Source organism: Rossellomorea sp. YZS02, assembly GCF_033963925.1.
In the GTDB taxonomy this organism is placed as follows: Bacteria; Bacillota; Bacilli; order Bacillales; family Bacillaceae_B; genus Rossellomorea.
Genome location: NZ_JAXBLY010000012.1, coordinates 1 through 115,343 on the forward strand (window position 1 = coordinate 1; position 115,343 = coordinate 115,343).

Annotated in this window: 124 protein-coding genes, 1 other RNA gene, 3 pseudogenes and 3 riboswitches (1 of these 131 running past the window's edge); of the genes and pseudogenes, 39 read left to right on the plus strand and 89 right to left on the minus strand. The window is 41.5% G+C overall.

Features of this window, described 5'->3' with window-relative positions:
- Positions 1–104 precede the first annotated feature (104 nt).
- The gene (locus SLH55_RS12665; RefSeq protein ID WP_320323573.1) at positions 105–233 is read right to left on the minus strand and encodes a hypothetical protein; all 129 of its coding nucleotides are present in this window, start codon (positions 231–233) and stop codon (positions 105–107) included.
- 581 nt (positions 234–814) lie between these two features.
- Here SLH55_RS12665 and SLH55_RS12670 point away from each other — a divergent pair.
- The 4 genes and pseudogenes from SLH55_RS12670 (at position 815) to SLH55_RS12685 (ending at position 5,840) form a co-directional block, all read left to right on the plus strand.
- Positions 815–2,344: a glycine betaine uptake BCCT transporter gene (locus SLH55_RS12670; RefSeq protein WP_226674655.1), complete on the plus strand. Its 1,530-nt coding sequence runs from the start codon at positions 815–817 to the stop codon at positions 2,342–2,344.
- Between the two features lie 276 nt (positions 2,345–2,620).
- A pseudogene (locus tag SLH55_RS12675) lies at positions 2,621–2,701 on the plus strand (YjcZ family sporulation protein); the annotation flags it as partial.
- Between the two features lie 149 nt (positions 2,702–2,850).
- Positions 2,851–3,492: a lytic transglycosylase domain-containing protein gene (locus SLH55_RS12680; protein ID WP_374939788.1), complete on the plus strand. Its 642-nt coding sequence runs from the start codon at positions 2,851–2,853 to the stop codon at positions 3,490–3,492.
- A 122-nt stretch (positions 3,493–3,614) separates the two neighbouring features.
- Positions 3,615–5,840, plus strand: coding sequence for an AAA domain-containing protein (locus SLH55_RS12685; protein ID WP_320323574.1), 2,226 nt, complete (start codon positions 3,615–3,617; stop codon positions 5,838–5,840).
- A 44-nt stretch (positions 5,841–5,884) separates the two neighbouring features.
- On the opposite strand, the gene selD is transcribed toward SLH55_RS12685, so the two are convergent.
- Complete coding sequence (selD, locus tag SLH55_RS12690) at positions 5,885–6,937, minus strand: selenide, water dikinase SelD (protein WP_219170046.1); 1,053 nt, start codon at positions 6,935–6,937, stop codon at positions 5,885–5,887.
- Positions 6,938–7,156: 219 nt separating this feature from the next.
- Here selD and SLH55_RS23250 point away from each other — a divergent pair.
- Positions 7,157–7,342, plus strand: a pseudogene (locus tag SLH55_RS23250) (Rdx family protein); the annotation flags it as partial.
- A 59-nt stretch (positions 7,343–7,401) separates the two neighbouring features.
- Here the strand turns inward: SLH55_RS23250 and SLH55_RS12695 are convergent.
- On the minus strand, positions 7,402–7,794 hold the full coding sequence (locus SLH55_RS12695; RefSeq protein ID WP_219170045.1) for an Hsp20/alpha crystallin family protein: 393 nt from the start codon (positions 7,792–7,794) through the stop codon (positions 7,402–7,404).
- A 100-nt stretch (positions 7,795–7,894) separates the two neighbouring features.
- On the opposite strand from SLH55_RS12695, the gene selA reads away from it, so the two are divergent.
- On the plus strand, positions 7,895–9,307 hold the full coding sequence (selA, locus tag SLH55_RS12700) for an L-seryl-tRNA(Sec) selenium transferase (protein ID WP_320323575.1): 1,413 nt from the start codon (positions 7,895–7,897) through the stop codon (positions 9,305–9,307).
- A gap of 37 nt (positions 9,308–9,344) precedes the next feature.
- On the opposite strand, the gene SLH55_RS12705 is transcribed toward selA, so the two are convergent.
- On the minus strand, positions 9,345–9,482 hold the full coding sequence (locus SLH55_RS12705; RefSeq protein WP_219170043.1) for a small acid-soluble spore protein P: 138 nt from the start codon (positions 9,480–9,482) through the stop codon (positions 9,345–9,347).
- 118 nt (positions 9,483–9,600) lie between these two features.
- Between SLH55_RS12705 and SLH55_RS12710 the strand changes: the two genes are divergently transcribed.
- Positions 9,601–9,858 (plus strand): hypothetical protein, encoded by a 258-nt coding sequence (locus SLH55_RS12710; protein WP_219170041.1) that lies wholly within the window; start codon positions 9,601–9,603, stop codon positions 9,856–9,858.
- 132 nt (positions 9,859–9,990) lie between these two features.
- Here the strand turns inward: SLH55_RS12710 and sspO are convergent, their stop codons facing one another.
- On the minus strand, positions 9,991–10,140 hold the full coding sequence (sspO, locus tag SLH55_RS12715) for a small acid-soluble spore protein O (protein WP_219170040.1): 150 nt from the start codon (positions 10,138–10,140) through the stop codon (positions 9,991–9,993).
- Positions 10,141–10,460: 320 nt separating this feature from the next.
- On the opposite strand from sspO, the gene acnA reads away from it, so the two are divergent.
- The 7 genes from acnA (at position 10,461) to SLH55_RS12750 (ending at position 15,708) form a co-directional block, all read left to right on the plus strand.
- Positions 10,461–13,172 (plus strand): aconitate hydratase AcnA, encoded by a 2,712-nt coding sequence (gene acnA / locus SLH55_RS12720; RefSeq protein WP_219170039.1) that lies wholly within the window; start codon positions 10,461–10,463, stop codon positions 13,170–13,172.
- A gap of 134 nt (positions 13,173–13,306) precedes the next feature.
- Positions 13,307–13,894 (plus strand): peroxiredoxin family protein, encoded by a 588-nt coding sequence (locus tag SLH55_RS12725; RefSeq protein WP_219170037.1) that lies wholly within the window; start codon positions 13,307–13,309, stop codon positions 13,892–13,894.
- A 135-nt stretch (positions 13,895–14,029) separates the two neighbouring features.
- Positions 14,030–14,176: an FbpB family small basic protein gene (locus SLH55_RS12730; RefSeq protein ID WP_098354592.1), complete on the plus strand. Its 147-nt coding sequence runs from the start codon at positions 14,030–14,032 to the stop codon at positions 14,174–14,176.
- A gap of 104 nt (positions 14,177–14,280) precedes the next feature.
- Positions 14,281–14,424: an acid-soluble spore protein N gene (locus SLH55_RS12735; protein WP_044336998.1), complete on the plus strand. Its 144-nt coding sequence runs from the start codon at positions 14,281–14,283 to the stop codon at positions 14,422–14,424.
- 71 nt (positions 14,425–14,495) lie between these two features.
- Positions 14,496–14,723 (plus strand): small acid-soluble spore protein Tlp, encoded by a 228-nt coding sequence (tlp, locus tag SLH55_RS12740; protein WP_219170035.1) that lies wholly within the window; start codon positions 14,496–14,498, stop codon positions 14,721–14,723.
- A gap of 187 nt (positions 14,724–14,910) precedes the next feature.
- Positions 14,911–15,327, plus strand: a complete 417-nt coding sequence (locus SLH55_RS12745; protein ID WP_219170034.1) for an acyl-CoA thioesterase — start codon at positions 14,911–14,913, stop codon at positions 15,325–15,327.
- A gap of 75 nt (positions 15,328–15,402) precedes the next feature.
- Positions 15,403–15,708: a hypothetical protein gene (locus SLH55_RS12750; protein WP_320323576.1), complete on the plus strand. Its 306-nt coding sequence runs from the start codon at positions 15,403–15,405 to the stop codon at positions 15,706–15,708.
- A gap of 90 nt (positions 15,709–15,798) precedes the next feature.
- Here SLH55_RS12750 and SLH55_RS12755 read toward each other — a convergent pair whose 3' ends face one another.
- The gene (locus tag SLH55_RS12755; RefSeq protein ID WP_219170032.1) at positions 15,799–16,089 is read right to left on the minus strand and encodes a HesB/YadR/YfhF family protein; all 291 of its coding nucleotides are present in this window, start codon (positions 16,087–16,089) and stop codon (positions 15,799–15,801) included.
- Positions 16,090–16,219: 130 nt separating this feature from the next.
- Here SLH55_RS12755 and SLH55_RS12760 point away from each other — a divergent pair, with 130 nt between their 5' ends.
- Positions 16,220–16,480, plus strand: coding sequence for a hypothetical protein (locus SLH55_RS12760; protein WP_320323577.1), 261 nt, complete (start codon positions 16,220–16,222; stop codon positions 16,478–16,480).
- Between the two features lie 81 nt (positions 16,481–16,561).
- Here the strand turns inward: SLH55_RS12760 and SLH55_RS12765 are convergent, their stop codons facing one another.
- Both SLH55_RS12765 and plsY read right to left on the minus strand, forming a co-directional pair.
- On the minus strand, positions 16,562–17,722 hold the full coding sequence (locus SLH55_RS12765; RefSeq protein ID WP_320323578.1) for a CapA family protein: 1,161 nt from the start codon (positions 17,720–17,722) through the stop codon (positions 16,562–16,564).
- A 247-nt stretch (positions 17,723–17,969) separates the two neighbouring features.
- Positions 17,970–18,554, minus strand: a complete 585-nt coding sequence (gene plsY, locus SLH55_RS12770) for a glycerol-3-phosphate 1-O-acyltransferase PlsY (RefSeq protein ID WP_413787093.1) — start codon at positions 18,552–18,554, stop codon at positions 17,970–17,972.
- A 188-nt stretch (positions 18,555–18,742) separates the two neighbouring features.
- Between plsY and SLH55_RS12775 the strand changes: the two genes are divergently transcribed.
- The 10 genes from SLH55_RS12775 to SLH55_RS12820 all read left to right on the plus strand — a co-directional run bounded on the left by SLH55_RS12775 (position 18,743) and on the right by SLH55_RS12820 (position 31,230).
- On the plus strand, positions 18,743–20,041 hold the full coding sequence (locus tag SLH55_RS12775) for a purine/pyrimidine permease (protein WP_219170027.1): 1,299 nt from the start codon (positions 18,743–18,745) through the stop codon (positions 20,039–20,041).
- 180 nt (positions 20,042–20,221) lie between these two features.
- Positions 20,222–21,205 (plus strand): ABC transporter ATP-binding protein, encoded by a 984-nt coding sequence (locus SLH55_RS12780; protein WP_219170026.1) that lies wholly within the window; start codon positions 20,222–20,224, stop codon positions 21,203–21,205.
- Entirely contained in the window at positions 21,202–21,858 is a 657-nt protein-coding gene (locus tag SLH55_RS12785; protein ID WP_219170025.1) for an ABC transporter permease, read from the plus strand. The genes SLH55_RS12780 and SLH55_RS12785 overlap by 4 nt, the downstream gene beginning before the upstream one ends.
- A 24-nt stretch (positions 21,859–21,882) precedes the next feature.
- Positions 21,883–22,782, plus strand: a complete 900-nt coding sequence (locus SLH55_RS12790) for a glycine betaine ABC transporter substrate-binding protein (RefSeq protein WP_219170024.1) — start codon at positions 21,883–21,885, stop codon at positions 22,780–22,782.
- A 195-nt stretch (positions 22,783–22,977) separates the two neighbouring features.
- A complete protein-coding gene (locus SLH55_RS12795) occupies positions 22,978–23,385 on the plus strand; it encodes a CoA-binding protein (RefSeq protein ID WP_226674687.1) in 408 nt (135 codons plus the stop codon).
- A 278-nt stretch (positions 23,386–23,663) separates the two neighbouring features.
- Positions 23,664–25,634 (plus strand): DNA topoisomerase IV subunit B, encoded by a 1,971-nt coding sequence (gene parE / locus SLH55_RS12800; protein WP_308807584.1) that lies wholly within the window; start codon positions 23,664–23,666, stop codon positions 25,632–25,634.
- Positions 25,635–25,637: 3 nt separating this feature from the next.
- Complete coding sequence (gene parC / locus SLH55_RS12805) at positions 25,638–28,076, plus strand: DNA topoisomerase IV subunit A (protein ID WP_219170022.1); 2,439 nt, start codon at positions 25,638–25,640, stop codon at positions 28,074–28,076.
- A gap of 264 nt (positions 28,077–28,340) precedes the next feature.
- On the plus strand, positions 28,341–29,765 hold the full coding sequence (locus SLH55_RS12810; protein ID WP_320323580.1) for an alanine/glycine:cation symporter family protein: 1,425 nt from the start codon (positions 28,341–28,343) through the stop codon (positions 29,763–29,765).
- Between the two features lie 178 nt (positions 29,766–29,943).
- The gene (locus SLH55_RS12815) at positions 29,944–30,708 is read left to right on the plus strand and encodes a hypothetical protein (RefSeq protein WP_320323581.1); all 765 of its coding nucleotides are present in this window, start codon (positions 29,944–29,946) and stop codon (positions 30,706–30,708) included.
- A 63-nt stretch (positions 30,709–30,771) separates the two neighbouring features.
- Positions 30,772–31,230, plus strand: coding sequence for a staygreen family protein (locus SLH55_RS12820; RefSeq protein ID WP_320323582.1), 459 nt, complete (start codon positions 30,772–30,774; stop codon positions 31,228–31,230).
- Between the two features lie 535 nt (positions 31,231–31,765).
- Here the strand turns inward: SLH55_RS12820 and SLH55_RS12825 are convergent.
- Complete coding sequence (locus SLH55_RS12825) at positions 31,766–32,737, minus strand: LAGLIDADG family homing endonuclease (RefSeq protein WP_320323583.1); 972 nt, start codon at positions 32,735–32,737, stop codon at positions 31,766–31,768.
- A gap of 269 nt (positions 32,738–33,006) precedes the next feature.
- Here SLH55_RS12825 and SLH55_RS12830 point away from each other — a divergent pair, with 269 nt between their 5' ends.
- Positions 33,007–33,543: a ribonuclease H-like YkuK family protein gene (locus SLH55_RS12830; RefSeq protein ID WP_320323584.1), complete on the plus strand. Its 537-nt coding sequence runs from the start codon at positions 33,007–33,009 to the stop codon at positions 33,541–33,543.
- 705 nt (positions 33,544–34,248) lie between these two features.
- On the opposite strand, the gene SLH55_RS12835 is transcribed toward SLH55_RS12830, so the two are convergent.
- From SLH55_RS12835 to SLH55_RS12845, 3 genes are all read right to left on the minus strand, one after another.
- On the minus strand, positions 34,249–34,632 hold the full coding sequence (locus SLH55_RS12835; protein WP_320323585.1) for a hypothetical protein: 384 nt from the start codon (positions 34,630–34,632) through the stop codon (positions 34,249–34,251).
- Between the two features lie 34 nt (positions 34,633–34,666).
- On the minus strand, positions 34,667–35,083 hold the full coding sequence (locus tag SLH55_RS12840) for a hypothetical protein (RefSeq protein WP_219170008.1): 417 nt from the start codon (positions 35,081–35,083) through the stop codon (positions 34,667–34,669).
- 629 nt (positions 35,084–35,712) lie between these two features.
- Positions 35,713–37,521, minus strand: a complete 1,809-nt coding sequence (locus SLH55_RS12845; RefSeq protein WP_320323586.1) for a penicillin-binding protein 2 — start codon at positions 37,519–37,521, stop codon at positions 35,713–35,715.
- Positions 37,522–38,298: 777 nt separating this feature from the next.
- Here SLH55_RS12845 and SLH55_RS12850 point away from each other — a divergent pair.
- On the plus strand, positions 38,299–39,087 hold the full coding sequence (locus SLH55_RS12850; RefSeq protein WP_320323587.1) for a LysM peptidoglycan-binding domain-containing protein: 789 nt from the start codon (positions 38,299–38,301) through the stop codon (positions 39,085–39,087).
- A 222-nt stretch (positions 39,088–39,309) separates the two neighbouring features.
- Here SLH55_RS12850 and SLH55_RS12855 read toward each other — a convergent pair whose 3' ends face one another.
- From SLH55_RS12855 to SLH55_RS12865, 3 genes are all read right to left on the minus strand, one after another.
- The gene (locus SLH55_RS12855) at positions 39,310–40,872 is read right to left on the minus strand and encodes a fatty acid--CoA ligase (RefSeq protein ID WP_219170002.1); all 1,563 of its coding nucleotides are present in this window, start codon (positions 40,870–40,872) and stop codon (positions 39,310–39,312) included.
- 169 nt (positions 40,873–41,041) lie between these two features.
- Complete coding sequence (locus tag SLH55_RS12860; protein ID WP_219170000.1) at positions 41,042–42,346, minus strand: nucleobase:cation symporter-2 family protein; 1,305 nt, start codon at positions 42,344–42,346, stop codon at positions 41,042–41,044.
- Positions 42,346–42,933, minus strand: coding sequence for a xanthine phosphoribosyltransferase (locus tag SLH55_RS12865; protein ID WP_320323588.1), 588 nt, complete (start codon positions 42,931–42,933; stop codon positions 42,346–42,348). Before SLH55_RS12865 ends, SLH55_RS12860 begins: the two co-directional genes overlap by 1 nt.
- Positions 42,934–43,047: 114 nt before the next feature.
- Positions 43,048–43,149: riboswitch (purine riboswitch) on the minus strand.
- 220 nt (positions 43,150–43,369) lie between these two features.
- On the opposite strand from SLH55_RS12865, the gene SLH55_RS12870 reads away from it, so the two are divergent.
- A complete protein-coding gene (locus SLH55_RS12870) occupies positions 43,370–43,618 on the plus strand; it encodes a hypothetical protein (RefSeq protein WP_320323589.1) in 249 nt (82 codons plus the stop codon).
- A 107-nt stretch (positions 43,619–43,725) separates the two neighbouring features.
- Here SLH55_RS12870 and SLH55_RS12875 read toward each other — a convergent pair whose 3' ends face one another.
- The 40 genes from SLH55_RS12875 to SLH55_RS13070 form a co-directional block, all read right to left on the minus strand.
- On the minus strand, positions 43,726–44,295 hold the full coding sequence (locus SLH55_RS12875) for an NAD(P)-dependent oxidoreductase (protein ID WP_320323590.1): 570 nt from the start codon (positions 44,293–44,295) through the stop codon (positions 43,726–43,728).
- Entirely contained in the window at positions 44,276–45,031 is a 756-nt protein-coding gene (locus SLH55_RS12880; protein WP_320323591.1) for a sirohydrochlorin chelatase, read from the minus strand. Before SLH55_RS12880 ends, SLH55_RS12875 begins: the two co-directional genes overlap by 20 nt.
- The gene (gene cobA, locus SLH55_RS12885) at positions 45,032–45,796 is read right to left on the minus strand and encodes a uroporphyrinogen-III C-methyltransferase (RefSeq protein ID WP_320323592.1); all 765 of its coding nucleotides are present in this window, start codon (positions 45,794–45,796) and stop codon (positions 45,032–45,034) included.
- An 11-nt stretch (positions 45,797–45,807) separates the two neighbouring features.
- The gene (locus tag SLH55_RS12890) at positions 45,808–46,032 is read right to left on the minus strand and encodes a DUF3906 family protein (RefSeq protein WP_320323593.1); all 225 of its coding nucleotides are present in this window, start codon (positions 46,030–46,032) and stop codon (positions 45,808–45,810) included.
- 14 nt (positions 46,033–46,046) lie between these two features.
- Positions 46,047–47,657, minus strand: coding sequence for a nitrite/sulfite reductase (locus SLH55_RS12895; RefSeq protein ID WP_219169989.1), 1,611 nt, complete (start codon positions 47,655–47,657; stop codon positions 46,047–46,049).
- Between the two features lie 12 nt (positions 47,658–47,669).
- Positions 47,670–48,272, minus strand: a complete 603-nt coding sequence (cysC, locus tag SLH55_RS12900) for an adenylyl-sulfate kinase (RefSeq protein WP_219169988.1) — start codon at positions 48,270–48,272, stop codon at positions 47,670–47,672.
- Positions 48,273–48,293: 21 nt separating this feature from the next.
- Positions 48,294–49,430 carry a sulfate adenylyltransferase gene (sat, locus tag SLH55_RS12905; RefSeq protein ID WP_320323594.1) on the minus strand — a complete coding sequence of 379 codons (1,137 nt, stop codon included), beginning with the start codon at positions 49,428–49,430 and terminating at the stop codon, positions 48,294–48,296.
- 43 nt (positions 49,431–49,473) lie between these two features.
- The gene (locus tag SLH55_RS12910; protein WP_320323642.1) at positions 49,474–50,496 is read right to left on the minus strand and encodes an anion permease; all 1,023 of its coding nucleotides are present in this window, start codon (positions 50,494–50,496) and stop codon (positions 49,474–49,476) included.
- A gap of 57 nt (positions 50,497–50,553) precedes the next feature.
- On the minus strand, positions 50,554–51,252 hold the full coding sequence (locus SLH55_RS12915) for a phosphoadenylyl-sulfate reductase (RefSeq protein ID WP_320323595.1): 699 nt from the start codon (positions 51,250–51,252) through the stop codon (positions 50,554–50,556).
- 103 nt (positions 51,253–51,355) lie between these two features.
- Complete coding sequence (locus tag SLH55_RS12920) at positions 51,356–51,511, minus strand: YezD family protein (protein ID WP_226674735.1); 156 nt, start codon at positions 51,509–51,511, stop codon at positions 51,356–51,358.
- A gap of 85 nt (positions 51,512–51,596) precedes the next feature.
- A riboswitch (SAM riboswitch) is annotated at positions 51,597–51,702 on the minus strand.
- Positions 51,703–51,897: 195 nt separating this feature from the next.
- Positions 51,898–52,302 carry a MaoC/PaaZ C-terminal domain-containing protein gene (locus tag SLH55_RS12925; RefSeq protein ID WP_320323596.1) on the minus strand — a complete coding sequence of 135 codons (405 nt, stop codon included), beginning with the start codon at positions 52,300–52,302 and terminating at the stop codon, positions 51,898–51,900.
- A complete protein-coding gene (locus tag SLH55_RS12930) occupies positions 52,299–52,748 on the minus strand; it encodes a MaoC family dehydratase N-terminal domain-containing protein (RefSeq protein ID WP_219169981.1) in 450 nt (149 codons plus the stop codon). Before SLH55_RS12930 ends, SLH55_RS12925 begins: the two co-directional genes overlap by 4 nt.
- 23 nt (positions 52,749–52,771) lie before the next feature.
- A complete protein-coding gene (gene fabG / locus SLH55_RS12935; RefSeq protein WP_219169980.1) occupies positions 52,772–53,530 on the minus strand; it encodes a 3-oxoacyl-ACP reductase FabG in 759 nt (252 codons plus the stop codon).
- A gap of 21 nt (positions 53,531–53,551) precedes the next feature.
- Positions 53,552–54,727 carry an acyl-CoA dehydrogenase family protein gene (locus SLH55_RS12940; RefSeq protein WP_320323597.1) on the minus strand — a complete coding sequence of 392 codons (1,176 nt, stop codon included), beginning with the start codon at positions 54,725–54,727 and terminating at the stop codon, positions 53,552–53,554.
- Positions 54,728–54,752: 25 nt separating this feature from the next.
- Positions 54,753–55,727 carry an NADPH:quinone oxidoreductase family protein gene (locus SLH55_RS12945; RefSeq protein ID WP_320323598.1) on the minus strand — a complete coding sequence of 325 codons (975 nt, stop codon included), beginning with the start codon at positions 55,725–55,727 and terminating at the stop codon, positions 54,753–54,755.
- An 11-nt stretch (positions 55,728–55,738) separates the two neighbouring features.
- Positions 55,739–56,512, minus strand: coding sequence for an enoyl-CoA hydratase (locus SLH55_RS12950; protein ID WP_320323599.1), 774 nt, complete (start codon positions 56,510–56,512; stop codon positions 55,739–55,741).
- Positions 56,513–56,525: 13 nt separating this feature from the next.
- Entirely contained in the window at positions 56,526–57,608 is a 1,083-nt protein-coding gene (locus SLH55_RS12955) for a phosphotransferase family protein (protein WP_320323600.1), read from the minus strand.
- A 22-nt stretch (positions 57,609–57,630) separates the two neighbouring features.
- Positions 57,631–58,047 (minus strand): acyl-CoA thioesterase, encoded by a 417-nt coding sequence (locus SLH55_RS12960; protein ID WP_219169975.1) that lies wholly within the window; start codon positions 58,045–58,047, stop codon positions 57,631–57,633.
- A 76-nt stretch (positions 58,048–58,123) separates the two neighbouring features.
- Positions 58,124–58,690 carry a TetR/AcrR family transcriptional regulator gene (locus tag SLH55_RS12965; RefSeq protein ID WP_219169973.1) on the minus strand — a complete coding sequence of 189 codons (567 nt, stop codon included), beginning with the start codon at positions 58,688–58,690 and terminating at the stop codon, positions 58,124–58,126.
- A 34-nt stretch (positions 58,691–58,724) separates the two neighbouring features.
- The gene (locus SLH55_RS12970; protein WP_308807583.1) at positions 58,725–60,320 is read right to left on the minus strand and encodes a long-chain-fatty-acid--CoA ligase; all 1,596 of its coding nucleotides are present in this window, start codon (positions 60,318–60,320) and stop codon (positions 58,725–58,727) included.
- 46 nt (positions 60,321–60,366) lie between these two features.
- Entirely contained in the window at positions 60,367–61,116 is a 750-nt protein-coding gene (locus SLH55_RS12975) for a glucose 1-dehydrogenase (RefSeq protein ID WP_320323601.1), read from the minus strand.
- Positions 61,117–61,135: 19 nt separating this feature from the next.
- Positions 61,136–62,365 (minus strand): acyl-CoA dehydrogenase family protein, encoded by a 1,230-nt coding sequence (locus tag SLH55_RS12980; RefSeq protein WP_320323602.1) that lies wholly within the window; start codon positions 62,363–62,365, stop codon positions 61,136–61,138.
- Between the two features lie 36 nt (positions 62,366–62,401).
- Entirely contained in the window at positions 62,402–63,175 is a 774-nt protein-coding gene (locus SLH55_RS12985; RefSeq protein ID WP_320323603.1) for an SDR family oxidoreductase, read from the minus strand.
- Positions 63,176–63,345: 170 nt separating this feature from the next.
- Positions 63,346–64,731: an L-cystine transporter gene (locus SLH55_RS12990; protein ID WP_320323604.1), complete on the minus strand. Its 1,386-nt coding sequence runs from the start codon at positions 64,729–64,731 to the stop codon at positions 63,346–63,348.
- A 108-nt stretch (positions 64,732–64,839) separates the two neighbouring features.
- A complete protein-coding gene (thiE, locus tag SLH55_RS12995; RefSeq protein ID WP_219169965.1) occupies positions 64,840–65,484 on the minus strand; it encodes a thiamine phosphate synthase in 645 nt (214 codons plus the stop codon).
- A complete protein-coding gene (gene thiD, locus SLH55_RS13000; RefSeq protein ID WP_320323605.1) occupies positions 65,481–66,290 on the minus strand; it encodes a bifunctional hydroxymethylpyrimidine kinase/phosphomethylpyrimidine kinase in 810 nt (269 codons plus the stop codon). Before thiD ends, thiE begins: the two co-directional genes overlap by 4 nt.
- A 17-nt stretch (positions 66,291–66,307) precedes the next feature.
- Complete coding sequence (locus SLH55_RS13005; protein WP_320323606.1) at positions 66,308–67,330, minus strand: thiazole biosynthesis adenylyltransferase ThiF; 1,023 nt, start codon at positions 67,328–67,330, stop codon at positions 66,308–66,310.
- Complete coding sequence (locus SLH55_RS13010) at positions 67,327–68,091, minus strand: thiazole synthase (RefSeq protein WP_219169958.1); 765 nt, start codon at positions 68,089–68,091, stop codon at positions 67,327–67,329. The genes SLH55_RS13005 and SLH55_RS13010 overlap by 4 nt, the downstream gene beginning before the upstream one ends.
- A gap of 1 nt (position 68,092) precedes the next feature.
- Positions 68,093–68,296, minus strand: coding sequence for a sulfur carrier protein ThiS (gene thiS / locus SLH55_RS13015; RefSeq protein ID WP_219169956.1), 204 nt, complete (start codon positions 68,294–68,296; stop codon positions 68,093–68,095).
- 4 nt (positions 68,297–68,300) lie between these two features.
- Positions 68,301–69,398, minus strand: coding sequence for a glycine oxidase ThiO (thiO, locus tag SLH55_RS13020; protein WP_219169954.1), 1,098 nt, complete (start codon positions 69,396–69,398; stop codon positions 68,301–68,303).
- Positions 69,382–70,023 carry a thiazole tautomerase TenI gene (tenI, locus tag SLH55_RS13025; RefSeq protein WP_320323607.1) on the minus strand — a complete coding sequence of 214 codons (642 nt, stop codon included), beginning with the start codon at positions 70,021–70,023 and terminating at the stop codon, positions 69,382–69,384. Before tenI ends, thiO begins: the two co-directional genes overlap by 17 nt.
- Positions 70,013–70,816 (minus strand): energy-coupling factor transporter transmembrane component T family protein, encoded by an 804-nt coding sequence (locus SLH55_RS13030; protein ID WP_413787094.1) that lies wholly within the window; start codon positions 70,814–70,816, stop codon positions 70,013–70,015. The genes tenI and SLH55_RS13030 overlap by 11 nt, the downstream gene beginning before the upstream one ends.
- Entirely contained in the window at positions 70,813–72,240 is a 1,428-nt protein-coding gene (locus SLH55_RS13035; RefSeq protein ID WP_413787095.1) for an ABC transporter ATP-binding protein, read from the minus strand. Before SLH55_RS13035 ends, SLH55_RS13030 begins: the two co-directional genes overlap by 4 nt.
- A gap of 13 nt (positions 72,241–72,253) precedes the next feature.
- A complete protein-coding gene (locus SLH55_RS13040) occupies positions 72,254–72,832 on the minus strand; it encodes an ECF transporter S component (protein WP_219169947.1) in 579 nt (192 codons plus the stop codon).
- Positions 72,825–73,532, minus strand: a complete 708-nt coding sequence (tenA, locus tag SLH55_RS13045; RefSeq protein WP_320323609.1) for a thiaminase II — start codon at positions 73,530–73,532, stop codon at positions 72,825–72,827. The genes SLH55_RS13040 and tenA overlap by 8 nt, the downstream gene beginning before the upstream one ends.
- 117 nt (positions 73,533–73,649) lie before the next feature.
- Positions 73,650–73,757: riboswitch (TPP riboswitch) on the minus strand.
- A gap of 263 nt (positions 73,758–74,020) precedes the next feature.
- Positions 74,021–74,620: a response regulator transcription factor gene (locus tag SLH55_RS13050; protein WP_320323610.1), complete on the minus strand. Its 600-nt coding sequence runs from the start codon at positions 74,618–74,620 to the stop codon at positions 74,021–74,023.
- Entirely contained in the window at positions 74,617–75,753 is a 1,137-nt protein-coding gene (locus tag SLH55_RS13055; RefSeq protein WP_219170291.1) for a sensor histidine kinase, read from the minus strand. The genes SLH55_RS13050 and SLH55_RS13055 overlap by 4 nt, the downstream gene beginning before the upstream one ends.
- Positions 75,754–75,889: 136 nt before the next feature.
- Positions 75,890–76,087 carry a hypothetical protein gene (locus SLH55_RS13060; protein WP_219169942.1) on the minus strand — a complete coding sequence of 66 codons (198 nt, stop codon included), beginning with the start codon at positions 76,085–76,087 and terminating at the stop codon, positions 75,890–75,892.
- Between the two features lie 152 nt (positions 76,088–76,239).
- Positions 76,240–78,762, minus strand: coding sequence for a cyanophycinase (locus SLH55_RS13065; RefSeq protein WP_320323611.1), 2,523 nt, complete (start codon positions 78,760–78,762; stop codon positions 76,240–76,242).
- Positions 78,763–78,956: 194 nt separating this feature from the next.
- The gene (locus SLH55_RS13070) at positions 78,957–79,238 is read right to left on the minus strand and encodes a DUF6509 family protein (protein WP_219169938.1); all 282 of its coding nucleotides are present in this window, start codon (positions 79,236–79,238) and stop codon (positions 78,957–78,959) included.
- A 173-nt stretch (positions 79,239–79,411) separates the two neighbouring features.
- Between SLH55_RS13070 and SLH55_RS13075 the strand changes: the two genes are divergently transcribed.
- Positions 79,412–79,720 carry a hypothetical protein gene (locus SLH55_RS13075; RefSeq protein WP_320323612.1) on the plus strand — a complete coding sequence of 103 codons (309 nt, stop codon included), beginning with the start codon at positions 79,412–79,414 and terminating at the stop codon, positions 79,718–79,720.
- Positions 79,721–79,769: 49 nt separating this feature from the next.
- Here the strand turns inward: SLH55_RS13075 and SLH55_RS13080 are convergent, their stop codons facing one another.
- Entirely contained in the window at positions 79,770–80,684 is a 915-nt protein-coding gene (locus SLH55_RS13080; protein WP_320323613.1) for a phosphatidate cytidylyltransferase, read from the minus strand.
- Between the two features lie 98 nt (positions 80,685–80,782).
- Here SLH55_RS13080 and SLH55_RS13085 point away from each other — a divergent pair, with 98 nt between their 5' ends.
- Positions 80,783–81,337 carry a hypothetical protein gene (locus SLH55_RS13085; protein WP_219169932.1) on the plus strand — a complete coding sequence of 185 codons (555 nt, stop codon included), beginning with the start codon at positions 80,783–80,785 and terminating at the stop codon, positions 81,335–81,337.
- A gap of 39 nt (positions 81,338–81,376) precedes the next feature.
- On the opposite strand, the gene SLH55_RS13090 is transcribed toward SLH55_RS13085, so the two are convergent.
- The 6 genes from SLH55_RS13090 to speD all read right to left on the minus strand — a co-directional run bounded on the left by SLH55_RS13090 (position 81,377) and on the right by speD (position 86,694).
- A complete protein-coding gene (locus tag SLH55_RS13090) occupies positions 81,377–81,964 on the minus strand; it encodes a branched-chain amino acid aminotransferase (protein WP_219169930.1) in 588 nt (195 codons plus the stop codon).
- A 43-nt stretch (positions 81,965–82,007) separates the two neighbouring features.
- Positions 82,008–82,760, minus strand: coding sequence for an exodeoxyribonuclease III (locus tag SLH55_RS13095; RefSeq protein WP_219169928.1), 753 nt, complete (start codon positions 82,758–82,760; stop codon positions 82,008–82,010).
- A gap of 189 nt (positions 82,761–82,949) precedes the next feature.
- Positions 82,950–84,278 (minus strand): DEAD/DEAH box helicase, encoded by a 1,329-nt coding sequence (locus SLH55_RS13100; protein WP_320323614.1) that lies wholly within the window; start codon positions 84,276–84,278, stop codon positions 82,950–82,952.
- 198 nt (positions 84,279–84,476) lie between these two features.
- The gene (locus SLH55_RS13105; RefSeq protein WP_320323615.1) at positions 84,477–84,773 is read right to left on the minus strand and encodes a rhodanese-like domain-containing protein; all 297 of its coding nucleotides are present in this window, start codon (positions 84,771–84,773) and stop codon (positions 84,477–84,479) included.
- Between the two features lie 165 nt (positions 84,774–84,938).
- Positions 84,939–85,736: a TIGR00266 family protein gene (locus tag SLH55_RS13110; protein ID WP_219169922.1), complete on the minus strand. Its 798-nt coding sequence runs from the start codon at positions 85,734–85,736 to the stop codon at positions 84,939–84,941.
- Positions 85,737–85,881: 145 nt separating this feature from the next.
- A complete protein-coding gene (speD, locus tag SLH55_RS13115; protein ID WP_219169921.1) occupies positions 85,882–86,694 on the minus strand; it encodes an adenosylmethionine decarboxylase in 813 nt (270 codons plus the stop codon).
- A 195-nt stretch (positions 86,695–86,889) separates the two neighbouring features.
- Between speD and SLH55_RS13120 the strand changes: the two genes are divergently transcribed.
- Positions 86,890–88,020, plus strand: coding sequence for a CAP domain-containing protein (locus SLH55_RS13120; RefSeq protein ID WP_257475183.1), 1,131 nt, complete (start codon positions 86,890–86,892; stop codon positions 88,018–88,020).
- Positions 88,021–88,082: 62 nt separating this feature from the next.
- Here the strand turns inward: SLH55_RS13120 and SLH55_RS13125 are convergent.
- The 4 genes and pseudogenes from SLH55_RS13125 to SLH55_RS13140 all read right to left on the minus strand — a co-directional run bounded on the left by SLH55_RS13125 (position 88,083) and on the right by SLH55_RS13140 (position 93,026).
- Positions 88,083–88,791, minus strand: a pseudogene (locus tag SLH55_RS13125) (DsbA family oxidoreductase).
- 84 nt (positions 88,792–88,875) lie between these two features.
- Positions 88,876–91,458: a helicase-related protein gene (locus SLH55_RS13130; protein ID WP_320323616.1), complete on the minus strand. Its 2,583-nt coding sequence runs from the start codon at positions 91,456–91,458 to the stop codon at positions 88,876–88,878.
- 184 nt (positions 91,459–91,642) lie between these two features.
- Entirely contained in the window at positions 91,643–92,089 is a 447-nt protein-coding gene (locus SLH55_RS13135) for a CoxG family protein (protein WP_219169915.1), read from the minus strand.
- A gap of 148 nt (positions 92,090–92,237) precedes the next feature.
- Positions 92,238–93,026, minus strand: a complete 789-nt coding sequence (locus tag SLH55_RS13140; protein WP_320323617.1) for an HAD family hydrolase — start codon at positions 93,024–93,026, stop codon at positions 92,238–92,240.
- Between the two features lie 162 nt (positions 93,027–93,188).
- On the opposite strand from SLH55_RS13140, the gene SLH55_RS13145 reads away from it, so the two are divergent.
- Both SLH55_RS13145 and SLH55_RS13150 read left to right on the plus strand, forming a co-directional pair.
- On the plus strand, positions 93,189–93,485 hold the full coding sequence (locus SLH55_RS13145; RefSeq protein ID WP_219169910.1) for a DUF948 domain-containing protein: 297 nt from the start codon (positions 93,189–93,191) through the stop codon (positions 93,483–93,485).
- A gap of 145 nt (positions 93,486–93,630) precedes the next feature.
- Positions 93,631–94,281, plus strand: a complete 651-nt coding sequence (locus tag SLH55_RS13150) for an MtnX-like HAD-IB family phosphatase (protein ID WP_219169907.1) — start codon at positions 93,631–93,633, stop codon at positions 94,279–94,281.
- Positions 94,282–94,493: 212 nt separating this feature from the next.
- Here SLH55_RS13150 and ssrS read toward each other — a convergent pair.
- Both ssrS and SLH55_RS13160 read right to left on the minus strand, forming a co-directional pair.
- A non-coding RNA gene (ssrS, locus tag SLH55_RS13155) (6S RNA) lies at positions 94,494–94,682 on the minus strand.
- Positions 94,683–94,765: 83 nt separating this feature from the next.
- Complete coding sequence (locus SLH55_RS13160; protein ID WP_206855066.1) at positions 94,766–95,203, minus strand: peptidylprolyl isomerase; 438 nt, start codon at positions 95,201–95,203, stop codon at positions 94,766–94,768.
- A 190-nt stretch (positions 95,204–95,393) separates the two neighbouring features.
- On the opposite strand from SLH55_RS13160, the gene SLH55_RS13165 reads away from it, so the two are divergent.
- Positions 95,394–95,690, plus strand: a complete 297-nt coding sequence (locus tag SLH55_RS13165; RefSeq protein WP_219169905.1) for a phage holin family protein — start codon at positions 95,394–95,396, stop codon at positions 95,688–95,690.
- Between the two features lie 58 nt (positions 95,691–95,748).
- On the opposite strand, the gene SLH55_RS13170 is transcribed toward SLH55_RS13165, so the two are convergent.
- Positions 95,749–96,276 carry a type 1 glutamine amidotransferase domain-containing protein gene (locus SLH55_RS13170; RefSeq protein ID WP_219169903.1) on the minus strand — a complete coding sequence of 176 codons (528 nt, stop codon included), beginning with the start codon at positions 96,274–96,276 and terminating at the stop codon, positions 95,749–95,751.
- A 378-nt stretch (positions 96,277–96,654) separates the two neighbouring features.
- Here SLH55_RS13170 and SLH55_RS13175 point away from each other — a divergent pair, with 378 nt between their 5' ends.
- Positions 96,655–97,251: a peroxiredoxin gene (locus SLH55_RS13175; RefSeq protein WP_320323644.1), complete on the plus strand. Its 597-nt coding sequence runs from the start codon at positions 96,655–96,657 to the stop codon at positions 97,249–97,251.
- 34 nt (positions 97,252–97,285) lie between these two features.
- Here the strand turns inward: SLH55_RS13175 and SLH55_RS13180 are convergent, their stop codons facing one another.
- On the minus strand, positions 97,286–98,167 hold the full coding sequence (locus SLH55_RS13180; protein WP_320323618.1) for an NAD(P)-dependent oxidoreductase: 882 nt from the start codon (positions 98,165–98,167) through the stop codon (positions 97,286–97,288).
- 166 nt (positions 98,168–98,333) lie between these two features.
- On the opposite strand from SLH55_RS13180, the gene SLH55_RS13185 reads away from it, so the two are divergent.
- Entirely contained in the window at positions 98,334–98,594 is a 261-nt protein-coding gene (locus SLH55_RS13185; protein ID WP_201715054.1) for a hypothetical protein, read from the plus strand.
- 46 nt (positions 98,595–98,640) lie between these two features.
- On the opposite strand, the gene SLH55_RS13190 is transcribed toward SLH55_RS13185, so the two are convergent.
- The 5 genes from SLH55_RS13190 to SLH55_RS13210 form a co-directional block, all read right to left on the minus strand.
- Positions 98,641–98,997 (minus strand): YidH family protein, encoded by a 357-nt coding sequence (locus SLH55_RS13190; RefSeq protein WP_219169894.1) that lies wholly within the window; start codon positions 98,995–98,997, stop codon positions 98,641–98,643.
- A gap of 107 nt (positions 98,998–99,104) precedes the next feature.
- Complete coding sequence (locus SLH55_RS13195) at positions 99,105–100,238, minus strand: MBL fold metallo-hydrolase (RefSeq protein ID WP_413787096.1); 1,134 nt, start codon at positions 100,236–100,238, stop codon at positions 99,105–99,107.
- 108 nt (positions 100,239–100,346) lie between these two features.
- Complete coding sequence (locus SLH55_RS13200; protein WP_320323620.1) at positions 100,347–100,643, minus strand: rhodanese-like domain-containing protein; 297 nt, start codon at positions 100,641–100,643, stop codon at positions 100,347–100,349.
- A gap of 33 nt (positions 100,644–100,676) precedes the next feature.
- A complete protein-coding gene (locus SLH55_RS13205; RefSeq protein ID WP_320323621.1) occupies positions 100,677–101,039 on the minus strand; it encodes a rhodanese-like domain-containing protein in 363 nt (120 codons plus the stop codon).
- A 154-nt stretch (positions 101,040–101,193) separates the two neighbouring features.
- Positions 101,194–101,607: a hypothetical protein gene (locus SLH55_RS13210; protein ID WP_219169886.1), complete on the minus strand. Its 414-nt coding sequence runs from the start codon at positions 101,605–101,607 to the stop codon at positions 101,194–101,196.
- A 224-nt stretch (positions 101,608–101,831) separates the two neighbouring features.
- On the opposite strand from SLH55_RS13210, the gene SLH55_RS13215 reads away from it, so the two are divergent.
- Positions 101,832–102,518, plus strand: a complete 687-nt coding sequence (locus tag SLH55_RS13215) for a response regulator transcription factor (RefSeq protein ID WP_219170285.1) — start codon at positions 101,832–101,834, stop codon at positions 102,516–102,518.
- Positions 102,515–103,918 (plus strand): sensor histidine kinase, encoded by a 1,404-nt coding sequence (locus SLH55_RS13220; RefSeq protein ID WP_219169884.1) that lies wholly within the window; start codon positions 102,515–102,517, stop codon positions 103,916–103,918. The genes SLH55_RS13215 and SLH55_RS13220 overlap by 4 nt, the downstream gene beginning before the upstream one ends.
- 44 nt (positions 103,919–103,962) lie before the next feature.
- Here SLH55_RS13220 and SLH55_RS13225 read toward each other — a convergent pair whose 3' ends face one another.
- The 13 genes from SLH55_RS13225 to SLH55_RS13285 form a co-directional block, all read right to left on the minus strand.
- Entirely contained in the window at positions 103,963–104,883 is a 921-nt protein-coding gene (locus tag SLH55_RS13225; protein ID WP_219169882.1) for a DUF1002 domain-containing protein, read from the minus strand.
- 216 nt (positions 104,884–105,099) lie between these two features.
- The gene (locus SLH55_RS13230) at positions 105,100–105,876 is read right to left on the minus strand and encodes a sulfite exporter TauE/SafE family protein (protein WP_219169876.1); all 777 of its coding nucleotides are present in this window, start codon (positions 105,874–105,876) and stop codon (positions 105,100–105,102) included.
- An 82-nt stretch (positions 105,877–105,958) separates the two neighbouring features.
- Positions 105,959–107,086 (minus strand): MBL fold metallo-hydrolase, encoded by a 1,128-nt coding sequence (locus SLH55_RS13235; protein WP_320323622.1) that lies wholly within the window; start codon positions 107,084–107,086, stop codon positions 105,959–105,961.
- A gap of 27 nt (positions 107,087–107,113) precedes the next feature.
- Positions 107,114–107,686, minus strand: coding sequence for a sulfurtransferase TusA family protein (locus tag SLH55_RS13240; RefSeq protein ID WP_320323623.1), 573 nt, complete (start codon positions 107,684–107,686; stop codon positions 107,114–107,116).
- Between the two features lie 48 nt (positions 107,687–107,734).
- Positions 107,735–108,214, minus strand: a complete 480-nt coding sequence (locus SLH55_RS13245; protein ID WP_320323624.1) for a DsrE/DsrF/DrsH-like family protein — start codon at positions 108,212–108,214, stop codon at positions 107,735–107,737.
- Between the two features lie 49 nt (positions 108,215–108,263).
- The gene (locus SLH55_RS13250; protein ID WP_206854976.1) at positions 108,264–108,491 is read right to left on the minus strand and encodes a sulfurtransferase TusA family protein; all 228 of its coding nucleotides are present in this window, start codon (positions 108,489–108,491) and stop codon (positions 108,264–108,266) included.
- 82 nt (positions 108,492–108,573) lie between these two features.
- Positions 108,574–108,834, minus strand: a complete 261-nt coding sequence (locus tag SLH55_RS13255; RefSeq protein ID WP_206854973.1) for a metal-sensitive transcriptional regulator — start codon at positions 108,832–108,834, stop codon at positions 108,574–108,576.
- A 166-nt stretch (positions 108,835–109,000) separates the two neighbouring features.
- On the minus strand, positions 109,001–110,254 hold the full coding sequence (locus SLH55_RS13260; RefSeq protein ID WP_320323625.1) for a M24 family metallopeptidase: 1,254 nt from the start codon (positions 110,252–110,254) through the stop codon (positions 109,001–109,003).
- A 122-nt stretch (positions 110,255–110,376) separates the two neighbouring features.
- A complete protein-coding gene (locus SLH55_RS13265) occupies positions 110,377–111,342 on the minus strand; it encodes an ArsA family ATPase (RefSeq protein WP_219169867.1) in 966 nt (321 codons plus the stop codon).
- Between the two features lie 25 nt (positions 111,343–111,367).
- Entirely contained in the window at positions 111,368–111,601 is a 234-nt protein-coding gene (locus SLH55_RS13270; protein ID WP_374939789.1) for a cory-CC-star protein, read from the minus strand.
- A gap of 49 nt (positions 111,602–111,650) precedes the next feature.
- Positions 111,651–111,938, minus strand: coding sequence for a hypothetical protein (locus tag SLH55_RS13275; RefSeq protein WP_219169865.1), 288 nt, complete (start codon positions 111,936–111,938; stop codon positions 111,651–111,653).
- 152 nt (positions 111,939–112,090) lie between these two features.
- Positions 112,091–113,830, minus strand: a complete 1,740-nt coding sequence (locus SLH55_RS13280) for a carbon starvation protein A (RefSeq protein WP_219169863.1) — start codon at positions 113,828–113,830, stop codon at positions 112,091–112,093.
- A 184-nt stretch (positions 113,831–114,014) separates the two neighbouring features.
- Entirely contained in the window at positions 114,015–114,419 is a 405-nt protein-coding gene (locus SLH55_RS13285) for a sporulation protein (RefSeq protein WP_320323626.1), read from the minus strand.
- Positions 114,420–114,550: 131 nt separating this feature from the next.
- Here SLH55_RS13285 and SLH55_RS13290 point away from each other — a divergent pair, with 131 nt between their 5' ends.
- Positions 114,551–114,886 carry a YckD family protein gene (locus SLH55_RS13290; RefSeq protein WP_219169860.1) on the plus strand — a complete coding sequence of 112 codons (336 nt, stop codon included), beginning with the start codon at positions 114,551–114,553 and terminating at the stop codon, positions 114,884–114,886.
- A 68-nt stretch (positions 114,887–114,954) separates the two neighbouring features.
- On the opposite strand, the gene SLH55_RS13295 is transcribed toward SLH55_RS13290, so the two are convergent.
- On the minus strand, positions 114,955–115,343 hold the 3' end of the coding sequence (locus SLH55_RS13295; RefSeq protein ID WP_320323627.1) for a GntG family PLP-dependent aldolase. It continues 628 nt past the right edge of the window; the window shows 389 of its 1,017 coding nt (coding positions 629–1,017); the start codon falls outside the window, past its right edge — the gene reads right to left on this strand; it ends in the stop codon at positions 114,955–114,957.

Sequence of the window (115,343 nt, forward strand, 5' to 3'; positions counted from 1 at the left end):
TTTTACTTTTTGTAAAATTTCACCGGCTTTTTCATTTCAGAGGAGGGTTTTGTCCCAGCCTCTTTCTTATTTGTATTTCATGCTTAATAGAACAGCATATAAAATTAATTCTTTCCTGGCACTTTTCCCTCTCTTGCAGATGGAGCCACGGATTTCAACTCGATTTCCTCTCCCATCTGTTTTTGAGCCAATTTTTTTGCTGTTTCATGTTGTGATAAATTTTTATTTTTCATCGATTTCACTCCTTATTATGTCTTGTTTAGTTTCACCAACAGGCTCATCTTTAGCCTTTAAAAACGAATCCAAAATTTCCAATTCAACTTATCCGTGCTTCTGTTTAAGAGTGTTCATACTCTCTTATTCATTCCTTAATAGTAAAGGTATAAAAGGCCCTTTATTAAAGTAAAGTCATTCATATCAAGGATCATCTTTAAAACGTTTTTATTTCCAAATAATCATGTAAAGATAGTCTCCGTTGATCACGATAAGTCCTTAAAAAAAGAAGAGGAATGAAATCAAAAAATTGACAAAGACTAATAAAAATAATAATGGTTAACACTTGCAAAGTTAAACTTCTTTCTGATAGGGTAACAAATGTTGGTTTTATAAGAGAGTGACAAGGGAATAGGTAATAAGTAATCATTCCCTCATCCTCAGAATGCACATTTTCCCATCGGCATTAACTGAGACTCTTTCAACATGAGGGGGCACATACAGTAGGTTTACATATTGCCTGAATACACACCTCGAATCCCGCTGTACCCTTCATTAAGAAATGAGCTAAAAAACCTTAGAATATGGAAAGGAGAATTTTATGAAGAGAATATCAAATGTTTTCTGGATTACTGTAGTACTGGTTGCTGCTGCCGTAGCATACGGAGCAATTGCACCTGAATCGTTTGAAACCGTAACAGCAAATATGCAAACGTTCATCACTTCAACTTTCGGTTGGTATTATCTTATTTTAGTTACAGTGATCGTCATTTTCTGTGTGTTCTTAATTTTTAGTCCCATGGGAACGATCCGATTAGGTAAGCCTGATGAAAAACCTGAGTACACAAAAGGAACATGGTTCGCCATGTTGTTTAGTGCAGGTATGGGAATTGGTTTAGTATTCTGGGGGGCAGCTGAACCGCTGTCTCACTATATGACACCTCCAATGGCAGAGGGAGGAACAGACCAGGCAATTAAAGAATCTATGCGCTATACATTCTTTCACTGGGGTATTCACGCATGGGGGATTTATGCAATTGTTGCATTAGCACTTGCATATTATAAATTCCGTAAAGATGAACCGGGATTGATCTCCGCTACACTGAAGCCTATCTTTGGTGATAAAGTGAATGGACCGCTTGGAACGATCATCGATGTCCTTGCCGTATTCGCCACAGTCGTAGGGGTTGCAACAACTTTAGGATTCGGAGCTGCACAAATAAATGGTGGGCTTTCCTACCTGCTTGATATTCCGAACAACTTTACCGTACAGGCAATCATTATCGGTGTTGTAACCGTCTTGTTCATGATTTCAGCATGGTCAGGATTAAGTAAAGGAATTAAATACTTATCCAACACCAATATGGTACTGGCCATTGCACTTCTCGTACTAGTGTTCTTCATTGGACCTACGCTACTGATTTTGAATATGTTCACAGATACAATCGGTGCTTATATACAAAACATCGCCGCTATGAGTTTCCGGATTGCGCCATTAAACGAAGAGCATCGTTCATGGATCAATGGATGGACCATTTTCTACTGGGCCTGGTGGATTTCCTGGTCACCATTCGTCGGCATCTTCATCGCACGTGTTTCAAGAGGAAGAACCATTCGCGAATTCTTGATCGGGGTACTCTTGCTGCCTGCCCTTGTCAGCTTCATTTGGTTCGCTACTTTCGGTACTTCTGCAATTGAAGTACAACAAGCAGGTGCAGCTCTTTCTGACCTTAAGACGGAAGAAGTTCTGTTCGCCGTCTTTAACGGATTTGAATGGTCAACAATCCTTTCGGTAATAGCCATCACGCTGATTGGAACATTCTTTATCACATCTGCTGACTCAGCTACATTTGTACTGGGGATGCAAACCACTTACGGTTCATTAACACCACCAAACTATGTTAAATTAACATGGGGACTAGCACAGTCTACAGTGGCATTGATCTTACTATACAGTGGTGGGTTACAGGCTTTACAGAATGCATTGATTGTCGCGGCATTACCGTTCTCCGTAATAATGGCACTCATGATGATTTCTCTGTACAAGTCACTTAATCAGGAGAAAAAGGAATTAGGTTTATACATTAAGCCTAAACCAAGAAAAACGAAAGAACCTAAAGAACAAATGTAACTGACTGAAAGCGCCTGGAAGAAACCAGGCGCTTATTTTTTCATCTTAACATGATCATCTAGACGTTTTACTCATTTTTTTATTTTCAAAAACAACTAAAACCCTTTATTTATGGCGTTATCCATCCAGAATGCAGTATGGGCACGGGAATTGTTTGATGATTTTAATTAACCTACATTTTGTCCACTACATACAGTAATATCGTAGTAAGATAACTGGAGGTGACTGATGATGTATGGATATGGATACCCTGGATATGGATATGGCTGCGGTGGTGGTGGCTACGCTGGTGGTTTCGCGTTAATCGTAGTTCTATTCATCCTTTTAATTATCGTTGGAGCAGCGTTTGTTTGTTAACAATAAATAGATAATGGATAGTTGCCTCCGGAAGCTGCAGGTGAAAACCGCTTCCCGGGGCATTTTCTTTACATATTGAATTGTCACAACGGCCATCTTCTATTAAAATACAAGGAGCACCCATCACCTTGTAAAGGATCGACTTCACAATGACTAAAAAAATGGCTAAAAAAAAGCGGCCGAGTAAGAAAAAACGAGCATCCCCTTTTAGGATTCTTCTTATCCCCATCGTTATATTGGCGATGTATTATGCTGTCAATCTCGGGGACCACTCTTATCATCTTTCCTCGATAGGGAAAGATGAGATACCTTCGGAGTATATGCCCATCTACAAAGCTGCAGAGGACAAATACGGTGTACCTTGGTATCTGCTGGCTGCCCATCACAGGGTCGAAACCAAATTTTCCACCATGAAGACTCTTGTCTCACCAGCGGGAGCAGAGGGCCCTATGCAGTTTATGCCATGTACCTTTGTTGGATGGTCCCACCCAAGTTGTTCGGGGCTCGGGAAGGGTGACATCCCATCGGAACAAAAAACGGATCCTGCCATCATTGATAAATATGGTGGGTATGGTGTCGATGCAAACGGAGATGGAAAGGCGGATCCTTATCAAATAGAGGATGCCGTATTCAGTGCCGCGAACTATCTGGCACGGAACGGAGCTGCTGACGGCAAGATTGAACAAGCCGTTTTTGCGTACAATCACAGCGAACAGTATGTAGAAGATGTATTATACTATGCTGATCGTTTCGTGGAAGAGAATGATAAACAAACAGGAAAGCCGATGTAAGTCTGCATTGAAACGGAACCGTTCTTCCAAGACGGTTCTTTTTCATCGGATGACTATACACCCGCTATATTAATTGTTATGATATGATTCTTGATTTTTATCGGATAATAAAGGTGATATTAATGAAAACGAAAGACATGATTGAAGAGTGGCAAACCGCCCTGGATATGGAAATCCTTCAACTGAAAAAGAGTGAAAATAACGGAATGCCAATAGAAGAGGGCAGATGTATACGAAAAGACGAAGGAGCATATATTTATTGGTTCACCCTTCACTATCCCGCTTCCCTGCCTGAGGGAGGCAGCATCGTCTATAAGCGGAAGAACTCCTCCTATCAGGGTGTAGTCATTAGCTCAGAGGAGCGGGAGTGCATCATTGAGCTTGATCAATTCCCGGGAGATGTCTTAACCTATGGCCATATCCTACATGCTCCCTGGGACATCCTTTTGAAACTTATGGAACGATTAGATGAAGCCAAAGAACGTCATGGGAAAACACTACGGATCGAGGGTGCCTTACATCCTGACAAAAATCAAAGACATCCATCGACTAACTACAAGACTCCATTGCATGAAGCGTATGTCAGAAGCAAGTACAATCCCGTTACGTACCTATGGGGGCCACCGGGGACCGGTAAGACCTACACCCTTGCCAGAGTGGCTGCTTATCATTATTCAGAAGGTAAACGGGTTCTGATTCTCTCACACAGCAATGCGGCAGTGGATGTATTAATAGAAGAAATGCATCGTTTTTTGAACAGCCACAATCGCTGGGTGCCTGGGGATGTCATCAGGTATGGGGCAAACCGGAAAGACTACAGCAGTGAGGTGACGGATTTAAGTGTCCTTCAATTACTGGAACAACAGGATCCATCTCTTTCTGAAGAAAAAGGAAAAGTCGAGATGTATAGAAGAAGATTGAAAAATAAGTTGGCCAAATCCTATTCATCCTATGACTCTGAACGATTGTCGCAGCTTGAAGTCCATTATCAAAAAATCAAAGAAACATTTAAGAGGAGGGAAGGGGACTTGGTTTCGGACGCCAAAGTGATTGGAACGACATTATCGAAAGCTGCCATTGATCGAATCCTTTATGAAGATGAGTTCGACCTGGTGATAGTGGATGAGGCAAGCATGGCGTATGTCCCCCAGGTCGCCTTTGCTGCAACACTCGGTAAGAAGATCGTCATTTGTGGGGATTTCAAACAACTTCCACCAATCTCTACTTCCTTTCACCCCATGGCAAGCAAATGGTTAAAGGAAGACATCTTCCATTCTGCAGGTGTGGCAGGGGCTGTCGAGAAAGGGCATAATCCACCACACCTCTTATTACTTCCGGAACAGAGACGAATGCACCCCAGTATTTCAGCATTCACCAATCAATATATTTATCGTTCAAGAGTAGGTGACCACCATTCCGTCAAAGCAATTCGTGAGTCCATTACGAATAAAAATCCCTTTGCCGCACACGGAGCGGTATTGTTCTCACTCACAGAAGGGACCGAGTGGGCAGAAGTGCATAAAGGCTCAAGATGGAATGCATTATCCAGCTTAGTCACCATTCAGTTGATCCTTCAAGGATTGAATGATGGCTTATACTCTATTGGAATTGTCACACCATACCGTGTTCAGGCACAATGGTATAATCTTTTGCTTGATGAATTGGTAAAGAAATCATTTCCTTCTGTTGAAGTATACGCCGCCACAGTGCATGGGTTTCAAGGGTCCGAGAATGATATGATCCTATTTGATCTGGTGGATGGAATTTCTCATGGGAAGCCAGGAACATTGATATCCCGAAAAGGAAGCGAAAGGCTGATCAATGTCGCGGTAACTCGTGCCAGGGGGAAGTTTATCCTGGTGGGGAATGATCGATTCATTCAGGAAAAGACATCTGCTTCCAAACCTGTCCATCAACTTATATCTCACCTTCAACAGGAGGGCCTTACGGAGACCAGTACGTCACTATCTCCTACTTCTACCAAAAAAATGAAGTGGTTCCCGTCCAACCATTATAAGAAGATGGAAAAAGATATTAAAGCGGCAGTTCATCAAATCATCCTGAATGTCAATGACATACACGATATACCTAAAGGAATGATGGAAGCATTATTAGAAGCTTCCTGGGATAAAAGTGTGATCATTCATTCTCAATATAGTATAAATTTACAATCTGCTTCAAAGATTATAGTCAAACCGTCGATTACATCTATTCCCTTCATTGCAATAGATCAAAAAGTGATTTGGTTTCATACCCTCTCAGAAAAGGAAAACTCATTTCCTTTCAATATAAGAATTTTATCAAAAAAAATAACCGCTCGATTCTTTAAGATGGTGGAAGAAAAATAAAAGATGATCCCTTCCTGCAAGAAATGAGCAGGGGGGATCACCAACTATTGCACGACCGATATACTCCATTTTTGCCTTGGTAGGACTTGACCAATGATCGTTGCAGGTATGGAAAGCTTGAGTAGTTCTTCTATATATTTCTCACCCTGATATCTTGGTAAGCTTATGAGGAGACCGCCTGAAGTGATGGCATCGCAAAGGATCCATTGATCTTCCATTGAAAGATTCTCGTGGTAATGTACTTTTTCTTGAAGCCAAGAGTGGTTCGCTTTTGATCCTCCTGGAATGATTCCTTTTTCCGCTAACTCCTTGGTTCCTTCTAACATAGGGATAGAAGAATAGGTAAATTCAATAGATACTGAACTTCCTCTAGCCATTTCATATGCGTGACCTGCCAATCCGAACCCGGTCACATCGGTCACGGCATTGGGATTGAACATTTGCAGTACCTCTGCAGCCGTTTTGTTCAACATCCTCATTACATTGATGACCGAAGTCTCCTGAGCTGAAGTCACAGCCTTACGCTTGATCCCTGTCGTTAAGATTCCTACACCCAATGGTTTTGTCAGGACGAGGACATCTCCTTCTTGTGCACCCGTATTCGTCCAAAACCTTTTAGGATGAACGATCCCGGTAACACTCAGGCCAAACTTAGGCTCTTGATCGTCAATGGAATGGCCACCGACTGTCACGGCACCCGCTTCGATCACTTTGCTTTGAGCGCCTTTCAGAATAGCGGCAAGTATATCGCTTCCCAGTTTTTTGATGGGAAATCCTACAATGTTCAGGACGGTTTTCGGTGTACCGCCCATGGCATAAACGTCACTCAGAGCATTTGCGGCTGCAATTTCACCGAATTGATAAGGGTCATCCACAATCGGGGTGAAATAATCAACCGTTTGTACCATGGCAAGATCATCTGTAAGCTGAAAGATCCCACCATCATCTGATGATTCATTTCCTACAAGTAGTTCTTCCTTAATTGGTTGTGGAGGCAGCTGACGCAAAACTTGCGTCAAGTCACTGGGACTAAGTTTACAGCCTCAGCCAGCCTTTGAAGAAAGTTCTGTTAAACGGATGATCTCTTCCTTGCTCATTGACTTCACCTCTTTATGTATGAATTAAATCCATTGTACAGGATAAAAATACCTTAGAGCAAAATTGAAGCAAATTATGAAGAAGCATATGATCATTTGCACTTCTATTTTCTCTATACTAGAATGAAATGAAATACACAAATCATCTAAAGGAGGAGAATTGCTATGAACAAAGTAAGAATGACGATCGAATTCTGCATGATGTGAAACTACGCACCTAAAGCCGCGAGTTTCGCGGAACAGCTATTCAATCATTTCAGGTCCGATATTGAGGAATTAAAGTTAGTGCCGTCCTCCGGTGGCGCATTTGAAATTACTATAGGGGAAGAAAAGATCTATTCCAAGCTTGATACAGGAGTTTTCCCCGAAGTAAATCGAATCATTTCGATCATTGAAGCTTTATGATCAAAAAAAGGTCTTAGCGGCAGCTAAAGACCTTTTTCTTCTATTAAAATGAATATTGGTTATTCATTAGACAATCCTTGAACCCGGATCACATAGGATGAGGGGGTCGAACATTCCTTCTTAGGAACATTGATCTCTATCGTATGATGCTCAATAGAATAGGTGATCGCCCGTTGCTTTAAACAAAAAGGAAAACGAATGGAGCGTTTCCTGATCTTACATTCGTCCTTAAGCATGATCGATACTAACAATTGAGTATCCTTTTTCTTAATAATCAATTCCTCTGGACATATATTTTCAGTTTCGATTTCTAATATGAACGATTCTGTCGTGTCAAGGAAGTCTACACGAAATTCCTGTTCATCCAGTTGAACAGTAGCAGGATCCAACAGCCAATCCTTCATACTCTCCTCCCAGTTCTCTAAATAGAAATCGTCCTTATCCTTGCTCATTTACACCTGACCCCCAACTACGTCTTTTACATATTGTATTCGTTCTAATTTAATTGGTGAGGGTGTTATAATGGGAGCAAAGAGTGAAGGGGGAACAATCATGAATCAACTTGCCAGATCCATACCATCCATTAACGAAATGCAAAAATCCATACACTTTCATACATACCTTCATCATCATAATCTAACGAGAGAAAGAGGGACGGACCTCCTGAGAAAGGTAATTTCTTCCTGCAGGACTTCCATTTTGAATGAAGAATGGGTTGGTCCCCATCCATCCTCTAACCAATTTATTGATGAGGTCTTCAGCCGATTAGAAACATTGACACACACATCTTATTCCCTCTCTCTTAGAAGGGTCATCAACGCTACGGGAACCATTTTACATACAAACTTAGGTCGTGCACGTTTAGGCCAGGAGACGATGAATCATGTCCTGGCCACCGGTCATAACTACAGCAACCTGGAGTTTAGCATTGATGAAGGGAAGAGGGGATCCCGGCATTCCCATGCAGAGAAGTTCATCTGTGAGTTGACAGGCGCAGAAGCTGCAATGGTTGTTAACAATAACGCCGCAGCTGTTTTCCTTATTCTCTCAGCACTTGCCAAACAGAAAGAAGTTATCGTCTCTCGCGGCGAGCTGGTTGAAATCGGCGGATCATTTCGAATTTCATCCATTATGAAGGAAAGCGGGGCCCGACTTCTTGAGATTGGTACAACGAATAAAACCCACTTAATGGATTATGAAGAAGCGGTGAATGAAGAGACAAGGATGATCATGAAAGTGCATCAAAGTAATTTCATCATTAAAGGATTCACTTCCTCCGTATCCTCAAATGAACTGGTGGAAGTATCAAAGAAGCACCCCAACGTCATTTATTACGAAGACTTAGGGAGTGGTGCACTATATGACTTCACCCGTATGGGGATAGGAAATGAGCCGCTTGTGAAGAACGTCCTGGACAAAGGGGTGGACATCGTATCATTCAGCGGGGACAAATTATTGGGGGGGCCGCAAGCAGGAATCATCGCCGGGAAAAAGAAGTGGATTGATCAGTTAAAGAAACATCAGCTTGCCCGTGTACTCCGGGTTGACAAAATGACACTCGCTGCATTAGAAATAACGCTCTTACACTATATCAGGGGTGAGGAACGAGAAAAAAATCCAACCATTGAAACCATTACCCGTACCAAAGACGACATCCTGCACCAATCAAGACAATTCGCGGATCATGTCTCATCCCTCGAGAGCGGTTTCACATCAGACATTTTCGTTGGCCAGAGTCAGATTGGAGGCGGGACGATGCCAGAGGTTGGATTAGACACGTACGTTGTATCCTTAAGGCATCCTGTTCTTTCATCACACGTGATTCATGATAAATTACGGACAGGTAGTCCATCCGTTCTTACAAGAATTCAAGACGATTCAATCCTTTTCGATCTACGAACCGTTTCTGAGCAAGAACAAATGGAGATCATCCAAGTGCTGAGAGTTATTCACGAATCAAACTAAAAGGGAGTGCAGACAACCGCACTCCCTGGTTCATTCATTACATATCGTGGTGACTGTTGTTTTTTTGCCTCGTGTGATTTCGATTCTTCACTTTATGTGATCCGCTCAAAGGCTCCGGCTGGCCTGATTGTTTCGGAGCATTTTTGCGCATATCCTTACTATCATTTTTGTTCATATTCCATCCCTCCTATCCTTTAGGATGCTAAGTTAGCGAACAGTTTATTCACACGTATGGCATCCATCATTATTGGCTATACTAAAAAAGCTAATTTCTGATTAAGGAGAGATCGACCATGCCTTACCATAAAAATAAACAACAGGCGTTTCAAGCTGCTGAACAAAGTGTGACGGAAGTACAAAATACCATCAATGAACTTGTATTGGATGGAGCAAGCTATGGTTCTCAACTCGCTCATCTGAAAAATGAGGTCAATGAGGCATACCAACAAATTGAAAATGCCCTGGAAGTGGCATCGGATACGCAACGGGCACAACTTCAACAATTCAAATCCGATCTTTCTTCCATCGTCAATGAAGTGAACGAACAATAGGAACAAAATGATACCCGGCTTAAATAAAACCCACTCTGCTGATTAATCACCAGAGTGGGTTTTATTTGTTTATAAACAGGGTAGGGGAGAATAGATGCTGCAGGATATGCATCCATCCCCGCCTTTCTCATGTTATTGATTGGTTTTACGCTTTTTATTAAACTGACGTTGGGCTGCCGTCAACGGTTCATTTGAAATCTCTTCATTATATCCAGCACCCTGACCCTGTGCTTTAGCTGCATTCATACCATTTATAACATGGTTTGCTTTACGTTTGGCCAATGTAGAACACCTCCATAATGGTAGAATGCCACCATCAATCACTTCCTATGATAGGAAAGTGCTAACAGATTTATTTTTTTGAAATAATGATTTTAGGGATCTGACACGATTTGACAAGGAGAGAAATGTTGTTATATCAATATTTCTTCTGAAACCTAAAGGAGTTTAATCATTTAGATAAGTAAAACTTATCAAAAACAATAACTTTATTGTTATTTACTTATGTAATCGCTTGTATTAAGATGTAAATGTGAGAAAAGTTCGTTTAGAACGAAAACTTTTCGACTTATTGTGTGATGTAGTTTAGAGGGGGAATCGAAATGGCAAAGAACGATGTATTTAATGCACGATCTTCTTTCGAACTAGAAGGAAAACGTTATCATTACTATCGTTTAAAAGCGCTTGAAGAAGCAGGAGTAACAAAAATTAACCGCTTACCTTACAGTGTAAAGGTACTGCTGGAGTCTGTACTACGTCAATTCGACGGACGTGTCATCAACAAAGAACATGTTGAAAACTTAGCGAACTGGGGATCCACCGAAGTGAAGGATGCAGAAGTTCCATTCAAACCTTCACGGGTTATTCTTCAGGATTTCACTGGAGTCCCTGCGGTAGTTGACTTAGCGTCTCTACGCAAAGCAATGGCAGATATCGGTGGAGATCCTCAAAAAATCAATCCTGAAATCCCGGTTGATCTTGTCATCGATCACTCTGTACAGGTAGATAAATACGGGACAGCAAATGCATTGCAAGCCAATATGGACCTTGAGTTTGAACGTAACGCTGAGCGTTATCAATTCCTTAGCTGGGCACAAAAGGCATTCGAAAACTATCGTGCCGTTCCACCTGCAACAGGGATCGTTCACCAAGTAAACTTAGAGTACTTAGCTAATGTCGTTCACGCTGTTGAAACAACAGAAGGCGACTTTGAAGCTTATCCGGATACACTGGTTGGTACTGATTCTCATACTACGATGATCAATGGTATCGGTGTACTTGGATGGGGTGTAGGTGGTATCGAAGCAGAAGCAGGAATGCTTGGTCAGCCTTCTTACTTCCCGATTCCTGAAGTGATCGGGGTTAAACTGACTGGTGAGCTTCCTAATGGAGCGACCGCGACTGACTTAGCCCTTAAAGTAACACAAGTATTACGTCAAAAAGGTGTTGTAGGGAAATTTGTTGAGTACTTCGGTACTGGTGTTGCAACATTACCACTTGCCGACCGTGCAACGATTGCCAACATGGCACCGGAATACGGTGCAACGTGTGGTTTCTTCCCGGTTGATTCAGAGTCACTTGATTATCTGCGACTTACTGGACGCGAAGAAACACATATCAACATGGTTGAAGAATACTTAAAGAAAAACGACATGTTCTTCACACCTGAAAAAGAAGAGCCAACATACACTGACGTAGTGGAAATTGACCTTTCAGCAGTGGAACCAAATCTTTCAGGACCTAAACGTCCACAAGATTTAATCCCACTTTCTGATATGAAAGAAGCTTTCCATAAATCGATTACGGCTAAAGAAGGCGTTCAAGGTTTCGGTCTGGATGCTTCTGAAATTAACAAAACTGCCAAGTACACGACAGAAGATGGAAAAGATGTTGTGATGCCAACAGGTGCGATCGGAATCGCTGCCATTACTTCATGTACCAACACATCTAACCCATACGTTATGTTAGGTGCCGGCTTAGTTGCGAAAAAAGCAGTGGAACTTGGAATGAATGTTCCAGATTACGTTAAAACATCCCTTGCTCCAGGTTCTAAAGTTGTAACTGGTTACTTAAGAGATTCAGGTTTACTGTCTTATCTTGAAGATATCGGATTTAACTTGGTAGGGTACGGCTGTACGACGTGTATCGGTAACTCTGGTCCACTTCGTCCAGAAATCGAGAAGGCTGTATCAGATTCTGACTTACTATTGACATCTGTCCTATCAGGTAACCGTAACTTTGAAGGACGTATCCATCCACTAGTGAAAGCAAATTACCTTGCTTCACCACCGCTTGTTGTTGCATATGCATTAGCAGGTACTGTGGACATCGATCTTCAAAAAGATTCTTTAGGTAAAGATAAAGATGGTAATGACGTATTCTTCAAAGATATCTGGCCATCACAAGATGAAGTGAAGGATGCTGTTAAATCAACCGTTACACCTGAATTGTTCCGTAAAGAGTATGAGCATGTCTTCTCTGAAAACGAGCGCTGGAATGAAATTAAAACAAGTAACGAACCACTTTACAGCTTTGATGAAACATCAACTTACATCCAAAATCCAACGTTCTTTACAGGACTTGCGACTACACCTGAGGACATCCAAGGGTTAAGCGGTCTTCGCGTTGTTGGTAAATTTGGAGATTCCGTCACTACCGATCATATTTCACCAGCAGGTGCCATCGGAAAGGATACACCAGCAGGGAAATATTTACGCGCGAATAATGTAGAGCCTCGTGACTTTAACTCTTATGGTTCTCGTCGTGGTAACCATGAAGTGATGATGCGTGGTACGTTTGCCAACATCCGTATCCGTAACCAAATTGCTCCTGGTACAGAAGGTGGCTTCACTACTTATTGGCCTGAAAATGAAGTAATGCCAATGTATGATGCGTGCATGAAGTATCAACAAGATGGTACTGGATTAGTTGTTCTTGCAGGTAAAGATTACGGTATGGGATCTTCTCGTGACTGGGCAGCGAAAGGTACGAATCTTCTTGGTATCAAGACTGTCATCGCTGAAAGCTATGAGCGTATTCACCGTTCGAACCTTGTGATGATGGGTGTTCTTCCACTTCAATTCAAGAAGGGTGACAGCGCAGAATCATTAGGATTGACAGGTAGGGAAACAATTTCTGTCAATGTGACCAACGATGTAAAACCTCGTGATATCTTAACGGTTACAGCTGTAGCTGAGGATGGATCGAAAACAGAATTCGACGTACTGGCTCGTTTTGATTCTGACGTAGAAGTAGACTACTACCGTCATGGTGGGATTCTGCAAATGGTTCTACGTAACAAATTACAAGCATAATGATGCTTTAAGTCCCGGGATTCCCCGGGGCTTTTTTTAATACCCCACAAAATCCTCGAAAATAATTCATACTAAAGGGAGACAAGCTTACATAAGATGATAGTAAAATCATTCCCCTGAAAGGAGAGACACCCTTGAAATCCATATTCGGCATTTTGCTTGTCGCTTTAATGGTCTTCTCTTTCTATATTGAGAACAAGTCAGACCCAAGTTTATTTTCCGAAGACACGTTTCAACAAGTCGAAGAATACGATCAATTAATCGATATAGAAGAAGGAGAGGCTGCTGAAACCACTCCTGTCGAGAATTATCCCGGCCCGAATGTCGGAGATAAGGCAGTTGATTTTAAGCTGGATACTTTGAATGGAGGATCCAAGACATTATCTGAATTAAAAGGAAAGAAAGTGATTCTGAACTTTTGGGCTACATGGTGTCCACCATGCAAAGAAGAAATGCCTGTCTTACAGGAATTTTATAATAAACATGGTGAAAACGTAGAGATCCTGGCCATTAACATCGACCCTCAATACAACGTGAAAGAATACCAAGAAACAATGGGTCTGACCTTCCCCATCCTTATGGATACGGATGACAAAATTAATAATGCCTATGACATCCTGACCGTACCTACCACCTTCATCATCAACGAACAAGGCATTATCACCCACAAACAAATCGGTGCCATCACCAGTATCGACTCCCTTACATCCATGATCAAGTGAGGGACGGACCTTTCAAACGTGAACACTTGCGCATGGGCTAGCAGCATATTCCACCTCCTATTGTGACCTTTGTTTAAAATATCTGACATTTGGATATACTACTTATACAAACACAATAGAAAGTGAGGGAATGATATGCGCAGACCAAGGAAAAAATCTTTCGCAGACCTGGTAAAAGAAAATAAGCAGCAGCTCCTACTTGACCAGGATGCCATTGATGCCATTGAAGAACGGATTGATGCAAGACTTGAAATAAAACGCCCTATAGGCAAAGCCGAGTAAGGAATTACGAGGCTTATTTTTTTTGCTTAAGAAATCATTCTGCCAATAATTACGCCTTTTCTTCCTTCTCATTTTGGTAATCATACTAGTAAGGGGGGAAGTTCATGAGTAACTCAAAGGGAAGTCCGAACCACTTTGCACCAAACCACATCGGAACACAGTCAAGAGCCGCTGGCGGCAACAAAGGGAAACAGATGCAAGATAAATCAGGGAAACATGCACAGGTAATCCAAACCAAAGGTGAATGACGCTTACCTTACTAGTGGGGCCGACCTTGAAGGTCCGTCCCTCAGGCAAAATGTTTTAGGAGGAATATGAGATGGCATGGGATAAACCGAACCCGGATGATCGCAGTGATAATGTAGAGAAGCTTCAAGGGATGGTTCAGCATACGATTGAGAATATCGATCGGGCTGAGGAATCAATGGCTTGCACAGACAGTGAAGAACAACTTCAGTCCATACAGGCAAAGAATGAACGCCGTAGAGAGAGCCTTCAGGCTTTTCGCAGCGAAATAAAAGACGAAGCGAATCAAAACAATCAATAACAAATAGACTAATTCCCATAACCCGGACAAAAAAGGCTCACTCTTTATAGCCTAGCTGTCCGGGTTATTATCTTCCCCTCTAGGTAGAAAGGTTGCCAGGATCAACTCTGAGGCGAATTGATTCTATGCCTACGATAACTATGATAAAATGAGGGATGACACTGATTAGATAAAGAGGGTGGAAACAATGCAAATTTCTGAAAAAACCATTGAAGTACGATACGCAGAAACGGATCAAATGGGGGTTGTGTACCATGCCAATTATCTTGTTTGGATGGAGCTGGGTCGTACACAATTGATAGAAGACCTTGGCTTTAAATACGCCGATATTGAAAAGGAAGGGATTTTATCCCCTGTCATTGACCTGAATGTCAGCTATAAGTCACCGGTCCGCTATGGTGAAAAAGCGTTTATCAAAACATGGGTGGAAGAGTATGATGGACTTCGCATTACATATGCTTACGAGATCTATAATGGACAAAACCAGCTTGCCATTACCGGACAATCGAAACATGTGTGCGTAAAGCAGGAGAACTTTCGTCCGGTTTCAATTCGGAAAATGTTCCCGCAATGGCATGAAGCTTACGAAAAGGCAAAAAAATAGCCCCTACATAATGAGTACATTGGTAACATCTCGGGAAGACTCGACTAAAGATCCATTTTGGAAAGGAAGAGGTTCATGGCATTCGGACTAACCAAGCAGGAGCTAAGAGGATGGAAGCAACGTGTGAAGAATGGGGAGATTGCATTCTTGACCCATTACTGGCTGGATGACCGATTTCCTGGTACTCGTTCTGTAACCAAAGTGGGCTGCTGCAACATCGAAGCGTTATGCAGATGGGGAGAAATGTATGGACTGAAGAAAGAATGGATCCATCAGCGGGAAGAGGGCTTTCCCCATTTCGACCTTTTAGGTGACATTCAATATGAGGTTCTTCTTAAAGAAGGTCTTCATGAACACATCGATCGTTTCCTTAACAAGTGAGAGTTGATATACGTTAAGTACTCGTAAGTTTGTTTATTCATCGATAAGTGCTTAGTAAAAAGGCTGGCGGATGCCAGCCTTTCATGCAGATTATTTTCTGTACTCGTATAAAGGTTCTTGAAGTTTTTCATCAAACTCGACATACAGATCATGACCATCAAAAAACCATAGATCTCTTTCTTCGATAAAAAACTCCCGGTTTTCAATTTCGACTTGTTCACCAAGATCTACCGGTTCGTCTTTGTTCACTCCTAATGAAAAACCATCGTGCAGAGGACTGGAACCTCCATATCGCACATAAAAACGAACTTGTTCACCTTCCTCAACAAGCATTTCGTCTTTAAACCACGTTAGAGCTTCTTCTGATATATGTATGTTCATTGATGAGACTCCTTTCTCTACAGGTATTTTTCCAGAGTGGTTCCCGAATTCTGGACAAAGAAAGTTTCATTTCATATTATATACATAGTAAAGGCAGAACATCTACTAATACGCATAAAGGATGAGATAGATGAAGACACAAACATTATTATATTACATAGGAGCTTTTATATTTGTGGGACTGAGTGTATTAACACTCTTGCAATTGCATGAAGCCAAGTATCAGATTGAAGCTGGTGGGTTCATAATAATTGCGGCGCTTATTTATTACGGGATGGTAACCTTATACTTTAAGGGAAGCCGTAGGACTTTTATTATGGCCAATGCCTGTTTGGCTGGTATAGCCCTTTGTGGAATATTCTTCAATTCTTTACTATTTGGCGGCCATTAAAAAAAGAGCTTCTCTTTGAGGGAAGCTCTTTTTTATATTTTCAGTCATTACTTTAAAAAGTTCACGCCACTGCTATTCTGCTCATTGCGCTAATCCATCTACCATATGTGAAACCATTTCTTCTTCGGTATAGGCGATCATTCCATTTTTCCTGGCAAAATCAAGAGGATAGATTCTGTAGTTATTATAGTGATTTTCAGACACAAAGGTAGGCTGGAATTGAATGGACGGGTAGGTGATCTTAGAACCCGCAGGATTCATCAATTTTTCTACTTGGACTGTAACCATGCCCCCGATATCTTTAAAATCGTCCTTTTGTCCGGATAGGAAATTCCCTAATGAATAAACCACGACGGCTTCCCGCCCATCACTGGTTTTATATGTTTGTATGGGCTGGAGAACATGTGGGTGATGCCCGAAAATGATATCCACTCCTTTATCCGTCAACACCTTTGCCAATCGTTCCTGTTCTTCAGTAGGGAAGCGTTGATATTCATTTCCCCAATGTAAGGAAAGGACGACCAAATCCACGTTCAAATCTTTGGCTTTTGTGATTTCCTGTATCATCTTATGTTCATCGATTAAATTGACTAAATACTCTTTCCCTTTTGGAACAGGGATTCCATTTGTTCCGTATGTATAGGAAAGAAGAGCAAACTTTATTCCATTTACATTAAAGGTACGAATCCGCTCTTGGTCTTCCCGGCTTTTAAACGCCCCCACATACGGCATCGATATTTTTTCATAGTAGTCAATAGCACTCTTAAGTCCTTTTTCCCCCTGATCCAATGAGTGGTTGTTGGCATTCGTGACAGCATCGACCCCAACCTCCTGTAAGGATTTCACAATATCTTTCGGACTGTTAAATAGCGGATAACTTGAGACGCCAAGTTCCACACCACCCGGAGTCGATTCCTGATTGGCGATCAGGAAATCAGGAGTTTCCAACATGTTCTTTATCGGAGAGAACATAGGGGTGAAATTGTATCCGTTCTCACTTTTTGCATCATTGTAAACGGTGTCATGCAGGAGGATGTCACCAATTGCTGCTAGGGAAGCACTTGCTTTCATAGATTTTCCCGATGCTTGTACTTCTCTCGTTGTATGGAGAAGGGAGGTTATCTTTTTTTCACCTTTAGCAGGGCTGGTCCAATCTGCTAATTGTTTTTCTAGTAGCAATCCAATAATGAAGAGTAAAGGAATACAAAGGGACACTCCCAATATTACACGCTTTTTATTCATATTCATCATCCTTTATTAGTACACTAATTTCATTTTACAAAAAAAATAAGGAGAATGGGGGTATATTTAATAGAATTTTGAAGAATATTCTCATATTATCGTGGCTAAAGGTAATTATCATCATCATCTTTCTCAAAGAAATCATAGGCTATACTTTCTTTTGTTGGATCCTTTCAATAAAAAAAAACGACAGGAGTATCAAGTAACCCTTTGAAAAAGGTTGCTTGGTGCTCCTGTCGCTTGCAATCTAAAGCCATTTAATTTTTGGTTCGGTTTTATTTTTAATCCGAGTTATATTTGCTCTATGTCTATAAATGACGAAAATGGTCAGTATGCCCACTACAATGATGAGAGGAAGATCTCCGGTGAAGATGGAATACATAAAGGCAAGTACCGCTGCAATCATAGAAGAGAGGGATACATACTTCGTTGCGTATAAGCAAATAAAAAAGACTGCTAGCAAGATTAAGAATAAAATGTAATTATATCCTAGAAGGACACCAGCAGAGGTTGCTACGGCTTTTCCTCCCCTGAAGTTTGCAAAAACGGGATACATATGTCCGATTACGGCAAATACCCCTGCGAGTAACATATGAACATCACTTGCCAACATCAGCGGTAATAGAGTGGCAACCGTTCCTTTTAAGATATCCATGGTGGTCACTATCATCCCGGCTTTCACACCCAGGGTTCTGAATGTGTTCGTCCCACCCAGGTTTCCGCTTCCATGTTCACGGATGTCCTTTCCATAAAACGTTTTTCCGATCAGCAATCCAGATGGAATGGATCCTAATAAATATGACAGTACAAGTATAAGGGCAAAAATCATCATCACTGCTCCTTTAAAAATAACTAATCCGTTCTTATTTTAACATGTTTTCCAATGGATGGGGAGAAAATAAATGAAATAATTAGTACCTGTTCATAAAAGTAGATAATATTTTCATTCCTCTCCATACATCCGAAGGAATTATGTTAAAATAGATACACTTTACATAGTTGAAATGAAGGTGTACACACATGCAAATAGTTTTATCCGCGTTCCAATGGGTGGCGTTCATGGTGGCTGGATCGATCGCCGCCCCGATTGCGATTGCTGACTTATTCCAATTGTCTCCTGCAGACACAGCCGGTTTCATACAAAGAACAATCTTCGTATTGGGGGCCGCCAGCCTCATTCAGGCTTTGGTGGGTCATAAACTCCCCATTAACGAGGGTCCTGCAGGATTGTGGTGGGGTGTTTTTGCCATTTATGCAGGTTTTGCGGGGACATTATATAGCAGTCATGAAGAGGTCCTGACGGTTCTACAGGGAGGAATGATTGTCAGTGGAGTCATTTTCTTTATTCTATCTGCCACTGGATTGCTTAAGAAGTTATCGTCCCTATTTACACCAACCATCACGTTTATTTATTTGATGCTGCTGATATTACAATTAAGCGGATCCTTTATTAAAGGGATGTTCGGGATCCAGCATGAAGGTCAATCCATGGAGCCATTGGTTTTACTGGGGAGTGTTCTGACCATTCTTGTTGCATTATATTTTTCCAGCAGCAAGCGAAAGTGGATTCAGCAATATTCCATCATCCTCGCTCTGGCAGCAGGATGGATCATTTTTATTCTGATGGGATTAGGGGAGACTGCTACTGTTTCAGACAGCTGGTTTTCATTCCCAGAGGTGTTTGTCTTTGGAAAACCCGTATTTGATACAGGGGTCATTGTTACGTCTATCTTTATCACATTTCTGTTGACGACCAATATGATCGCTTCCATCCGGGTGATGGAAGAGGTGATGAGAGTCAATGGAAGACCAACATATGAACGATATTCGAGGAGTGGCTTTGCATCCGGGATCAATCAGCTATTCGGTGGAATATTCTCAGCCATCGGATCTGTCCCCATATCCGGATCTGCAGGGTTTGTAGCTGCAACGGGTATGTATTCAATTCTTCCGTTTATTCTTGGGAGCGGGATCATTATGATCATCAGCCTGATTCCCAAAATCATGAATCTATTTGCAAGTCTCCCTGCGCCGGTTGGCTATGCCGTTACAACGGTCATTTTCATCAAAATGGTAGGGCTAGCACTTGGTGAATATCGAAAAGAAGAAAATGTGGAGAGAATTCATTTTGTGGCCGGAATCTCCCTTATTGTAGGAGTAGGGGCAATGTTTGTTCCCCCCAGCGCTTTTAAGGAAATGCCGGTAGTCGTTGCTTCCATATTGAATAATGGTTTGATATTGGGTACCATTACGGCGATCATAGTCGAACAATATTTACTAAAGAAACAATCAAATCATTCTATAACCAGTAAACATTAGTTTACTGGTTTTGTTGTTTGTTGAAACCTCATTTATTAGGTGGGTAGTATGCACATCCCAACTTCATCACAAACTATAAGGGTAAAGGCATTTTCTTGGACAACATGTTTACCTTTTGTATAATGAGGGTAACCCTTCTATGTTTAGAAAAATTTCTCAGTTCATAAAGCAGGTGGAATAATGATTGAATTTAAAAATGTCACGAAAATCTATGAAGATGGTACGGAAGCAATAAAGGGGATCAACTTGACGATACCAAAAGGAAAGCTTGTTGCTCTGATTGGTCCGAGCGGATGCGGAAAAACGACTACGATGAAAATGATCAATAAGCTTATCTCGCCTTCAGGCGGTACCATCCTCATTAACGGGAAAGATATCTCCGAAACGGATGAAGTGGAGCTCAGACGAAACATCGGCTATGTCATACAGCGTATTGGACTGCTTCCCCATATGACGATTGAAGAAAACATCAGCCTTATCCCCCGGTTAAAAGGATGGAAAAAGGAAAAATACGAAGGTCGTGTAGATGAGCTTCTTAATCTGGTAGGCCTTGAACCGGACATCTATAGGAAACGGTATCCTCTGGAATTAAGCGGTGGACAGCAGCAGCGTGTCGGAGTGATCCGGGCACTTGCAGCGGAGCCCCCGATCATTCTGATGGATGAACCTTTCAGTGCCCTGGATCCAATCAGTCGCGAACAGCTCCAGGATGAATTGAAAAGCATTCAAAATACAATACATAAAACGATTGTCTTTGTCACACATGATATTGATGAAGCATTAAAGATAGCTGATGAAATCGCCATTATGAGAGATGGGAAAATCGAGCAGATGGCTTCTCCTGATGAGCTTCTGTCAGAACCTGCCAATGAATTCGTCCGTGCTTTCATCGGTGAAGATCGACTGAAAGTTCATTCAGGGCATAAGCAGGTGTTGGAGATCATGAAGGACGATAGGGATGCGTTTCACATTCAGCTGGAAGAACCTGAATACTCATTGATACCATATGATGCAACCATCCAGGAAGCGGCAAGAATGCTGCTGTCAACCGGTAAACCTTATCTTATGGTGACGAGAAGCGATAAAAAAATCGGAATCATCACATCCAGTGACATTCTTCGTACTGTCGCCTCATCTGATAATAAGGAGGCAGGTTCAGTATGAATACATTCTCCATCCTTTTCATCCATACCATATCAAACCGCTCTGATGAAATCTTAACAGGATTACTGGAACATCTTTACTTATCTTTTGTTTCGATTTTCATAGCCATTGCCATATCTCTGCCACTGGGGATATACATATCCCGCAAAAAACAGTCGGCGGAATTTTTTATCGGAATCACTGCCGTATTTCAAACGATACCAAGTCTCGCTTTATTCGGTTTTCTTATTCCACTTTTAGGTACAGGAAGTATAACAGCCATAATCGCTCTCACGGTATATGCCCTTTTACCGATTCTCAGAAATACGTATACAGGCATTATCGGGGTCGATGAGGGAGTCATAGAGGCTGGAAGAGGAATGGGAATGACTAATTCCCAGCTATTATTTAAAGTAGAGCTTCCACTCGCCCTCCCATTTATTATGGCAGGTATCCGAACCGCTACTGTCTTAACAGTTGGAGTCGCCACGCTTGCAACGTTTGTAGGAGCTGGTGGACTTGGTGACCTCATTTACCGGGGACTTTCTACTTGGAATAATGCACTTGTACTAGCGGGGGCGATTCCCGCTGCCCTACTCGCATTAAGTTTCGACTTTTTATTAAAGCTGCTTGAAAGATTGACCACACCTAAAGGGTTAAAGGCACGAAAATAGACCATAATTCAAAGGAGAGTAAGAATGAAAAAGACATTACAGCCTTTCATATTATTAATCGTATTATCCATCGTAATCGCAGGTTGCGGAAATAATGGCGGAAAAGATACTATCACGGTGTCAGGAAAAATGTGGACGGAACAGTTTATTCTGACTCAAATGATGGCAGAACTGCTCAAAGAAAAAACAGATTTGGATGTGAAAGTTGAAGAAGGTTTAGGGGAAGTCTCGATCCTTACACCTGCTCTTGAGAAAGGCGACATTGACGTTTATGTGGAATATACAGGTACTGGCCTTGAAGCTGTACTGAAAGAACAAGCCAAGAAAGGTGCCTCAGCAGATGAAATCCTTTCACAAGTGAAGAAAGGATACGAAAAAAAGTTTGATGTTACCTGGTTGAAGCCATTAGGTTTTGAAAATACGTATACTCTCGCCTATACAGAGGATCAGGATTTTGATGCTAAGACTTTCTCTGACCTTGTGCCTCTTTCGAAGGAATTGAGCTTCGGTGCACCCCATCAGTTCTATGAGCGTGAAGGGGACGGATACGATGCCTTCTCTAAAGCATATGGATTCGAATTTAAAGAGAAGGAAAGCTTTGATCCGAACATAATGTATGAAGCGGTTAAAAACGGTGATGTAGACATTATTCCCGCGTTTACTACAGATGGGAGAATACAACGTTACAACTTGAAAACAACGACGGATGATAAAGGATTCTTCCCTCCATACGATGCTGCGCCAATCATTCGTCAAGAAGTACTGAAAGAACATCCTGAAGTAGAAAAAGTGCTAAATGAATTAGCAGGAAAGATCTCTGAAGAAGAGATGAGTGAGTTAAATGCCAAAGTCGATATGGATAAGCAGGATCCTAAGGACGTAGCGCGTGATTTCCTTATTTCTAAAGGGTTGATCAAAAAGTAAGGATAAGAGAAGTGTCAGGTATGGAAAGAGGAGCAGGCTGTTTGATAAAACGCTACCTTACTCCCCCTGACACTTCCTTTTATTTAGACAATTTTATAAATTTTTGAAAAATTAAAGGGAAATATGGTATAAAAGAAGAATAGGACTTAAGAAACAGTTAAAGAATAGAAGGCAATGAAGGAGTTGAGAACATCTATGGAAAATCCATCCCGTCACGAAATAGGAAACATACTCAAACAATCCAAACGTATTGCAGTGATCGGTTTAAGTGATAATCCAGCACGCACATCTTATATGGTTTCTAAGGCGATGCAGGACCAGGGGTATGATATCATTCCAGTGAACCCCACGATTGAGTCGGCTTTGGGGGTCAAGGCTGTATCTTCTCTCCAGGAAATTGATGGACCGATTGATATCGTTAACGTATTTCGACGGTCAGAATTTTTGCCACAAATAGCAGAAGAATTTGATAAAATTGATTCTAACGTATTTTGGGCACAACTTGGGGTAGAGAATGAAGAGGCTTATCGCTTTTTAAAGGAACGAGGGTATACAGTCATTATGGATCGCTGTATTAAGGTTGAACATGCTTTAACCAAATAATTCTCACTCGTAACAAGCGGCTCTCACCGCTTGTTTTTTTACGGACTGTCCAAACTTAAATCAGGATGAGTAACAAGGGATATTTAAACCAGATCACGGAAATACCATTTGCGAAAATCAAATAAAACGCTACAATATAGCATAGTAGTTTACCTCAAAATGACCAATACAGGTAAACGAACAAACGTTCTTGTGTTATAGTTAATTAATACATAACCAATAATAGCTTACAAGAACCCACATATTATGGTTAGAGAAGTTTTGAAAGGGGAATGTTCGTGGCCAACCAGAATAAGACCATGGATTACAATGATGATGCCATACAAGTATTAGAAGGCTTAGAAGCCGTCCGTAAGAGACCTGGTATGTATATAGGCTCTACAGATTCAAGAGGATTGCATCATTTAGTATACGAAATTGTCGATAACTCGGTTGATGAAGCGCTGGCAGGCTTCGGGAACGAGATTATTGTTACGATACATAAGGATAATAGCATCTCTGTGCAAGATAAAGGTCGGGGTATGCCAACAGGGATGCACAAGCTAGGAAAGCCGACTCCTGAAGTAATCTTGACTGTTCTTCATGCCGGAGGAAAATTTGGTCAGGGTGGATATAAGACAAGTGGTGGACTGCATGGCGTTGGTGCCTCAGTTGTTAACGCTTTGTCTGAATGGCTTGTTGTCACAATAGAGCGTGACGGGATGAAATATGAACAGCGCTTCTTGAATGGCGGAAAACCTGAAACTACTCTCGAGAAAATCGGTAAAACAAAAAAATCCGGCACATGTATTCATTTCAAACCCGATCCTGAGATTTTCAGTACGATCACTTATAATTACGAAACGCTTTGTGAGCGTCTAAGAGAATCCGCCTTCCTGCTTAAAGGGTTAAAGATTGAAATCATCGATGAACGACATGATCAAAAAGAAGTGTTCCACTTTGAAAGCGGAATTCAGGCATTCGTTCAATACTTAAATGAAGAAAAAGACGTCCTTCATAACGTAGCTTTCTTTGAAGGGGAGCATCATACGATTGAAGTGGAATTTGCATTTCAATTTAATGATGGATTTTCGGAAAACATCCTTTCGTTCGTAAACAATGTACGTACGAAAGACGGCGGAACCCATGAAGCCGGTGCTAAGACGGCAATGACCCGGGTCTTCAACGAGTATGCACGGAAAGCAGGTATCCTGAAAGATCGTGATAAAAACTTAGAGGGTACTGATATTCGTGAAGGTCTCGCAAGTATCGTATCCGTCCGCATACCGGAACACCTTCTTCAATTTGAGGGTCAAACGAAAGGAAAGCTTGGAACAAGTGAAGCAAGATCCGCAGTGGATGCTGTCGTATCGGAACATCTCCTCTATTTCTTGGAAGAGAATCCTGAGACAAGCTCCCTCCTCATTAAGAAGTCCATAAAAGCCGCTCAGGCCCGGGAAGCAGCTCGTAAAGCCAGGGAAGATGCGCGGAACGGGAAGAAGAGAAAGCGTTCAGAAACAGTTCTTTCCGGGAAATTAACTCCTGCGCAATCGAGAAATCCACAGCGGAATGAACTTTACCTAGTGGAGGGTGACTCAGCTGGTGGCTCTGCCAAACAAGGGCGTGACCGTAAATTCCAGGCCATCCTCCCTTTAAGAGGAAAAGTCATCAACACAGAAAAGGCAAAGTTACAGGATATTTTCAAAAATGAAGAAATCAATACGATCATTCATGCGATCGGGGGCGGAGTCGGACCTGAATTCAATGTGGACGACATCAATTATGACAAAATCGTCATTATGACCGATGCCGATACGGACGGTGCTCATATACAGGTCCTACTGTTGACCTTCTTCTACCGCTACATGAAGCCGTTATTAGAAGCCGGGAAAGTGTATATTGCCCTTCCTCCCTTATACAAGGTGAGCAAGGGAACAGGAAAGAAACAGAAGCTTGAATATGCTTGGACGGATGATGAGCTTCAAGGGGCCATTTCCAAAGTCGGGAAGGGTTATATGATTCAGCGCTATAAAGGGCTTGGGGAAATGAACGCCGATCAGCTCTGGGAAACGACGATGGACCCAGAAACTCGTGCATTGATACGCGTACGTATAGACGACGCTGCACGTGCTGAACGCCGTGTGACTACGCTTATGGGAGATAAAGTAGAACCACGCCGTAAATGGATTGAAAGCAATGTTGCCTTTGGTTTAGAAGAAGACGGAAGCATATTGGAAAACGAAAACATTACGGTCGCAGAGGAGGGGTAATACATGACAACAGTGGAAAGATATCAAGATTTACCTCTGGAAGAGGTGCTTGGCGACCGATTTGGACGTTATAGTAAATATATTATCCAGGAACGTGCATTACCTGATGCACGGGACGGATTGAAACCGGTACAAAGACGTATTCTTTACGCAATGTATGTAGATGGGAACACACAGGAAAAAGGATTCCGGAAATCAGCGAAAACCGTTGGTAACGTAATTGGTAACTATCATCCACATGGTGACACATCTGTCTATGATGCCATGGTCCGTATGAGCCAAACGTGGAAGGTCCGCAACTACCTGGTTGAAATGCATGGAAACAACGGTAGCATTGACGGTGATCCACCAGCAGCGATGCGTTATACAGAAGCACGCCTTTCTGCGATTTCCATGGAGCTCTTGCGTGATATCGATAAAAAAACAGTGGACTTTGTTCCAAACTTTGATGATACATCCAGTGAACCTACCGTTTTACCGTCACGTTTCCCGAACCTTTTAGTCAACGGCTCTACTGGTATTTCGGCAGGATATGCAACCGACATCCCGCCTCATCACCTGGGTGAAGTCATTGATGCCGCCATCATGCGGATGGAAAAGCCGGATAGTACTGTAGATGACCTTATGACCGTCTTAAAGGGACCTGACTTCCCTACAGGCGGTATCATTCAAGGGGTAGATGGCATAAAGAAAGCCTATGAAACCGGAAAAGGAAAAGTCGTAGTACGAGGGAAAGCGGATATTGAGAATATCCGTGGAAGTAAACAGCAGATTGTCATAACGGAAATTCCTTATGAAATAAATAAAGCGAATCTCGTTAAGAAAATGGATGAATTCCGCGTAGATCGTAAAGTGGAAGGGATTGCAGAAGTACGGGATGAAACCGATCGCGATGGAATGCGCATCGTGGTAGAGTTAAAGAAAGATGCAGATGCAACCGGTGTTCTGAACTATCTCTATAAGAACAGTGATCTTCAAATCACTTATAACTTTAATATGGTTGCCATACATAACCGTCGTCCTAAACTTATGGGACTTCGTGAACTATTGGACGCGTACATTCAGCACCAAAAAGAAGTGGTGACCAACCGTACGAAGCACGATTTAAATAAAGCGAAGGACCGCCAGCACATTGTCGAAGGTCTGATGAAAGCCCTGTCTATTTTAGACCAGGTCATTGCAACAATCCGTGCATCGAAAGACAAGCGGGATGCAAAGGATAACTTAATTCAAAAATTCCAATTCACTGAAGCCCAATCAGAAGCGATTGTCAGTTTGCAGCTATACCGCTTAACGAATACAGATATCACAGCACTTCAAGCGGAAGCGGAGGAATTGGCGAAAACGATTGCAGAATTAACGGCTATCCTTGAAAGTGAAAACAAGCTTTATAGTGTCATTAAAAAAGAACTTAAGGGCATTAAGAAGCAATTCGCTGACGCCAGAAGGACTCAAATCGAAGATGAAATCGAAGAAATCAAGATCAACCTTGAAGTTCTGATAGCGAGCGAAGATGTCATGGTAACAGTGACACGTGATGGTTACATGAAACGAACAAGCCTTCGTTCCTATTCTGCATCAAACGGCCAGGATCTTGCCATGAAAGAAACAGACAGGCTCCTGGGACAATTTGAAATGAATACAACCGATGTCCTCCTGGTGTTTACAAACAAAGGGAATTACATCTATTGCCCAGTCCATGAGCTTCCGGATATCCGCTGGAAAGACCTTGGACAGCATGTAGGAAACATCGTGCCGATCGATCGGGATGAACAGGTTCTCAAAGCGATTCCGATTAAAGAATTTGATCCGGCACACTTTTTACTGTTTGTGACGAAAAACGGTATGATCAAGAGATCTGAACTGCCTCAATATAAAGCGCAGCGTTATTCACGTCCACTTGTAGGGATTAACCTAAAAGGTGACGATGAGCTCGTGGAGGTACACTTGACGGACGGGTCACATGATGTATTCATCGCAACACATTTAAGCTATGGACTCTGGTTCTCAGAAGAAGATGTGAATATAGTAGGACCAAGAGCAGCGGGAGTGAAAGGGATTAACCTTAAGGAAGACGATTTTGTTGTATCGGGTAAAATCGTGAAAGATCCAACCAAGGATTATATTTTCTTAGCAACCCAGCGTGGGGCCGTGAAGAAAATGAAATTAGGCGAATTCGAAAAGACATCCCGTGCCAAACGCGGAGTCATTATGCTTAGAGAATTGAAATCGAATCCACATCGAGTCGTGAGTATAGAAGTTGTGAAAGATACGGACAAAGTAGGACTGATTACGAAAAAAGGCAAGTATGAAGAGGTACAGATCACAGATCTCAGACCAAATGACCGCTATTCGAATGGATCATTTGTGATTGACGAGGGAGACAGCGGATCTGTCTGTGAAACGTGGACAGAATCATTGCTGCCTGAAACAAAAGAATAGCATCCATCTAAACGACCAGAATTTCTTCTGGTCGTTTTTCATCTGCTTGAGATCACAATTATGAATAACTTGTGCATATTCATTCATAATTGTTGTACAATGCCCACATAGAATTGTACAACAATAAATATTCTTTCAACAATATGAATTTATCAGTTGAAGGAACATCTTATTTTTGATAGATTAAAACAGTGTCTGAATGGGTAAACATATATAGGTTCATACATTATTTGTCATATACAAACACAACTGGGGGGAACATTTATGGATTTATTAACAAGTATAGTAGGTACCTTGAATGATTATATGTGGTCATACATATTGATTGTGGCTTTAATCGGACTTGGATTATACTTCTCGTTACGAACTAGGTTTGCACAGTTCCGTTATTTAGGTGAGATGGGGCGACTGTTAACTGACAAAACGACCATTTCTTCAGAAGGAAAGCGAGGAATCTCTTCTTTCCAGGCTTTCACGATCAGTACGGCTTCTCGTGTCGGTACAGGTAACCTTGCCGGTGTTGCGACAGCCATCGCAGGTGGAGGACCTGGAGCTGTTTTCTGGATGTGGCTCATTGCCTTACTGGGTGGGGCAACCAGCTTCGTAGAAAGTACACTTGCTCAGATTTACAAAGTGAAAGACGGAAAAGACGGCTACCGCGGTGGTCCTGCTTATTACATGGAAAAGGGATTGAATGCACGTTGGATGGGTATCCTATTCGCTGTCATCATCACTTTCTGCTTCGGTCTTGTATTTAACTCCGTCCAATCGAATACGATTTCACTTGCTATGGAAGAAGCGTATTCATTCGATCGGATGACTGTCGGCATCATTCTGGCCGTGTTAACTGCACTTGTTATCTTCGGTGGAGTCAAGAGGATCGCCAGTGTCACACAAATTGTCGTGCCAATCATGGCCGTCCTTTATCTGATTCTTGCTTTCTATATTCTGGTCACCAATATCACCATGCTTCCGGATATGTTTGTCGTCATCTTTGAAAATGCATTCGGTATTCGTGAAGTAGCAAGCGGTGGAGTCGGAGCAGCCATCATGATGGGAATCAAACGCGGTCTATTCTCAAATGAAGCCGGTATGGGTAGTGCCCCGAACGCTGCAGCATCTGCCGGTGTCACACACCCTGTTAAACAAGGATTGATCCAAACTCTGGGTGTGTTCACGGATACTTTACTTATCTGTACGGCAACTGCCTTCATGATCATCTTATCCGATCAATATGCAACAGGGATTGATGGCATTCAATTAACACAGGCGGCCTTAAGTTTCCATGTAGGTTCATGGGCAGACACCTTTGTTGCTGTCGCTATATTCTTGTTCGCTTTCAGTTCGATTATCGGAAACTATTATTATGGAGAAACCAATATAGAATTTATCAAATACAGTCCAGTCACCCTATTCATCTACCGTCTTGCGGTTCTAGGCATGGTAGTATTCGGGGCGGTTGTGAAACTGGACATCGTTTGGAGCTTAGCCGACCTATTCATGGGTCTTATGGCGATCATCAACCTGATTGCTATAACGTTACTTGCGAAGATTGCTATAGCCGCCCTAAAGGATTACAGAGAACAAAAGAGGCAGGGAAAGGATCCTGTTTTCTACTCCAACTCTATTAATGGGTTGAAAGGAATCGAAAGCTGGGAAGCTAAACCTAAGACTAAAGAACAACAATAGCAAGTCAGGACCAACCTTTTACAGGTTGGTCTTTTTAAACTCTTTATGTAGGAAGGGGAAGAGCATGCGAAATTTCATTTAATTCTGGAATACTTAAAAGAAACTCATAATGATTACATAGAATTTCCTTCTCTGGTGAAAATAATAACGAATAATTTTCAACCAAGGAGAGAGAATCATGAGAAGAGAATTACTATTTGCGTTCGGTGCTTTTTTTGTTATGTCCCTCCACGCGATAGCCGGAAACTTTTCAGCCCCACCACCAGAGAAACAGCCGGTGAATGAAATGACGGTAAAGGTTTATAAAGAAGATGTAACCGGCGATGGTAAGAAGGATACCATCACACTCAAGGCGATTCCCTATTCTCCTGACGCCCTGTTCCTTAAACAAATCTGGGCAGATATCACAACGTCCAAGGGAAGTGACATCCGAATTGATTATGAAGGTGGATACGAACCGAAAATCAAATTCGTTGATTTAAATCATGATGGAATAAAGGATATGCTGTACTCATCAGCAACGGGTGGAAGTGGTGGCCTTTACACGATGGCACTCCATACGTTGGCAGATAATAAACTGGTGGATATCGGATTACCTGAACCACTGACCATTACAGCGCAGTTTGAAGATAACTACATGGCTACCATTACGTTTGTCGATACTAATCAATCCTACACGATTGATTTAAGCGATAGGAAAGAGGATTACGAAAGATTGGGAATATACACCGATGGAAAATTAAATGAACCAATGGAATTAATGGTTGGCCCATATGCCTTTTTCGAACCAGCCAAGATATTCGGAAAATCCGGTAAAGGGTTAAAAGGATACCAGCAAATAAGCGGCGCTTATCATGCTGATGGCATTGGGACGGCCACTTCCTACTGGTATTATGATAATGGTAAATGGAATTTAGTAAAAATAAAGTGGAGGGAGAGCTAGGAACCGTTATTAGGCTATCGTCATACTCTGTTGTAAGCCCATTATTGTAAAGGAGGCTTACACATGAGTGAATTTAAGCCGGAAAAGTTAACCGTTCAATATGTCCCGCCTGCATCGGTTTTTTATCCAATCGATAACAGGAAATACACGTTAACGCATTCAGATTTAACTGGCGAACTATTCTTAAGCATCGGCTGCCAGTATGATGTGGAGAAGATCAACATAGCCATGAGGGACGAAGTGTTGGGAGAGTGGAAACGAAACCTCGGTCAATATACTCTTACCGGGACGGTATATGTCAGCGGAGGGGAATATGATCAGCAGCTTTCCAACGTACGGTTCATGATCTTCAAGAAGGAGCTGCCCTTGGCACTGGCTGCAATGGTGAACGGTGATAAAGGCTTTTATACGTACTATCCATGGCTGCTTGATGCCCCGATCATCATTTGCTTTGAATCTGTTTTCCCGGAATATCAGCAAACACTTTATTTCGGAACACCGAGACAATATTTACTTAAATAATGCACAAGCATAGAGAGGACCTTAGGGCTCTTTATGCTTTTTTTCTATGAGGGGAAGAATAATGCAGCAAGATCATCATCGTTCATTACATTAGAAACCTTGAGTAAATGGATGAATTTAAGCAGGCGAAAACATTATGTAAACTAATTTGTTTTTATAAAGCATAATTCACGAGCAGGAATGAACATTGACGGTCATATTCAGAATTAATCACAAATGATTCTTCAGATAATTCTATGCTGAAAAGAATATTTGTAAGAAATCGTATTTCTATAAAATACATATTAACGTGTGGTTATAGCTGGATAAATCGAACGTAATGATGTGATAAAACGGTAGAAAATTTGAATATTAAACCGGATTGGTAAATTTGTTGAATTTTTTCTTCTGTCTCATTGAAAACAGTATACTTATGATATGAGACAAAAGATGATAATTTGATTTAGCTTCCGATAATATATATTATGGTAACTAAAAAAAGAAATTACGTTTATTCCCCATCCTTAGTGAATGACATTAAAAAACTTCACTTTTATTAAGTGAAGTCCCTTACCACCTTTTTAACCTGATTGAATTGGTCCTCGAATTCTAAATCATTCCTCAGCCATATATCCAATGTGTTTAGATCTATCCCGATTCCTTTACATGCTTTATTTTCATCAATACAATGGCTATACAACTCTATGAAGTTCTTCTTTTTTTCTGAAATTGTTTTCGCCGTACTGATCTTATCGATAAGTTCTGTAGCTTCTAAAGATTCCTTTTCAAATTCTAAATATTTCCGTTCTAGATACATTTCTTTTTCTCTGTAGATCCAATCAGCAAACATTTTCAATGATAATCTACTCACAATGAATAATCTGTAATGATTTCTGACTAACTTCAGTTTTGTTTTGAAACCTCTCAGGTCAAATACAGACTTCATCGATAACAAAAAAGCTAAGGAATTGCCCACAAAGGTTACCGTGTACCCTTCATAGGTCACATTTCCATCCCCATCAAAATACCCTCTGACAAAATGACTCAAATACTTTTCTGGAATTTCAGGCATCTGAAGTGCATTTGATTTATCACTGGTCATTCCGTGCAGGTTCATCAGATCATATTTCATAACCTTGCTCCCAATAATGAGTGTATATACACCCGTATTATTCATCACTAACGGATGATTTGACTGAAGTTCCTCCCTAATCTGCTCCAATATATCGGGATCCTTCTGAGAAAAACAAACCGTATGATTGCGGCTGCTGATATACCCGTCTGCAGCAAAAAAACCGAGTAAATAGGCCATGTTATTGCTCCAGGTCTTAAAGTAATCCTCATTAACCCTGTATTTTCGTTTCCAGCTCCCGTGTGGAGTTCTCTCCACCTTATTCTGTTGTAACACTGAATTGATATAACGGGTGGATACATTGGCTCTCCGTGCAATATCAACCGTCTTTTCCCCTTCTTCGTACATTTGTATGATTTCAGTTATTTCCAAGGTGCATTTCTTTTTTCTTGTCATGTTAAGCACCACCTTCAATCATTGTGTATCTTCATTATACAGAACAAACGTTCGCAAGTCGAAAAACATACACTAAATTGAACGTGTACTTTGTAAAAATCACACACTCCCGTCAATAGCAGCATTCGGCACTGATAAGCAATGGTTGGGGGTAAAACCATTTTCGTGTGCATGTATTCCATTTCACGATAATAAATTCTTATCATAGGATATAGATAAGATTTATCCTTATATACTCAAATCGGTTAAGAAAGCTGTGGTTAGACAAGATGAAAAAAAGTCAGGATCATCACTATCCATTTCAAAATCTACAGGAAACCGGGATGTCATTTGACCAGGTCTTTGAACATATTGTGAGGTTCATGCAATCCGATCCAAACGGTCACTATCGATTAATGGTGGGAACAGATTCTCAAGTACATCACTCACATACCACCTTCATAACAGGAATTGTGATATTAAATGAAGGAAAAGGTGTGTGGGCATGTATAAGAAAAGTGTTAATCCCAAGAAAAATGCTGCAATTACATGAGAGGATTTCATATGAGCTATCTTTATCTGAAGAGATTGTTTCTTTATTTACAGAGGAAAGAAAAAATAAGTTGATTGATATCGTTCTTCCTTATATTTATGTTGGAGCTACATTTACAATGGAAGGCCATATTGATATCGGGAATGGAAAACAGAATAAAACAAGTAAGTTTGTAAAGGAAATGGTCGCAAGAATGGAAGCAATGGGAGTCGAACCGAAAATCAAACCCGATGCCTTCGTGGCTTCTAGTTATGCCAACCGTTACACAAAATAAAGAATATTTATCTGTGCTGTCTCTCCCCCTTCAGTCCATGATGTATATTTGAATGTAAGAAATCATCTTCTCTGATGCAAATGCATTAGAAATATGACATCAGCCTAAGCATTGTGGACAAAGCTACATAGTATATAATGAGTCGAGGTTTTACTTTCGACAAATTATATAAGATAGGGGGATTTTTGATGTGGTTCCCATGTTGTAATTGGTGTGAAATAGACAGAAGAAATGATCATGATCATTGCCGTTTTTGGGACAACTTGATGTTCACCCACTGTTCATGTGATGTTAAAGAATGTAGCAGACAAAAAAGAAAAGATGTCGAAGATGAAGTACGATGTTTCAAAATAAAAGACAAACATGAATGTGGATGTCACAAGAAAAAACCTCAACACCACAGAAATGATTGCGGATGCTTTAAAAAGCTTGAACACCAATGTAATTGTTTCCATAAGTGTCATTGCCATAAATGCAGACGTGATCACTAGGTAATAGATGAAAACATGTCTACCCATCTTGATTTAGATGGGTTCTTTTTTTATGCATTACTTAACTATCCAAAATGACAATCAACTATGTATCATGTGACACTGGTTGTGTTAACTGCAATAATCCCTTCCAGTTCTTTTAAAAAGTGCTCAAAGCTAAATGATTTGAGCACTTTTTTTATTCTTCCTTATGATTCTACATCATTATTTTTAATTAAAGTGCATCCATAGCACCAAAAACAAAGTTCCTTGAAGCTACTACTGTGCCGGTTTCCACTTCCGTCAATTGTAAAGTCATGACTCCAGCTATTGCTCTTCGTGCCATGATGGTGGTAGCAACGGTCTCATTCAATCCCAGAGGCATAGTAGCTACTCCTACAGAATTGAATTTCAATACTTCCGGTACTGTATCCGCATTAATATAGATTTCAAGGTGCTTGGCTAATTTTGGGTCCGATAGATATAATACTCCACGATATTCGTTTCCTAGTTCTACTGCTTCCGCGTTAGCAGTAACAAAGAGCGGAGCAGGTGTCTGCACGTCTACAGCTAACACGGGATCCACTCCCCAGTTGACTAAATGCTGTGTGTTGGCCATATAATTCCCTCCTTTCTCCATTATTTAAAGTGAATTATGATAGATCAACAGCAGCTACAGCAAGAAACTCACTGGAAAGCACTGTTCCCGGTCCGGCCTCAATCAGCTCTACTGTTACACCGATATTTGCTTCTTCAGACACTGTCACCAGAGTGGGAATCGTTTCATTTGCCCTTACTATTCCTATGTCAGTGCGGAAAAAACCTTGGTCATTAAACTGGGCCTCGACAGGTTCTCCTTCTACAATTGCAAATACATTAATCTTTTGTGCATGGGAAGGATTCGTTAGTGTAAATTGGACTTGGAGATCTAGACCTTGTGATACTGCGGTTTCATTTGCTACTACTTGAAGTCTTGCTGCTACCTGGGTTTTGATAGGAATGATAGCATCCAATCCATATTGAACGTCATGAGCAGGAACTCCCGGGGAAATGCATTTTTTATTTTTCAATTTTTTCACCTCTCTTCTATTTATATATTATGCAACTTGCTAGATTTGGAGTAGACGTGAATATTTTTCGATTCTTGCGAAAGAAAAAATGCCAAGAAAAAGTATTTCCCAGCATTATTCATTTTATTTCCTTCGTTTTTCTGCATATATCTCTTATTTTCTATCTAATATGATTATTTCTTACATATAGAACAAACGTTCTGTTGCGATTCAATCCATATAACCCTTTCCCTCAAACTTCATATTCTCAATTAATTTATTAATCAAATTCCCCTCATTACAAGAAACTTTTGTTTTTACTGTAATACATTCTTTTATTAAGCTCTATTAAGGTCAATTCCTTTTTGGGTAGTTCTGTCCTAATATAAAGGGATATACTGTAAGGTTCTGGAGGTACACACCATTTATCATAATTTCACTTCAATCACAGAACGAATCGTTCTGTGATTGAATTAGAGGATTAATTCCTACTGCATGAGAGATTCTGATAATTATTGAAGTATTCACGGAGTTTATTAATGTACTACCAGAATCCTACCCAGCTATTTTAACGTGATGTACGAAGTAGAGGACTGAAATGGAAAGGAAGTGTTTTATATTTATTCTATAAGGAGAAAAGGGTTGCTTACTTACCTTTGTGTTTCATTTGATGTATCTGTTTCTTTATGAGTACGATACTCCAGACTATCTCTCATCACAGGATTAAATATTTTTGAAACAGGAATGGATCCGATTTCTGTTGGTTGTAAATCGGGTTCTTCCACCCCTACGTAAACAATCAATTCAGGATTGTCAGCTGGAGCCATTCCCAAAAATGAAAATAAATATTCATTGGAGGCAGTTAAATAACCTCCTCCGTTTGGATTTGGTATTTGGGCAGTACCTGATTTACCAGAGACTTGATAATCATACAGTTGGAAGCTCCTCCCTGTCCCTATATCAGACGTGACAGTCGAGGTTAAGTAATGACGCGTTTGATCAGCAGCTTCTTTCGTAATTGGAGTGCGGGTGACTTCTGGTCGAAACTCTTTAATGATTTTATTTGAATCGCTATCAACTATCTTTGAAACCACATATGGTTTCATCATTTTTCCGCCATTAGCAATCGCTGATTCAGCTTGGATCATCTGAAGTGCTGTCACAGTGCTTCCTTGACCGAATATGGTTGTAGCCCTTTCAATTGGATTGCTGTATTGTAGTATGCCTTTTGCTTCATTCTGAAGGGAAATGCCTGTTTTATTCCCGAACCCAAATGATTTTAAATAAGTTAAATACTTTTCTGTTCCTATTTTCTCTAACAGATTAATAAAAGCTACATTAGAGGATCTTTGTAGTCCTTCTAAATATGTGATTGTTCCCCAGCCCTTCCCCCTATTCCAATCCTTTATTGGCGAAGGGTAGCCTTCTACAACAAATTGACCAGACTTATAGAATTCATTTGGCTTAAATGCCTTACTATCTATTGCAGCTGCTAGAGAGAATGATTTCATTGTCGATCCTGGTTCATAAGAACTTTCAACTATGATGTTTGACCAACTTTCACGAATCCCTTCTTTTGTATCATTATTGAAGGATGGTCTCTGAGCCATCGCTAATATTTCACCAGTAGTAGGATCAGATACGATGCCAAACATTTTTCTAGGATGGTACTCGCTATCAACGGAATTTAATGTGTCTTCTAAAATTTTTTGGATGTTTTCATCAATGGTTAAATAAACATCATCACCATGATCTGGGGGAATGATGGTCTTTTCTGTATCCGGTAATATATATCCCCAAAAGTCACTCTCATATTTGATCTGTCCATCTTTCCCAGTAAGAAATGAATTTAAGTTTTTTTCGATTCCCATGATCCCTTCGTTGATTGTTTTCCCACTTCTAGTCACCTCTTCTTGAGTGATCCCTATTGTATGAGAAGCAAACATGCCTTTTGGATAGGACCTTTTATTAATCGTAATAAAGGTAATTCCAGGTAATTTTTCCTTCTCAATTTTCTCTTTTATATCGGTAGTAATTCCATTACCTCCCGCTCCCAATTCTACCTGGAACTTCCCTTCTTTATTTAATAGTTTGTAAATTTCAGTCTTTTTTAAATGAATATATCTAGACAACACATCAGCTGTCCGTTTCTTGTCGACAACATGGTTGGGCTTTTTAGGGTTAGATGTTACTGAGGCAGATAAAATCGCTATCATTTTATATGAAGGAGTGTCTTTTGCAAGAGCATGATCGTTACGATCAAATATAGTTCCCCTATTCGCTTTTAAAGTATAAATCTGTAGGTATTTACCAGATGCTTCTACAGCTAAATTTTTCCCTTCTATTTCTCCGCTAACTTGTATATAGAGAAAACGGACAAATACAATAAAAAATAGTAGTGAAAATGTGCAAAATAAAAAGGCACCTGCCCGATTCATATTTGGCGGTTTTTTATTCATTTACTCACAACCTTAACTTCTTGTTATTTCAAATTATCTGTCATACATACATTCCTTAATCTTCTTGTATACACATTTAGGTGTCCCCCCTTCATAGAAATACTGGTATGTTTTGAATCGATCACCTCTATTCATTAGTAAAGATAATTCAAAAAAAGTGTGTATAAATCTTCAAATTGTGAACCTAGATATGGAAGATTATCGAAATGAGTGTAGAGTCTATTATTGGATAATATTAGACAAAATTATACATTTTTCTACAAATCCCAAAATATCTTATCACTTTATAAAGTATTTTAAATCCACCCTTTATACTGAGTTAAAAGCCTTATTAACGATTGTTAAGGTATTCCGAAGTTTGAGAAATGAAGCGGAAGAATAATCAAGTTCATGAGATGAATAGAACCATTAATCCTTTATGTACATTGCTTTCTTGCAAGCGATACAGGCAATTAACATGACTTATTTACAGTGTGATTTATATCAATCATCTTCTACTAATGAGGAGACAGTGTTTTGATTTTTGATCATTACATTTATGTGCCTTTATGTTCAAAAAGTACAAATCCACCTTAAACTCATACTAAAGGCCCGCTACCTATAATCCGTCATTTTTCGCAGTCACATGAATATATTGAATATTTAACAATTAAGAAATATAGGAAAACAATGGGTCCAAAGGATTGTATTGGTAACGCTGACATTAGACCCTTCTCTCCCTTCAATGACTAATATATAGTTAGTTCGAAAGTATTTAGGACAAAGGAGATGGCAGAATTGGATACCATTCAAAAGAGTAGGAGAGAAAGAATCTCTATAGAAAAGAAGAAAGCCCTCAAACAAAGAAACAAAAAATTGACCGTTGCAACTACCATCGGGGCACTGTCCGCCCTTTTGCTCACTAATGGAGCTGCAAGGGCTTGCAGTGCAGAATATACAGTGAAGAAGCACGATACATTATATAGTCTTGCTAAAAAATATGAAGTTACAGTCGATCAAATCAAAGAAAAGAACCTATTAACGTCTGATAAAATTTATACAGGTCAAACGCTTCTGGTACCTCACCTAGAAAAGCACGATGTAAACCAATATTCAGTCCAACGAGGAGATACACTTTACTCATTAGCCAAAAGATATAACACTTCAATCGCTTATATAAAACAATTAAATAAGCTGAATTCAGATCAAATTAAGCTCGGACAAACTCTTTTGATTCCTGTTGAGCAAAACAAATCAAATGTGGGAGAATTATACACAGTAGTTCCAGGAGACACTTTATGGGGTGTAGCTCACCGGTTTGGAGTAAAGCAAGAAGTCTTGGCTAAATCAAATAATTTGAAAATGGATATGTTACTTATAGGTCAAAACATATTTATACCAGGAAAAGCCGAGGTGACGGAAGCTGAAATCATTGGGGCATCTGACAAATTCACTGTTGAATTTAAAGAAAATGGTAAAACATTCACATTAAAAGTCCCATATGGTACTTCATCTTATTATCAAGATAATTCCGGTCGTATTGTAACCGTTATACATAAAAATGGTGCTGTGATATCAACGAACTAAACGAATTTCGTGATAGGATTGGTATAAACCTGGTCTCTATTCTTCATTATCCTACATTGCAAAAAAAAATAGCCTTCGGATTTTCCGATGGCTATTCATTAACCTATTCCATTCACTTTTAGAAAAGTCATTTTTCCGTATACTCTGCCAAAGAAAGCAGTCAGTTTAACTACTCTCCCATAATAAGCTATCCATTTTCAGTTAAGATAACATACCGTCACACTATAACCTTTGTTCTTTTTGAACGCCATTCTCCCTAAGCAGGAACTTTTGAATTTTCCCGCTAGCATTTCTAGGGAGTTCTTCAACAAATCGATACTCCCGTGGCCGTTTGTAATCCGCAAGCAGATCACCACTCTTCAAAAAATAGTCCAAGTGTTCTGATGTGAGAGAAGAATTTTTCGATACGACTACAGCTATGACCTGCTCCCCCCACCTCTCATCCGGTTGCCCGAGTACAGCAACGTCCAGCACATCTTCGTGAGCATGAAGGGCGTCCTCCACTTCCCTTGGATACACATTCTCCCCTCCTGAAATCACCATATCATCCACCCTGTCAGCAACATACAGATAGCCCTCTTCGTCCATATATCCTAAATCTCCGGAGTGGTACCAGCCCTTATACAGTGCTTTTTGCGTCGCTTCCTCCCGGTTGAAATACTGTAGCATCGTACATGAACCCCTTACAATGATTTCACCCACTTCACCAGGTTTACAAATGTCATCAGGTTCAGACGGTCCGTTTTCGTTCGGTGTTACCACCCTTATCTCATGATTATAAGCCGCACGCCCTGCGGAACCTGTCTTCGTCAGCTGCTCATCCTGAAGGAGGAACGTAACCGCAGGCCCCATTTCCGTCTGACCATATGCCTGGATAAGCTCGATCTTCAGCTTTTCATGCAGTGTCCTGACAAGTACCGGAGCCATGGGAGCCGCCCCATAAAGACCGATCCTAAGGGAAGATGTATCATATCCTTCCACTCCATGCTGAAGGAGCATATTCCACATAGTCGGGGCTGCAAATAGAGTGGTGACCTTCTCACGCTGAATGACTTCCAATACGGTTTCCGGCTGGAACTGATGCACAATGATATTTTTCGCACCTGCTTGAACCCTGGGCAGGAAACAGCAATGAAGTTCGGCACAGTGAAACATCGGTGCCGTCACAAGACCGATATCGTTCGGAGTCAGCCCCATTACCGATGTACATATCAGGCTCTGCTCCGCCATATCCCTATGCCTGTGAACAACACCCTTTGGTCTGCCTGTAGTCCCGCTCGTGTACATAATGGCATATACATCTGTCTCTTCTACTATGATGGGTTCTAATTCCCTGGAACAATAGCCGACTGTCTCATTGTAGCTTTGTGCAAAGGAGGGTACCTCCTCACCCACATGCCAAAAAAGGGTATGTGGGAAAAATGATGAAATCCCCTCGATCGGTTTTGAAAGGGATTCTTCCACGATCACGACCTTTGGCTCCGCATCCTTTAATATATAGTGGATTTCCTGCCCCTTTAATCTGAAGTTAATCGGATTGATCACTGCACCGATCTTTCCGCACGCAAAAAATACGTTCGCAAGTTCCAGAGTATTAAATAGATACGTAGAAACCCGGTCCCCCTTTTTCACTCCTGCATTCAAGAGTGCATTTGCCACACGATGGACTTCATCCTGCCACTCTCCAAAGGTTAACCGTTTACCTGTCTTCTCTTCTACAATAGCCTCTTTATTGCGGAATTTCTCTACCGTTTGGTCAAAAATAGATCCAGTCGTTGCGTACATGTTTCTCCTCCTTTAATAAAAGCTGACTCTTTACTGTCCGATCCCTACACAATTAATGTTCGTTACTTATTTACGTTTTTCCTCCTGATTAATCTGATAATTCAGAAATAAACCATAAAAAACCGCCACCTCTTATATTTAGCCGAGATGGCGGTTTTTGATTGTATGTTTATGACGCTTTTTGCTCACTCATGACAACGTTCAACTTACGTTTAGATAACACATTAAAGAAGATATTCAGCCCGATTGCGGTTAAACTGCCGGCTACAATCCCGTTATCCGTCAAGATTCGGATGCTTGACGGCATTTGCGCAAAAAGTTCCGGTACTGCCGTAACCCCGAGTCCCATTCCCACAGAACACGCAATGATCAACAGGTTTTCCTGAGAAGAAAAATTCACCGTACTCAGCATTTTGATTCCGTAGGCTACAACCATTCCGAACATGGCCACCATCGCCCCGCCCAATACGGAAGCAGGGATAACGGTTGTAAGAGCTCCTATTTTCGGTACAAGCCCGAGAATGACGAGGAATGCTCCCGTTGCATAAATCACGTTATTCCGTTTCACACCGGAAAGCTGGACCAATCCGACGTTTTGGGAATAGGCCGTATAGGGGAACGCGTTGAATAATCCACCAAGCACGATGGCTAACCCTTCAGCCCTATACCCTTTAGCTAAATCTTCTTCCGAAATTTTTTTATCACTAATATCCCCAAGGGCGAAATAGACGCCCGTTGATTCTACCAGACTGACCATTGCTACAAGGATCATCGTAAGGATGGCTGTTATTTCAAACGTCGGCATTCCAAAGTAAAAGGGCTTTGCCATATGAAACCATGAGGCATTACTAACAGCGCTGAAGTCGACTTTCCCAAGGAGGAACGCCACGGCCGTTCCTGCCATCAATCCAAGTAGTATGGAAACGGAACGAACAAACCCTGTAAAGAATTTATATAGGACCAAAATAAATAATAATGTACCGAAAGCTAAAGACAGATTTTCCAATGAACCGAAATCAGAACTTCCCTGTCCACCTGCCATATTATTCATGGCGACTGGAATCAGAGTGATTCCGATGATGGTCACGACAGAACCCGTAACGACAGGAGGAAAGAAGCGGACGAGCTTTCCAAAGTATTTACTGATTGCGACTACGAATACACCTGAAACAAGGATGGATCCGTATATAGCGGAGATGCCATATTGACCCCCGATGGCGATCATCGGTCCGACCGCAGTGAACGTACAACCCAGCACAACGGGAAGCCCGATACCGAAGAAGCGATTCTTCCAGACCTGCAGCAGGGTAGCAATTCCACACATAAAGATATCGATGGAAACGAGATATGTCAGCTGCTCACCCGTCAATCCGAGTGCCCCGCCAACGATGAGGGGGACAATGACTGCTCCCGCATACATGGCAAGAACATGTTGAATACCAAGAGAGGCGAGTTTAAGAGGCTGATTCTTCATTATACATGCGCCTCCTCTTGCTTAAATTGTACTTCCCCATTTTCAAGAGATTGAATTTCAGCTAATGACTCCACTCGATATCCCGTTTCACGGACAAGCTTCCCTCCGTTTTGGAAAGATTTTTCGATGACAATCCCGATTCCGGCAACTTCTGCGCCAGCTTGTTTCACTAGATCAATTAAACCGAGTGCGGCCTGTCCGTTTGCCAGGAAATCATCAATCAGTAACACCCGGTCATTTTCTTTTATGTATGTATTTGAGATCGAAATCGTATTTTCTTCCTGTTTGGTGAATGAGTATACCTTTGAAGTAAGCACTCCTTCTGATAATGTCAACGATTTCTTTTTACGTGCAAACACAAGTGGAACATTCATGTGAAGGGCAGCCATCACACCGGGAGCAATCCCTGATGATTCAATGGTCAATACCTTTGTGATTCCTTGATCTTTGAAACGATGCGCAAATTCTTTTCCTATTTCCATCATCAGTTCCGGATCAACTTGATGATTAAGAAATGAGTCTACCTTTAATACAGTTTCTGAAAGGACAACGCCCTCAGCATTGATTTTATTTTTTAATAAGTTCATGAAAAAAATCGCTCCCTTACCTTTTGTAGATTAAAAAAACCCAAAGGATATTGTACTCACTTATTGAGTGAGACAATGACCTTTGGGTTAGGCAAAGAGCGTCCATGAAAGACGCATCTATCACTGCTCACCCATAGTCGGATCATTTAAGGTAATCCGGTAGAAACTCGCGGGCCATATCCCCGCTATTATATGAGTGAAACTGAATATTGATTTGATATTGGATAGTATACCGGCAACCCGGTTATTTGTAAAGGCTCATTTCCTAACATTTAGACCATTATTTTATATAACGTTCGTACTTTATCCAACTCTTAAATGATCTTATTATTTTCTCTTGTTCATCCTGTTAAAAGAGTCATATCTTTAAGGTCAGTACGATAATCATATTATGTAGTCATTTTTACACATTTTTGGTAAACAGGGAGGGGAAAGGATGAAACAAAATGCTGTAGCCATAGGTCTAAAGATCTTTGCCTGGCTTGTATTCTTCATCGGTTGTATTTCCGCAATGGAATTGGATGTTGCCCATTCCGGTATTTTTGGCATAGAGAACACGACATCGGTTATTTGGCTGATATATCTTTTCACACTGGGGACAACTTTGTTTTTCTTAGGATTAAGCGAGATTGTCAAATTGAATCAGCAAAAAATAAATCAAAACCTTGTAGAAGGCCAATCATAATCTTGTGAGAATTCCAAGGATAAGATGACGCTATTAAATCTTTCTTCATGAGTAACTTGATCACTGTTTGAAACAGTAAAGCATGGAAAACCTTACGTTCCCATGCTTTACTCATTTTCAACTTCATCTAATTTAGAAGAAAGTTCTTTTAATAATTTTCTTTTTTCCCCATCAGATAAGTCTGATCTCTTGATTTCTTTTCTCTTAGAATAAATGATAGAGAGTTTCTCTATATAGGTGTCATCAAATCCTTCGATGAATTCATTCGTAAGCTTCTTTGCTAGGAATGGACTAGCTCCACCGGTTGAAACAGAGATGGTTAACTTTCCTTTTTGTTTGAACGACACCATCTGCATATTTCCACAATCCCCATTGTCCACCACGCATAATAGCTGGTTTTCCTCAGAATACATTTTCACCTGTTCGTTCACCCATCGTTTGTTTGTGGCAGCGATGACGATGAATGCATGTCTTACATCATCCCTTCGTACTTCCCTCTTGATCCATAAAACCTTATTTTCTTCATGCAGTACTTGGATTGGTTCGACGACCTTTGGACTGATAACGGTAATCTTTGCTCCCTGCTCATAAAATACAGAGAGCTTACGAAATGCTACTTTCCCTCCACCCACAATGGTTATTTGCTTCCCTTTAACATCAATCATGACAGGAAGCATAGTATTCTCCTTTAGCCCCTAGTGATTCATTTATCCGGTCCAGGAAGGCTTCTTCCACGAGCGGATCATATCCTAAATAATTTCCCAAAATGATTTGATCATTCTTCGTTCTGCCTATTTCCTTTTCAATGCCTTTCATCAGTAACCCGGTAAATAATAAATATGGGATGAAGATGACGTTTTTATCTGAATACCTTACAGACTCCAAGGTTTCTGTAAAGCTTGGAGAAGCAGCTGTTAAATAGCATGTTCTCACGTCTCTTAACGAGGTTCTTCTATGGACAAGCTCCGCTATAGTATCAAGATCTCTCCTGACATCAGGGTCAGAGCTCCCTCTTCCAATTAAAACAGCGACGGCAGATGAATCAATCAATATGGCTTCCTCAATCTTTTTAATGACACTTTCGACCATTTTATCGTGAACACCTATAGGGCGACCGTAATTCACATAAATATCCGGATAGGTATCACTGCACTTTTGAATTTCATCCGGGATATCCTTTTTGGCGTGGACCGCAGTCAGTAAGAGAAGGGGAATGACGGTTATGTGAGTCGCTCCCCTTTCAACGCAAGCGGCGAATCCTTCTTCTATGGTAGGGGATGCAAGTTCCAGAAAGCTGATTTCCTGAATATCGGCCTTAACGTGTTTCTGGCAACGCTTAATAAAGGATACCGCCTCTTCACGTGCTTTCTCAACCCGGCTGCCATGACAAACGTATAAGACTGCATGCTTCATCTATAAAGCCTCACTTATGATCATTTTCTGTTCAAACCATTGAATCTTCTCACGATACCGTACCACTTCTCCAACGATGATCATGCTTGGATTTTCTATTCTCTCGTTTTTCACAATATCGATGATCGTGTCAAGCGTTCCTGTAACGGTTTTTTGTACTTCTGTCGTTCCCCAGTGAACAAGAGCAACGGGAGTATCTTTGGACTTTCCATATTGAATAAGCTTCTCCTTTATATAAGGAAGATTGCTGACTCCCATATAGATGGCAAGGGTGTCAATTCCTTTCGATAGGCTTTCCCATTTCTCATCTTCCAGTTGATTGTTTTGTTTATGACCTGTCACAAATGCCACGCTGGAGCTTGCATCCCTGTGAGTGACCGGGATGCCGGCATAGGCGGCGGCCGCTATCCCCGAAGTGATACCAGGGACGATCTCAAATGGGATCCCTTTTTTCGCACACGCCTCCGCTTCTTCCCCACCTCTCCCGAATACAAAAGGGTCGCCACCCTTTAATCTCACCACTATTTTCCCCGCTGACGCATATCGTACAAGAAAATGAGTGATCGTATCTTGTTTCATCGTATGATAGTTTGGCAGTTTTCCACAATAGATCAAGTCTGCCCCTTTCTTCGCGTAGGAGAGAAGTTCTTTATTCACCAATCGGTCATAAAGGATGACGTCTGCTTTTTGTATGGATTTCAATGCTTTCACCGTAATCAGTTCCGGATCACCAGGACCCGCTCCGACTAAATAAACCTTTCCCATTGTCTTCCTCCTTATGATTTGATGATCGTTTCCTGTTCGTGCAGAACAAATCCTGCACCATTCCCCCGGATCCTGCGCTTTTCATATAAAGAAATATCCACAACATCCGGCTTTTTCAAAAAGTACTTCTCAAGTTCGATTTCCACCAGGTCAAAGGCTTTCTCATCCGATTCAGCCGCTACAACGACTATTGTGACGAAATCACGTGCCGTGACTTCAAATCGATACAAATCCATCTATCTTTACCTCCTTATGCTTCCTGAAGCAACTGATCCAACGATTCCTGAAATGTAGATGTCCCGACCCGATTGATGTAGTCAAAAAAGGTTTCTCCCTGTTCCTTCGTTTGTTTAAAATGAATTAATAATTGCTTCACAACTTCTGAAAGGTTGGAGGCTTCCACTTTCCCTTTCAGCTTTTCATTCAGTTTCCCTCCTTCTTGAAGGGTTCCTCCTACATAGATTTCAAACGCTTCGATCATTTTTTTGTCCTTCGTTCTCATTTTGATTCCCTGGAGACCAATATCAGCAATTTGTCGCTGTCCACAAGAGTTTGGGCATCCAACCATATGGATTCTTACCGGTACGTCCAAGGTCAATTCCTGATCCAACTCGTTTGCAATTTGTCTCATCCGCTCCTTCGTCTCTACAAGAGCCAGATTGCAGTATTCTATTCCTGTGCATGATACGGAATATCCGATAAAAGAAAGGGGACTCGTTGAAATCCGATCAAAAATCTTCTCGGAAAGCAAAGCATCCACATGCTCATCTGGAATATTTGGAATGATGAGATTCTGAGAGTTACAGTTTCTAAGTTCACCATTTCCGTATTTCTTGGAGATCCTGGCGAGCTCATACACTTCATCCGAGTTCAATCTGCCTACCGGAACATTCAGCCCGACGTAATTAAGTCCCTCTTGTTTTTGAGGGTGGACTCCGTAGAAGTACCCTGCGTTCCATCCCTGTACCGCATCGGTCCCTGCCGGAAGGAGTTCTACATACTCCAGTAATTTCTCTTTGAATTTCTCCGGTCCCCAGTCGGCCATCAGGAATTTCAACCGCGCTAAATGACGTTTCTCGCGATAACCGTAATCGCGGAATATGGTCGTAAGGGCAACCGTCACGTCTTTCACTTGATGAGGAAGGACGAATACATCCAGTTCCTGTGCGAGGAATGGTCTTGCTGACAACCCGCCACCGACTTTCACATGAAATCCGGCCTCTTCCTTCCCATCAATCCTTTTTCTAGCAGGAACAAAAGAAACACAATTGATTTCAGCATTAGATGCATTGTTGATATTTGCGGAGATCGCTACTTTATATTTTCTTGGAAGATTCGAAAAATCTTCGTTATGCTGAAAGAAATCGTAGACTTCCTTCACGACGCTGCGTGTATCGAATAATTCATCAGGATCGATGCCAGCCAGAGGGTTTCCGACGATGTTACGAGTAATATCCCCGCATGCCCCGGCAGAAGACAATCCGACTTCCTCCAATCGTTTAAATATGTCCGGAATCTGCTCGATCTTCAACCAGTGAAACTGGATTGCCTGACGGGTGGTGATATCATAGACATCCCTGCCATATTCTTTACAAATGGAAGCAAGTGCCCTTGCCTGATCATAATTCAGGATACCTGATGGAACGTTCACCCTCATCATGAAGTAGCCGTCCTCCTTGGGTCTTTGCAGGTAAAGGCCAGCCCATTTGAATTTATCCCATTCTTCTTTCGGGATGGAAGAAAATCCGTTTTCGGCATAATACGGAATATCCCCGAATATCTTCAATCCGTCTTTTTCGAGCTTCCATTGTTCTGTTTTGTTCAGCTTTTCATTAGACTCCCACGATTTCTTATATGCCATGATTTCCTCTCCTTATATCAATTGTTTTTCCTTTAATTCGGCCAACAGACTTTCTACACAATGTTCAATTGAGTTTTTTTCTGTATCCAGGACGATTTCGGGATGTTCCGGTTCTTCATAGGGAGCACTGATTCCCGTGAAATGAGTGATTTCTTGTTTACGGGCTTTTTTGTACAATCCTTTTGGATCACGCTTTTCACATTCCTCCAGGGAACAATGTACATATACTTCCAGAAACTCTTGGGGTCCTACCAGGCTTCTTACAAGATCCCGATCTTTTCTGTAAGGTGAAATAAACGCGGTGAGTACAATTTGACCACTATCTATAAAGAGTTTCGACACTTCCCCTATCCGTCTGATGTTTTCTTTACGGTCGTCCTCGTCAAATCCTAAATCATGATTCAATCCGTGGCGGACGTTATCCCCATCCAGAACATACACCTGCTTTCCCTGTTTAAAAAGGGAGGCAGCCAGTGCATTCGCCACTGTCGATTTACCTGAAGCAGATAATCCTGTGAACCAGAGAATGAAACTTTGATGACCATTCTTTTTCCTTCTTTGCTGTTTGGTGATCGTAGATTCATGCCATACAATGTTTTCTTGTTTTTCACTCAAGCTATCTTCCTCCCCGGCCGATTAATTGGATTCTTGTTTGAGACCCTTGATCAATACATCAATGACCTCTGGACGACTGAATGTTGAAGGGGGGACTTCGCCGTTCCTCAGCATTCCCCTTACCTTTGTTCCGGATAGGATGACATGATACTCTTTTCCATGTGGACAGGTTTTCGTCGTCGCCATCCCTTCACATTTCTTACAATAGAAGCTATGTTCGAAGCGAAGGGGTGTAATCCCGATCTCTTCTTCCGTAAACTGATCGAAAATCTTTTGAGCATCATAGGTTCCATAATAATCACCAACCCCTGCATGATCCCTCCCGACAATGAAGTGAGTACATCCATAATTTTTTCGCACTAATGCATGAAAAATGGCTTCCCTTGGCCCTGCATATCTCATAGCAGCAGGAAATACTCCGAGAAATACGCGGTCTTTCGGGTAATAGTTCCTTAATAGTACGTCATAGCTCTCCATCCGGATTTCTGCTGAAATATCATCTGCTTTCGTTTCACCGACCAGCGGATTCAAAAATAGGGCATCCACGGTTTCAAGCGCCGTTTTCTGAATGTATTCATGTGCCCTGTGCACAGGGTTTCTGGTCTGGAAACCGACAATCGTTTTCCATCCCTTATCTTTAAACCTTTTCCGTGTTTCAACTGGATCGAATGCATACTCCTTGAAAGGCTTCGATAGTCTTTTCACTAATGTAATTTTGCCTCCGACATACACATCACCCCGCTGGAATAGTTTCTTTACTCCGGGATGATTTCCATCGGTCGTTCCATAGACAAGGAGGGCTTCTTTATATTTGTCAGGTTCGAAGATATCCTCTACGTCGATAATCCCGTATGTTTCTCCTTTATATACAAGCCTGCTCCTTTTCCCAATCTGTACAAGATCAGCCTGCTCCTTATCGATGGGCAAAGTGATGGGAATGCTCCATACACATCCGCTTTCTAGCCTCGATGATTCCACCACGGGCTGATAATCCTTTTTGGTCAAGAATCCTTCAATGGGACTGTAAGCACCGATTGCAATCAGTTCCAGATCACTCAATGCGATTTCGTCCAGTGATAATTCTTGTTGAATGTCCTTGTAGGATTCTTCAGGTAAATAAGATTGGACCAGTACTCCTCCGTGCGCCTGTAAACTCATGCAAAATATCCTCCTTAACATATTTGTATAATCGGAATTAAGATCAAATTCCCCCTCCATCTTCGTGGACAGACCGTCTTTCCTCGTTAATGACCCTCATTAGGGACAACGCACCTATCGTGGCAATAATGACGCTTATCGGTACGACAATTGAGTACAGATCACTATCGATTAACAGTTTGACCAAAAAGTATGAAATACTGAGTGAGATTAAGGGAGAGACTACCCAGATTTTGACGATTTTTTTGACGATTTTCTTTTGCAACATGTGCTTGCCGTTTTTTGCTACTCCTAAGCCTATGATGGAAGAGGACGTAACTTGTGTCAGAGGGATCGGCAACCCATACAGAGAACTCAAGATGACGAGGAAGGCTCCTGTTGAAGAAATGAGAATTCCTTCTGCTTTAGAGTATTGCGTAATTTTCTTGCCGTTTGTTTCGACTACTTTCTTTCCCAACAAAACAGCCCCTAGACCAACAAATGCACCACCAATCAAGATTCCACGTGAAGGTGTTATCAACCCGGCACCGACCAATGGACCAACGGCATTGGCAACATTGTTCATCCCTGCTGAGAAAGCTTCAAAGAATCCGGCGATGATCAACAGATAAGCAAGCCACTGTTTATCAAAATGATACCCCCGCTTTTCAAGCTGGACTAAACCCCATCCTGCAAGCCAGGTCACTAAGAAGGCGATAACAGGAACGATAACCCAGAAAGACATAATCGTAATAAGTGATTTTACATACAGAACCTGATAGGCTACCCCGACTCCTACAACTGCTCCCACCGTTACTTCACTTGTAGACAGAGGAATGCCGATCACATTCGCCAGAAACAATGAAATCGTTGCAGATAATAAAATAATGAGAACGATCTTGATCGACAATAAATTCTGCGGGATGATTCCTGAACTAATCGTCTTTACAACCTCTCCACCACCCAGAACTGCTCCGCTTAGGACACCTGCTGCACAAATCCATAATGCTGTCCTGATGTTCTTTACCGCTCCTGCACCGTATGCGACTCCCATTGATGCAGCCGCTCCACTGGCACCAATGTTCATAGCAAAGAACAAACTAATGATAAGGGCTGTGATTTCAAGCAAAGATTTTCACCCATTTCAATGAAGGCCGCATTCTGTCTTTCCTTTTCCTTTCCATCTTCCGGAGCGGAGATCATTGATATCATAGGCCGGTGTTGTGCAATGAGTGCACCCGATACTCGGATACCCTTGATCGTGAAGGGAGTTATAAGTCAGATTATGTTTATGGACGTATCGCCAAATCTCCTTCCAGGTCCAATGAATTAAAGGGCAAATTTTAACCGATTGGAATTTTTCATCCTTATTGATGAATTCAACGTGTCGTCTTGTGGGAGATTGTTCCCTTCTCAACCCCGATATCCAGGCATTGCCTTTGGACAGAGCATCCTTTAACGGATCAAGCTTTCGAATTTGACAACATTTATTCGGATTTTTCTCCCATAATTTATCCCCATATACTTTTGCCTGTTCTTCCATTGTCAACTCAGGTTTTTGCATTTTAATGAGTAGTTCCGGATATGCCTCTTTCACTTTTTCTATCGTTTCATACGTTTCCTTAAAATGTACGCCCGTATCGAGGAATACAATGGTTGCCTTCGGCTGTACCTTGGAGATAAGATCAATGAGCACAATGCCTTCAATTCCGAAACTACATGCATACACCACTTTTTCACCATAGTGGCTGAACGTCCATTCCAGGACATTTAACGCTCCTTTGTAGACCGGATCCACTTCGAAATCCAAGGTTGGCTGTTTCCAAGTCTGATAGGTTAACATGATACACCCCTTTTCCTGATGCTTATCCAAATAAAAAGAGGCGATAACAAGATAAAAGGGTATCCCTTATCTTTGTTATGCGCCTCTAGTTTGTCTAGTCAGCTTATTTAATTCGAACTTTTTCATTTCTCTCTAATTGAATGACTTTTCCGTCTTGAACAACAATGGTGATCGACCCATAATTCATGGTCGCAAGCATGGATTGGATCTTCTCTGCTACTTCTTCAAAATTTGCTTGTTGACTTTTTTCTTTCGCCACATGATTCCCCCAATTTTCATCTTATCCAGTTCACTCACAAATAAAAAAACAACCTTCCATTTTGGAAAGTTGTTCAGGTAAGGATACCTTATCTTCCAAAATGGATAAACATTTTGCTGGAATTAGCACCTTACAATACGTAGGTTGCTGGGCTTCACAGGGCCAGATCCCTCCACCACTCTGGATAAGAGTTATTAATTTTAATATTCTAAATAATATCACATTCCACAAAGAAGTCAACCCGAGTTTTTTGATCGGATTTATATCTTTTGGCTCATTTTATGGAAACGCTCATTCTCTTTATGTCTATTCGATCTGTTTGGGATTTAAAACACTATTTTTAGATAGTGCTGTTTTCATTATTCTGTGACTTTCTTTCTCTCAAACTAAGAAATCAACTCAAAGACAACTTTACCTTCAATCACTGTTTTTTCTGCTTGATTGGTTGCAGTGACATTAAAATGGAGAAGGTTATCCTGTCTATCCAGCATTTCTGCCCGCAATGTAATCACATCATCCAACATGACCATCCCTTTAAAGCGTACCGAGTAATCCTTGATAAATCCTTCTTCATGAAAAGGACTGAAGAGTTTTGACACATTCCCCATCGTCCACATGCCATGAGCGATGATTCCTGGCAGGCCAAGCTTCAAGGCTTCGTCATCGATCGTATGAATGGGATTATAGTCCCCGGAAGCCCCTGCATATTTAATTAAATCGATTCTCGATACTGGATCCAATTCAACCGGAGGAAGTTTAGCTCCTACATGGAGTGATAGTGGTGTTGTCATTTACTCAACCTCTTTCTGACTGTTTCTGTAATAATGACAATCGCTTGAGAGGTGAAAATCCTTTCCCCGTGCATATCTTCACCCACGTCTTCCATGACAAGAAAGCCCAATTTCCCACCTGTCCCATTTCGTTCATAATAGTCTTTAATTTCAGTATGACACCGTATGCCTTCTCCTACCCTCAATGGCCTTTCATATCGAAAGGATTGTTCGCCATGTATCAATCCCACATTGGGTAAATGAAAACCTTCAACGGAGCCATATTCCAATACTCTCGGAAAAGTTGGGGGAGCGATGTTCCCTTTATATCTCGACCGTTTCCCGGCATGCTCATCAACATAAATGGGATGGGGATCTCCTATCGCTTCCGCAAACTTCTTCACCGCACCTTTTTCCACAATATTTAGGACTGGAGCCGAACGTTTCCCAATATATGCTTGAAACATAATTTCCACCTCTTTCTCCCTTTTTAATTTTTTGGTCCACCTGCTACATAAAGGATCTGACCATTGACAAAAGATGACTTTTCGTCTGCAAAAAAGGCCACTGCGTTGGCAATATCTTCAGGAATCCCGCTTCTTCCAACGGGGATTCCTTGCAGGCTCGCTTCTACCAATTGCTCAAATGTAATCCCTATTCGTTTCGCCGTCTCTTTCGTCATCTCGGTTTCGATGAAACCGGGTGCTACCGCATTGGTCGTAATTCCAAACGGTCCGAGCTCAATGGCGAGGGTTTTCGTAAGCCCTTGAAGACCCGCTTTTGCTGTGGCATAGTTTGCCTGTCCCCTGTTCCCGAGAGCAGAGGTCGAAGAGATATTGATGATGCGCCCATACCTTTGCTTCACCATGTATGTCTGCGCTGCCTTCGCTACATTAAATGACCCCTTCAAATGCACATCCATGACGGTTTGCCAATCATTCTCGGTCATTTTAAATAGCAGATTATCCCTGATGACACCTGCATTATTGACAACAATGTCAAGGGAGCCAAAGGATTCATACACTTCCTTCATCGCATTTTCCACTTCCTGTGATTCCACGACATTGGCCATTTTTGTATACAATTCATACTGCTTAAATTCTTCTCCCGCATCATTCAACGCCTCTTCATTCACGTCGATAATGGCCACCTTCGCTCCTTCTTCAGCCAGTAGTCCCGCAATCGATTTACCGATCCCTCTGCTTCCACCCGTCACCAGTGCCACTTTTCCTCTGAATCGTTCGCCCATTCCTTTTGCCTCCTTGTAAAATTATATAAATTGCCCCAGTTTCACATGCCCTTTTAATAAATTTCTTGAGATGATCAGTTTTTGGATTTCATCAGTTCCATCATAAATGCGCCATAACCTTGCCTCACGATACCAGCGCTCGATGGGAAGCTCTCTTGTATAGCCCATCCCCCCGTGAATTTGCAAGACACGGTCGACCACTCGATTTCCCATATTTGATCCATAAAGCTTTGCCATCGATGCCACATGGCGATTGTCCTCACCCTGATCGAGCGTGTAGGCTGCATTTAACACAAGCCAGCGGGCCGCTTCAATTTCTACCGCAGAATCCGCAATCTGCCATTGAATTGCCTGCCGGTCCGCGATAGGTTTACCAAATGTTTCTCTTTCTTTCGAATAGTCGATGGCCATTTGAAGAAGGCGTTCTGCTGCTCCAACCGCCTGGGCACCTACAATCCAGCGGGCAAAGCCGATCCATTCCAAGCCCAGATCATAACCTCTATCGATTTCACCAAGGATGTTCTCCTCAGGAACCCTTACATCTTCAAAAATAAGGCTCGCCGGTCCCCATTCACCCATCGTATGGATATATTCGGACTTCCAGCCCATACTTCTATCGGCAATGAAGCAGGTGACCCCGTCTCTCCCCGTAAGCTGGTGTTTTTCTTTATCCGTGACGGCCATGACCATGACAAAATCTGCTTCGTTTCCACCCGTAATGAACGTTTTCTCCCCATTTAATATCCATTCGTTTCCTTCTTTCACTGCTGTGGTACGGATATTACGGGTATCAGATCCCGCTCCGGGTTCCGTCATGGCAAAACACGATTTCTTTTCTCCATTAATGGTTGGGATCAAGTAGTTTTTCTTCTGTTCTTCGTTGGCGTAATAAAGTATGTTATCGGCATAACCGCCGAAGGAGAATGGAACAAAGGTCTTGGAGATTTCCATATAGACGATGGCCATCATCATGTGACCGAGATCCGCCCCTCCGTATTCCTCGGGAGTGTTGATGCCCCAGAAGCCGGCATCTTTAGCCTTCATTTGCAGCTCATACTTTTTTTCCGGCGAGAGGCTGGGCTTTCCTTCCCTTTCATTTCGGAGCACTTCATTTTCTAAAGGAATCAATTCCTTCTCTACAAATCGACGGATGGTCTTCTGGATCATTCTTTGTTCGTCTGATAAGCGTAAGTTCATCATTCTTCCCCCTATTATTTTAAAATCATGGCTGCAGGATCACTTTTCCGACTGTTTGTCTTCCTTGCATGAGGGAATGAACCTTAGCCGCTTCTTCCAATGGAAATACGTGTCCGACTGTGACCTTCAAATCACCGCTTGCCACATAATGAAAGATCTCGTGCAACGTTTTCTGGGTCAATTCGGAATCCCTCATCAAAGGAGGAAGAAAAAATCCGGTCACCGACTGATTCCGGGCCATTAGTGAGGATGGATAAAATCTGCTTTGCTCGCCGCTGGCGACACCGTAAATGATGAGTCTTCCGAAATCGGCAAGACATTTTAATGTTTTGTAGAAGACGTCACCACCTGCCATCTCCAATGCAAGATCCACACCATTTCCACTTGTCGCCTCCAACACATTTTTCTCCCATTCATCTTCTGTGTAGTTGACTAGTACATCTGCACCCATTTCTTCCGCAAGGTGGAGTTTTTCTTCTGTGCTGGCAGTGGCGATTACCTTACCTGCACCGAATCGCTTTGCGAGTTGAACGGCAAGGAGCCCGACACCACCTGCTGCGGCATGTACGAGAACAGTCTCACCCTGCTCGAGTCTACCAAGTGTTTTCAAAATATGGTACGCACTCAATCCCTGTACTGGTATTGCGGCCGCTTCTTTAAAATCCAAGCCATATGGAAGTGGGATAATGGATCGTTCATCTGTCATGGCATATTCAGCATATCCTCCTGATTCCATCATCGCTACGACACGATCTCCTTTTTTTACCCTTGTCACGTCTTCCCCGACTTCGGTTACGATGCCGGATACTTCTGCACCAGGAATGTAAGGAAGGGGGGTCTTTACCACATATTGACCTTCTCTCCGGGCCGTATCTGCATAATTGACAGCAGAGGCATGCACTTTGATCAATACCTTTCTCCCCCCAGGTGAAGGCATGGCAATATCCACATTCTCCAATACATCGGGACCACCGAACTCCTTAAATTGAATCGCTTTCATCTATACTCCTCCTAATTCCCTGAAAAAGATGGGGTCCTTTTTTCTTTAAACGCTGAAACTCCTTCTGCATGATCTTCCGTTGAAATCATCAACGTTTGAGTGATTCTTTCCTGTTCAAGCATTTCATCCAGGGTAGTGGTGAATGAACGATCAATCATTTTTTTCATCATTCCATAGGCTTTGCTTGGACCCATAGCTAATGTAGAAGTCAACTCATCGGTTTTTTCTTCCAGTCTATCAGCCGGTACCATTCTGTTAATCACACCTAATTCATACATCCTCCGGGCAGAAACAGGTTCACCCGTGAAGAAGAACTCCTTTGCAAGATGAGGACCGATCAACCGTGGGAGAAAATAAGAACCCCCTCCATCAGAAATGAGCCCTACTTTAGAAAAACTCAGTGCAAATTGACTACTCTCAGATGCAATGATTAAATCACAGGCCAATGCTAAATTAAATCCGGCTCCTGCGGCAAAACCATGGACAGCTGCAATGACGGGCTTTTCTATTTCCTTGATGGCTTTTATACATGAATTTAGTATTCCGATATGTTCATAGACTTGGGCTGATGTCGTACTTCCCATCGTTTTCACGTCGCCACCGGCAGAGAATGACCTTCCGGCACCGCGGATCACGATCGCCCTGACCTCCTGATTCCGTCCAGCCTCATCTATCGCTTCAATCAATCCAGTAAGCATATTCTCATCAAATGAATTTAAGCTGTCTGGTCGATTTAAGGTTATATTCAACACTCGATCATTCTTTTCGACTAAAAGTGATTGCATCATATTCATCCCCTTATATTTGTTCCCTGAAATTAAATGCTGCCTGATTTCCCAGGGTAATTAAAGACTCGGCAAACCGATCGAACCCGGAAAAGCGGTCATCACTTGTCTGTCCCATCTTAAAACGGTAATAAATTTGCTGCACAATAACCGCGAGCTTAAAGTAGGCAAAAGACAAATAGAAATGAATATGGTTTACGTCCCTGCCGCTTTTTTCAGCATATTTTTCGATAAATTGTCTTCTGCTGTAAAAGCCGTCCATGATTGTCACTGGAGGCTTCCCAAGGCCGTATTTCAACAAGGCGGGATCATCTTGCTGTATCCAATACCCCATGGCGACTCCCAAATCTGCAAGGGGGTCACCGACGGTTGCCATCTCCCAATCAAATAATCCCACCATGGATGTCAGGTCATCAGAGAACATACTATTGTTTAATTTATAGTCATAATGAATGATCGTCGACTCAGCATTTTCTGGAACGTTTTCGATTAACCATTGTGTCAGATGGCCCACTTCACGAATCTCACTAGTCTTTGCACGTTCATAACGATTGATCCATCCGTGAACCTGTCTCTCCATAAAGTGTTCGGGTTTACTGATTTCGTGAAGTGATGTTTTTGTATGATCAATGGAATGAAGCTCGACCAATTTTGTAACCATTTCTTCTGAGATCTTCTTGCATAACTCAGGGGTCACATCAAGATGAGGGGGAAACGACGTATCAAATACTTCCCCTCTTTTTCGTTCCATGATGAAGAATGGGCTTCCGACTATCCCTTCATCTTCAGAGAATACATATGGTTTTGGTGTAACGTCGAATAAAGGGTGTACCTCTGAAAGGATCCTGAACTCCCTTTTCATATCATGTGCCTTCGGTGCGACCGGTCCTAAAGGGGGACGCCTCAAAACCCCTTCCCATTTCCCCATTGAGAGCAGATACGTAAGATTTGAGTGCCCCGCAGAAAACTGTTTAATGTTCAACTCTTCTTTATGCAGATCAGGAAAGTGCTCTTCCAGGAAGTCCTTTAATTTGCTTTCATTTAACTCTTCCCCTTTTCGTACTGAAACCGTTTCATATTCCACCTGTTCCGTCATTTTACCCCTCCTAGATTCAAGTTCAAGAATATTCAGTTTTCTCAGAACGAAAATGAATGTTTAACTGGGTTTTTAACAGTTCAGGGATTGCTTTACTTCGTTGTTCCTGAAAATCAAAGTAGACAATCACCGCGTTTCCTCTCGCAATCAGTTGATGAGTATCCGCACACAGAATATCATGCTCCAATTGAAAGCTTTTTGATCCGATTTTGGAAATATAGGTGGTGATCTCCAGTTCTTGATTGAAGTAGCCTTGTGATACGAAATCACATTTGGTGGAAGCTAAAATAAACCGCCAATCCTTCACGTCCATGTCGAATCCGATTGTTTCAAAGAATTTAATTCGTGCTTCCTCTAAATAGACAAAATAGGTGGTATTGTTAATATGCCCCAGTGCATCTGTTTCGCAGAACCTACTCTTTACGGTGATGGTATTCATTTATCCGCCTTCTTTCATAATAAATACTAACCAGTTGGTATGTTACAGCCAGAGGAAATGGTGAAACTTTCCCTCTCTATTCTGTTTGAATCCCTTTTAAGACCATATCGACAAACGTACCTGCTATTTCTTTATCCGTTTTCTCCCCACCCGGCTTAAACCATTGATAGCTCCAGTTCATCATGCCGAGTATACCAAAAGCGACAACGGAAACGTCAAAGTCGTTTCGGAAATCTCCCGACTTTCTGCCCTCTTTCAAAAGTTTCTCAATATTGTAGCGGTACATATCCCGTTTTGGTTCAATTTGATTCAAGCTTTCATCGCTTAAGTGTCTCATCTCTCTGAAAAACACTTTGGCACTGGCCCCCTGCTCTTTGATGTCCACGATGGATAGATGAATCATGTCAAAAAGCTTCTCACTGAAAGATTTGCTGTCATCTTCCAGTATTCTTTCCTGCTTGGACAATAAGCCATCTATATATTTCATATGAATGTCCTTTAAAAGCTCTTCTTTACTGGAAAAATAATAATAAAATGTTCCTTTTGTCACCCCGATCGATTCAACGATATCTTGAATGGACGTGACGGTAAAGCCTTTTTGATCAAATAATCGTACTGCTTGTTCTGTCATTTTTTCTTTCATTTGAAGTCCCCTCAATCTGCATATATCCTCTGAATTATATCACACTCTCCCGAAGGGCCCTTCTTAAAATCTTCCCTACACTCGTCTTTGGAAGTTCGTCCCGGAATTCGATGATCCTTGGTACTTTAAATGAAGACATATTTTCCTGACAGAACCTGATCAATTCTTGTTCTGACACCTTTTCCCCAGCCTTTAACACCATTACGGCTTTCACGGTTTCTCCCCGATATGAGTCAGGGACTCCGATCACGACTGCTTCCTGAACGCTTGGATGTTCATAAATGACTTCTTCCACTTCCCGGGGATACACGTTGTAACCTGAAGCAATGATCATATCTTTCTTGCGATCCACAATCGATACATATCCTTCATCATCCATCCGGGCAATGTCTCCTGTGTATAGCCATCCATCACGAAGGGCATTGGCGGTTTCTTCAGGTAAATTCCAGTACCCCTTCATAACTTGGGGACCTTTGATAATCAGCTCTCCAATGTCTCCTGGAGGTACTTCCTTCGTACCAGTCGCTAAATCCACTACCTTATAATCTGTAGACGGGAGGCCAATTCCGACGGTTCCAGGCTTCCGTTCTGCAAACGCAGGATTACAATGGGTCGTCGGAGAAGCTTCTGACAAGCCATATCCTTCCAATATCTTTGCCCCTGTTTTCTTCTCGAACTGGTTTAATAGTTCAACCGGCATGGGGGCACTTCCGCTATTGCATAACTTGATCGAATCAATTCCATACTCTTCAGCAGAAGGATGATTCGTAATCGCCACATACATGGTCGGCACACCTGGGAACAATGTGGGTTGCTCCCTCTTAATGGTTGATAATACTTCTGAGAGCTCAAAACGTGGTAGCAGGATCATTTCATTCGCTGAATAGATGGAAAGATTCATGCATGAATTCATTCCAAATACATGAAAGAAGGGAATCACACTCAGACTTCTTTCTTTCCCTGTTTGAATGCTTTCTTTAAAAAAGCGCTGACTTTGCATAACATTTGAAAGGATATTGCTATGTGTGAGCATGACGCCCTTAGATAAGCCTGTCGTTCCGCCTGTGTACTGAAGGACAGCCACATCTTCTGGCTGTATTGAAACGGGAGAAACCTCACCGTCCCCAACCTTCAAAAATCCATCAAACGTGTAATCAGTCTCTTGGTTCTCCCCTTGGAAGCTGACGACAATGATCGATTTCACCTTTGTTTCCTTTTGAATGGATTGAATAAGTGGAAAAAAGCGGTCTAATACAACAATTGTCTTCGCCCCGGAGTCATTTAGTAAATGAATGAGTTCCCTTTCAACTGACATCGGATTCACCTGTGTGACAATCCCGCCTGCGGTAAGAATTCCATAATATGAAATGACATATTGGGGACAGTTTGGGAGCATGATGGCTACCCGATCTTCTTTCTTCGTCCCGATTTGCTGAAGGGAAGAGGCAAACAATGTAACAGCACCTTGGAGTTCACTATACGCCATGCGCTTTTGATAGAAGCTTATACAAGGATGTGCAGGGTACGTAGTCGCGGTTTGTTGAAGCATATCAGGTATTGAGAAATCAATTGCCGGAATATCAGTCTCGAACGATACAGGGTAATGAGCGTGCCATGATTTAGTTGTCACAAGATCATTCCTTTCATTTCAGATATTTCATACGCCTCTGACTTGCCTAATAAATCAATCCACCACCATCTACTGGTAATGTGGCTCCAGTGATAAAGGAGGCTTCATCCGATGCCAGGAACAAGATCGCAGATGCCACTTCATCCGGGTTTCCTATCCTTCTGAGGGCATTTGATTTAGATATCACCGACCATTTCCTTTCATCCTTTTTCCACCCTTCAATGATGTTTGTATCGATGACACCTGGAGCTACAGCATTTACCCGGATACGATCTTTTCCATACTCCAGTGCGGCATTTTGCGTCAACAAAACCACTCCGCCTTTTGCAGCATTATAGGCTGATACGTATTTTCTTCCCTTCAAACCCAGAAGACTCGAAACATTCACGATGACCCCGCCTTTTTTCATCAGTTCCGGTACGCTATATTTCATACTCAGGAAAATGCTCTTTAAGTTGGTATCAAGGACATCATCCCATTCTGTTTCTTCTAAATCGACACTCTTGACTTCTGACTGTCCGATCCCTGCATTATTAACGAGGATATCCAGATTTCCGAAGTGCTCGACCGTTTTATGTACGAGCTCTTGAATACTTTCACTGTTTCTCACATTCGTTCTTACATATAATGCACGCCCTTTTTTTTCCCTGATGAGTCTAACTGTTTCTTCACCGGACGGTTCGTTCATATCTGCCACGACCACGGAAGCCCCTTCTTCAGAAAATTTCAGAGCGGTCGCACGTCCTATTCCACCACCCCCGCCAGTTATGATCGAAACCCTACCCGATAGCTTCATAATCAATCACTCTCTCTTCCTAGCTCTCTACCGGAGAGGCTTTTTGATATTTCTTCAGTTCTAATTTTGCGAGTTGAGCACGATGTACTTCATCTGGCCCGTCGGCAAGACGTAATGTGCGGGCATTCGCCCATTGTGCGGCCATTGAATGATCTCCTGATACCCCGGCAGCCCCAAATGCCTGAATCGCCCTGTCTATAACACGTAATGCCATGGAAGGAGCCACTACCTTTATCATCGCTATTTCCTGTTTGGCCAATTTATTTCCGACGGTATCCATCATATAAGCCGCTTTCATGGTCAGAAGGCGTGCCTGCTCGATTTCAATTCGTGAATCAGCGATCCATTCCATTACGACCCCCTGAGATGAAAGTTTCTTACCGAAAGCTTCCCTGTAATGAACGCGCTTACATAATTCCTCTAGCGCTCTTTCCGCTGCACCGATCAAACGCATGCAATGATGAATTCTGCCTGGACCTAACCGGCCTTGCGCAATGGCAAATCCTTTCCCTTCTGCCCAAATCATATTTTCAAGAGGCACACGTACATCGGTAAAGGTGATTTCACCGTGACCATGAGGGGCATGATCGTATCCAAAAACAGGAAGCATCCGCTCGATTTTAACACCCTCCGTGTCCAATGGTACAATGATCATCGATTGTTGTTCATGGCGACTTGCCCCAGGGTCTGTTTTCCCCATCAATATCGAGAAGTTGCACCTAGGATCACCAGCCCCGGATGACCACCATTTCGTGGCATTGATGACGTATTCATTTCCTTCCCGAACAATACTTGCCTTGATGTTAGTGGCATCGGATGAGGCAACTTCCGGCTCCGTCATCGAGAAACAGGAGCGGATCTCGCCATTGAGGAGGGGAATCAGATATTGCTCCTTTTGGGCAGGTGTTCCATAACGCTCTAATACTTCCATATTACCTGTATCGGGAGCATTGCAATTGAACACTTCCGGACCAATCAGGGACCTTCCCATGATCTCGCACAGCGGTGCGTATTCCACATTGCTTAACCCTGCACCAAAATCACTATCGGGGAGAAATAAGTTCCACAACCCTTGTTTCCTTGCTTCGGATTTTAATTCTTCCATGATAGGCGGGACGGTGCTCCAGCGAGTTTCTTGCCTATTAAGCTGTTCCTCATAAAATGATTCATTCGGATAAACATACTCTTGCATAAAACGGGATAGCTTATTTTGATATTCTTGTACTTTCGGAGAGTGGGAGAACTCCATGACATCCTTCCTTCCTTATTGATTTAATTTCACTTGTTACATGGCTGATGAGCCGCCATCCACCACAAGGACGGATCCCGTTACAAAATCAGATGCACGGGAAGCAAGGTATAGAGCCGCTCCCTTTAGATCATCTTCGTTGCCGAACCGATTTAATGGCGTACCTTCTAAAATGGCTTCCCCTGCATGGGAGAGGATTCCTTTAGACATTTTTGTCGGAAAGAAGCCTGGTGCGATTGCGTTAACATGTATGCCCCGAGAGCCCCATTTCACGGCAAGATCCTTCGTGAAATTGATGACTGCTGCTTTACTTGTACTATAGCCGATGGCATCCATATACCTTGGGTCAGTACCTTGAAGACCAGCTACAGATGCGATATTGATGATTTTCCCTTCCTGCTGTTCTAACATCAGCCTTCCTACGGCCTGTGACATAATGAAGGTCCCATTCACATTTACATTCATGACTTTATGCCATGCTTCAAGGGGCATTTCTTCTGCAGGAGCCCCCCATGAAGCTCCGCTGTTATTCACCAGGATGTCTATGCGGCCAAACGCTTTTTTGGTTTCATTCACAACCCTCTCGACTTCTTCAGGGTTCGTGACATCACATTGAAAGGAAAGAGCTTGAACACCGATACCCTCTAAACCCTTTTTGACTTCATCACATGCTTCTACATTTCTTGAACAGACAACAACATTGGCTCCTGCCTCTGCAAATCCCGTTGCGATTTGCTTTCCTAGACCCCTGCCTCCACCAGTCACCAGTGCCACCTTACCAGACAAATCAAATAAGCTCTTTACATGCATATTCCTGCCTCCCTATGTCATTCAGTCATTCACACACCAAAGATACTAACCGGTCGGTATGTTACTTCTATAGTAAATAATATTGTCTGAATTTTCAATTATAAAGACTTAAAAAAATAAAATTACTCATAAAAAAAACTGGCTCATCGGAGTATGAGCCAGCCCGACATTTAAGCGTCCGCTTCCATCATGTCTTTATTATAGGTTTCAGTATCAAGTTCTCCCGTTACCTTACTCGTTATGATACCCGATGTTATCGCTCCACTCACATTAACAGCTGTCCTTCCCATGTCAATCAAAGGTTCTATTGAAATCAATAGACCCGCTAACGCCACGGGAAGATCCATGGCAGACAAGACGAGAATAGCTGCAAATGTGGCACCACCGCCAACTCCTGCAACACCGAAGGAACTGATGGCAACGACAGCAACAAGCGTCAAAATAAACGAAGGGGTTAATGGGTCAATGCCAACCGTCGGCGCAATCATGACGGCAAGCATTGCAGGATATACACCGGCACATCCATTTTGTCCGATGGATAAACCGAAAGATCCCGAGAAGTTGGCAATCCCTTCTGATACACCGAGTTTATTTTTCTGAGTTTGAATGTTAAGGGGTAACGTCCCTGCACTGGACCTGGATGTAAAGGCAAAGGCCAATACGGGGAGTACTTTTTTCACATATGTGACCGGATTCAGTCCCGTAAGCGTCAGTAATATTAAATGAATCAAGAACATGATAATCAATGCAACATAGGAAGCACCTACAAATTCACCAAGCTTCATAATGGCATCGAAATCACTCAGTGCGACCGTTTTAGCCATAATGGCAAGCACTCCGAATGGCGTCAGCCTCAATACAAGGGTTACGATCCTCATTACGACTGCATAGAGAGAATCCACGATTTTCTTGAAGAATTCAGCCGCATCAGGTTCCTTACGCTGAACCCCTAAATAGGCGACACCGATGAAGGCTGCAAATATCACAACAGCTATGGTGGACGTTGCTCTTTCTCCGGTCAAATCAAGGAAAGGATTCTGAGGCAGGAGCTCCAAGATTTTTTGAGGATAGCTTTGACCTTCTAGAGCAGCTGCCCGCTCCTCCAATTGAACACCCCTTGCTGCTTCGGCATTTCCTTGATCAATTTGGATGGCTTCAAGGTCGAATGCTGCGGTTGTCGCAATTCCGACTGCAGCCGCAACAGCAGTAGTTCCCACAAGCAAACCGATGATCAATACAGAAATTTTCCCTAGATTAGAAGATCGTTTCAATTTTGTAAATGCTGAAAGAATCGACACAAACACGAGGGGCATGACAATCATTTGAAGCAGCTTAATATAACCTGTTCCCACAATATTGAACCATTCAATCGACTGGGTGACATTTTCATTCCCCGCATCATACACCCACTGTAAACTGAGACCGAAAACAATACCCAGTCCGAGCGCGCTAAAGACCCGCTTTGAAAACGAAACATTTTTTCTTTGCATATGAAATAAAACACCAATGAGAACAAGAAACACCAAAATGTTCAATAATACAAACCAGACATTCATTCAAAACCCTCCCTCTTATCGTTGTTGATAATACAAGTTAGACCGGGGTCTACTGTATAGTATGATAGAGGAGGTCAAGATATGTTGCTTTGTCCGATAAAAATCCATCTACATTGATTGTAAAAGATTATCCTGGACCGACTGGAATAGGATACGAGCTTGTTCCGGTTGTTTCGAAATCGCTGATATGACCGCTACACCATCTGAACCTGCTTCTAGAACTTCATGGACATTTCCGGTATGGATCCCTCCAATCCCTACCAACGGGAGGTGGATTCCCTCTTCCCTTATTGATTCAATCACCTTAGGTCCTTTAACGATTCTACAATCACTCTTTGTTGTCGTATGAAACATAGGGCCGACTCCAAGATAATCCGCACCTGACTCTAACGCGAGCTTGGCTTCCTTAACATTATGGGCTGAGACGCCAAGAATTTTATTCCCGATTTTTTTACGGACTTCCTCGATGGGATCGTCCTCTTGCCCTATATGTACACCATCTGCGTTCAATAACAATGCAAGCTCCACATCGTCATTGATGATAAAGGGTACACTGTACTTTTGACACAACTGCTGCAGTTCAAGAGCCAGTTCCATCATAGGCTTTCCTTTCAAACAACGAATCCCCTTTTCTCGAAATTGAAACATGGTAACCCCGCCTGAAAGTGCATCTTCCAACACACGGGCAGGAGATCTGTCACAATTTTGGCTGCCCATCACAAAATATAGCTTTAAAGAGTCTCTCAGAGTCATATTTTTACCTTTTCAAAATAAGCCCAATGATTCGTTGGCCCGTGTCCACTCCCGATCCCGAGAGAATGTGAGATGGCGGCTGTAATAAATCCCTTGGCAGTATGGACTGAATCATATACGGTGTTCCCTTTCGCCAATTCTGCTGTGATGACCGCTGAAAACGTACAGCCTGTTCCATGCGTGTGGGGCGTAGAGATTCTTGGACTTGTAAACTCATAAAATCCTTTTCCGTCATAGAGAATATCAGTGGCATATAATGATTGAGATTGTGACTGATGACCGCCCTTTATGACTACATGTTTTGCCCCCATCATGTAAAGGTCCTCCGCAGCTTTCCGGCAATCATCGACGTTCAGTATCTCTCTTCCGGTTAATGTTTCTGCTTCAGGTATATTGGGAGTGATGACGTAAGCAATCGGGATTAATTGATTAATCAATGTTTCAATGGATTTCTCTTCTAATAATGAAGCTCCCCCTTTCGCAATCATCACAGGATCGACTATAAGCTTTTCCCAGACTGAGGAGCTGGCGAATTCACTAACAGAAGCAATGATCTCCTCATTCACTAACATTCCCGTTTTTACAGCTTGGGGAGGTAAATCTTCAGCTACGGATATCAATTGTTCTATTACTTCCGTAGCCGACAATGGAAATACACCCTGCACACCATTTGTATTCTGTGCTGTAACAGCTGTAATGGCAGACATACCATAGACATGGCACTCTTGAAAGGTTTTTAGGTCCGCTTGAATGCCGGCACCGCCACTGCTATCCGACCCTGCAATTGTCAACGCTTTATACACCATCTGTATACACTCCTCTTTCAACCAAAATAACGATGATAAATTGATTTTGCTTTCATAATTTCTTTCGTTCCATGAATAAGTGCCCTTCCATCATAGAATAATACGACTTTGAGGGAATCTACCTTGAAGCTGATCAAATATGGATTCCTTTCCACGCGCTTGCCTTGGTTCTCAAGTGTTCTAGAAATGGCCAACAGGTTAACAGAGTGCCTTGAAGCTGGCCGGATTTGCACGGAATCCCGTCCACACAGGACGGCCGTTTTGGTTTGATTTTCATATCGAAGACTTGGGTACGTTCGATGTACACCACATGAAGGACATTCTTCTCTTTTCAAATTCCTCACATCCAGTGACACATGCTCATTTTTCCATAAATCGAAAGAGACTACCCTATGGCTGATAGATTCATAGTCTTCCACTAAAATCTTTAATGCCTCCGTCGTTTGATAGGCGACTACATGTGATACGGCAGGACTGATGATTCCTGCTGTGTCACATGTCAGGCCACCTATCGGGACTTCATTGAGTAAACAATGAAGACACGGTGTGACACCGGGAAGAATCGTGAATGAAATGCCATAGCTCCCTACACATGCTCCATAGAGCCAGGGGATGGAAAGTTTTTGGGATACATCATTCAAGATCATCCTCGTTTCAAAGTTGTCTGTAGCGTCGATGATCAGGTCCACACCCATAGCCAAGTTCAATAACTCTTCAGGCATGACATCCAGAATATGTGCTTCAATCTCAACCGAAGAATTGATTTCCTCCAGCCTGTTTTTGGCAGCGATCGCCTTTGGGAGATGATCTTTTGCATCTTGCTCGTTGTAAAGTTGCTGTCGTTGCAGATTGCTCCACTCGACGTAATCACGGTCCACGATCGTCAGCTTTCCAATGCCGGCACGAACGAGGACTTCGGCGTTCCCCGTGCCCAAAGCTCCTGCCCCAATGACCAGCACATGCTTATTCCTTATCCTTTCCTGGCCTTTTCTTCCAATGGGTGAAAATAAGACTTGTCTTGAATATCTCTCCTCATTCAAACACTCATCCCCTCCGTCGGGCTGCTGGCTGAAGCAAAGCGCTTTCGGGGGATTCTTCCAGCTTCATAACCAAAACGGCCACCCTCAATGGCAAGTCTCATGGCATTGGCCATCTTAACGGGATCTTTCGCTTGTGACACCGCCGTGTTCAACAACACAGCATCTGCGCCCAGTTCCATAGCAAAAGCAGCATCTGCAGGTGATCCAATTCCAGCATCAACGATGACAGGTACGTTTGCCTGCTCAATAATGAAGCGAAGATTTACCGGGTTCACAATTCCTTGCCCCGATCCGATCGGTGATGCACCAGGCATAATGGCATGTGCCCCCAACTCTTCCAATTTACTTGCCAGAACCACATCATCAGAAGTATAAGGGAGGACGGTGAATCCTTCTTTAATCAATTCTTCCGTGGCCTTCAGAGTTTCAACAGGATCAGGCAATAGAGTTTTGTCACATCCGATCACTTCCACCTTGATCATGTCACATAGCCCTGATGCCCTGGCTAACTGTGCATGCCGTACCGCTTCGCCCGCTGTTTTTGCACCAGCCGTGTTCGGTAATAATGAGTAGCTATCCAAGTCGAGTTTTTCTAAGAAATTGGGTTGACTGGGCTCGAATATATTCATTCTCCTTACCGTGAACGTAAGAATCTCTGCACCAGAAACCTCGACTGCTTTCTTCTGAATATCAAAATTAGGATATTTCCCTGTTCCTAACAATAATCTGGAATGGAATGTATAGTTTCCGATTTTCAACATGTTAACCGCCTCCTACGAATTGAACCAGTTCAATGGTATCTCCATTTTCAACTGTTGCCTTTTCATGTTCTTCTCTTCTTAAAATGGTGTGATTCTGTTCAACCATAATCGTTCGATTCTTCAATTTGAAATGGTGTATAAGATCTTCTATCGTAAAGATTGTGTCAGGGACTGTCACCAGCTGTCCATTAATCTTTAATTCCACTTTCTCAACTCCCTACGTGTGAATGTAGTAATCGATTCTCCTTGCCTTCTATAAGGTCTGCCATCATGACTCCTGTGATGGGAGCCAGGAGAATACCATTCCGGTAGTGCCCCGTTGCAATGGAGAGCCCTTCCCACCTTTCACTCCTTCCGATGATCGGTAGTCCTCCTTGTGTTTGCGGCCGAATACCTGACCAGGCTTTTTCCCAATCGGCATGGATCAGTTCTGGTAAAATATCTGTAGCTTTCTTCATTAAACTCATCATCCCGCTAACGGAAATGGTCTCATCAAAAGTATGAGCGTGTTCTGTTGCGCCTATTAGAAATCGCCCCCCCACCTTCGGAACGATGTAGCAGCCCTCAGTGAAAATGGTCCTCTCCACCAGTTTCCGGGAACATTTCACCGAAAAGCATTCCCCTTTGACTGGATAAGAGTGAAGTGTCACACCGACTCTCTCCAATAGAGATTGACTCCACGCACCGCCCGCAACGATTATTTCAGATGCATATAAGGGACCGATTGACGTTTGAACTCCCGATATTCTACTTCCTTCAACAATAAAGTCGTATACATCCGTATACTCATTGACTTGAGCCCCTAATCTGACTGACGCGAGCCCTAACGCTTCTGTCAGCTTTGGTGCCGCGACGTTCCCATCACGTGGAATGAACAAACCGCCTGTCGCCTTCTTAGAGAGAAGAGGTTCGAAGGCTGAAAGCTTTGGAGAGGATAGCCATTCTACCTCTTCATCCTGATCCAATTTGGTAGCAACACTTATTAAAGTCTGTGCCTCTTCCTCTGTCCTTGCCAGTTTGACCATTCCATTTTCAACATACTCTATATCCATACCCGTTACTTCTTTTAATTCACGCGCAAGAACGGGGTACATATTCCGGCTGTTCTTAGCCACCCTATAGAGGGGGCTTCCCCCATTTAACTCCGTATGTACCCCAAGCATTCCCGCTGCAGCTTTTGATGCTTTGGATGCCAATTGATTCTTCTCAATCAGCAATGCTTTTTTTCCTCTTTTGGTAAGCTGGTACAGAATGGAGCAGCCGATTACCCCTCCCCCTACAATCAAGACATCATATTGTTTCGCCAAGCTGGTTCACCTCCTTATGGATTGCCTTATAATAAGTACGGGCTGCTTCGAGAGGATTTTCTGAAAGAAAGATACCTGATAATACCGCGATACCCTTTGCACCGCTTCTCACAATGTCTTCAACTCGTTCCGGTGTAATACCCCCGATGGCAATAATGGGCAGAGGGATGTTCGAAACGATGTCTTCTAAATCAACAGTCCCCTTGCCTTCTTTCCCTGGTTTAGACGTCGTTTCATAAACATTCCCATATAGAAGAAAATCTGCCCCTTGGTCATATGCCCATTGTGCTTCTTCTATGCTGTGCACCGATGAACCGATTTTCAAGGATGGAAAACGTTCCTTCACAAGACATACAGGAGCACTATGATGTCCAAGGTGGACTCCTCTTACGTGTTTCATACAAGCAATGTCTGCACGGTCATTGATGCACAGCTTCCTTAAAGGAACACCAGCAGCTGTTAATTCATCGACGGTTTTAATCAACTCCGCCCCTGTCCAGCTTTTTTCGCGAATATGAAGCATATCGATATAGGGATGGATGGTTTTCGATATTTCCACCAATTCTTCCCTTGATTGCTGACCAGTGGAAATGACATGTAGTCGTCGCCTCTTTTCAGTTTCCATAACGAACATCTCCCGTCGGAAATATTGGTAGATAAATAGAAAGGATATAACTTAAAGAAATCAGAGTGATGATGCTCAGAATAAAATAGCCATCAAATTTCGAAAATCCTACTTTGTAGTAATAGGTTCTCTCCCCATCTCCCTCAAATCCTTTTGTTTCCATGGCAACTGCAATTCTGTGAGCCCTCCTGATACTTCGTGCCAGTAAGGGGATGGAATAGGACTCTATGATATGGAATAGTTTCTTAAAGCCTTTTTGTTCACGGGTGCCCCTGACTCTCCGTGCATTCCGGATGGTATTGAACTCTTCCATCATGATGGGGATCAGTCTTATCCCGGTCATAAAACTATATGCATACTTCGGCTTAAGTCCCAATTGCTGCATAAGCGAATAAAACAGCAGGACAGGTCTCGTCGTCAGAGCAAATAAGAGGCCCAAAACAGCGAATAGGAATGCCCTTAATCCAATATGAATTCCCCTATAAAAACTCTCCTCTGTCACTTGGATCATCCCCCAAGAAAGCCACGTTGTCTCCCCTTTCCCGAACATGATCATTGAGGAAGACGTAGAGAGAAATACAAGGAAAAATGGCATGGTCATTAACATCACTAACCTACTCGCATATCCAGAGAATGACCACAATAAGAGGAAAGCGAACAAAGTCAAATACACTAGCCAGTTCAAGTAATGAACGAATAGTAAAAATAGAAAAAGGGCAACCATTACGATCAATTTCATACTCGGGTTAATGTGATGGAGCCAGGTGTGTTTATGAACGATTTCCATATTCACAATGCTTTACTCCTCACTACTTCTACACCCTCATCTTGACTCAGTCTTCCATTTTCAATCGTCCATACCCTGGTGGCAAAATGACGGATGATTTCAATATCGTGAGTCACCATCAATATAGTTGCGCCTTCTTGCTGTAACTCGAAAAGCATTTCAATTAGTTCGAACGTATTAAGAGCGTCCTGTCCGAAGGTTGGTTCATCCAATAACAGAATCTCCTTACTGGGAACGATGGATGCTGCAACACTTAATCTGCGTTTTTGACCCATAGATAAAGAATAAGGATGATGTTCCTTAAATGTACGAAGATGGAATCGCTGGAGTAGCTCATGAACATTTCTTTCCACACTCTCTTCGGTGAAGCTCTTTAGCCGGTAGCTATAGGCCACTTCATCAAAAACGGAATGGGTGACAAACTGTAATTCGGGATTTTGAAATACGAACGCACAATCTTTCGGAACTTTTTTCCTTTTGACCTGTATTCCATTTAATTCGTACGTACCGCTCGTATGAATGAATTTCATTAAGCTGTGAAGTAACGTTGATTTCCCTGCACCATTCTCTCCTGTTATAGCAATCCATTCCCCTTTACGGATTTCGGCATGAGGCAAATGAACCTTTTCTTTCTTTTGAATATAGCCTTTAAAATCCTCCAGTCTTGCAATCACAGGTCCCAACGAGGGAATCTCCCTCGTTTGACGGGATGTCAGATACTCCTTCCAGGCGTCCGGATACCAGACACCCAAGCTCTTCAACGTACCTTTGTAATGGTTCAGGATCCACTCCTTCGCTCCATCCGCCATAATGGTTCCATTTGAATCGAAAACGATGATTCGATCGATCATGTCAAGGACGTGATCAAGTTTATGCTCTACGATTACCAGTGTTTTATCTAAACAGATCTCTTTTATTGTTTTCCAAACAGATGTTGTACTTTGCTCATCCAACATCGAAGTCGGTTCGTCCAGGAACAATGTATCTGGCACCGAGGCAAGAGCAGAAGCAATGGCCAATTTCTGCTTCATGCCTCCTGATAATGTTGAGATTTTCGTATGGGGATCATCAAGTTCCAATCCCACCTCAGATAATAACCGTCGGATTTCACCTTTCATCTTTTCACGGGGAGTCCGTAAATTCTCCAGCACAAAGGCCAATTCTTCATCAACGAAGGGCATACAAAATTGTGAGTCCGGATCTTGAAATACATAGCCATAAGATTCTGATGCCTCCAAGTTTGCAGCTCTCATGGGAACATCCACAGATCTGGGGATCACCCCTGATAAAACATGGAGAAGTGTTGATTTACCACATCCGGATGGTCCCAATAGCAATACTTTCTCCCCTTCCTTGATTGACAGACTGACATCATTAAACATCCGTTTTTCCGATCCGGGAAATGTAAGTCGAAGTTTTTCGACATGCATACGCATCACCCCTTTAATGGTTCAATACATCGTAATCATCTTGATTTGCTCGTCTTACTAGACTTGTGACTCCTGTTTTCTCAAGAGCCCTTACCACATAAAAAGATCCTGCACCTGCGATGACAATCGATCCAAGTATTCTCACAACGATGAATAATGTCAAATTCCAAAGGACTAAATCCCCTATATACCCTTTCATGTAATCCATTAAAATGGAGCCACATGCAGACCCAACAGCCGCTAAACATATAATTGAAAGATCATAGCGTTTATATTTCGTTAGGAAGAAAACCAATTCTGCCATCAATCCCTGAATCACTCCGAATAAAAGAACCTCGAGTCCCCATTCTGAACCCATTAGAAACTCTCCTGAAGAAGCGGCTATTTCTGCTAAAATGGCGACTCCCGGTTTTCGGATAATCAAAAATGCCACTGTGGCCGCCATGAACCACATTCCATAGATAAATTGATCTGCATGCAATCCAATTGGTTTCAACAAATTATAAAATGGCCCCCAAAGCTTATAAATGACGCCAAACATAATGGAAATGACCACCGTCACTAAAATGTCGGTCAGTTTTAATTTAGACATGTGGTTCACTCATTTCCTTACCTGCATACAGGGCATGCTGAAACGGCCATTGTTCAAGGGTATAAGCCATCTCCCAAAACTGTAATTCATAAATGCTGCTTAAAATGAAATTATCTTTCATTCTTTCTTTGTCACATTCGGTCATGGATTCTGCCAATTCATCAAGTCGTTGGATTTGTTCTTCCACTAGCTCTTTAAACCACTCCCCTCCGTATGCCTTAATCCATTCCTGATAAACAGGCTCTTCCGGTGTGCAAAATTTCAGGCGTTCCCCCACTTCGTAATAGAGCCAATAGCATGGGAGGATCGCCGCCAGGATATCAGCTAGACCCCCATACCGTGCGGAACGATACATATGCGAGGTATAGGCATATGCCGTAGGGGCAGGCCTGAAATTCTTTCTTTCCTCTTCGGTAATGCCTAATTGCTTGGAGAAATTTTCATGTAATGAAAGCTCTGCTTCATTCGTCCCTACAGCGTGCGTTGCCATTCGTGATGTCGTATGTAGATCCAATGCCTTTGATGCACCAAGCGCCTGCACCTTTGAGAAATGTGAAAGGTAATAGGCATCTTGCAAAAGATAGTACTTGAACTTCTCGATTGGTAGCGTTCCATCCCCTATTCCTTTAACGAAAGGATGTTGAAAGCTCGCATCCCAAATTTCATTGACTTCGTTTCGTAGTACTTTTGAAAATGACATAATTTCCTGCTCCTTTTCCAGACGACCCGAAATGGGCAACAAAAAAGCCACTTCCCGTGATGCATACAGCATACAGAAAGTGGCTTGAGATCAGAATGATAGACTAGTATTCTTTGCGACCGTCAAACACCACTTCCCTACGCTGGTCTCAACCAGATCAGGTTCGAAGGGTCTTAAAGTAACACTTTAATCTCAGCCTTTTAGAAGGCACCCCTAGTGGATCGTCTTATGAAATTTTGTTTTCGTTGTAATCGTATCATGATACTTTTAGTTGTCAACATAAAAAAACAATTCATGTTATATTTTCAGTTACCAATCGGCCGTCGGATCCAGTGGCAGCAAAAGGTTGTACAGCAGATTAAATGCAATAAATTTTTTATAAAAAAGTTCATCAGACCATTTTTGTCTGCCTATCAGCACTGAATGAACATCCATAAACTTGCAATTTAATAAGAGGGACGGACCTTCTTGAAGGTCCGTCCCTCTCTTTATTTAAACCACCCTTTTTCTTTGGATTGTGTGATGGCTTCGATTCGATTTTTCACTTCAAGCTTGTCGAGTATGGTGGAGATATAGTTCCTGACAGTACCTGTTTTAAGCTTTAATTCATCAGCGATTTCCTTTGTGTTCTTCCCTTCGGCAACGAGCTCCAGCACTTCTTTTTCACGGTCTGTGAGAGGGTTTTCTTCGCTGTAGACATCATCCATCAACTCCGGTGCGTAGATACGCTTACCGTCCATTACCAGGCGGATTGAGTTTGCCAGTTCTTCACTGGGACTGTCCTTCAACAAGTAACCCTTTACTCCTCCTTTTAAAGCACGCTGGAAATAACCGGATCTTGCAAAAGTAGTAAGGATGATCACCTTACATTCTTCACCTTTCAACTCCTCTGCAGCTTCAAGGCCTGTCTTTTTAGGCATTTCGATATCCATGATGCAGATATCCGGCTTGAGTTCATGCACGAGGGAAATGGCTTCTTCACCGTTGCCGGCTTTCCCTACCACTTCCATATCATCTTCCAAACTCAAAAGAGACCCCAGGGCACCCAACAGCATTCGCTGATCTTCGGCAATCACAATTCGAATCATTCCATTCCCTCCCTGTCTGTCTGTTTGATTACTTTAGGCACCCGCATGATCAGGGTGGTGCCTTCCCCCGAAACAATGTCCAGACTGCCATTGACAAATTCCAGTCGCTCCCTCATCCCGATCAGACCGCTTCCTCCTGACTGTGTGTAATCACTTCCGATCCCCACACCGTCATCTTTCACCACAATCGTCATCTCTTTATCGGATTCTTCCAAGGTGAGTTCACAATAAGAAGCCTTGCTATGTTTGACCACATTTGTGACAGCCTCTTTTAAGCACATGCTTAATATATTCTCCATGAAGAGTGATAAATGAGGGAGGGAGTCGTCTTCATTCATTATGAATTCAATTTCAGCCGCCTTTAAGAGCTGCTTTATCCTGACGATCTCATCCATCAATCGGATTCCCCTCATCTGGGAAACCATTGTCCTTACCTCACTCAAAGCCGTTCTCGCCGTTTGTTGAACGTCTTTTAATTCTTGTCGTGCCTGCTCTGGATCTTTATACACCAATTTCCTCGCCAGGTCACTTTTTAAACCGATCAGAGAAAGCTTCTGCCCAAGCGTATCATGCAGATCCCGCGCAATCCTTTGCCTTTCTTCTTGCTTGACAAGGTCTGAAATACGCTTGTTGGCATCTTCCAACTGGTCTTCGAGCTGCACTTGTTTATTTCGATTATAGATATTGAAAGGTAGAAGAATGACGCTGATCCAGATGATCAATATGAATGGAAATTGTGACAGGAACAATTCATTCTGCAAAACGAAGTTATAGTTGATGGATGCAGTCGTCAATACAAGGTGGATGATATATAGGGTTAAAAAGGCGACCCGATTTTTTATATTTCCGTTGTAATAGGCTATGTAAAAGGCGAAATAGATGAAATTAAACTGAATGGTCATGGTGATGGAGATCGCAATCAATATCGATGTCCATAAATACACCGGCCAATCCTTCGAAATAAAAGCGAAACGTAAAGAGATAAAGAATGCTATGGTCAAAGAAATCCCGACCGCAATTTCAATTGTAGAAGAAGACTGAAAGATAAAGTAAAAGGGCAGGATACTGATGATGCTCCAAATATATGGTGAAATTCCTGAACCTTTTTGGATGTTGATTATTTTTTTCGGCATTTGCATGCTGAATACCTCTTTTGCTTCAATATTTTAAACGGTTCTCCTATATTATGACATAAATGACCCTGATTTTCATATGTAGCTCATTTTAAAGAACTGTTTATCTCTTGCTGATTTGTTGCTTATATATAGGCTAATATTTCCGGTTTTGAATTCTTTTTTGCTTCTCCATGACCTCATAAGATTTGTGAATGATGTCTGTTAAGACGTCACCTTTATAAACCCTTCCAATTTTTGTATTCCGTTGATAGTATTCTACAATTTCGTCCAATTTCTCTGAAGTTTCTTTATCAACCCTTACATTAAGTTGCATTTTCCCTTGATCTGACAAGGTTCGACCTCCTCATCTATCAACTTGATATCATTTGCTAGCAATCTGTTATCAATAGTATATCAGATGCTATAACGGATATATACAGTTCAATTGTCATATTAGCCAAATAAAAAACCCGGGCACATTCCGCCCAGGCTGTTCAACCACATTTAATTATTCTCAATCATGACTTCGACCGGTTTGATATCCATTTCCACACCAAAGAATGAATAATCATCCTTGTTTCCATCTTTATATCCCCAGAACCCCTCTGTTCCACTTCCTTTTCTGAAGGTAAGTTCAAACCCTTCATATTCAGAAAAGCTGTAACTCTTCACTTCATCCATCCGGGCGTTATCTAAGAGACTGTAACTCAAATAGTTTGCAAGTGTCGGGTGCGGCGTCAATACTCCCGTATGCGGTGCGGCGTAATAATCATAGTATTCGTAATCATTGGTTGATAGTTTATGATCACTGATGGAAAACTCTTTAGTCTCTAGATTAAATTGATCTCCTGAAGTGATCCATGATAAACGGATGTCTTCATACGTATGAGACGACGGTGAAAGATCTGACTGACTTAAATCGACTATCGATACCCCGCCTCGTCCCTTTACCTCCACCGTCCTGGATTGGTTATCCACTATCAAGGCGGTGTCTTCATCGATTCCATAAGATAATTCGTTTTCTTCTCCATAAACTGCCGTTGTAGCAATCAATCGTCCCAATCGTGCTTTTTTATCAAAGTGTTGGTCAACGATACCATACGGGAAGAAACCAAGCCCCTTTTCCAGGTATCCAGGTCCACCTTCTTGCTGAGACATCCCGTCATATGAATCAGTATAGCCCTTAGCTAACGTATCGTAGCTTCCACCACCTGCGATCATGACATCACTCATGATGGCGGCACCTGCACTTGTCCCACCAAGAACCGCTCCATTACGGTAGATTTCCCAGATGTTTTCCAGGGCCAGTGATTTCGTTCCGTCTCCGTTCAAAAGTGCATCAGTGATATCTGTTTGATCTCCACCAACAAACCAGATCCCATCATAATCTAGAATGCGGCCTGCAATATCGGGGTGATTCTTATTATCTGTCCATTCTGATTCATCCTCTTCCGTTCCTTTGAAGTCATGATTGGATATGGGAAGGATATCAATTTGTTCTGGCGGGTAGCCATACGAGGTCAAATCCTCTTTAAATGTTTTGGAAGACTTCAAACTGGAACTTGCTGCAGGGATGATTCCGATTTTTCCAGTTTCACCGGCTCGCTCAATGAATTCTTTATACACTTCCTCATTGCTGCTACCTAATGCCCCGCCAACGATGACAAGGCTTCCCTTTGTGTCGGGATCAAAGGCACTCTCGGATGTATCAAGTGGAGTTTCCTTAAAGTCTTCAAGCCGGTCTTTTTCATTAAAGCTGACCTTCACAGGAGATACATCCATTTTCACATGAAGTAAGGAGTAAGTATCTTTTTGACCATCCTGATAACCCCAGAATCCGTTTGTATCTTCACCTTGCTTGAAGGTAAGTTCAAAACCCTTTCCTTTACTGTCATAGAGGTAACTGGTGACCTCAGTAACGGCTTCATTATCCACAAGTGAATACGAGAGATAGTGAGGCAATGTCCCATAAGATGAAAGGACCCCGGTAGCTTGAAGAGGTTTGAAATTATAATATTCATAGTCTTTTGTTTCTACCTTATCTTCCTCAATCATATACTCTTTCGTTTTCACTTTAAGTTCATCGCCAGGAGAAAGATAACTGATATCCAGATCCCTAATCTCGTTCCTTGATGTTTTGGCGCTTTCAACATCTACGATTGTGACATTGCTTTTTCCCAAGACAGAAACCGTCCCTTCTTGATTATTCACCACCATTGCCGTATCCTCATCGATCCCATATGCCAACTCATCAGGTGATTTAAAACGCAGTGCTGTAACTGCCAGTCTGCCCAGGCGGGATCGCTCATTGAAATGTTGATCCACGATGCCCCATTGAAAGAATCCCAGTCCTTTTTCTATATAAATAGGAGCATATTCTTCGTTGGGGTTCGATACATCCTCAGTTGTAAACTCCTGTCGAAGGCCGCCGAGACTGTCTCCACCCGTAATCATGACGTCACTCATGATGGCGGCTCCAGCGCTTGTCCCACCAATTACCGCCCCTCTTTCATAAATACCCCAAATTTCTTCCAGAGCCTTTGTCTTTTCACCATTCCTCATCGTTAACGCATCCGTAATTTTCAACTGATCACCACCGACAAACCAAATGCCTGTCAGCTTTTTAATCTGTTTTCTGATCTGTTTATTTTCAGCGTTGACCTTCCATAAGCTTTCATCTTCTTCTGTCCCTGAGAAATCATAAGAAGAAATGGGAAGGATTTCGATGGATTCTTCATCCACTCCATAAGAAATCAGATCCTCTTTAAATTGGTTAGAAGATTTCAAAGAATCTGAAGCTGATGGGATGATCCCGATCTTTGCTTTTTTCTTCCCCCCAGATAGTTCTATGAACTTTTCATACACATTCGAATTACTGCTTCCTAAAGCACCTCCAACAATCAACAGATTCCCTTTGATATTTTTTTCTTTTTTGGCCAATATGTCAGTTGTGGCCAGGCTTGCAATCAATCCCAATACAGTCAATACGATAAATAGTTTTTTCACTTTCCCCCAATAGTCCTTCATCCACCATTCTCCCTTCTGTTCACTCATTCATTTTGTTAACATGCAAATTCCATGCCAACTCATTGATCTCTGAATTATCAGTCATTTAATAAAGAATGGGTTCTCATTGGACATTTTTGGTGTTACATACCAACAACCAATAATAAAAAAACATCATCCCGATATCAGTGAATGGGATGATGTTCTGTATCTATTTATTGGATATGCTCCTGACAATATGCCAAAATGAGGTTCTCTTCCTCTTCTTCTAACTCGAAGTCCATGATTGACTCAGTGTTTCTTTCAAGGATCGTGGATTGTACAATCCTTGCTCCATTGTCGTCTCTGACAAAGATGGCCTTTATGTATATACCCTGTTCTGAATACAGCTCATCGTCCTCGGGTACTTCGATATCAAGAATCACTTCATAGCGATCTCCACTTAAAATACCGGTTGGATCTTTTAATTCTTCAGCATGGTGATTGGTAATATTCATGGTTCTAACTTCCTTTCAAGTACTAAACATGTTTCTTCCATCCTCTTATTATACACCTTGAACCCTTGATTTTAAAATGTATTATCCTAAGACTGAAAAAGGATATGAATAGGCTTCCTTCTCAGACTTCGATATAATAAAAACAAGAACAACCGTTTAAGGAGAGATACTAAGTGAATTCTAAAGAAATGCAAGAAAAAATCATTCAAAATTACCAGAAGGACGAGCATATGATGATCCTTGTATTTGCACAGTGGTGTGTGAATCATGATCTCGATCCTGCCACCCTTTATCAAAAAGCTTATCCAGAGCAAGGTGAAAACCCTGCCCTGCAGCAAGGAATCGACTTGACCGTCCCTAAAGAAGAATCCGAAGACATTCCAGATAGCACTTTACTTGGCGTCCTTTCCCTATTCGGGAATGATGACCTTGCTTATGTCGTGACAGAAGAAATCAACAACCGCTCCAAGGAGAAAAGATAAAAAGCATAAGGGGGACGGACCTATTAAAGGTCCGTCCCCCTAAGTTTCTTCACATGAAGTCAAAGTAATACCGGATGATGTGAAAGAATATGGGTGAAGTGTAGGCTAAGCTGTCGACGCGATTGAGGTAGCTTTCTTTTAATGAGGCCATTCTTTCTCGATCACCGATGAGAAGATCCCTTTTCAATACGGAAATCGTCAAACTGCCTACAAAACCACTGATGCTGATGATCAGCCCTGAGAGGATCCCGAATTTCAAGTCGAGTGGTGTTAAAAAAGGGTATGTGAAATAGGACACCCCTGTCGTAACCAGCACCGCAGATAAAAAGCCTTCCCACGTAATGGCAGGATTAGATGTCGGTACTACCTTACGCTTACCAATATAAATGGATACCACAAATTGTACGATGTCACTCACCTGAGTGAGGACAACCAGGAACAGAACAAGATTCGCTCCATATTCGGGATTTGCAACCTGGTAATAAGCGAGATGACTCAACCCAAAAACCATGAGCATCAGTCCCCATTGAGTAGAACTGACAGAACGAAGAAATCCCAATGTTCCCTTCCCTAAAAGCCTGGGCAGCGGCAAAAGTAAGAATACGTATACAGGAATAAACACTATGAACATCCCATACCATCCAATATATATCCAGTAAAACTGAATCGGGATCGATAAATAAGCCCATAGGAAGATTCGCCTGTCGGCTTTCCGCGTTTTCATCATGGAGAAATACTCTTTAAGGGAAAAGAAGCAGAGAACCATTAAAGATAACATGGAGATGATTGGATTGAACAAAGTCGCCAAACAAAAAACCCCAAACATCCCCCACCATGTTTTTACCCTTAAGGAAATTCTGGAGAAGTCTTTTTCACTTTGCTTTCTCTTAATCTGTAAAAACAGGACGTTCACAACGACCAATCCTATAAATATTATAAATAAAGTCCAAATGGCCGATTCCATATTCATCCCCCTTATTGAAATGACCGTATTCAAGCGGTTCATTTATTGTATAATTAAGCATATGGGAAATTCTACTACTTTAAAAGAGGGAATGAGCTATGAATAGTCAATATATCTATATTTTACTGACGGATACCGGAACACTGTTTACAAAATCCATCAAAAAGTACACGAAAGCTCCATACAACCATGCGTCCATTTCCTTTGACCGTGAACTGACTGAGTTATACAGCTTCGGTCGTAAACATCCTAACAACCCCATAAATGGAGGATTTGTAAAAGAGGATATCTACCAGGGAACATACAGTAAATACCCCCATACCACGTGCGTCATTTATCAATTGGAAGTAACGGACCGGAATATCGAAAAGATGAAACGGGTATTGAATGTTTTTAAAAGGAGCCGCAATAAATTTCTTTATAATATCCTTGGAGTATTTGGCGTATCAATGAATGAACCCGTCGAATTCAGCAACTCATACTTTTGTTCCCAGTTTGTAGCAGAGATCCTTCATCGCTCAGGGATCAAACTGTGGGATAAGCTGCCTGCACTGATTACTCCTGAGGATTTCAGAAAGCACCAAGATTTCCATCTCGTATATGAAGGGAAATTGTTTGAATACGATCCAATCAAACAACATAAGGCCAAATAAAATCCCCCTCGGAAATGGTTTTTCGAGAGGGATAATGAATTATGCTTCCTCCATGTTTTGAAGGAGATTAAACAAAAATTCATATATAAGTTCATATACTGACAGTATTGATTGTCTTTCATTAAAATCACGAAGATCATTCAATGTAAAATTCAGGTCCCACAGCCCATCCTCGCCATTAAACAACAGATCATATGACGATTCACTTTCAAGGGACTCTTCTAAGTACCGCTCGATCTGACTCCGATACTTCTTTTGAAGCTTTAACCCAAGCATGGCATCATACGTCCCAAAGACATCGTCCACTTCCAACGAGACAGCTTCCACTCCAATCATTGTAAACCAAATGGATTCGAGGAAAACGAACTCGTTTTTTTGCTCTTTCAGGTAGGTGATGGGCTGGTGAAGAAATATCGGGGATTCCTGACTGATCAGTTCTTCGGTTTCTTTATCACAACGCTCGATATACGCCTCCTGAAAACGGGAATCTGCATCTGGAGAAGTTATCTCATCAGCATCCAGTAATCCGTACTTTAAGGCATATTCCCTTTCCTGTTTGAATAAAGGAACCGCACCTTCAGATTCTTTTGTTTCGTCAATGTATTGTTTCAATCTTTTTTGTAACATTCCTTTTCCTCCTCAAAACTTTACGCCTTAGTTCTGGTATGTACTACTCTAACTCTAAGTATACAGGACAATGATCACTGCCGAGAATATCAGAGTGAATTTCAGCCTTTTTTATTGAAGGAGCTAAATGTTTGGATAGGATAAAGTAATCAATTCTCCATCCGATATTTCGTTCACGCACATTACTCATATATGACCACCAACTGTAGGCATCATCCTTTTCAGGGTGAAGATATCGAAAACTGTCTACAAACCCGTCCTGAAGGAGCAACGTCATTTTCCCCCGCTCTTCATCGGTGAAACCTGAATTTCCCCGATTCGATTTATCGTTTTTCAGGTCGATCTCAGCATGAGCGACGTTTAAATCCCCACATAGAATGACCGGCTTATGATGGTTCAATTCAACAAGGTATACTCTTAAAGTATCCTCCCACTCCAGACGTTCCTCAATCCTTGAAAGGTCCCTTTTTGAATTAGGTGTATATACATTCACCAAATAAAAAGAATCAAATTCACACGTTATGATCCTTCCCTCGATTTCTTTTTCTCCATCACCAAACCCATATGAAACAGTGAGCGGCTTCTGTTTCGTGAAGACGGCAGTTCCTGAATACCCCTTCCGGATAGCATAATTCCAAAACTGATGATATCCATTTATATCCAATGAAATTTGACCTTCCTGAAGCTTTGTTTCCTGCAGGCAAAATATATCCGCATCCATCCGGTGAAAATAATCTAAAAACCCTTTTTTCACACATGCTCTAATTCCATTTACATTCCATGATACCAGCTTCATAGTATTCTATTAAACCCCTTTTCTCTTAACAATTTCCCTTATTATCGTACCATAAAAACTAACTGCGCTATTCATTATACCGATATAATATACTCGCATTCATATATTATTCTAGAATAACTATGTTTTTCTACCCTTATTATTCCACAATAAAAAACCATGCGTGGCATGGTTTTTAGGTTATTACTTTTAATTATGACTACCCGGTTTGGTCCTTTTTCCGCTTTTTTTCCCATTTACATCAGAGCGTGTTTTCTTTCCTTTTAAAGTCACGGAACCAGATTGGTTTCCTTCAGACTTCTTGACCTTGGGTTCATCCGCTCTCTTTAATTGTTCCATATTTTTGCTTTTCCCTTGTCTTCTTTCCCCCTTGTTCTTGGAAGATGACTTGGTTTTTAGCTTTATGGTATTGCCAAGATTTTGTTTCTGAATCCGGCTGTTTAATTCTGTTTCTATATCGTCCAGAAGACCTCTCTCTTCAGAAGAGTAGAGAGTATAAGCAAGACCTGTTTCCCCTGCTCTCCCCGTCCTGCCGATTCGGTGAATGTAGGTTTCTGCATCGAGTGGCATATCATAGTTGAATACATGTGTGACTCCCTCGATATCCAATCCTCTTGATGCAACATCCGTCGCCACTAACATCGGTACATCCCCTGCTCTAAAATGCTCCATTATTGTTTCACGCTTCTCTTGGGGTATATCACCATGAAGTTCAGAAACATGAAAGCCTTTTGACCTTAATACTTGATATAATTTCGAAACCCTACGTTTTGTTCTGCAAAAAACGATGGATTTCTTAGGCTGAAACGCCTCAATTAATTGAATAACTGTGTCCTGTTTTGCACGATCCACTGTGAAAATGGCATATTGATTGATGGAAGTCGCTTTATTCCTTTCCGCTACCTCGATGAATCGTGGTGAGTTCATGTACTTTTTCCCCAGCTTTTTGATTTCAGGAGGAATCGTAGCAGAAAATAGCATGGTTTGTCGCTTAGCTGGTGTTTTCCTTAAGATTTCTTCTACTTTATTCAGGAACCCTATCTGAAGAAGTTGATCTGCTTCATCAATGACTAAAAATTTCAGATGTGATAAGTTTAGGTTCCCTCTTTTCACATGATCCAAAAGCCGTCCAGGAGTTCCAACAATGATATTGACGTGTTGCTCCAGCTCTTTTATTTCCTCTTCATGGCTTTTACCTCCGTAGACAGAGAGAACGCTGAACCCTTTGTTATCGGCCGTGAGCTTTTTTATTTCACTCGTTACTTGGATGGCCAATTCACGCGTTGGGGTAATGATCAAACTTTGTATATCTTTCGTATTTGCTTTACTTTTATCTAATATAGGTAAAACATAAGTGAATGTTTTGCCTGTACCGGTTTGAGCTTTGGCTATGACATCTTGTCCATCAAGGAGAGTGGGGATCACGTTTTCTTGTATGGGTGTCGGCTTTTCTATACCTTTGGTCGATAATATTTTCTGTAATCCAACGGATATTCCTAGGGATGAAAAAGAGTTCAATGAACATTCCTACTTTCTTAATACGATTTTAGACTTGTCTACTAATACTGAATGTTTTATCGTGAAAATGCAAGAATAAAAAAAGGACTCCCCATAAGGAATCCTTCAGATGAAAATCTTGTTTTCTTTCAGATAATTCACTTTTACGATTGAAAAGATCTTAGTTACTCTACTCTTTGCAATATTAAGCAGAAAAGCTTATTCAGTCGGACCTTCCCAAGACATCATTCCACCTGTCATATTGATGACATCAAACCCTTGATTCTCAAGGAATTGTGCTGCTTGTCCACTTCTACCCCCGGAACGGCAAACCATGATATATTCTTTTGACTTCTCCAACTCACCCATACGACTCTCAACTTGTCCTAAAGGAATATGCTTAGCAGTAGGAATCATCCCTGAAGCCACTTCATCATCTTCACGTACATCTAGGATGTTTAACGATTGGTTTTCGTTTAATAATTCTTCAACCTGTTTTGCTGTTAATTGTTTCATTGTCTATTCCTCCCATTTATTGCAGTAAATCAATAATTTCTTCATGATCAATAATATACCCTATATGGTATATTGTCAACCAAATAAAAATACGATCATACTTGATCGCATTTTCATCTGATGCTGTGTTCTTTCTTTTAATGCGGCTCTATTAATGAGATTTGATCAATCGTCACCATTGAGAAAGTCACCAATTCCTCCAAGTAAACTTCCTTCACCCGTAGAACGTCCTCCACCTGGAGCGTTGGCATAAATCCTCTCTGCTAACCGACTGAACGGAAGCGATTGAATCCAAACTGTGCCTGGACCGCGGACGGTAGCAAAAAACAATCCTTCTCCACCAAGGAAGGCTGATTTGATTTTCCCAACATATTCAATGTTGTAGTCCACTTCCTTTGTCATGGCCACTAAACACCCGGTGTCCACTCGTAACACTTCCCCTGGTTGAAGCTCTTTTCTATAGATGGTCCCACCTGCATGGAGAAAAGCTAACCCATCACCTTCAAGCTTCTGCATGATAAAGCCTTCTCCACCAAAGAATCCCGTTCCTAATTTTTTTTGAAAATCAATTCCTACGGATACTCCCTTTGCTGCACATAAAAATGCATCCTTTTGGCAAATGACCTTGCCACCTAATTCACTTAAGTCAACAGGGATGATCTTCCCAGGATAAGGAGCAGCAAAAGACACATGCTTCTTGCCCATTCCATCGTTCGTGAATACGGTCATGAATAAGCTCTCGCCCGTCAATATACGCTTTCCCGCACCAACAAGCTTGCCAAGAAACCCACCGGTACCTCCACCTTGCGATCCGTCACCAAAGATCGTCTCCATTCCGATTCCATCTTCCATCATCATCATGCCACCAGCTTCTGCTACGGCACTTTCTCCCGGATCTAATTCTATTTCGACAAACTGCATATCATCCCCGTGCAATTTGTATTCAATTTCGTGTGAATTCATTCCTTGTTCCTCCTCTATTTGCATGCATAATTACCTATTCTTCAAGAGGTTCAAGATTCCCTTCTCAAAATCCATTTTCATAATAATAAGATTTCAACCCCAAAATACCCCTTTGCTGACTGCTGCACAAAGGGGCATGATTTGTCTATGGTCTTGGGATGTTTTTACCATAAAATATCTCATCCATTTCCATTTTTACTTTATCCGTAATTTCATCTACCTCATCATCTTCCAGTTTGTCCTTCGTATAACCAAATAGATAGTTATTTAAATCAAATTCCTTCAGCTTACATTTTGTGTGAAATATATTTTGAGGATAAACATTTACGTCGATCATGTCATACTCATCCTTGATTTCTTCCGGAATGTAATTCTGGATTGAATTGATGTCATGATCGATGAATAGTTTTCTACCATTGATATCCCTGGTAAAGCCCCTCACCCGATAATCCATCGTCATGATGTCTGTGTCAAATGAATGGATCAGATAGTTCAATGCCTTAAGGGGAGAAATTTCCCCGCACGTCGATACATCGATATCAGCCCTGAATGTCGAAATCCCTTCATGAGGATGATACTCAGGGTAAGTATGAACCGTGATATGGCTTTTATCAAGATGCATTGTCACCGTTGAGGGAAGAGGTCCCGGTGATTCATCAAAATGCTCCGTTGGCACTTCAACGATTGGACCTTCTGATACCAGGATAGTCACACTCGCACCCTGGGGAACGTAATCCTGCTTTGATATATTGAGCACATGTGCTCCGATAATATCCGAAACATGAGTCAGAATCTTCGTCAGTCGATCGGCGTTATACTGCTCATCAATGTATTCGATATAGGATTCACGTTCTTTCCGGGTCTTCGTATAACAGATATCGTACATATTAAAACTTAATGATTTCGTTAAGTTATTGAATTCATGGAGTTGGATTCGTTCTTCATGAGATAATTTCATTGTGCATTTCCCCTTATATGTAAAGTTTGTGTAGTATGCCCTATTCATTTATCTTACCCAGACCCAACCATACTAAAACAGGAAGATTGGATTGAAAATAGGGTAGAATGGGTACTGCATATAGGGAAGAAGCCTTTCTATTTTTACTTCTTAAGTAAATTGGATACAATGAATGGTAGAATGGAGTGTTTGCATTTGAGACGATTATTTATTCTTATCATGATTATCGTGATTGCCTATATATCAAAACCCATCTGGGAGGAAAAAGTCGAAGCCACAGGGTTCGATTCCGTTCTCTCCAAAATTGAAGAATTCAAGGATAACCCAAGGGTACAGGATACCTTTGAGCAGATTTATAACAGAGTGAACCTTCTTCTGATAAAACTCGACGATTCATTCCGGGATCTTGAGAACACTTCTGACAAGAAGAAAGTTGATCCTGTAGAAAAGCCGACATTGACAGTTCCAAGTGATCAAAAATTCTCGATTTACAACATTGAAATCGGTCATTCCAGAGAAAGTGTCGAGGGGGAGCTCGGTGAAGCCAAAAGACAATCCGTCAATGAATACGGGGTTTCATGGAATGCCTATCATGAAAACTATCGGAACTTCTTGATGGTTTCCTATGATCAAAACGGACTGGTAAATGGCCTGTTTACAAATCAGGATCTCCTCTCCTCCGATTCAGGGATTAAAATGGGCGTGTCCAAAGAGATGGTACAAAACGAACTTGGAAAACCATTAACGAATATACGTAAAGGGCTTACATTATATCAGCTGCAAAATAACGGTGAACAGGAAGTATATCAAGTCGATGGAAGCTATGTGACCATCTTCTACGACAAGCATGAAAACGATACGGTCACTGCCATTCAGATCATCAAAGAAGACCTGGAAGCCAATAAGAAAAACTTTTATTCCGACGGAAGCTCCGAATTAAAAGAAGGATTTGAATTCCAGTTATTCGACCTTACCAATGCAACCCGAGTGGAAAAAGGCCTGAGCGTTCTCTCATGGGATGATCAAGTAAAAGACACGGCCCGGAAACATAGTTTGGATATGGCGGAACAGGACTATTTCAGTCATACGAATCTCGAGGGACAATCACCGTTCGACCGGATGGAAGAAGATCAGGTAGCCTTTCGGACGGCAGGAGAAAACCTGGCGTACGGTCAGCTGAGTTCAATTTTCGCCCACGAAGGACTGATGAATTCAAAAGGCCACAGAGATAACATCCTGCAGCCACACTACGAGCATTTAGGTATAGGCGTTGCCTTTAACGAGAAATCACAGCCTTATTATACAGAGAATTTTTATAGTAATTAACGAAAAAAGCAAGCGGGATCATCCGCTTGCTTTTCTCGTTTTAATTATGTGCCTCAAATTGATTACTTCTTGGTAGGAGGAACCTCACAACCATTTTCATCACAAGCCATACCTTCTGTAGCAAGAGGCTTGAGTGGAGACGTTTGATTTTCCTCATCCCACACTTTTTGAATCGAGTTCAAGAAAATGTCACTTGGCTGTGCACCGGATATGGCATATTTACGATTGATGACAAAGAACGGCACCCCTTGTACACCAATCTGTCTTGCTTCATCCTCGTCATTTCGAACATCTTGAGAGAATTCGCTGCCTTCAAGGACAGCCATTACCTCCTCTTGATCTAATCCTGCTTCTTTGGCTAATTCAACAAGGGTATCCCTGTCACCAATATGCTTGGAAAGGGTAAAGTGAGCATGCAACAATTTTTCTGTAAGCTCTGCCCCCTTTCCTTTCGTTTCTGCATATTTCGTAAGGCGATGTGCATCAAACGTATTCGTCGGTATATTCGTATCAAATCTAAAATCGAGTCCGACAGTGGCAGCTTGCTGGCTCATACTGTCTGTCATATTTTTAGCTTGTTCAAGAGAGGTTCCATATTTTTTTGATAAAATTTCCTGGATACTTAAAGATGTATTCACCGGAGCGCTCAAAGCTTTTAAATTCTATTTCAACCCCATCCCTGTGAGGGAATTTCTCAAGGGCTTCCTCTAAATGGCGTTTGCCAATATAGCAAAATGGACATACATAATCTGACCATACTTCTATTTTCATTCTTGAACACCTCAATCAACAGTTTCTTATTTCGTACTGATCGTATCATAAAACCTTCTATCTTACTTATGATGTGCTCATCGGTCAGAAATGAGGAGGCTTTCTTTTAGTTCTTCTTTTCACCCTGGTGGTGTGACACCTGTCGCAGATGGGAAATCCAAAGTTGGGTGGAAGCTTCTTTCCACATTGTTTACACGTTTGGCTCATACTTGTGACTTCCGTCCTTAAGCTTTCATGTACTCCATCTGCAATTTCACTTCGGACCCTCTCCCAATAGATCGCCTCTGTCTGCCTGCCCAATCGGTATAAAAATAGCAGATGAAGTCCGACAGCTTTATACGAAACTTCCTTTTGCTCAAGGTTGTGATTCTTAAGCTCTGGTTCCGGCAGGTCTTCCCCATCAACGATCGCAAACATACACTGAAGCCATTGTTCTGTTATTTGAGCTTCTTTCTTTGAGAAAGGAAGATGAAGAAAACCGTATAAATCATTTAACGATAACTTAGCTTCAATGTCCGTGCCACGTATTAATTCATAAAGCTCTCTTTCTTCAAAAAGCGTTGCTTTCTCCGTTCCAAAGGGACTCTTGAACTTGTCCCACAAGTAAAAGAACGTGTCCATATCATGGTAATAGCGTTGAAACCGTTCAAACACCCCGCTTGTAGGTGCAATCGCAAACGTGCGGAGAGATTGATCGGGCTGTTCAAGACGTTGCTTCATCATCTTAATATCCTTTGCGAAGGCAACCCTTCCCTCATTGTACATTCCTTTTCTACCAGCTCGACCGGCAATCTGCTTTACTTCCTGAGAAGTGAGTCTCCTTCTTCTCGTTCCGTCAAATTTATCCGTTTCCAGAAATACGATTCTGCGAATCGGTAAGTTCAATCCCATCCCGATTGCATCAGTGGCAACGATCATATTGGTTTTCCCTTTGATGAACTGCATCATTTGCCTTTTCCTTGTTTCAGGGGGCATACTACCGTAAATCATACTGACTTTATGTCCGTTATTTTGCAATCTTGAAGCCGTATCCAATACCTTCTTTCTTGAAAAACAAACGATGGCGTCCCCTTTTTTTGCATATTTCAGTTGAAATTCCTTCGATTCAACCTGTAAAGGAATTTCTCTCTTATAATTGTGAATGTCGACGTTTCCTTCCCCTACCAATTCCAAAAGGAGTTCCCGGACGTTTTCACTTCCTATGATATGGACCTCTTTCGCTCTTGCTTTCGTAATGGCCCTGTACCATGCAAAGCCTCGATCCTGATCGGCAAGCATCTGGGCTTCATCGATCACGATTACTTCATATTCATCTTTTTCACGGAACATTTCAACAGTAGAGGACACATGGTGTGCTAATGGGACTTCTTTTTCTTCTTCACCTGTTTTTAAATTACAGGGCACATCTTCAGAATTTAATTTGTCGAACACTTCTAAAGCGAGCAAGCGAAGTGGTGCAAGATACATACCGCTTTTAGCTTCTTTCATCCTACTGATCGCATGATGGGTTTTTCCTGTATTTGTTTCTCCGATATGAAGAATATAGTTGATATCTCCCCTGAATGAGGGACTGTATTCACGACCGAAGATGTCTTCCAATACACGTTCTTGTTCTTCCTGCTTTCGTTTCAGTTCAGCTAATTCAGCTGCTTTTCTCTCTTCCCGCTGCTCCAGGTCCTTTTCATACAATGAAAGATGAACATCCATATTAAAAGGAATCTCTACAAGCTTGTATAAATCTTCTACGTACTCTTCCTGAATCCTGTTAAAAAATGTTGACTTTAACGTAAGGAGGTGATGATGACTGATTCTACTCAGCCTTTCTTCTGATAGTTGCTGTCCGAACACACTCTCATAACCAGCTTTTAATCCAGGGGGGATATGCTGAAATAGTGAACGATAGACGACCTGCTCGGAGTGATAGAAAACAAATCGTTCATATGGATAGAAATATGTTTCATATTCCCATACGTGTCCATTCCAATATTCACTCTTCTTATGGATCGATCCGGTAAATTCACCTAAAAAATCCGCCACAGTAGTGAATGAAGTAGTTGAGAAGCTACCTTCTTTCTCTAATTTCTCTTCCAGCATGAATGGTTCAATGGAACGATATTTTGATTTTGTTTCCAAGTCATTTATACATTTTTTCGCGAATATATAGCGTAACTCCACATACCAATGAAGTTCAAGTTTATCCATTGTATGGTTAACAAAGGACAGGATGTCTTTTTGGATATCCTTTTGGAGGAGTGCCTGCTTTTTTTCTTCATCTTTCTTGAGGGATTCCTTCCTTACCCTTTGGTGATGCTTTTGCCAATCACTTTCAGAAGGTGGATTTTCCTTTAACCAATTTAAAATATGGAAAGGTTCATAGTCTCTAATTTCATTTCGGAACAATTTGTTGAGGAGCTTTTTATCCGTACCTTCTATTTCGTAGCCTTTGTCCCGGAGGAACGCTTTCTTATGGCTGCGTAGAACGTCATTCGTTACTTTGTTCAGCCAGATATTCAGCCATATTTGTTGAAAAAAAGCACCTCTCTCTGTCAGATAGCCCTGGTACGATGGACATTTTTCATGTTTCTCAAGGAAATGTGCGATATCTTCCTCAATCTTCCTCTTCGTTTCTTCTATGGCTTCTTCCCGAAGTATATGAAGCTTTTGCATGATAAAACCCCTTTATCCTATACGTTTTGCAATTATTTCGTTTATGTATTTAATAGTGTATGTATTTCTACTGTATCTAACAAATCTCTTGCTCATAAACCATTTATTATATCACATCATCAATCATTCAGATGATCTGTCTTAAAAGGAAACAAGCCCTAAATAAGATGCAGGGCTCCTGAATTCAAGACTCTTTTCTTTCAATGGCCACTGCAACTGCGGAAGTTAATTCCCTTGTTAGGTCAACGATCATATGATCAAATGTCGTTTGAAGCAGCTTCGCAAGGGGGCTGGTGGATTCAATCATTAAACATCCCGTCATTCTTATAACAAGGGGGGTTATCTCATCCGCTTTGAAATACCCTGTACCAGTGAACCTCTGGTTGATCCCAGTTAACGTGAATTTCACTTCAGAAGGTACAATCCACTCGGTAATCAAAACCTGAACATGGATCTTCTTTGTTACCACCCCGTAGTGAGCAACAAATTTCCAATGTGATTCACGATCAGATAAGATGGTATGCTCCCTATATCCAGGAACAAGAGGAGCCCAGGTATTCATATCACGGATAAACGCCCATACGCTTGATTTTGATGCATGGACGTTCACGTGATGTATTCCTTTTCCCATTGCAATTCCTCCTTCTGTAATCATGAAGCCGCCCCTTTCGCACATGGGACGAGCTATATTGAGAATGCTCCTACTTCCGTGAATAGTATGTAAGGAGGATAACGATTATGAATAAAGAGGCTTCGAAGAATCGAAGCCTCTTTGTTTTTTAATTCATATTATTGACAATTCCGATCACTTCGTGCAATTCTTTCACTTCATAATCCGGTATAACCTTATCTGGTTTTTGTTGACGACGGTTTATCCAGATCGTCCTGATACCGAGTCTTGAAGCTCCCAGGATGTCTGTATTTAAGTTATCCCCAACCATGATAACTTCATTCTTATGCAGTTTCAGCCTTTCTAAAGCATGCTGAAACATAGATGGATCCGGTTTTCCTTTACCAACATTCCCGGAGATGATGATTTCTTCAAAGTATGGCAGTAGTTCAGGGGTTTTATCGAGCTTTGTATTTTGCAGGTGGGGAGATCCATTCGTTAATAACAATAGCTGATACCGGTCCTTCACTTCATCCAACACATGGAAGGTATCTTCATAAACGTATGGTCTCTGACCCCTTTCATCTCGAAACTTTTCGGATAATTCCTCACCAAGTTTTGCATCAGATACACCTAAAGATGCCAAACCGAGAGTCCATGCCATTTTTCGGTATGTAGGAACGATTTCTCTCATTTTAAGGAAGTGTTCATCATGATCATCCAGGAAGTCGCCCCACAGTCCTTCAAAGGGATTGATACCGATATTTTGTGTAAAAGCATATGTATCATAAGTTGCATACAGTTCCCTGGCAGCTTCCCTTACACTTTTCTCTAACATTACCGGATCTGTACCCGCTTTGGTTTCGGCATAAAGGCAAGTTGCTTCGAATGCTTTTTCAATACTTTTTGAGTCCCATAATAATGTGTCATCTAAATCAAACATGATGGCTTTTATCACTTCGTCTCTCCCTCTCCCTTTATAGAAATCAAGCATATAGTTTAGATTACTAGCTTTATTAGAATTAGTAAACCAGAAGGATAAAACAAATAAATACGTTATTTTAGCCTGAATTAGGGAATATAACATTAAAAGCATTTAATTAATGAGGTGAAATTTCAAATGTGGATTGTATATGCGAGTATTGCACTATTTGTCATTACCCTGATTTTGTTTGGAGCAGCATTAATGAGAACCATCAAAACAACCCGCCCGATTGTCAATGACATGAATCATACGGTGGCCAATATTCAAGCGAGAATGGATAAAATCTCTGCAGAAGCAACACAGCTTCAAGAAACCCAGGGAGAGATTCAAGAAGACATCGAATATAAAAAGTCGAGCGTGACCACTACTATCCAGGAAGTTAAACGAACACCCGAAGTTCTTAAAGAATTTGTGAAGAGTATGAAAAAGTGATGATCAGTCACCCTGTTTAATTTTGCAGGGTGATGTTTCATGCTTCGACTTGGTTTACATAATGATATTATGGGTTACATTTCGTTTTCATCCTTTTCTTAAAACATGTTACAATCATCTATACAAATCACAAGGAGGCGAATATATGAAGAAATGGGCATTTGTTTCAGACTTTGATGGAACCATTTCTAAAATGGATTTCTATCATCTTGTCATGAAGAAATATTTTCCTGAAGGAGAAGCCCTTTTTAAACAGTGGAAGGCCGGGGACATGAAGGATATCGATTTTCTGCGTACAGTCTTTTCATCCATCCATCAGGATGAAACGCAAATTATTGAAGACATTCATTCACTTGAAATTGATGATCACGTTCCTGCGTTTATCCGTAAAGTTCAAGCACATGGAGGAGACTTTTATATTCTAAGTGCAGGAACAGATTACTACATCCGACTTATTCTAGAACAATACGGTATTAAAGGTGTCAAAGTCTATTCCAATGAAGGATATTATAAAGAGAAGAATGTACATATGAATATCGACCCTGAACATCCTCATTTTTCACAGCGATATGGGATTGATAAGTCCAAAGTGATGACCGATTTGAAGAAACAATATAAGATGATTTATTTTGCCGGGGATAGTGAACCTGATAGTCACGCAGCTAAAGTAGCAGATGTGACCTTTGCCATGAAAGCACTTCAAAGAATCCTGGAGGAGAGCGGGACTCCTTGTATTGAAGTGGATGACTTCAATGACATCGACCATTACCTGACATCCCAGGCTGTATTGAATTAAATCGTTTTGCACATTGACGTCAATCATGATACACTTATCTTGCCTCTCCCGGACATTCGCTTGTTGCGGGACACTTAACCATGTACGGACGGGAGGGGCCTTTGGTTACATATATGTAAAGACCGAATTCCATTTTGGAACCCGGTCTTTTTTTATTTTTGAAGAAAATAAAAAGCCAGCCCCCGATTGGGAACTGACTTGAGATACTAATGTAAGGAGCCACATTTGCCGTAATTTGATATAAGAAAGTTTTAAACCACCACTCCTCAAAGTGGGTGTTTGCAGAAGGTTTCCTGTCGTCCTCAAATCGTGGAGGCTTGACATTCCAACTTCGATGTAAAACTCCCTATTACAGTTTAAAGGTTAAAACTTCGTTATGATTACGTACAACGCAGCCTGTATTAGTATAATACAACATCACTTGAATTATTTCAACCATTCTTTATCCGAATGTGAAAGTCACCCAAGGTCCGTCCCTCTTTACTTATGCATCAAATACTTCCACTTTCTCCATAACGTCGCCGTTTTTCATTGATTTAGCGATTTCGATGCCGGAAGTCACTTTTCCAAAGACGGTGTGAACGCCGTTAAGATGAGGCTGTGGCTCATGTACGATGAAGAATTGGCTGCCTCCTGTATCTTTACCAGCATGGGCCATGGATAATGAACCCTCTTCGTGCTTATGTGGATTTCCTTCTGTTTCACATTTAATCGTGTATCCAGGACCGCCCATCCCATTTCCATTCGGACATCCCCCTTGACTTACAAAACCGGGGATCACTCTGTGAAAGCTTAATCCGTTGTAAAAACCTTCGTTTGCTAATTTCTCAAAGTTAGCCACTGTTCCAGGAGCTTCATTTGGGAAAAGATCAAATTCGATTTTTTCACCTGTTTGAAATTGTATGTATCCTTTTTTTGCCATATATAACATCTCCTTTTTAATATAGGTCAATCAATATAATATCACTGAAAAATTCGTATGTCACTTTAAAGGTAATTTCACTTGGTATTTACTACTCTTCATAAAAGATATCCATACAGGTTGTCATGAACTCACCCAATACATGAATAAGCTTTATAGAAGTCATTTTTCATTATAGGGAGTGAATGACATGATTGAAAACTTATTAAGCGGGATTTCCATCGATCCACAAGTCACGGTACTCGTTCCTGTATTATGGGTGCTTGGATATGCATTGAAGAGAACCCCACATATTCCGGATTGGTTGATTATTTGGATATTATTATTGGTGGGGGTAGGAGCTAGCGGATGGACACTGGGCTTTGATTTTAACGGGATTGCAAACGGATTCATTGCTACAGGTGCCGCCATCACTACCCATCAATCTGTAAAACAGACGTTTTTTGCCCGGGTGAATGATCGTAATAAAAGAGAAAAAAAGAAATAGACAAAGAAATGGACTGGTCCGGAAAGGCGACTAAACGCTTTCCTGACCAGTCCTTTTTTCATTTACTGTTTTTCAGCACCTCAATAAACTCTCTCATATAGTCAGGCAGGTCAGGTGGTCTGCGACTGGACACAATGTGACCATCTGTTACGACAGGCTCATTTATCCAGGTTGCTCCTGCATTTTCCATGTCATCCTTTATCCCGGGTGTACTGGTGACTTTGACCCCTTGTAGGATCTTGGCTGATATCAATACCCAGCCCGCATGGCAGATTTGTCCGATCGGTTTCTTTCGTTCGTCCATCGATTGGACCATTGCAATAACTTCTTCATAACGACGAAGTTTATCGGGAGACCAGCCTCCTGGGACTAATATGGCGTCATAATCTTTCGGATCGATATCTTTAAAGGCAAACTCAGAAACAATCGGCACCCCATATTTTCCGATATATTCTTCATTGGCATTCTCGCCGACAATATGTACGGTCGCCCCCTCTTCCCTTAGACGCATGACCGGGTACCATAGCTCAAGGTCTTCGAAATCTGTACTGACTAATTGAATGATTTTCTTACCTATTAATTTCAATAGAATCCCTCCTCACTTTCATTGTCTAAGTTACACGAAGATATTGCAAACGATAACCTTAATTATAAGGGCTATACTTCTTAATCGCTTTAATGATCGTTTTGGTTTGAACATAAGATACAAGGAAGGCAACTACCGTCATAACTGAACCAAACATATATATCACTTTAGTAAGTTTATTAATATTTCTCTTCACCACATTCACCTTACCTTCAGAAAAATGTACAATCCCCCCTATTATTCCCATGTTTGCATGAAGTATGAATCACAGAAGGTTGCCCTCTCCATCATATTTATTCGCATCACTGCATATGTTGATAGTACTTTCTCTAAAGGGGTGAGTGGATGTACAATCCTTTCTATTCAAGATATCCTCAAATGAGAAGTGAAGCTGGTACCTTTCCTTTCTGTGCTCAAACAAATGACCTTGCCCCCCTCTTTATTGCTGAAGCATACGATAATACACAAAAGAAAATAAATACCGTTAACTTGGAGGCATATAGGGGGAAATGGGTCATATTATTTTTTTATTCCAGTGATTTCACTTTCGTTTGACCGACTGAATTGGCAGCGGTCGCTGCTATTTACCCTAAAATTATAGCATTACAGACTGAAGTGCTTGGAATCAGTACAGATAGTGTTTACTCCCACAAAGTATTCACGGAAGTGTCCCCTTCTGCATCGAAGGTACAATTTCAGTTGGTGAGTGACCGAAACCATCAAATAAGTAAAGCCTATCGTGTACTGAATGAGCATGCAGGTGCAACGTTTCGTGCCACCATCATCATCGACCCTGAAGGAATCATATCTTCTAAAATGATTTACCCGAACGAAGTCGGGAGAAGTACATTTGAAATCTTAAGGGTATTGGAAGGGATCCAATATGCACGAAAGACTGGCAAAGGAGTTCCTGCGAACTGGCTCCCCACCCAATCAGGAATACAAAAAGATCCAGACTTCATCGGAAAGATATAAAAAGACGTCCCTGCCTGAGGGACGTTTCTTTACATTAGTTTTCCAATAATTTAATTAGCGCCTGGGTTCCGCTGTTCTCCTCGCCTTTCATGGCCAACTCCTCATATAATGAAAGGGCTAACTGAAGACCCGGAGTCCTGATCTCCATATCCTTAGCTGAATCAAGAGCAATCTTAAGATCTTTGATGAAATGCTTTATATAAAATCCTGGAGCATAATCTTGATCAATCATTCGTGGAACCAGGTTGCTTAAGGACCAGCTGCCTGCTGCCCCGGATGTGATACTCGTCAGGACACTTTCTGGGTTCAATCCAGATTTCTTTGCGTAAAGCAGGGCTTCTGTAACCCCCATCATATTCGATGCGATGGCAATCTGATTACACATCTTTGTATGCTGACCAGAACCTGCTTTTCCTTGATAGACTACGTTGGAACCAAGGAGTTTCAAGAGTGGCATGACCAACTCGAACGATTCCTCTGTCCCGCCGACCATAATGGAAAGCCTTGCCTCTCTGGCTCCGATATCTCCTCCTGATACAGGAGCATCCAATACGGAAATCCCTCTATCAATCCCTGCTTCACATATTTCCACAGCCAATTTCGGAGAAGACGTCGTCATATCGATGGCCACTGAACCCTGTTTCATGTATTGTAAAATTCCATTTTCTCCAAGGTATAACCCCTCTACATCTGAAGGGTACCCTACGATTGTAATGACCACATCTGAAGCTTCTGCCACCTCCTGGGGTGTTTCAGCCCATTTCGCCCCGCTATGTATCAAGTCCATTGCCTTCTCTTTCGTACGATTATAAACAATTAATGGGTAGCCTGCTTTTAGGATATGATCCGCCATACTTTTTCCCATGACGCCTGTTCCTATAAAACCGACAACAGTTTGTTTCTCTGAATCTTTCATCCTGTCCATCCTCTCTTCGTTTACATACTATGTTTATTTTCAACCAGAATGAGCATAATGTCCACTCCTGTAATATGAAAATGGAATCCCCATGTTTAATTTCATGCATGCCGGGAAAACAAGGAACATAATAAGCAAATAAAATTATTGATTGGAGGAGAACAGAATGAAAGTAAATAAAACACTGCTTGTCGGTGCCACTGTAACTGCAGGTTCATTAGGATGGATGCTGTCTTCGAAAGAAAAACGTAATCAACTTCATAATATGAAAGAGGGCCTTGTAACGAAATTTAAAAAGAGAAAAAAAGAAGATTTACCCGTTGATAAAGGCGGAAATCCGGATCCATCAAATATAGAAGACAATTCCATGGTGAGTGAAGGGGCTATGACATCCGTACAATACTACAACGAACAGAAACAAGACTAAAAAAGCTGAAGGCGAGGGATCAATTCACCTCGCCTTCAGCTTTTTTCTAATTTAAAGTGAAGAAATACACCGTTACAAATAAGAGCACGATTGTAGCTACAACAGCCATCATTTTAATGAAGACATCAGCTGATACAAATGTTTGGGTATTAATATGTTTCCTCGTGCGGTAATAATTGAGCGTCGAACCTATAATGATTGCCAACCCTATGAAAATGGAAACAACACTTATTCCTGCTGCAATCCGATCTTGAAGGGGATCCCCTTGAAGAGAATTAAAATGTAAACTTGTTGTCAAGAAACCAATACCTATGATGGCAATAGCGGTTCGGATCCAAGCCAAAAACGTTCGTTCATTCGCCAAATGCTGCTGAATATATTTTGATTCATTGGTTTCCTTCATACTGAATCACTTCCTTGGTAGATCTCCAGCAGACAACCATCCAAATAGATAATGGGACGGTTGCCTTTTATTATCTTGCATTCTTTTTGCTACTGCAGAACCACTCTTCAGCGTACGGCGCATCGATTAGGACCAGTTTCCATTTCACGTTTTTCTTTATCTTCAGGGTTGATCTTACCCATATTTGTTTCACGAATTTTCTCATAGCTATTGGGTTGTGGAGGAAGATTTTCTGTAACCGTTTTTCTGAATTCCTTTTCATCGTCAATATTCAAGCCATGATTTTCTTTATACAAATCGCTTAATAGATGTGATATTGAACCATCTTCATTCATCTCGTCGATAGTCATAAAGTGTGCAGGCAGAACGATTAAATCATCCTGAAGACGTTTATATCTGGAATACAATGTTTGTCTCAAATCCCCAACCCAATCTTCAGCTTTTCCGGCTAAATCCGGTCGTCCGATGGAATCGATAAACAAAATGTCCCCAGTTAATAGATAGTGCTGATCAACTATGAAAGAAGTACTTCCAATCGTATGACCAGGCGAATAGACAGCTTCAATCGTCGTATCTCCTACCCTGATGACCGTTTCATCAGTCAATTCACTATAAGCGAATTGAACTTCTTCTGCGTCTTTCGGAGGTAAATAGTACGGTGAATTCCATTCATTACTTAGTGATCGTCCACCAGAAATATGATCCGCGTGAAGATGAGAATCCAGTACAGCTTTTACGGATAATTTATTATCTTGAATGAATGCTTTGTAAGGTTCGAGCAGACGGCTTGGATCAATGAAAGCAACCTCACCTTTAGAGACGACGGCGTAAGATAAGCATCCTTTCCCGATACGCACAAATTGATAAATCTCCCCACCTGCGAGTTCCCCAATCTTAACGGGTTCCAGATATTCACTCCAGGCCTGCATGCCCCCTTCTACCGAATAAATATTGTCCATGCCTGCCTCAACAAGCATTTCCGCCGTTCTTGTAGAAGATTTCCCTTTAGCACATATAACATATATCTCTTCATTTTTCGGCAATGTAGCTTGAACTGATTCTAGATTGTCCTTTAATTCGGAAAAGGGTTTGTTAATGATTTTAACGTTCTTCCCTTCTACTTTCCAATCATCAAATGCTTCTTTAGGGCGGACATCGAGAATGAACATCCTTTCCCCGTCCAAGATTTTTTTTGTAAGTTCCTTAGCTGTCAATATGTTTACTGTTGTCATAACATACATTCCTCCCTCATGTTATTGTTATCTCTTCATTTATACATTATCCTAAATTCCCCGATTTAAACCTACAGGGGTATTAAGAATTGTGAATCGAAACAAGGTTTGGAGTAGTTATTCAACTTTTCCTTCCCAAGCCAGCATACCGCCATTCATATTTGTTACGTTGTATCCTTGATACTCGAGAAATTTCACAGCTTGACTGCTTCTCCCTCCAGATTGACACACAATAATGTAGTCTTCCTTTTTTTCTAATTCATTCATACGAAATTCAAGTAAACCCAATGGAATATTGACACTTGTGGGTATCTTCCCATTTTGTACTTCGGATGCCTCACGAACATCGATAATATTTAATTTTTCACCTGCAGATAAACGTTGATTCACTTCATTTGCACTAATGATTTTCATAGAGATCCCCCTCTTTCGGTATGTTTAAAAGGATTATTTCGACCAGGAATTCATTCCACCATTTACATTTATGACAGAAGTGAAACCTTTCTGATGCAGTAATTTACATGCATTGGCACTTCTCATTCCACTTTGACAAATGACGATGACATCTTTATCTTTTGATAATGTGTCCGCGTTGTTCTTCAGGGATTGCAAAGGCATATTCATGAATTGCTTAATATGATTTTGCTTGTACTCTCCTTGCGTTCGCACATCGATAAACTGTTTGCTTTTATCCTTTAACAATGGTTTTAATTCATTTGTTGAAATTTGCTTGATATGTTTCCCTGGTTTCTTGACCATTACATATATAAAAACCAATGCAGCCAAAACCATCAATCCGATAAATTCCATTTCATGCACCTCATCCTATTATTTATTAGTGTGATTGTCACACCTTTATATTTCTATTCTCATTATATACCCCGATGGGTATAATGTCAAAATGAATTCCACTCTACCTCTCCAAAAGAAAAACCGACTCTGCTGGGGAGTCGGTTAGTAATATTTATAAATAATAATAGTAACGTTTATGTGGACCTTTAAATGGAGTATTCACTATCTGTCCTCCGAGAAATCCTAATCCCAGACCAATCAATCCTGCACCGAGGGGGTTTATGCCATATCCGTAGCCGCCTGACGGTCCATATGGTGGCGGAGGCCCAAAACCTGAAGGTGGATAACCTGGTCCAGGATACCCTTGTGGCAAATAACCTGGTGCCCCGCTGTAAGGGCCTTGATTAAATGGCGGCCCTGAACCGAATCCTGCCCCTTGCCCTTGAAATGCGGTCTGTTGAACATAACCTTGATATCCACTGTTTCCACCTGGAAATTGACCTCCATCTCCTAGATTAGGAAAACCTGTGCCTGAGTTAAATAGGTTCAGTAAATTCTTTCTGTTCATCGTGCTCCTCTCATGCATGTTCGTCACTCCTCTTTATTAGCCTATTAGAAAAAACAAAATTGGGAAGGGCATGTGTCCCTGTTAGATAAAAAGTAGAAGACATTAGCCTGATTTCAAAATCAATTTCCCTCATGATAAAATAGGGAAAGAGAAAAATCGTAAATCTCACAAATAATTCACTATTTTTATCTATAATAATGTTTGATGCAATTACCTATGTGTAGAGGTTTGGAGTGTTGATGATGAAAAAATGGAACGTACTGATCGTTGATGATGAACAAGAAATGAGACAGCTGATCAAGCTGTATTTGAACAGGGATCATTATTTCTGTATAGAAGCTGAGAACGGATTGGTTGCACTGGACCAACTGAATAAAACAAATGTCGATATTATGATTGTGGATATTATGATGCCATTCATGGATGGATTCCAATTACTTCAGGAAGTGCGGGAGACAAGTCAAATCCCGTTTATTTTCCTGTCAGCTAAAGGTGACGATCTGGATAAGGTTAAAGGTCTTAAGCTTGGCAGCGATGATTATATGGTAAAGCCGTTCAACGCTGAAGAACTTGTCGCACGAATGGAAACAATCCTGAGAAGATCATACGGGATACAAACAAATCACCGTTCGATGATTGAGCGGTTCGGCCCGGTATCTTTCAATACAGCATCAAGGACCGTAACCGTCGGTGAGCATTCTCCCCGCCTGACCTTAAAGGAATATGAGCTCTTCTTGTTCTTGGCACGCAATCATGGAAGAGTGTACACAAGAGATCAGCTCCTTGATCAAGTATGGGGCAATGACTATGAAGGCAGTGATCGTACCGTTGATACTCATATTAAAACGTTAAGGCTCAAACTAAAGAACCACGGTCATTTGATTGAGACCGTCTGGGGTCTTGGATATAAATTTGAGGGAGCGTCTTGAAGAACCTAAAGCTTACACTAAATAAAAAAGTTTCACTCCTATTATTAATCAGCTTATTTTTAACGATTGTGTTTTCTTTCTTATTCATTCATTTTCTGTATAAAGACCTTTATATAGGTACTGTGAAGGAATCTCTCCTTTATCAGGGAGAGAGAACAGCAGCGCACTATCATTATGGGGATGTGAGCGGAAATGTCAAAGACAAGATTCTTTGGTACAACGTCATCTCCCCTTATGAAGTTTCCGTGGTTGAAGATCTTGATGATTTACGGGAAAGCTTTCCTTTTCAAATAGACGGAAAACCTCTTATCAGCGCTTCAGACAGGAGTGAATTGGCTAAAGGAAATCATCTTATGAAAGAAGGATTTGTGGATGAATTCAATCGAAATGTGATTGGAGCCATCTTTCCTCTTATGAATAAAGATAAGTTAAAGGGATATTTGTTCATTTATATACCCCTTGCTGAAATGACAGAAGTATTCAGTAAAGGGATCCCAATCTTAATATTGACCGGTGTCATGTTTTATTTCGTACTTTTCTTAATCATTCAGTCTTCCTTGGGCTCTTTGTTCAAACCTGTGAGGGAGATGCAGTCGTTCTCGAATAAAGTAGCCAATGGCGACTTCTCGGATCGGCTTAACGTCACCACCAATGATGAAATGGCAGAACTGGCATTAACTTTTAACAGCATGGTGGACTCCCTGCAGCATCAAGAAGATCGGAAACGCCAATTTCTTTCGAATGTCGCCCATGAACTGCGTACCCCCCTCACGTATATAGGCGGGTATGCAAAAGCATTGACTGACCGCGTTCAAACAAATCCTGATGAAATTGAAGAAAGCTTACACCTCATCCAAAAAGAATCGAAAAGGATGCAGAAATTGATTACTGAGCTGTTGGATTTGAATAAATTGGAGGATGCTTCTTTTTCACTTGATGTTGAACCGATGGTACTTTCCCAATTTATCATGGATTCCTTAATGCTGATTCAACCTAATGCAGTAATGAAGAAAATTGATATTAAACATACTTTGAATGAAGATTCCATCATTAATGGTGACCCTGATAGAGTGATGCAGGTATTCTTCAATATCCTTGATAATGCATTGAAATATTCACCGCAAAAAAGTCAAATATTGATTCATTCCTATGAAGAAGAGGGAATGGCTGTTGTGAAGATCCAAGATAAAGGTATGGGAATACCTGAAGAGTCCTTATCTCAAATAGGGGAACGTTTCTTCAGGTCTGACCTGTCGAGAACAAGGGATACAGGGGGGTATGGACTCGGTTTATCCATCGCTAAAGAAATTATGCATAAGCATAAGGGATCCTTAATTGTTGAGAGTAAAGAAGGATGTGGCACGACCGTCATTCTTTCTTTCCCCCTACTTGAACTATAAAAAGACTGAGTCGGTCGACTCAGTCTTTTTATAGTTGTTTCTGCTTATCCAAATAAATTTTTGATCGATTTAAAGAAGTTGGCGATTGCCTCCAATAATCCGGTAAAGAAATCAGACACTTTTTGACCGAACCCTTCATCGTTCACAATATCTTTAATGGTCGTCTGAATATCCTTCGTCAAGTCATCCAATTGTTGTTGGACATTGTCGAAGTCAATATCAAGGGATCTCATTTTTTCAAACAGATCAATCAATAACTGACGATCCTCCGGGCTTAATTCAATATTCAGTGCCTTAAGCTTATCTTCAACGATCTTCTCTACTTCCTCTTTGGTCGCAGGATCTTGCTCGGCGATTTCCTTTTTGATTTCAGTTAATAATTTACTAACTTCTTCCTTGTCAATCCCGGCTTCCTTCGCCAGGTCCGTTGCAACTGAAAGCTCTTCATTAGCTACTTCCATTCGAACCGTATCAAGCTTTTCTCCGCTTACATCATACGCTTTATAAATGCCGACCAGTGCGGAATGACCGCTGACTTTAACTGGCGAAGCAACATCCACGACTGCATTTTCGACTCCCGCCGTCAACAGGGCGTTTGAATACATTGAATTGGTTACTTCCGTAATGTTCTCCGGTGTCACAATATTGACCTTCAAGCCTTCACCTTTATCTTTTCGAGTAATCATGGCAGACGAAAACATACGGGCGTTTCGGTTCTCACCTTCTATATATTTTACAAGATCCTCTCCTGTAGCCGTAAACTCTTCCACTTCTGTTCCCTCGTCCATACCAAATTGCTCTTGAACTTGTTTTTTCTGCTCGCTTGTAAGTGTTTCCCCATATACAACGATTGGCAGTCCAAACTTTTCATTAATGCTTGCTTTATCATTATCTGCAGCAAATGCAGGCTGGATTCCGCTTACCATAAGTGAACATAGTAAGACAATAGCAATAAGCTTTTTCATTTTCATTCTCCCTTTTTCATAATGGATTAATCATTGAACGCATCCATTGTACTTGTACAATAGAATATATTCATCCATCTAGAGTCTTATTTCTTTCAATTATATAGACGAATCGGAACTATGGAAAGTTACAGGGAAACAAAAAAAAGCCAGGCTCGTTCATCACGCCCTTCTCTTTTCAGAAAAGATGCTTGATTAGTAGAACCAGGCAACCATTTATAATATATCTACCCAGATCTTAATGGCAGTCCCTAAGATTAAGAGGGCTAAGATCATTTGGAGAATCTTTGTATTCATTTTCTTTCCCGCCATGGCTCCAAGTGGAGAGGCGATCAGACTCGCCACTACCATGATCATGGCCGGCAAGTAATCAACCTGACCAGTGGAAATCTTTCCTACTGTGGATCCGATGGACGAAATCAACGTAATGGCAAGAGACGAAGCAATTGTCATTCTTGTCGGTATTTTAAGCACGACAAGCATGATAGGGACTAATAGGAATGCTCCTGCTGCACCAACAATTCCTGCACCAACCCCGACGATGAGGGCAAGAATGGCAGCGAGCCATTTATTAAATGAAACATCCTCCAATTTCACATCATCGATTCCTTTTTTAGGAATGAACATCATGATCGCTGCAATAAGGGCAAGAATTCCATACACGATGTTAATCCCTGCTTCACTCATAAATTTAGAGCCGAAACCACCAACGAAGCTACCGATCAGAATACTTACTCCCATATACGTAATGAGTGTTTTATTCAAGTAGCCCCCTTTACGGTAAGCCCAAACTCCACCAAGTGTTGCAAAGAACACTTGGACAGCACTGATACCTGATACTTCATGAGCTGAAAATGTGGCTACTCCGAGTAACGGGGGGATATACAGGAGCATGGGATATTTAATGATACTTCCGCCGATGCCCACCATTCCTGAAATATAGGAACCGACAAAACCGATTAAAAAGATTGTTATTATAAATGCCAAATCCATTGTGAGCCCTCCTTTTCTAGTAAAATGGGAACCGGCAGCCGCAGGTTCCCATTGGGAATCTATTTTTTAAGCCAGCTGATTTTTATCTTACAGCACAACGGTTTGGTCCGATTTCCATCTCACGCTGCTTTTCTTCATCAGGAGTGACTTTCCCCATATTTGTTTCACGTATTTCCTGATACGCATTCGGTTGAGGAGGCAGGTTTTCAGAAACAAGCTTTCTGAATTCTTCTTCACTCTCAATGTTTAAACCGTGATTTTTGGCAAATAGTGTTCCTAACTTCTCACCTACAGAACCATCTTCATTTAATTCATCGATAATCATAAAGTGAGCAGGTAAAACGATAAGCTCCATGGAAAGATCTTTATAGCGTTTGTATAGACTCTCTCTTAAGTCTCCTACCCAATCTTCTGCTTTCCCCGCGAGATCGGGACGACCGATACTATCGACAAATAGAATATCACCTGATAATAAATACTTCTTATCGACTACGAAAGATGTAGATCCGATCGTGTGTCCCGGTGAGTACAGGGCGGAAATCTCAATGGTTGTATTTCCGATTACGATTTTATTTCCGTCTTCCAGAGCAGCGAACTCAAACGTCACTTCTTCCGCATCTTTAGGAGGTAACCAGTAAGTTGCACCCGTTGCTTCTGCAATCGTACGACCTCCTGAAATATGATCGGCATGTAAATGTGTATCAAATACGTTTGTAATCGTTGCATTTTTTTCTTTCGCAAATTCAATGAATACATCCGCCATACGAGTGGCATCCACGATTGCAGCTTCACTACCTGATACAACCATGTACGATAAACAGCCTTTACCTAAACGTACGAATTGATAAAGTTCACCGCCATTTGACAAGTCACCCACTTTAACAGGCTCTAGATGCTCACTCCAAGCCTTCATACCTCCTTCAAGGTAAGAGACATCCTTGCCTTCTTCAGACAGCATTTCGGCCACCATAATGGAAGATCCTTCTTTGGCACAGACGACAAGAATATCTTTATCTTCAGGAAGTTGATCCATGATTTCTTCAACTCCGTCTAAAAGATCAAAATACGGAATATTTAAATACTCAAATTTCCCACCTTCAATTTTCCAATCTTCAAAGGCATCCACATTACGAACATCCAAAATGAATAATTCTTCTTTGTTCATCACCTTTTGTGCTACCTCTTTAGAATTCATCGGTTTAACAGCCATTTTTAATAAGCCTCCTTAAAATATGAATTACTTAATATCAGATTCAACGTCTCCAGTCCATTCGCTCATACCTGGAACCACATTGATTACATTTGCAAAGCCTTTATCTGAAAGCATTTGAGCAGCCATATCACTTCTGTTTCCAGTCCGGCACACCACATAAATGTCTTTATCTTTGTTCAATTCTTCTACACGGTTTTCAAGGTCCCCTAATGGCATTGAGATGGCACCGGGAATATGTTTGAATGCATACTCTGCTTTTTCCCGGACATCCAGAACAATGACATTTTCTTGCTTTAATTTACTTGCTAATGCTTCATTATCGGTCACAGCTTCATGCTTACGCTCAACTGCCTCTTCACCGCTTGATTTACGTACAAAGTGTTTAAGGACCTCTCCTTCTTCGATAGTCCCTAAATATTCATGACCTGAACTTTTTGCCCAAGCTTGAAGGTCTGCTTTTGAGCCCTTGTCTGTTGCCTGGATTTCAATCACATGTCCTGCTTCCATGTCTTTCATTGCCTTTTTGGTTTTCACGATTGGCATTGGACAAGCAAGTCCTTTCGCATCTAAAACGAAATTTGATTCAATACTATTCATATAATGACCTCCTATTACCTCATAGGGTATATTTATTTACAAAAAAAATTAGATGAATAAGTTCACATTTCCGTCTTCAGCATCTGCTAAATAAGCAGCTACACCAGCATATTCAATTTCTTCCAGTAACTCGTCTTTGTGTAAACCCAGTAGATCCATTGTCATGGTACAAGCAACGAGTTTGACGTCTTGTTCCCTTGCCATCTCAATTAAATCGGGTAGAGGCATTGCATTGTGCTTCTTCATGACGCCTTTAATCATTTTTGGCCCCATTCCCATGAAGTTCATGTTGGATAATCCCATTTTATCTGCACCTCGTGGCATCATACGCCCAAACATTTTTTCCATGAAACCTTTTTTCATTGGGACCATTTCTTCTTTTCTTAAAGCATTCAATCCCCAGAATGTATGGAAAATCGTTACTTCATGATCATACGCGGCTGCCCCATTGGCAATGATATATGCCGCCATCGCTTTATCGTAATCTCCGCTAAAGAGAATAATATTGGTTGTTTTTGTTTCTGACATTGTATCTCCTCCTATTTACTGTATGGGGTATTTATCCCCTCAAAAAAAATTAACCTTTTTTAATCCAAAATGTAAAGACATCATTTTCTTCATTTGAGTCCATTAATTCGTGTCCAGTGGATTTCGCCCACGCGGTCAAGTCACTCTTTGCACCTTTATCTGTTGTTTGTACTTCTAAAATTTGACCGGATTCAATCTCCTTGATTGCCTTTCTCGTTTTCACAATCGGCATTGGACAAGCAAGTCCCTTTGCATCTAATACTTTATCTGCGTTCATTCGAATTCCTCCTGATAATGTTGTTTTTAAATACCTATAAGGGTATATTAATTGATATAAAAAAAGTTGTCAACTCTTTTTCTTATCGACTCTTCACTAATAAATTCACTGCTTCTTTCACTAGTTCTTCTGTGTTTTCGCCTGTTTCATGCGAATCTTTCACGCACTCAACAAGATTCATACTGACAATTAAGCCGACGGAACGGTCAAGAGCTGTTTTTGCTGCGGAAAGCTGTGTGATAACGTCTTTACAATCTTCTCCCTGCTCCATCATTCTTACAATTCCACGGAGCTGCCCTTCAACACGTTTAATTCGATTCTTAATTTGTGCATTGTATTCCATCAAGACACCTCCTATTGGCTTATTGTTTCTTGCTACATACACAATAATATACCCTATAAGGTATATAGTCAAGGGGGTATTTTAAATTTTATTCCTTATACATAAAAAAGGCCTGTTCACACAGTAACTGTGACCAGCCTTTTACGTTTGGAGTTCCGTTTTATATCTAAATTAGATAGAATGATGTCTGCCTTTTAGACATATATTCCAGTCTATTCTGCATGAAAGCAACAGGCTCTTCCAAATAGATCGGGATGATTTGATTCCATTCGGGAATGTATTGTTTAATATTGAATTCCATGGCATAGCAGCTATTGGCTGTTAAAGGAAGGTCACCCCTGATGGGAATGTCTCCTTGTACATCATATAAGCCTATTAATGCTCCCGCTTCATGACAGTGATTCCCTATTGGGTGGGAATAGAGCATTGCCTCAATTTCTTCTTCTCTTGCCTTTTTCATTGCCCGGTAAAACACTTCATTTCCTGTTCTGCCAATTTTCATTTCCTCCGTTATGATGTCCTCAAACCTTAAGGCAGTTTCGAAGGCGGATTGAAGTCCTTCTGGAGCTTCCACCTCACCAGGATAGAGCACGTATGCCAGTTGCTGCGTATCCGTTGTAAGACCTAGGTAACGAATACCAAAGTCTAAATGAACGATATCTCCAAATCGAATAATCTCACCTTCTAGCCGGTCCATGTCCGATCCTTTTCTTTGCAAATCGACCGTAGGATAAAAAGACGTTTCCATTCCTTCATCTAAAACACGTTGGCGTATCCAATCGACTACGTCTTCTGTTGTCGTGATTCCTGGATGTATCACCGCTCTTGATAATGCTTCTTCGGCAATGGTCCTCCCAAGCTCGGCTATAGAGGGGTAAGCGACTAATTCCTTGGAAGTCCTAATCGATAGCCAATCTACAATAACATGTTGTGCAGACGTGAATTTATGTGAATGATCATCTAATAACATGCTTAAATGTTGAAAATGGGAGTGACTCAACCCGTCTGCTACAGCAAAAGTCGATGAATAATTCAACGCAATATTATCAGGGTTATGTTCATCCACAAGTCGTCTTAGACATTCCCATTGATCGCACTCTTCTGGATTCCAGACGCGTTCATAAAATGGTTCGAAATTAGGATTTGGGTGGAGGACCCATCTTCTGAGATGCTTTCCACTGTCTAAATAAAATACAAGGATCGTCAATCTCCTCGAGCTGTCTATTGACGCTGGATACAGACTCTTAAGGACTGGATCTTCATTATACTCCCTTCCTACTACAATCCACATGTTGACATCGTGTTTTTCCATTAAAGTAGGTAATAGTGTATTAAGGCGATGAAATAACCAGCGATTTTGGGTTTCTTCCCTTTTCTTTAAAGGAAGAACGGCGGGTATAATGTTTTTCTCACTTTTCATTAGAATCACTTCCTTCGCTTTATTGTTTCAATACACTTTCGACAAAAAACCACATTTCCCCTTCAATAAATAAAAATGACCATCGAAGAAATCTTCAATGGTCACTCTTGCTATGTACTATCCTATTGTCGACAAGCTTTTTCACTATTAACGATTTCTTTCTCAAGAGCTGCTGCGAATTTTTCCAAAAGGGGAAGGGTGCAGATGTCTTCTTCCATTAGGGGGATATGATAGAAAGATTGCTTTGTAAACTTCTCTTTCATCAGTCTCAAGTAAACTTTTTCCTGATCCCTTCTTTTTCGCAAGAACTCACCGTCTGCCCCATTGGGGAGAATTTTATTGATAACCAGTCCTTCAATATTAAGAGAGTTCTTAGACATCAATTCAACCGCTTTTTCTGTTTCAAGAATGGGCAGTCTTTCAGGGATCAGTACAAAAATAAAGCCTGTCTTTTGCTGATTAAGTAAAACCTCCCTTACTTTTGAAAACTTTTCCCGTCGCTTTTGAAGGACTTCATATATGGGATCATCGACGGGCTCCCCATCATTCAAAAGCTGAGAGTAATTCTTGTTTGTTTTTTTCCTTCTCTCGAGCATTCCATCCATCCATACCCCCATAAGTTCCGGGAGCGAAAGCAGTCGAATCGTATGACCGGTCGGTGCAGTGTCAAAAATGATTTTGTCAAAATCATTTCCGTCTTCAAGAATGATGGAAACTATACGATCAAATAACGCAGCTTCTTCTGCCCCGGGTGCTGAAGCGGCCATGTCAATTTGCCGGTGCACTTCATTTACCATATTGGCCTTGACCATCCCTTTCAGATTCCCTTTTACTCCGTTAATGTATTGACGTGTTTCGTTGCCAGGATTAATCTCGATTCCCCATAAATTTTCCTGTAATGGAGTCTTATGTCCCTTGATTTCCTGATGGAAAATATCTCCCAGATTATGTGCCGGATCTGTTGAAATAATTAACGTCTTTTTTCCCATTTTTGCGTACATGACAGCTAAGGCAGATGCAGTCGTCGATTTCCCTACACCCCCTTTCCCTCCTACAAATATAATGGACTTCTGTAATAGATCATTCATACCATGCTCCTTCCTTCACTTATTTTCAACAACATCTGATACCATCCAGAGGAGAGTGTTCCATCCCCATCCTTAAGTGCCAATCATGAAACTTTTCTATGATAAATGGATAAAGTTCCAATGTGTAATAGAATACAGGGTTGGGTATTCCAAGCATTTCTGAATAAAGCAGCAAAAAGAATAAATCATCCTCGTCCCTCAATTCCCTGGCAATTTCCGTTTTGTGAGGGAGGCGTATCATGTCATCATAAAGCTCTATTACTCTTTTGAACTTTGCTTTTAAAGTTGAATCCAACGGTGTTCCCTCCTTATAGAAAGTCTTGGATTGTTGCATGATACATTCGTTTGTCGCTCAGATAATGCCCATTAATGAAAATGGCTTCCCTTTTGATATGGAATAGCAAAGAATAACATGCAGTGAAAAAAGGAATCTGTTTTCTCCATACCTGTCTTCCCATGTAGTAGACGATGGATAACATATTTCTAGGATCACAGTATATGATCTGTACGGCTTCCCCATATTTTTCAGCTGTTTCACAATATAGTCCTGCAAGGAGGCTTCTTTCGTGATCATGATGAGAAAAATCATGTTTCATTGTGATGAACCCGTCACCACTAACCCCACCGCATCACCCCATACCGACTTCAAGTTCTGCACGAATCATCATGACTTCTACCATTCCTATTCCTCCCTTTTTAAATATGTAATGAATAGGGGGATCCGAATAGAATCCCCCTAACGTAATGCTTAAGCTGAGAATTGTGAAGGTCCATCTCCCTTTTTAGAAAGCGAAGATGCCGCGGTGATAAGTATCCACAGAGTGAAAATCAGGATAATGCTTCCGAAGATGAACAAGAGCATATTCCCCTCAGACTCACCAGCTCCCGACCATTCAAACACAACCTGATGAATCATTGCCCAAAGTGTCATAAACATGAGGAACAACATTGGAATCAATGTAGCTAAGTAATTCCTGCCCTGACGTTTGAGCCATATTGTAATCAGCAGTAAACTGATTCCAGCAAGCAATTGGTTCGATGTACCGAATAACGGCCAAAGAAGGTATCCACCGGATCCAAATCCTTTAGGACCTTGAGGCAACAAGGTCAATGCAGCACTGGATACGACTGCAATGGTTGTGGCAACATGAGCATTGGTCAAAGGATTTACCTTGTATTCCTCTCCCAATTCTGCAATGATATACCTCATGAGTCGAACAGATGAATCCAGTGTAGTGGCAGCGAAACTTACGATGATGACGGATACAATCGTTGCAGCAATATCTGCCGGGATGCCTACACCTGTGGCGAGTTGGCCGGCTCCTTTAATGAACACTCCTAATCCGGCACCACTGGCAGCGGCAAATCCACTGTATGTTGCTTTAAATTCTTCAACATTGGGGAAAAAGGTAATACAAGCGATGATTGCAATCAACGCAAGCGCCCCTTCCCCGACTGCACCAAGGTAACCAACAAAGCGTGCATCTGTTTCCTTATTCAACTGCTTTGAAGATGTACCTGAAGAAACGAGACCGTGAAAACCGGAGATGGCTCCACATGCAATTGTAATAAATAGTAATGGGAACCAGGATACATCCGCAGATCCATTTGTCATTGGAGCCGTAATCTCAGGATTTGTAAACAATAGCCCGAGGTATAGTAATCCCAGACCTACTATGAGCTGATGTGAATTGATATAATCCCTTGGCTGTAACAGTTTCCATACAGGAAGAATGGAAGCTATGTACACGTAGATCATCAGAATAACGATCCATACAAAGAATGCCATACTTGTTGAGCTTAAACCAAATAATGAAGTGGCATCCTGCCCTCCGAAATAACGGACCAAATCAATTTGTAAAAAATCAACCCTGCTTGCGATAACTGCTGATGCATACATGACACCAAGGGCTACTATCGAAGGCAATAGCATGCTACCATTCCGCTTGTATACGGAATATCCAATCCATACAGCCAGCGGAATCTGGATAAAGACAGATAAGACGCTTGCCGGGAACGTGATGAATAAGTTCGCTATGACCCATGCAAACACCGCATTGACCATTAATACAAGAATTAAAATGATAAATAGAAAAAGTACTTTTGCCCTCTTCCCTATCAACTTATTCGCTAAAGAACCTACTGATTGTCCCTTATTTCTCACGGAGAGTACCAAAGTTCCAAAATCATGGACACCCGCTGCGAACACGGTCCCGAAAATCACCCAAAGAAAAGCGGGAAGCCATCCCCAATACACGGCAATTGCCGGCCCGACGATTGGGGCAGCCCCGGCAACTGAAGTAAAATGGTGCCCCCAAAGGACAAATTTATTCGTTGGAACAAAGTCCACACCGTCTTTATACTGGTGAGCGGGTGTTACATAACTCGGATCGAGCCTGTACACTCTTTCCGCAATAAGTGTAGAATAATATTTATATCCTACTAAAAATACAATACCCCCAATGACCGCTAACCATATTCCACCCATCATATTCCTCCTCTATCTCATATTAGTATACATCTTAATATCTGAATTTTTAGAATGTATACGCTTACTACATTTTACATTGGGTATTTATGGATTTCAATGAGAACATTGTACTTTTCTTTCTTGGTCTTCTTCCTGAATACAAGAAGGACCGATCCATTAAATGAATCGGTCCTTCTTGTATTCAGCGGATGAAGATGCTGTCTTCATCTGTAGGATCTACCGCCTGAGGGATATCTACCGTCGTCCTCAGTATTGTTTGGTCTGTATCAGTGGTTTTAGGGTGATCGGATGCAGTAGGGAACTCAAATGGGATCCGCTTTTCTTCCCCGGCTTTGATCGTCCCGATATTGTCTATGGTAATGGTCTTTAAGTCTTTTTCATGATAGCAAAAATCACTATCCTTTTTGTCTTCTTCATATTTATAAAGCAATAATAATTGAACTTTATTTATCGGCTGATCGGCCATCCCCCCCTTGAGAACGACGTCCCCCTTAATATGATCCCCCGGGGAAATCTCAGTAGTATGCACGATTGTATCTACTTTCACATGTCCGATCCCGATACTCGATAAAAATTTGTTTAACATCATTCAACCCCCTCATTCTATTTCTATTACTATTTATACTACCAATTCTTTTTATGACTCGTCCACTCTTACATATTCTGCTAATATTTCGCAAAGAATATAAGAGAAACTTTAGAAAGGAGGGAATATAAATGAAAAAATTGGTTGTATCCATCTTAGCTGTCTTCATACTTAGCCTTAGTTTCGGATCTTTTGCTTCTGCAGAAGGTGAAGGACAAGCACCGGATCAAAAGGTGAATCTAACGGAAGAACAAAAAGCTGAGCTTGGTAAATTACATGAACAAATGTACTCGACAAAGAAAGAACTCGTGAATAAATATGTTGAATACGGCGTCTTCTCAAAAGAACAAGGAGACAAAGTACTTAAGATGATGGAAAGCAAACATCAAAAGCTGAAAGAAAATGGCTACATGATGAGATGGCATCCACATCCACATCATGGAAAACAACTGGATCACAAAGAATAATTATGGTGGAAGGGCTCTTCATGCCCTCTCCTCCTTTAATCAAGTGTATCTCCCACGATATGTATTAATCATTTTTCCCTGAGTATAAGAGAAACCTTTTCCATATCGTCCATCGATACATCAAAATGAGTAGTGAATCGGACAAGAGTCGGTCCAAAGGTAACAGCCAATATTCCCTTCTTCTTTAACCCTTCTACAAATTGCTCCGATGTCATTCCTCTTCCGGATACATCCACCACTACGATATTTGTATCAACTTCATTGATGACTTCAATTCCATTACATGATTGAAGGGTTTCCTGCAAGAGCTTCGCCTTATCATGGTCTTCCACTAATCGTTCTCTCATTTTGGTCAGTGCAACCAAACCTGGAGCAGCAATTATTCCTGTTTGTCTTAATCCCCCTCCCAGTCGTTTCCTCCATTTTCGAGCCTGCCTAATAAAGTCATGGTCACCGG

What these genes read in the sequence shown, in the direction of transcription:
- SLH55_RS12760 (WP_320323577.1), top strand. Translation starts at nt 16,220, where the DNA reads ATGAAGACACAAACATTATTATATTACATAGGAGCTTTTATATTTGTG.
- SLH55_RS12735 (WP_044336998.1), top strand. Translation starts at nt 14,281, where the DNA reads ATGAGTAACTCAAAGGGAAGTCCGAACCACTTTGCACCAAACCACATC.
- SLH55_RS12925 (WP_320323596.1), bottom strand. Translation starts at nt 52,302, where the DNA reads ATGACAACACCACTATCACTCCATGTAGGAGCTAAACTTCCTCCGGTT.
- SLH55_RS13105 (WP_320323615.1), bottom strand. Translation starts at nt 84,773, where the DNA reads ATGAAACAATTAACAGCAAAACAGGTTGAAGAATTATTAAACGAAAAC.
- SLH55_RS12860 (WP_219170000.1), bottom strand. Translation starts at nt 42,346, where the DNA reads ATGAAGAATCAGCCTCTTAAACTCGCCTCTCTTGGTATTCAACATGTT.
- SLH55_RS12895 (WP_219169989.1), bottom strand. Translation starts at nt 47,657, where the DNA reads ATGGCATATAAGAAATCGTGGGAGTCTAATGAAAAGCTGAACAAAACA.
- SLH55_RS12865 (WP_320323588.1), bottom strand. Translation starts at nt 42,933, where the DNA reads ATGAACTTATTAAAAAATAAAATCAATGCTGAGGGCGTTGTCCTTTCA.
- SLH55_RS13240 (WP_320323623.1), bottom strand. Translation starts at nt 107,686, where the DNA reads ATGAATAGTATTGAATCAAATTTCGTTTTAGATGCGAAAGGACTTGCT.
- SLH55_RS13160 (WP_206855066.1), bottom strand. Translation starts at nt 95,203, where the DNA reads ATGGCAAAAAAAGGATACATACAATTTCAAACAGGTGAAAAAATCGAA.
- tenA (WP_320323609.1), bottom strand. Translation starts at nt 73,532, where the DNA reads ATGTCATTTTCAAAAGTACTACGAAACGAAGTCAATGAAATTTGGGAT.
- SLH55_RS12940 (WP_320323597.1), bottom strand. Translation starts at nt 54,727, where the DNA reads ATGAACTTACGCTTATCAGACGAACAAAGAATGATCCAGAAGACCATC.
- SLH55_RS13080 (WP_320323613.1), bottom strand. Translation starts at nt 80,684, where the DNA reads ATGGAATCGGCCATTTGGACTTTATTTATAATATTTATAGGATTGGTC.
- SLH55_RS13180 (WP_320323618.1), bottom strand. Translation starts at nt 98,167, where the DNA reads ATGAAAGATTCAGAGAAACAAACTGTTGTCGGTTTTATAGGAACAGGC.
- SLH55_RS12685 (WP_320323574.1), top strand. Translation starts at nt 3,615, where the DNA reads ATGAAAACGAAAGACATGATTGAAGAGTGGCAAACCGCCCTGGATATG.
- SLH55_RS13145 (WP_219169910.1), top strand. Translation starts at nt 93,189, where the DNA reads ATGTGGATTGTATATGCGAGTATTGCACTATTTGTCATTACCCTGATT.
- SLH55_RS12710 (WP_219170041.1), top strand. Translation starts at nt 9,601, where the DNA reads ATGCCTTACCATAAAAATAAACAACAGGCGTTTCAAGCTGCTGAACAA.
- SLH55_RS13065 (WP_320323611.1), bottom strand. Translation starts at nt 78,762, where the DNA reads ATGAAGGACTATTGGGGGAAAGTGAAAAAACTATTTATCGTATTGACT.
- SLH55_RS13070 (WP_219169938.1), bottom strand. Translation starts at nt 79,238, where the DNA reads ATGAATATTACCAATCACCATGCTGAAGAATTAAAAGATCCAACCGGT.
- SLH55_RS13250 (WP_206854976.1), bottom strand. Translation starts at nt 108,491, where the DNA reads ATGAACGCAGATAAAGTATTAGATGCAAAGGGACTTGCTTGTCCAATG.
- SLH55_RS12755 (WP_219170032.1), bottom strand. Translation starts at nt 16,089, where the DNA reads ATGAACATACATATATCAGAAGAAGCTCTAACGTGGTTTAAAGACGAA.
- tenI (WP_320323607.1), bottom strand. Translation starts at nt 70,023, where the DNA reads ATGGAAACTGAAAAGAGGCGACGACTACATGTCATTTCCACTGGTCAG.
- SLH55_RS13195 (WP_413787096.1), bottom strand. Translation starts at nt 100,238, where the DNA reads ATGTATGTTATGACAACAGTAAACATATTGACAGCTAAGGAACTTACA.
- thiE (WP_219169965.1), bottom strand. Translation starts at nt 65,484, where the DNA reads ATGACTCTGAGAGACTCTTTAAAGCTATATTTTGTGATGGGCAGCCAA.
- SLH55_RS12730 (WP_098354592.1), top strand. Translation starts at nt 14,030, where the DNA reads ATGCGCAGACCAAGGAAAAAATCTTTCGCAGACCTGGTAAAAGAAAAT.
- SLH55_RS12960 (WP_219169975.1), bottom strand. Translation starts at nt 58,047, where the DNA reads ATGAATACCATCACCGTAAAGAGTAGGTTCTGCGAAACAGATGCACTG.
- SLH55_RS13225 (WP_219169882.1), bottom strand. Translation starts at nt 104,883, where the DNA reads ATGAAAAAGCTTATTGCTATTGTCTTACTATGTTCACTTATGGTAAGC.
- SLH55_RS13050 (WP_320323610.1), bottom strand. Translation starts at nt 74,620, where the DNA reads ATGATTCGAATTGTGATTGCCGAAGATCAGCGAATGCTGTTGGGTGCC.
- parC (WP_219170022.1), top strand. Translation starts at nt 25,638, where the DNA reads ATGACAACAGTGGAAAGATATCAAGATTTACCTCTGGAAGAGGTGCTT.
- SLH55_RS13205 (WP_320323621.1), bottom strand. Translation starts at nt 101,039, where the DNA reads ATGGAATTTATCGGATTGATGGTTTTGGCTGCATTGGTTTTTATATAT.
- SLH55_RS12665 (WP_320323573.1), bottom strand. Translation starts at nt 233, where the DNA reads ATGAAAAATAAAAATTTATCACAACATGAAACAGCAAAAAAATTGGCT.
- SLH55_RS12910 (WP_320323642.1), bottom strand. Translation starts at nt 50,496, where the DNA reads ATGAACATTGGTGCCAGTGGAGCGGCTGCATCAATGGGAGTCGCATAC.
- plsY (WP_413787093.1), bottom strand. Translation starts at nt 18,554, where the DNA reads ATGATGATTTTTGCCCTTATACTTGTACTGTCATATTTATTAGGATCC.
- SLH55_RS12945 (WP_320323598.1), bottom strand. Translation starts at nt 55,727, where the DNA reads ATGAAAGCGATTCAATTTAAGGAGTTCGGTGGTCCCGATGTATTGGAG.
- SLH55_RS13085 (WP_219169932.1), top strand. Translation starts at nt 80,783, where the DNA reads ATGAATAGTCAATATATCTATATTTTACTGACGGATACCGGAACACTG.
- SLH55_RS12870 (WP_320323589.1), top strand. Translation starts at nt 43,370, where the DNA reads ATGAAACAAAATGCTGTAGCCATAGGTCTAAAGATCTTTGCCTGGCTT.
- SLH55_RS13235 (WP_320323622.1), bottom strand. Translation starts at nt 107,086, where the DNA reads ATGGCTGTTAAACCGATGAATTCTAAAGAGGTAGCACAAAAGGTGATG.
- SLH55_RS12965 (WP_219169973.1), bottom strand. Translation starts at nt 58,690, where the DNA reads ATGAAAGAAAAAATGACAGAACAAGCAGTACGATTATTTGATCAAAAA.
- SLH55_RS13095 (WP_219169928.1), bottom strand. Translation starts at nt 82,760, where the DNA reads ATGAAGCTGGTATCATGGAATGTAAATGGAATTAGAGCATGTGTGAAA.
- SLH55_RS12985 (WP_320323603.1), bottom strand. Translation starts at nt 63,175, where the DNA reads ATGCATGTAAAGAGCTTATTTGATTTGTCTGGTAAGGTGGCACTGGTG.
- SLH55_RS12810 (WP_320323580.1), top strand. Translation starts at nt 28,341, where the DNA reads ATGGATTTATTAACAAGTATAGTAGGTACCTTGAATGATTATATGTGG.
- SLH55_RS12785 (WP_219170025.1), top strand. Translation starts at nt 21,202, where the DNA reads ATGAATACATTCTCCATCCTTTTCATCCATACCATATCAAACCGCTCT.
- SLH55_RS12790 (WP_219170024.1), top strand. Translation starts at nt 21,883, where the DNA reads ATGAAAAAGACATTACAGCCTTTCATATTATTAATCGTATTATCCATC.
- SLH55_RS13190 (WP_219169894.1), bottom strand. Translation starts at nt 98,997, where the DNA reads ATGAAGGAAACCAATGAATCAAAATATATTCAGCAGCATTTGGCGAAT.
- SLH55_RS12835 (WP_320323585.1), bottom strand. Translation starts at nt 34,632, where the DNA reads ATGGCCAACACACAGCATTTAGTCAACTGGGGAGTGGATCCCGTGTTA.
- SLH55_RS12915 (WP_320323595.1), bottom strand. Translation starts at nt 51,252, where the DNA reads ATGTTAACCTATCAGACTTGGAAACAGCCAACCTTGGATTTCGAAGTG.
- SLH55_RS12820 (WP_320323582.1), top strand. Translation starts at nt 30,772, where the DNA reads ATGAGTGAATTTAAGCCGGAAAAGTTAACCGTTCAATATGTCCCGCCT.
- SLH55_RS12765 (WP_320323578.1), bottom strand. Translation starts at nt 17,722, where the DNA reads ATGAATAAAAAGCGTGTAATATTGGGAGTGTCCCTTTGTATTCCTTTA.
- SLH55_RS13165 (WP_219169905.1), top strand. Translation starts at nt 95,394, where the DNA reads ATGATTGAAAACTTATTAAGCGGGATTTCCATCGATCCACAAGTCACG.
- SLH55_RS13010 (WP_219169958.1), bottom strand. Translation starts at nt 68,091, where the DNA reads ATGTTGAAAATCGGAAACTATACATTCCATTCCAGATTATTGTTAGGA.
- SLH55_RS12795 (WP_226674687.1), top strand. Translation starts at nt 22,978, where the DNA reads ATGGAAAATCCATCCCGTCACGAAATAGGAAACATACTCAAACAATCC.
- SLH55_RS12780 (WP_219170026.1), top strand. Translation starts at nt 20,222, where the DNA reads ATGATTGAATTTAAAAATGTCACGAAAATCTATGAAGATGGTACGGAA.
- SLH55_RS13230 (WP_219169876.1), bottom strand. Translation starts at nt 105,876, where the DNA reads ATGGATTTGGCATTTATAATAACAATCTTTTTAATCGGTTTTGTCGGT.
- SLH55_RS13210 (WP_219169886.1), bottom strand. Translation starts at nt 101,607, where the DNA reads ATGCATGAGAGGAGCACGATGAACAGAAAGAATTTACTGAACCTATTT.
- SLH55_RS13110 (WP_219169922.1), bottom strand. Translation starts at nt 85,736, where the DNA reads ATGAATTCACACGAAATTGAATACAAATTGCACGGGGATGATATGCAG.
- fabG (WP_219169980.1), bottom strand. Translation starts at nt 53,530, where the DNA reads ATGGGCGAACGATTCAGAGGAAAAGTGGCACTGGTGACGGGTGGAAGC.
- SLH55_RS12745 (WP_219170034.1), top strand. Translation starts at nt 14,911, where the DNA reads ATGCAAATTTCTGAAAAAACCATTGAAGTACGATACGCAGAAACGGAT.
- SLH55_RS13290 (WP_219169860.1), top strand. Translation starts at nt 114,551, where the DNA reads ATGAAAAAATTGGTTGTATCCATCTTAGCTGTCTTCATACTTAGCCTT.
- SLH55_RS13135 (WP_219169915.1), bottom strand. Translation starts at nt 92,089, where the DNA reads ATGGGAAAAGGAATACATCACGTGAACGTCCATGCATCAAAATCAAGC.
- thiD (WP_320323605.1), bottom strand. Translation starts at nt 66,290, where the DNA reads ATGGTGTATAAAGCGTTGACAATTGCAGGGTCGGATAGCAGTGGCGGT.
- SLH55_RS13255 (WP_206854973.1), bottom strand. Translation starts at nt 108,834, where the DNA reads ATGGAATACAATGCACAAATTAAGAATCGAATTAAACGTGTTGAAGGG.
- SLH55_RS12855 (WP_219170002.1), bottom strand. Translation starts at nt 40,872, where the DNA reads ATGTACGCAACGACTGGATCTATTTTTGACCAAACGGTAGAGAAATTC.
- SLH55_RS13285 (WP_320323626.1), bottom strand. Translation starts at nt 114,419, where the DNA reads ATGTTAAACAAATTTTTATCGAGTATCGGGATCGGACATGTGAAAGTA.
- SLH55_RS12875 (WP_320323590.1), bottom strand. Translation starts at nt 44,295, where the DNA reads ATGCTTCCTGTCATGATTGATGTTAAAGGGAAGCAAATAACCATTGTG.
- SLH55_RS12705 (WP_219170043.1), bottom strand. Translation starts at nt 9,482, where the DNA reads ATGAACAAAAATGATAGTAAGGATATGCGCAAAAATGCTCCGAAACAA.
- SLH55_RS13245 (WP_320323624.1), bottom strand. Translation starts at nt 108,214, where the DNA reads ATGTCAGAAACAAAAACAACCAATATTATTCTCTTTAGCGGAGATTAC.
- SLH55_RS13150 (WP_219169907.1), top strand. Translation starts at nt 93,631, where the DNA reads ATGAAGAAATGGGCATTTGTTTCAGACTTTGATGGAACCATTTCTAAA.
- cobA (WP_320323592.1), bottom strand. Translation starts at nt 45,796, where the DNA reads ATGGGAAAGGTTTATTTAGTCGGAGCGGGTCCTGGTGATCCGGAACTG.
- SLH55_RS13130 (WP_320323616.1), bottom strand. Translation starts at nt 91,458, where the DNA reads ATGCAAAAGCTTCATATACTTCGGGAAGAAGCCATAGAAGAAACGAAG.
- SLH55_RS12775 (WP_219170027.1), top strand. Translation starts at nt 18,743, where the DNA reads ATGCAAATAGTTTTATCCGCGTTCCAATGGGTGGCGTTCATGGTGGCT.
- SLH55_RS13040 (WP_219169947.1), bottom strand. Translation starts at nt 72,832, where the DNA reads ATGTCTAAATTAAAACTGACCGACATTTTAGTGACGGTGGTCATTTCC.
- SLH55_RS12955 (WP_320323600.1), bottom strand. Translation starts at nt 57,608, where the DNA reads ATGACGGAACAGGTGGAATATGAAACGGTTTCAGTACGAAAAGGGGAA.
- SLH55_RS12890 (WP_320323593.1), bottom strand. Translation starts at nt 46,032, where the DNA reads ATGGATTTGTATCGATTTGAAGTCACGGCACGTGATTTCGTCACAATA.
- acnA (WP_219170039.1), top strand. Translation starts at nt 10,461, where the DNA reads ATGGCAAAGAACGATGTATTTAATGCACGATCTTCTTTCGAACTAGAA.
- SLH55_RS13215 (WP_219170285.1), top strand. Translation starts at nt 101,832, where the DNA reads ATGAAAAAATGGAACGTACTGATCGTTGATGATGAACAAGAAATGAGA.
- sat (WP_320323594.1), bottom strand. Translation starts at nt 49,430, where the DNA reads ATGAGTTTACAGGCGCACGGAGGAGTACTGGTCCAATCTTATTTACCT.
- selA (WP_320323575.1), top strand. Translation starts at nt 7,895, where the DNA reads ATGAATCAACTTGCCAGATCCATACCATCCATTAACGAAATGCAAAAA.
- SLH55_RS13055 (WP_219170291.1), bottom strand. Translation starts at nt 75,753, where the DNA reads ATGCCGAAAAAAATAATCAACATCCAAAAAGGTTCAGGAATTTCACCA.
- SLH55_RS13280 (WP_219169863.1), bottom strand. Translation starts at nt 113,830, where the DNA reads ATGGGTGGAATATGGTTAGCGGTCATTGGGGGTATTGTATTTTTAGTA.
- tlp (WP_219170035.1), top strand. Translation starts at nt 14,496, where the DNA reads ATGGCATGGGATAAACCGAACCCGGATGATCGCAGTGATAATGTAGAG.
- SLH55_RS13265 (WP_219169867.1), bottom strand. Translation starts at nt 111,342, where the DNA reads ATGAATGATCTATTACAGAAGTCCATTATATTTGTAGGAGGGAAAGGG.
- SLH55_RS12950 (WP_320323599.1), bottom strand. Translation starts at nt 56,512, where the DNA reads ATGCAATCACTTTTAGTCGAAAAGAATGATCGAGTGTTGAATATAACC.
- SLH55_RS12825 (WP_320323583.1), bottom strand. Translation starts at nt 32,737, where the DNA reads ATGACAAGAAAAAAGAAATGCACCTTGGAAATAACTGAAATCATACAA.
- SLH55_RS13275 (WP_219169865.1), bottom strand. Translation starts at nt 111,938, where the DNA reads ATGAAACATGATTTTTCTCATCATGATCACGAAAGAAGCCTCCTTGCA.
- SLH55_RS13260 (WP_320323625.1), bottom strand. Translation starts at nt 110,254, where the DNA reads ATGAAAAGTGAGAAAAACATTATACCCGCCGTTCTTCCTTTAAAGAAA.
- SLH55_RS12695 (WP_219170045.1), bottom strand. Translation starts at nt 7,794, where the DNA reads ATGAGCAAGGATAAGGACGATTTCTATTTAGAGAACTGGGAGGAGAGT.
- SLH55_RS12830 (WP_320323584.1), top strand. Translation starts at nt 33,007, where the DNA reads ATGAAAAAAAGTCAGGATCATCACTATCCATTTCAAAATCTACAGGAA.
- SLH55_RS12930 (WP_219169981.1), bottom strand. Translation starts at nt 52,748, where the DNA reads ATGTTTCAAGCATATATTGGGAAACGTTCGGCTCCAGTCCTAAATATT.
- SLH55_RS13185 (WP_201715054.1), top strand. Translation starts at nt 98,334, where the DNA reads ATGAAAGTAAATAAAACACTGCTTGTCGGTGCCACTGTAACTGCAGGT.
- SLH55_RS12975 (WP_320323601.1), bottom strand. Translation starts at nt 61,116, where the DNA reads ATGAAGCTATCGGGTAGGGTTTCGATCATAACTGGCGGGGGTGGTGGA.
- SLH55_RS12750 (WP_320323576.1), top strand. Translation starts at nt 15,403, where the DNA reads ATGGCATTCGGACTAACCAAGCAGGAGCTAAGAGGATGGAAGCAACGT.
- speD (WP_219169921.1), bottom strand. Translation starts at nt 86,694, where the DNA reads ATGAAATTATCTCATGAAGAACGAATCCAACTCCATGAATTCAATAAC.
- SLH55_RS12990 (WP_320323604.1), bottom strand. Translation starts at nt 64,731, where the DNA reads ATGAATGTCTGGTTTGTATTATTGAACATTTTGGTGTTTCTTGTTCTC.
- SLH55_RS12845 (WP_320323586.1), bottom strand. Translation starts at nt 37,521, where the DNA reads ATGAATAAAAAACCGCCAAATATGAATCGGGCAGGTGCCTTTTTATTT.
- SLH55_RS13090 (WP_219169930.1), bottom strand. Translation starts at nt 81,964, where the DNA reads ATGTTACAAAAAAGATTGAAACAATACATTGACGAAACAAAAGAATCT.
- SLH55_RS12680 (WP_374939788.1), top strand. Translation starts at nt 2,851, where the DNA reads ATGACTAAAAAAATGGCTAAAAAAAAGCGGCCGAGTAAGAAAAAACGA.
- SLH55_RS12815 (WP_320323581.1), top strand. Translation starts at nt 29,944, where the DNA reads ATGAGAAGAGAATTACTATTTGCGTTCGGTGCTTTTTTTGTTATGTCC.
- SLH55_RS12980 (WP_320323602.1), bottom strand. Translation starts at nt 62,365, where the DNA reads ATGGAGTTCTCCCACTCTCCGAAAGTACAAGAATATCAAAATAAGCTA.
- SLH55_RS13200 (WP_320323620.1), bottom strand. Translation starts at nt 100,643, where the DNA reads ATGAAAATCATTAGTGCAAATGAAGTGAATCAACGTTTATCTGCAGGT.
- SLH55_RS12880 (WP_320323591.1), bottom strand. Translation starts at nt 45,031, where the DNA reads ATGAAGCATGCAGTCTTATACGTTTGTCATGGCAGCCGGGTTGAGAAA.
- SLH55_RS13035 (WP_413787095.1), bottom strand. Translation starts at nt 72,240, where the DNA reads ATGCATGTCGAAAAACTTCGACTTACATTTCCCGGATCGGAAAAACGG.
- SLH55_RS12670 (WP_226674655.1), top strand. Translation starts at nt 815, where the DNA reads ATGAAGAGAATATCAAATGTTTTCTGGATTACTGTAGTACTGGTTGCT.